Below are 115,343 nucleotides of genomic sequence, written 5' to 3'. Positions count from 1 at the left end.
GCGATAAAAAAGGAATTATTGTGGTAGTTATTAAAAATCCAGAAGCAACCAACCACCAATCTGGTCCGGAATTATATCCTAGGAGCGGAGGTAGAATTAAATTACCAGCTCCAAAAAAACCTGCGAATAGCGCAAAACCGAAAAGAAAAACTCGTTTTGTATTGTTCATTAATCTGTTTTTACGAGTTCTAAATCATGAAAATCGAAACTAAAATCAGTTATTGGCGCAATGTATTTCATGGATGCCGAAACTGCCTTGCCGTTTTCGTTAAAAGCGAACTGAACAAAAACATCTGCATCATAACTTCTATCGTTCCATTTTGCAATAAAGGTGGTTGCATTATATGGTAATAGTTCACCGAATAATCTTGGTGATCGTATACATTTTATTTCATAACCTTGTCCGTCATGACTAATTACAATATCACCAAACCAATCATCTGTATAAGTCCCAACTATTTGATCTGGTTTTGGAAGAATAGGACTCGCTTTAATTTTATCAACTTTTAAATACACCTCAGCTTTAATACTATCATTGTATTTTAAATATTTTGCATTTCGCTCTCCGTACATCTTTAACCAGTTTCTATCTTCATATCCTAAATATGAATCTTTAATTGTATTGGTAATAGTATTGAAAGCTGATCCATTCATTTGGTTAGTAAGTACTACAATTGCCAAATCTAAGTCTGGTATCATAGTAAACTGAGTTACTGTACCTATTAGACCACCAGTATGATAGACTTGTTTAAAACCACCTTTTACATCTGTAACAAACCAACCCAATCCATAGCCTCTAAAATTAGAATTATACCAATCTCCTGGTCTTACTTTGAGCGGCGTTTGTAATTGCCACAATTCATGAAATTGTTCTTTGCTTAACAAGCGCTCACCTTCTTCTGTTACAGCATCATTCATTAAGAACTTTGCCCAAGTAAGCATATCATCTACATTACTAACAATACCACCTGCAGCATTTGCGGTTTCGCTCCAATCATGCGGAATCTGAATCACTTTGCCATCAGCTCTAGTATGCGCATCAATAATATTTGATCTATCCGAAACTCGATTATAAGAGGCTTTACTATTGGTCATGCCAACAGGTCTCATGATTTTTTGTTCAATAAATTCTTCCCAGGTGAGGCCACTGATACGTTTTAATACTTCTCCTGCTATAATGAACATATTGTTGTTATAGGCAAGCTTGCTTCTAAAAGAACTTTCGGGCTCTAGATATCTTACATTGTTTATAATATCATTAACCGTGAAATCATTCCCTTCTGGAAAAAACATTAAATCTCCAGCTCCCAGTCCCATACCACTTCTATGCGTTACCAAATCCCTAACAGTAAAATTTTCAGTCACCCACGAATCGTGTAACTGAAACTCTGGAATATGTTTTCTAACAGGATCTTCCCAATTCAATTTTCCCTCATCAATCATCATCGCCAATGCAAAACATGTAAATCCTTTACTGTTGGAAGCAACACCTGCTAAAGTGTTATCATTCATATTTCCATTCTTAGTCAAGGATCTTACACCACGACCTCTTGCATAGACAACTTCACCATCTTTTAATATCCCTACTGAAATCCCAGGAACTTCAAAAGTTTTAAGTGTTTCATCAATTAATTGATCCAATTGAGCTTCTTGTAGCTGGGCATTTAAAGAAAAGCTAATAGGGATAACTAATAGCAGTAATGAGAGTTTTAAAAATTTCATTGAAGATTGATTTGGTTTGAAATCTCTCAAATATAACAAAATTGTATAGGATTGGTAATATATAAATTGATAGCAAAATCTATCTTTGCCTTAATGATTTTACATTATAAAAATAGCGAGATACATTTTAATGTTAAAGGTGAGGGTAAACCTTTGTTACTACTGCATGGTTTTCTTGAAAGTAAAGAAATGTGGGAGAAATTGATGCCTCTATTTTCTGCAAAGAGTAAAGTAATTTCTATTGATTTATTGGGTCATGGAAAAACAGACTCAATAGGTTACATACACACAATGGAAGATATGGCCAGATGCGTTTTTGCTGTTTTAAAACATTTAAAAGTTAAAAGTGTAAAAGTTATTGGTCACTCCATGGGTGGTTATGTGGCACTTGCGTTGGCAGATCTTTACCCCAATCTTGTTTCAGATTTATGTTTGATGAATTCCACCTTTGAAGATGATTCTGAAGAGAGAAAAAAACTAAGGCTTCGAGCAGTAGAAATGGCACGCACAAATTATGAACGATTAGTAAGAACTTCATTCACTAGTCTTTTTGCACCTGAGAGCAAAGAGAGATTCAAGTCTAAATATAATGATGCTCTAAAAGTAGCTCTAAAAACTCCTGTTCAAGGATATATTGCTGCTCAACGAGGTATGGCTCAGCGCAATCGCAGATTAACTGTTTTTAAAGATATACAGGGTAAAAAGGAAATACTAATTGGTAAAAAAGACAATCTTGTTAATTCTGAAGCTTTATCTAAATTAATCAAAAACACACCTATTGAATTGGTTGAATTATCTGAAGGACATATGAGCCATATTGAAAATAAATCAGATTTATCTTACTTTTTATTACGTTTTATCGAAAAATAACACGTTTTAGCGTTTTTATGTTGTTTTTTTATCTAAGTTTATTGTCCCAAATCAAATAATGAAATATAAAACAAATCTACCATGACGCCTACCAAACTTTATTGTGATTTTTTTGGTCATAATTACCAACTATCTAAAAAGGTTACAAACCACGTAAAAGAGTATACATGTAAATGTTGTAAAAAACAATTGACAACGGATAGTAACGGCAAATTAATTGAACTTACTCCAAAATATCAAGATATAAATTCTGAGTTAGAGCGGATCTATTCGAGCAGATTAATGCGTTTAAAGCAAAAAACACTCAGTTCATCGATTTATTAATTGTTAATAACCTGTGAATAACTAGTTTTTATATATTTAGGTCTCCCTAATAAACCTTAATCCTCTAAAAGACTACTAGTTAAATGAAAAACGTTTACTGCTCATTATTTGGCCATGATTACGAAGTGTCAAAAAACGTGACTTACCACGTCAAAGAATATAAGTGTAAGCACTGTAAATCTGAAATGACAATTGATGGTAACGGAAAGTTTATTCCATTAACTCCTAAATTCAAAGAAATCAATTCTGTTTTAAATCGTATTCATACGAAGCGATTAGAACGAAGTCAAAAAATATTTATGGTTAGCTCGTAAGGGCATTCCATCCTTTTGCAATAATTGGAATTTTTTGTTCAGCTCTCGTAACCAAATGCATTCCATTACTTTCATCTGTGATATATCCAATCACTGTTAAATTTGGGTTTCCTTTTATTTTGGGATAGTCTTCTTGAGAAATTGTCATAAGCAATTCATAATCCTCTCCTCCATTTAAAGCAATAGTAGTACTATCAATATCAAACTCCTCACAAGTTGAAATAACCTGTGGGTCTAATGGGATCTTATTTTCATAAAGATCAACACCAACTTTACTTTGTTTACACAGGTGAATTATTTCAGACGAAAGACCATCGCTTATATCAATCATACTAGTTGGTTTTACCTCAAGCTTGTTTAATAATTCTACGATGTCTTTTCTTGCTTCTGGTTTTAATTGGCGCTCAACAATATAAGTATACATGGATAAGTCTGGTTGATTATTTGGATTAACCTTAAAAACCTCTTTCTCACGTTCCAATACCTGAAGTCCCATATAGGCACCTCCAATATCTCCAGTAACTACCAAAAGGTCATTTGGTTTAGCACCAGACCTCAATACTTCATTACCTTTTTCTACTTCTCCTATTGCAGTCACAGATATAATTAATCCAGATGTTGATGTGGTTGTATCACCACCAACTACATCAATGTTATAGATTTTTGCTGCAGTTTCAATCCCAGCATACAACTCTTCTAAAGCTTCAACAGGGAATCTGTTGGAAACGGCAATAGATACTGTTATTTGTTTGGCAATTGCATTCATTGCATATACATCCGAAAGATTTACAATCACTGCCTTATATCCTAGATGCTTCAATGGCACATAGCTCAAATCAAAATGAACACCCTCAACCAACAAATCAGTTGTAACAACAATCTGTTTATTCTTAAAACTTAAAACAGCAGCATCATCTCCAATTCCTTTTATTGTAGATTTTTGAGTTATACTAAAGTTTTGAGTAAGGTGTTCAATTAATTTAAATTCTCCTAATTCACTTAATTGCGTACGCTGTGGATTCTTATCTTCTAACATATTGCAAAAATATTATGTTTTTTAAATACGTTAGGTATTTATGTCAATAATTAAGATGTTATTTCAAACAAATGTAAAATTTACTGTAAATTGCTAAAAAAAGATTATGAAACGCTCCATAAAAATCACGACTAGCATGCTAGTTGTTTTAACCTTAACATTTAATTTATTTAGTTGTTCAGATGATGACACATCTTCTGATAATCCAATAAATTTTACTCCTCAATTCCCTTGTGAAAATGGTTTTGCAAATGGGCATCCATGCAATGGGATTGATTTAATGAGTCAAATTCCTGTTGAAGAACTCGGTGGCGATGGTGCAGAAGGAAATGATTCTTGGGGTTGGACAGACCCTGAGACTGGAAAAGAATATGCTTTAGTTGGGACAACTACAAGTGCTGCCTTTGTAGATATTTCAGACCCGACCCAACCTATATATTTAGGCAGAATTCCTACAGAAACCGTAAACAGTATTTGGCGCGATATAAAAGTTTATAATAATTATGCATTCATTGTAGCTGATTTTACTTCTAGTGTTCCTTTAGCAGACAGGCAACATGGCATGCAGGTATTTGACCTAACGAGACTGCGAAATGTTACTAACCCACCTGAAATCTTTTCTCCAGATGTTATATATAACGGCTTTGGTAAAGCCCATAATATTGTAATCAATGAAGAAACTGGCTTTGCATATGCTGTAGGTACTGAGACATTTTCTGGTGGTCCACATTTTGTGAACATTCAAAACCCATTAAATCCTGTTTCAGCTGGTGGCTATGCAGATGATGCTTATTCTCATGATGCTCAAGTAGTAACATACAATGGGCCAGATGGCGACTATACTGGAAGGGAAATATTAATTGGCAGTAACGTTAATGAAGTAGTTCTAGTAGATGTAACTGACAAGAATGCACCTAACCAAATTTCAACGATTAATTATAGTAACATTGGTTATACGCATCAAGGTTGGTTTACTGAAGACATGACTTACTTCTTGTTAGGTGACGAAGTGGATGAAATTAATTTTGGTGTAAATACCAGAACAGTAGTTTTTGATTTTACTGATTTAGACAATCCTACATTTCATATGGACTATTTTGGTCCAACAGGAGCAATTGACCACAATGGTTATGTGGTAGGTGACAATTTCTACATTGCAAATTACTCGGCTGGCTTAAGAATAGTTGATATTTCTAATATTGCATCAGGTGTAATGACAGAATCTGCTTTTTTTGACACCTTCATCCCTAATGATAATACAGCTTTTAATGGCGCTTGGAATATCTATCCATACTTTGAAAGTGGCAATATCATAATAAGTGATATTGAAGGCGGACTATTTGTGGTAAAACCAGATTAAAATTATGAAATTGGGTAAGCTAAAATACTTGCTTGGTTTTTGCCTTCTCTTTAATTGTTCTGACGACGGTCCATCTTCATTTCCGAATAATTTTGAAGTTGTGGTTGAAACTTTAGGCGGCTCTAATAACGATAGTGCTCAGTCAGTAACAGCTACAGTTGATGGAGGGTATATCATTTTGGGATACACACAAAGTAATGATGGTGACATAACCGATAAACAAGATACTAGTTTTGATTTCTGGGTGATTAAATATAGCTCGCAAAACACTGTTGAATGGCAAAAAACTTATGGCGGTTCTGGTGACGATAGAGGCAATAGTATTGTTCAAACCCAAGATGGAGGGTATGCGATTTTAGGATTCAGTTTTAGTGAAGATGGTGACGTTACCAATAATGAAGGGCTTCAAGATTTCTGGTTACTCCGTTTAGATGCTTCTGGCAACCTAATTTGGCAAAATTCATTTGGTTTTGAAGGTTCAGATTCCGGCATTTCTTTAATTGAAACAAGCGATCTAGGATTTTTACTCTCTGGTATTATAGATATCTCTGCATCTGGAGGCCAAGGTGCAACCAACCGCAACGATAATAGACATGCAGGCGGAGATTATTGGTTGATTAAGGTTAATCAATTAGGAGAAATTGAATGGAGCAATTTCTATGGTGGAAATTTTACCGATACACCTTTCGGAATTATACAAAAAGATAATAATGGCTTTTTGGTTGTTGGAAGTTCCGATAGTAGCGATACTGATATTTCTAATAATAAAGGCACTTACGATTTTTGGGTATTAGACATCTCACCTGAAGGTGCGCTTCTTAATGAAAAATCCCTAGGTGGAACACAAATAGATGAAGGTAGATCAATCATTGCTTCAGGAGATGGCAATTTTTTAATTACTGGTGATACCAGAAGTGATGATGTTGACGTTTCAAACAATAAAGGTGGCGCAGATTTATGGTTGGTAAAGATTACTCCTCAAGGCGAACTGATATGGGAAAAGTCTATTGGAGGTTCAAATTTTGATGTCGCCAGATCAATTAAATCTTCTCAAGATGGTAATTTTATTCTGTCTGGAAGTTCTCGTAGTGATGATTTTGATGTTAACAACAATAAAGGTCAAAATGATGCTTGGGTTTTAAAAATTAATGCAAATGGCGAAGTTCTCTGGGAAACAACCATTGGTGGTTCAAATATTGATTTTACATATGATATTGCAGAATTAAATAACGGTTCAATAATAGCGGTTGGTGATACCTCTAGCATTGATGGAGACATAATTGTTAATAAAGGATTTTCTGATTTGCTTTTAATAAAAATAGAGGATTAATGAAAAAAAAATTGGCTTTACTTGGTCTTGTAGTACTGGTATTGTATTCCTGTGGAGAGGACAATGATGATAACCAGGAACCTCAAGTCTTTACTACTTTTGAGTTTACCCATAATTGGGATGGTGCCCTAATTACCAGCATTAATTTCAATGCAATTCAATATACTAATGAAAATGGTGATTTATTAAGCATCGAACGATTAAGGTATGTTGTGTCAGATATTATTTTTTCAAATGAAGAAAGAACTTTTGAATTAGACATTTACAATCTAATTGATGTTACAAATAATGATATGAGTTTTACACCTCAAGAGTCTATTCCAACTGGCACATATAATGTGTCATTTACTTTTGGATTGGATAATGAAGATAACTCTGAAAATTTGATTGACCTAAATTCTGAATCTTTCAATGTTCCTGATAATTTAGGTGGAGGTTACCACTACATGCAATTAGATGGAAAGTTTATAAACTCCAGTATGGAAGAACAAGGATACAACTACCATGCTATAAGAGCAGTGGAGAATCCAGGTCCAAATCCAACGTTTCCTCAAGATACGTTTTTTAATGTTGATTTAGGGAATATTGTTATAAACGACAACGTTGAGGTTGAGGTAGAAATGAATATTGCAGAATGGTTTAAGACCCCTAATCTTTGGGATTTAAATGAATTGAATCAAATGCTTATGCCAAATGCTTCCGCACAGATTCTTATGTATCAAAATGGTCAAAATGTATTTAGATTAGGTGATGTTAACTAATAAAGGAACGCGACATATCATTTTCTTTTTCGGGCTCTTAATTCTAAATTATAATTGTTCGAGCGATGATAGTACTCATGTACCAAAATTGCAACCATTAGTAATTCCTGAAATATTTTCAGATAATATTATTGATCCAATAATCCCATCTGATAACCCTCAGACCACAGAAGGAATTGCCTTGGGTAAAAGATTATTCTTTGACAATATTCTGTCGGCCAATGGAACAAAATCTTGTGCATCTTGTCATTCTCCTCAAAGTGCATTTACGGATAATGCACCAACAAGTGTAGGCATTGACGGAATTGCCGGAACACGTAATTCTATGCCTCTTTTTAATATGGCTTGGAACTATAATGAACGGTTTAATTGGGATGGCAAGGCGTTAAGTCTAGAGTCACAAGCAATCGAACCAGTTGAAAATCCAATTGAACTTCATAGTGATTGGGACAATGTTGTGGCAAGATTACAAGCTCATCCAGATTACCCTGAGTTATTTGATCTAGCGTTTAATACTTCTACAATAACAAAAGAGCTTACGACCAAGGCCATTGCACAATTTGAAAGAACATTGATTTCTGCCAATTCAAAATTTGATAACTACTTGCGAGATCAAGCAGTTTTATCACCACAAGAAATCAATGGATTAGACATTTTTCTGCGTGAAGATAAGGGTGATTGCTTTCATTGTCATGGAAACCCTAATAATCCTTTGTGGACCGATAATGATTTTCACAACAATGGTTTAGATAGTCAATTTACTGATTTAGGACTTGGCGCAGTTACTGGTGACCCTTCAGACAATGGTAAATTTAGATCGCCTTCACTTCGTAATTTAGCCTATTCTGCCCCATATATGCATGACGGCAGATTTTCAACATTAGAGGAAGTTATTAATCATTACAGTGAAGGACTTCAGAACTCTCCAACAATTGATCCATTAATGAAAAAAGTTGATGAAGGTGGTGTACAATTAACAGACCAAGAAAAAGCAGATTTGAAGGCGTTTTTACTCACATTAACCGACCCTTCTTTTATTGCCAATCCGGATTTTCAGAATTAATTTTTAAGGGTTTTTCTAAATATTTAGTGTATTTCATCGAAAAATTAGGTATTTCAACTGTTCTAAAGTCAGTTTTTCACTAAATTGTCTGTCCCCAAAGAAACTAACATTATGAAAACCTACCCTAATTCAGCGCTACCATGCGCAGTTTTTGGTCATAATTACATTAAAACTAAAAGTAATAATGACCAAACCTCCGAACTAACTTGTAACCACTGCGGAATAGTAGTAAATACAGACACCAAAGGAAATTTTGAACACATTAGTAGTCCCAACACTCACATTAAAACGGTATTAAGAAAATTGTATCATTTAAGACTACAATCCGTTAAGGCAAAATTATCCGCATAGCTCATAGTCAAATCCTATGAAATCATATGCTAATATAATGTTAGCAGTTATGGTTTAAGCCTTGTTATATCGTATATTTGCATTCAATTTAGAACGAATCTAGTTAAACGATATGATTAAAGTTTCTGAACAAGCGAAGAAAAAAGTCATGGAACTTATGACTGATGACGGCTATAACCCAGATACTGATTTCATCAGAGTTGGTGTTAAAAGTGGTGGATGCTCTGGGCTTTCTTATGATCTTAAATTTGATAAAGAACATGCCCAAGACGATAAGATTTTTGAAGACAATGGTATCAAAATCATAGTTGACAAGAAGAGCTTTCTTTACTTAATTGGAACCACCCTAGAATATTCTGGAGGACTTAACGGAACTGGCTTTGTTTTTAATAATCCTAATGCCAACCGCACATGTGGATGTGGAGAATCATTTTCACTTTAAAAAATACTAATGAGTAAATATACTGAAGACGATTTAAGAGAGGAATTAAAAACCAAAGAGTATGAATATGGTTTTTACACAGATATTGAATCTGAAACATTCCCGAAAGGTTTAAATGAAGATATTGTAAAAGCAATATCCAAGAAAAAGGAAGAGCCAGAGTGGATGACAGAGTGGAGACTTGAAGCTTTTAAAGTATGGAAAGAAATGACTGAGCCAGACTGGGCAAATGTTCATTACGAAAAACCAGATTTTCAAGCCATCTCATATTATTCTGCTCCAAACAGCAAACCTAAGTATGATAGCCTAGATGAAGTAGACCCTGAACTTTTAGCAACTTTTGAGAAATTAGGAATTTCCCTAGATGAGCAAAAGAAATTAGCTGGTGTTGCAATGGATGTTGTAGTAGATTCTGTGTCTGTAGCCACAACATTTAAAAAGACATTGGCAGAAAAGGGTATCATATTCATGAGTATTTCTGAAGCCATTCAGGAGCATCCGGAATTGGTGAGAAAATATATAGGTACAGTTGTACCTAAAAAAGATAATTTCTATGCTGCATTAAACAGTGCTGTTTTTAGTGATGGTTCATTTTGCTATATTCCGAAAGGTGTTAAATGCCCAATGGAATTGTCTACTTATTTTAGAATAAATCAGGCTGGGACTGGTCAATTTGAAAGAACTTTGGTGATTGCAGATGAAGGTAGCTATGTAAGTTATTTAGAAGGTTGTACGGCTCCAAGTAGAGACGAAAACCAACTTCATGCAGCCGTTGTGGAATTGATTGCACTTGATGACGCGGAGATAAAATACTCAACTGTTCAAAACTGGTTCCCTGGAAATGCTGAAGGTAAAGGTGGTGTGTACAATTTTGTTACAAAACGTGGATTGTGCGAAAAGAATGCTAAAATTTCTTGGACCCAAGTTGAGACAGGAAGTGCCGTAACTTGGAAATATCCTTCTTGTATATTAAAAGGAGACAACTCAGTAGGTGAATTTTATTCAATTGCCGTAACAAACAATTATCAACAAGCAGATACTGGAACAAAAATGATTCACCTTGGTGATAATACAAAATCAACCATTATTTCTAAGGGTATTTCTGCAGGTAAGTCACAAAATTCGTATCGTGGATTAGTTCAAATAAGCCCTAGAGCAAATAATGCTCGTAATTTCTCACAATGTGATAGTTTACTAATGGGTAATGAGTGTGGTGCACATACCTTCCCGTATATCGAAGCAAAAAACAAATCGGCACAAATAGAACACGAAGCTACTACAAGTAAAATTGGTGAAGATCAGATTTTCTATTGTAACCAAAGAGGAATTGATACAGAAAAGGCAATAGCTCTTATTGTCAATGGTTTTAGTAAAGAAGTTCTGAACAAACTGCCTATGGAATTTGCTGTAGAGGCTCAGAAATTATTAGAAATTAGTTTAGAAGGATCAGTAGGTTAATACATTATAATGATGAAAAAAATTGTATGCATTCTAATTGCGATAATCAGTTTTTCAAGTTGTAAAAACGATGCTAAGCAAAATGTAAATCTTGAGGAAAATAGAGCAAAATCATACGATGCAAATGATGGTTTTATTACAATGAAAGGTGATTTTGTGTACGATGCAAATAAAAATGCAGCGGTATTTCAATCCGGAAATGACATTTATGGCGTAATCGTAGACGATAATATGAAGGCCTTAAATGAAAAGGTAAAACCATTTAAAGAAGATGAATATACCTCTGTGCCAGTTACGGTAAGAGTTAAAAGAATTGAAAATTCAAATGAGGCCAGCCTCTGGAAATATAATCTTGAAATAAAAGAAATTTTAAAGGTGGAAACACCTGACCCAAATAAAGACGACGTTATAAAACTAGCAAATTAAAGACAATGTTAAAAATAAAGAATTTACATGCGAGTGTAGAAGATAAGGCAATCTTAAAAGGTATAGATCTACATGTAAGACCAGGTGAAGTACATGCTATTATGGGGCCAAATGGTTCAGGAAAAAGTACTTTGGCATCAGTAATAGCTGGTAAAGAAGAATATGAAGTAGATGAGGGTGAAATCATTTTAGATGGAGAAAATATTGACGAACTTGGACCTGAAGAGCGTGCTCATAAAGGAGTGTTTATGTCGTTTCAATATCCTGTTGAAATTCCCGGAGTTAGTGTTACGAACTTTATTAAAACAGCGATTAACGAGACACGTAAGGCGCAAGGTTTAGAGGATATGCCAGCAAATGAAATGCTAAAGCTTATAAGAGAAAAATCTGAGCTTTTAGACATTGATCGTAAGTTCTTATCGCGCTCGCTAAACGAAGGTTTTTCTGGTGGTGAGAAAAAGCGTAATGAAATTTTTCAAATGGCAATGCTAGAGCCAAAATTGGCCATTTTAGATGAAACTGATTCTGGTTTAGATATTGATGCGCTAAGAATTGTAGCTAATGGTGTAAATAAGCTTAAGTCTGAGGACAATGCTGTTATTGTTATAACACATTACCAAAGATTGTTAGACTATATAGTACCGGATTTTGTACATGTTTTGCATAACGGTAGAATTGTGAAAACAGGAACAAAAGATTTAGCTCACGAATTAGAAGCTAAAGGTTATGACTGGGTTAAGGAAGAAGTAAACGCTTAATATTAAGCAAATGGAATTAAAAGAAAAATTAGTATCCTCATTCATGGCATTTGAAAATATGGTAGACATAGATTCACCAGTACATGATATTAGGACTGAAGCTATAAAGACTTTCGAAGTTGAAGGTTTCCCAACGAAGCGACAAGAAGCTTGGAAATACACCTCATTAAATTCGGTTTTAAAGCACGATTATAGTGTTTTCCCAAAGCATGAAAAAGCTCTTGAATTCAAGGATGTAAAGAAGTATTTTCTTCATGAAATTGATTCTTATAAAATCATCTTTATTGATGGAAAATACTCATCACACTTGTCTCAAACGACACATGATGGAATTGATGTTTGTTTAATGTCTTCTGCACTTACAAAGCCAAAGTATCGTTTAATCATTGAGAATTATTTCAATAAAATAGCATCTAAAGATGGTTTATCTTCTTTAAATACGGCGTTTTCGGCAGAAGGAGCTTACATCCATATTCCAAAAAACAAGTTGGTAGAAAAACCTATTCAAATATTACATTTTTCTACTGGTAATGAATCTGCTTTAATGCTTCAACCGCGTAATTTAGTTGTGGTAGATGAGAATTCTCATGTTCAAATTATTGAGCGTCATCAAAGCTTAACAGATAATCCAATTTTAACAAATAGTGTAACTGAGATTTTTGCCAATAAAAGAGCAATTGTAGATTACTACAAGATTCAAAATGATAGATCTACAGCATCATTGATTGATAATACGTTTATAAATCAAAAGCAAGAAAGTATTGCTAAAGTTCATACGTTTTCATTTGGTGGTAAACTAACACGAAATAATTTAAACTATTATCAAAACGGTGAGCGTATTGACTCTACCATGAAGGGAATAACCATTATTGGAGATAAACAACATGTAGATCATAATACACTTGTTCACCATATTGAACCAAACTGTGAGAGTCATCAAGACTATAAGGGTATTTTTGATGATAGCGCTACTGGTGTTTTTAATGGTAAGGTTGTAGTGGAGAAAGAAGCGCAAAAAACTAATGCATTTCAAGCTAACAACAATGTTTTAATTAGCGATAAAGCCAGTATTAACACAAAACCTCAACTAGAAATTTTTGCTGATGATGTAAAATGTTCGCATGGTTGTACCATTGGTCAATTAGATGAAAGCGCAATGTTTTATCTTAGATCTAGAGGTATTCCTGAAAAGGAAGCCAAAGCATTATTGATGTTTGCTTTTAGTAATAATGTACTTGACTCAGTAAAAATTCCTGTACTTAAAAATCGCATAACTAGAATTATAGCCAACAAACTGGGTGTTGACATCGGTTTTGACCTTTAAATAAAGTTGTTAGGAGAAGAAATGGTATTTGATGTTGAGAGCATAAGAAAAGATTTCCCAATTCTTAATAGAAAGGTTAACGGCAAACCATTAGTTTATTTAGATAATGCAGCGACCTCTCAAACACCTCAGCAGGTGATTGACGTTATTGTAGATTACTATTCTAACTACAACGCAAATATTCATCGAGGTGTACATGCCTTAAGTCAAGAAGCGACTGACGCCTATGAGAATGCACGTAGGACAATTCAATCGCATTTCAATGCTAAACATCCTCATGAGATAATTTTCACTTCGGGCACAACCCACAGTATCAATATGGTCGCAAATGGGTTTGCTTCACTATTAAAAAAAGGAGATGAAATTATCGTTTCTGCCTTAGAACATCATAGTAACATCGTACCATGGCAAATGCTCTGTGAAAAAACAGGGGCTACGCTAAAGGTAATTCCTATGAGTTCAGAGGGGGAGCTAATAATTTCAGAATATGATAAGCTTCTTAATGAAAACACAAAGTTGGTCTTTGTGAATCATATTTCTAATGCATTAGGCACAATTAACCCAATAGAAAACATTATTGATAAAGCACATAATGTTGGAGCGGCCGTTTTAATTGATGGTGCGCAAGCATGTCCACATTTAAAGCCAGATGTTCAGAAATTAAATGTAGATTTTTATGTGTGTTCTGCTCACAAAATTTGTGGACCTACTGGAATTGGTATGTTATATGGAAAAGAAGAATGGCTTCAAAAATTACCGCCTTATCAAGGTGGTGGCGAAATGATAGCTGAAGTCTCCTTTGACAAAACCACCTATGCAGATTTACCTCATAAATTTGAGGCTGGTACGCCAAACGTATGTGGCGGAATTGCTTTTGGTGCAGCCATAGATTATATGAATACTATTGGATTCGGAACCATAGCACAATATGAGGATGAACTTTTAGAATATGCTACCAATGAATTGCTTCAAATTCAAGAGTTAAAAATTTATGGCACTTCAGCTAATAAAACTTCTGTAATTTCATTTAATGTAGGTAACATTCACCCATATGATTTAGGCACTCTACTTGACAAAATGGGTATTGCTGTCCGCACTGGGCATCATTGTGCACAACCAATTATGGACTTTTATAAAATTCCAGGTACTGTCCGTGCATCATTTATGTTCTACAATACAAAAGAAGAAATTGACTTATTTATTTCTGCACTTAAAAAGTCAATTATGATGCTATCATAACTATTTAATTTTTAGATTATTATCCCATAAAACCATATACTCGGTAACATTCTGATATTTTGCAGTTTATCGATTATTCATATTAATTCCTTAAATATTTGTTAAGTTTTTAAATTATTATCATATATTCGGCTAATAAATTTAAAAACTCTCAATATTTATGAAAAAATCATTATTAGGATTAGCCCTAGTTGGAGCCTTTTTTATTGGATGTTCTGATGACTCTAACGGAACCCAAGAACAAGAAACTACTGTGGACATGTCAGACTTTTATTTGTATACAGATCCTGTTGAAGCAGGTACGGCAGATAAGAGTTCGGATGGTAAAAACTGCACATCAATGACTGTTTTAAATAGACAGTTAAATGAAAACCCAGGTTTATACCAGGCCATGTACAACATTGAAGAAAGATCAAGAAGATTCGCCAACAATTTACGCCCTGGAAACGGAAATGGAAACGGAAATGGTGGTGGTAACAATGGTGGTGGAGATGATGGTGGTGGAGATCCACCAACTGATGATGGCCTTGGATCAATTAATATCCCAGTATATGTTTATGTTGTTTATGCAAACAGTGCTCAAAATATAAGTGATTCTCAGATTAATTCTCAAATATCTGTTCTTAATGCAGATTTTAACGATACAAATTTCAGTGATGTAAATACGTATCCTGAAAGAGGTGCTGATGTAGATATCACATTTACTTTAGCAAACGTTGATAGAAGAGCAAATTCTACATCTCAATGGGGAACAAATGATGCTGTTAAATCTGTTTACCCAGCACTACCTGGCCATTTGACAATTTGGGTAGCTAACATTGGAGGTGGAATATTAGGATATGCACAATTCCCTGGAGGTAATGCTTCAACAGATGGTGTTGTTGTTTCTCCACAATACTTTGGAACTACTGGCACTGCCACTGCTCCTTTTGATGGAGGCAGAACTACTACACATGAAGTTGGACACTGGTTAAACCTAAGACATATTTGGGGAGATGGCAGATGTAATAGAGACGATTTCGTGTCAGATACACCAAAATCAGACCGTCCTAACTATGGATGTCCTGGTCAAGTTAGTCACTGTAGATCTATTGACATGACTGAAAACTATATGGACTATACTGATGACGACTGTATGGGCTTATTTACTCAAGGACAAAAAGAAAGAATGAGATCTGTACTTGCTCCTGGAGGACCAAGAGATGAGTTTACAGGTAACTAAGACTGTTTAGATATAGTAAAAAGGCACCTTTTTAAGGTGCCTTTTTTTATGGCATAGATTTCGATGATAAAAAAACGATATCTTTAACTTTTAATCTATAGGCGATGAAATTTTTATTTTCTTTTTTAAGTATTTTACTTTTTTCCAACTCTTGCAATTCTAATAAAAATTCAATGGATGCTAAAAGTTTAGATCAAGAATCACTAGCAGGCAGCTATATAATTAAAGAAATGGGTGATGAAATGATCAAAGGTCAAACATTAAAAATCACCTTTGAATCTAATTCTGATAGAGTGACTGGATTTGGTGGTTGTAATAGTTTTTTCGGTACTTATACCCTTAAAGACAATAAAATTAGTTTTAGTGATATTGCGTCTTCCAAAAAGTTCTGTGGTAAAGCTATTGGTGATTTAGAACGCAATTTCTTTTCAACATTGAAGAGCTCAACTAAAATAGAATTGGATGAAAACCATCTCTTGTTTCATGCGGATGACAGCATTGTTTTAAAAGCGGAAAAGGCCGTTGTTGAAAAAAACATGAAAAAAGCAATTCCAAACGCTAGTTCGGTTGTAATTTATAAAGCTATATCTAGAGGGTCCTTTGATTATATAAAAATCTCAGATTCAAAAATCAGTGTTTCTCAAGATAGAAATTTAAAAGTATTTAGTGACTATAATTGTACGGAGGAGGATAAAAATGAGCTAATATCAATATTAGATCAATTAAATCTTGCTGAATTAGAAAACCTGAAGGCTCCTACTGACAAACGCCTTTTTGATGGAGCACCAATTGCAACATTAACAATTATTAAAAATGGTATTGAAAAAACTACTCCAAGTTTTGATCATGGCCATCCGCCAAAAGAAATAGAAACATTAGTTAATAAAGTGTTATCGATAAAAGAAAATGTAACTAAACAGTAGGGTTTTTGTAATTTTGCGACAAAACAATTGATGATGACTATTGCAGAAGTACAAAACGAAATTATTGATGAATTCTCAATGTTTGAGGACTGGGAAGAAAGATATCAATACATGATAGACTTGGGTAAGACATTACCTCTTATTGAAGAAAAATATAAAACTGACGACCATATAATAAAAGGCTGCCAAAGTAAAGTTTGGGTACATGCGGAAATGGAAAATGACAAAGTCAATTTTACAGCCGATAGTGATGCTATTATTACTAAGGGAATAATAGCCATTTTAATTCGAGTTTTTTCCGGTCAACATCCAAAAGATATCATTGATGCTGATACTGAATTTATAGATAAAATAGGTTTAAAAGAGCATTTATCACCAACTAGAGCAAACGGTTTGGTTAGTATGATAAAACAACTTAAAATGTATGCTATTGCATACCAAACACAATTAAATTAAAATGAGCGAGACAACTATAGATACAAATGTGCTTGGAGATAAGATTGTTAGAGTTTTAAAGACAATATACGATCCTGAAATCCCTGTAGATATATATGAACTAGGGTTAATTTATGATGTTTTTGTTAATGAGGATTACGATGTAAAAATCCTAATGACATTAACCACACCTAATTGTCCTGTAGCAGAAACACTTCCGTTAGAGGTTGAAGAAAAAGTTAAATCAATTAACGAGGTAAAAGACGCAGTGGTTGAAATAACTTTTGATCCTCCTTGGTCACAAGATTTAATGAGTGAGGAAGCAAAATTAGAACTAGGCATGCTTTAAATGGCAGAAGAAATTATAAATAGAGTTGCAAATAGTAAACTCAAGGTGATTGACTTAGAGGATTATTATCCGGACGGAAAACGAATCTTATTTGATATAAAAGATTGGCTGCTCGAAGGTCTTGTATTAAGAGAAAAAGAATTTAGAGCTTATGTTTCGGAGCATGATTGGTCTCAATATAAGGATTGCTACGTTGCACTACATTGCTCCACAGATGCAATTGTACCGGATTGGGCATATATGTTAATTACAATTCAATTAAATAATTTCGCCAAAAAAGTTGTTATTGGTAATCTAAATCATTTAGAGTCTATTCTCTTTGCCTCTATAATTTCAAACCTAGATATTTCGTTATTTCAAGATATGCCAGTAATAATTAAAGGGTGTTCTCATAAACCCGTTCCTTCAAATGCATTGGTAATGCTTACGGAAAGACTGCAACCCGTTGCTAACTCTATAATGTTTGGCGAGGCTTGTTCGTCTGTACCTCTTTATAAAAGAAAATAGTCAAAATATGTGACTTCTTACATTTTTTTAGGTCTAACCCACATGACCATGATATGACAAATGTCATTCGAAAAAGTCAATAATCATTTATATTTGTACAATTAAACAACTATAATTTACTTAACACTTATTAATTATGAACAAAAAATTAATCTTTTCGGCAGTATTAATGCTAGCCATTTCTTTTGGTTTTTCACAAACCAAGGAAGAATTAGAAGCTCAAAAAGCTGAGAAACAAGCTGAAGCTGACAAGTTTCAGGGAGAAGTAAATGCCCTACAGGCACAAATAGATGCGTTGCCAGGTTGGCGTACAGGTGTATTTGGCACTATAGGTGGAAGTTTATCTAACTTCAACAACTGGTATGGACAGGGAATACCAAATAATAATTCTGGAAATATTGGAATTACTGTAAATGCTTTTGCAAACAAAATTGAAGACAAGTATTTCTGGAGAAATGCTCTTACAACAAATTTAAACTGGGTTAAATTTGACGATAAAGATGATGATACTGATGATGATAGTTTTAGAACTGGATCAGACGTATTTAATTTATCTTCTTTATACGGTAGAAGGCTAAGTGAAAAATGGGCTATTTCTGGTTTAATGGAGTATAGAACTACACTATTAGACAACTTCAATGACCCTGGATATTTAGATCTTGGTGTAGGTGCAACATGGACACCAATTGAAAATATGGTTGTTGTAATTCACCCATTAAACTACAACTTTGTATTTGCTGATAATGATAGTGTATTTGAGTCTTCAGCTGGTGCAAAAATAGTAGCAGATTATACAAGATCTATAGGAGCTGTTAATTTCAAGACCAATTTCTCAACATTCCAAAGTTATAAGTCTGGAGATTTATCAAACTGGACATGGACTAACTCTTTTAGCTATACATTATGGAAAATGATTGGTGTTGGTTTTGACTTTGGTTTAAGAAGCAATAAACAAGAAGCGGCAAATTTCCAAGGAGTTGATTTAGAAGATGCAGACAATGAACTGCAATCCTATTACACTCTTGGTTTAAGTTATAAATTCTAATAAGAATTCACATTTATAAAAAAGAGAGCCGATATGGCTCTCTTTTTTATGATATATCTTCAACATCCGGATAAAGAAAATGATTATACGGAAATCTTGTTATGTGTATTTCCCTTACTTCTTTATAAACACGTTTTCTAAATTCTTCTAAGTTTTCCTTATTGAGAGCAGATATAAATAAAGCATTATCGCCTAGTTTCGCCATCCATGTATTTTTCCAATCTTCAATTGTGTGATTGGCTTTTGTCCGTTCTAGTTCACTTTCATCCTCATCAAACGGTTCAGGTTTATAGGCATCTATTTTATTAAATACCATAATAGTTGGCTTGTCCTTACTCTGAATTTCATCCAATATTTGATTTACAGATTCTATATGCTCTTCAAAATTAGAATGCGAAATATCCACAACATGTAATAACAAATCAGCTTCTCTCACCTCATCTAAAGTGGATTTAAAGGACTCTACTAATTGTGTAGGCAGTTTTCTTATAAAACCAACTGTATCACTTACTAAAAATGGCAAGTTTCCTATTACAACCTTCCTAACTGTGGTGTCTAGGGTAGCAAATAATTTATTCTCGGCAAAAACCTCACTCTTGCTAATTACATTCATAAGAGTAGATTTACCAACATTAGTATATCCAACTAAAGCAACTCGTACCATTTTACCTCGGTTGCCTCTCTGTACTGCCATTTGCTTATCAATGGTCTTAATCTTAGCCTTTAACAGTGCAATCTTATCGCGAACAATTCGTCTATCTGTCTCAATTTCTGTTTCACCAGGGCCACGCATACCAATACCACCTTTTTGTCTTTCTAAGTGTGTCCACATTCCTTTTAATCGAGGAAGCAAATATTCACATTGAGCCAGCTCTACCTGTGTCCTAGCATAACTCGTTTGGGCACGCTGGGCAAAAATATCCAATATAAGATTTGTTCTGTCTAATATTTTACAATTAAGAATCTTACTGATATTGCGTTCTTGTGCAGGTGATAATTCGTCATCAAAGATAACTGTGCCGACCTCATTTTCTTTTACAAAGCGCATAACCTCTTCCATTTTACCAGAACCGATAAATGTTTTTGGATTTGGCATGTTCATTTTTTGCGTATAACGCTTTACAACTTCACCACCTGCGGTAAAGGTTAAGAACTCTAGTTCGTCTAAATACTCTTTAGATTTTTCTTGATCTTGATCTTGGGTAATAATACCTACAAGCACAACTTTTTCTAGAGCTATATCTTTTTTTTCAATCATATATTAAATAAAGTACAAAGTTAAGCAAATGCTATATTCCAAATAATCTTTTAAAGTCATATATTTATTGCCATGACTAATAAGCAAAAGCAGTATACCATAGCCTTTTATAATATCGAAAACTTATTTGATACTGTAAATGATCCTATGAGTGATGACGATGATTTTTTACCAACTTCCAGAAAACGTTGGACTAAAAAACGCTATTACAATAAACTGCGGAAAATTGGGTCGGTAATTTCAAAAATTGGAAATGATGATTCTGACCAAGCTCCAGTTATCGTAGGACTAGCAGAAGTTGAAAATAAAATGGTGCTTTCTGATTTAATAAACAGTGAAAATCTAAGAGACGAAGACTACAGTTATGTTCACTATAATTCTTCTGACGAGCGCGGTATTGATGTAGCTCTTTTATATAAGGACGGCATATTTGAAGTAGAACATTCTGATACTTTTTCAGTCTACCTAGAAAACGAAGAGGGTTTAAGAGATTATACTAGAGATATCTTATTAGTTCAAGGGAAATTAAATGGTGAAACCATATCAATTATTGTAAATCATTGGTCCTCTAGAAGAGAGGGTGAAAAAGAAACTGAACACAAACGTATTGCCGCTGCAAAAAAGGTTAATTCAATAATTAACACTATTAAAGAAGACCATCCAAGTATGAAAATAATTGTTATGGGTGACTTTAATGACAACCCAAATAATGACAGTATAGAACTCATAGAAAATGAAAGTAGTCTTTTTAATCCATTTAAAACGGTTTGGTCTAGAGATGTTGGAAGTCTAAACCATAATTTTCAGTGGAATCTATTTGATCAAATTTTATTCTCTACTAATTTTTTTGATAACAATAATTCTTCCCTGTCTTTTGATGAAGCGGATGTGTTTGATGTTAAGTCTTTAACACAATACCATGGAAAGTATAAAGGCCAGCCATTTAGAACTTATGTAGGTAAAAAATATAAGGGTGGATATAGTGATCATTTTCCTGTTTATATCAGCCTAAAATCTTCTTAATATAGCATCTCCCTTTTATCGATTATAACTGTACTTAATCTATTATAACACTGTTAACATAGTGTTAATAACCAATTTTTATATATTCGGGTGAATATCAAAATTTCGGCTATAAACCGAAATTTTTGTTCCCTATAGCCCCTTCATTTTTTAAAATAAATCAACTCCTTTGTAATCAGTGTTTTACAAAGGGTTAAATAATTTCTAACAAACCAATTAATAATGAAAAAAAGTACTTTACTACTATTTTCACTTTTTTTAATTTTATTCCAAATCAACGCCCAAGTGGCCATTGGTTCTGGGAATTTACAAGGTGAAAATGCGCCTTTTGAAGCTTATTATGGATACTCGTATGCTCAAACGGTATACTTAGCTTCAGAAATCAATGCTTCTGGTGACATTACTGATATACAGTGGTATTACAGTGGCACATCTGACTTAGCAAACAGTCAAGATTTAATCATTTACATGGCAGAATCTACGCGTACTGAATTTGCAAATACTGATGACTGGGAACCATTAACCTCTCTAACTCAAGTTTATGCTGGTGGAATAACTGTCACTCCGGGTGTTGAAGGATGGGTGACACTAACCTTAGATACACCTTTTACATATTCTGGAACAGACAATTTGATTATTGCTGTAGAAGAAAATAGTGCAGGGTATGATTCCTTTGGTGATGATTTTTATAATTCTCAAGTAAGTACTAATCGAACTATTTCTTATTTCAGTGATTTTACAAACCCTGATCCTGTTGCTCCTCCAACTGCGAGTAACATTGACGATACCATTCCTAATGTTATAATAGGTGGTATTACTCAAGCCTGTGCTACACCAAGTGACTTAGCCGCTTCTGGCATTACCTCAAGTGAGGCTCAAATTTCATGGACTGAAAATGGCGCGGCAACACTTTGGAATGTAGAAATTGTAATGTCTGGAGATGCTCCTACAGGTACGCCAACAGCAACCGGAGTTTCAAATCCATATACAGCTATGGGACTATCTGCAGTTACAACCTATGATGTTTACGTTCAGGCAGATTGTGGTACCGAACAAAGTGCTTTCGCAGGTCCTTTAACGTTTGAAACATTATGTGATGTATTTGTACCTGACTACTTAGAAGACTTTACAACGATAATACCAGACTGTTGGGATGAAGCTGATAGTGGTGACCCTGCAACTGGGCCATCAGACTTAGGTGCAGGTTCTTGGACAGCTGATGAATTTTTAAATATTGGAACTGGTGATGGTGCTTATAAAATCAATTTATTTACAACTGGTAAGAGTGATTGGGTTATTTCTCCTCAGTTTGATTTAACAGGAGGGCCTTTCCAAGTTGAGTTTGATTTTGCTATTACAAACTGGAATAGTAGTACTGTGGCAGGAACATTAGGTTCTGATGATGTTGTACAATTATTAATGACAACAGATAATGGTGCAACTTGGACCACGTTATTAACATACGACAGTACGTCTGTTGTACCAATTCCAGGAATACACCCGGTAGTAGACTTAACAGCTAATAGTGGTCAAACAGTTCAATTTGCAATTTACGCAACAGAAGGAACAACAGATGACCCTCAAGATGTTGATGTATTTGTAGATAATTTTCAAGTAAGAAATATTCCTTCATGTCCAGAACCAACTGATTTAGCGGTATCTAACCCAACACCAGATGGTGCTGAAATTACATGGATAGAACCAGGAACTTCTACTGTTTGGAATATTGAAATTGTTCCAGCCGGAGATACTCCAACAGGAACTCCTACGGCTACAAATGTTACTAACCCATATTTCGCAACAGGTCTTAATGCTATCACAGCTTATGACATATATGTACAATCTGATTGTGGTGGTGACTTAAGTTCGTGGACTGGCCCAGCCACATTCACAACATTGTGTGATATTTTTGTGCCAGATTATATAGAAAACTTTACAACTATAATTCCTGATTGTTGGGACGAGGCAAGTAATGGCGATGCTATAACTGGCCCGACTGATTTAGGTGCAGGTTCTTGGGTTGCAGATGAGTTTTTAAATATAGGAACTGATGATGGCGCTTATAAAATTAATTTATTTGCTGCAGGTAAAAGTGATTGGATTATTTCTCCACAGTTTGATTTAACCGGTGGACCTTTCCAAGTAGAATTTGATTTTGCTATAACTAACTGGAATAGTAGTACAGTTGCCGGCACTTTAGGTTCTGATGATACTGTTCAACTATTAATGACAAATGATGGTGGTGCGACCTGGATTGAATTATTATTATATGATAACAGTTCTGTGGTGCCTATCCCAGGTATTCACCCAGTAGTAGATCTGACTGCTTATAGTGGACAAATTGTTCAATTTGGTATTCTTGGTTCTGAAGGTACAGTTAATGACCCTGAAGATATTGATGTGTTCGTTGATAATTTCCAAGTAAGGAATATTCCAACATGTCCAGAACCAACTGACTTAACATCAACTAATCTCACACTAACGTCTACTGAAATAGCTTGGACTGAAGCTGGGACTTCAACTGTATGGAATATAGAGTATGGGCCTGCTGGTTTCGCTCAAGGTACTGGTACGATAGTTAACGGTGTTACAAACCCATTTATACTTACTGGATTACTTTCTGATACATTATATGATTGGTATGTGCAAGCAGAATGTGACCCATCAAATTTAAGTTCTTGGTCAGGCCCAAGTCAATTTTTCACTGGTTACTGTGAATCGGTACCAACGAGTAATGATGGGCAAGGTGTAACTAATGTTACTATAGGTATTGTTGACTTCCCAAGTTTAGGAGATGTTACTTATGAAAATCAAACCTCACCGGTGGTTAATGTATTCCAAGGTGTAGATACTACAGTAGAAATAACTTTCGCTACAGGATTTACATATGATACCAATATCTGGATTGATTTTAATGATGATTTAGTATTTGATGCATCAGAATTAGTATTCCAAGGAGAATCTACAAATGCTAACCCAACAATATTAGATGCTTCTTTTGTTATGCCAGCTACTGCTCCCTTAGGTCAACATAGAATGCGTATTGGTACTGCAGATTCTGGACAAGCAACACCAAATCCATGTTATAATGGTTCTTGGGGTGTTACCTTAGATTTCACAGTTAATGTTATTGAATTGACATGTACATTGCCAGAAGCTAGTTATACGACAGTACCAGATTGTGACAACGACCAATTCTTTATTGATGTTGATGTTACAAGTTTAGGTGATGCAACTTCTTTAGAGATTTCTAATAACTTAGATGCAACAACTGTACAGGCAACTGCTATCGGTGTTTATCAAGCTGGTCCATTCCCTTTTGGTAGCACGGTAAAAGTGTTTGTTATGAACGAACAAGACAATAACTGTATTATCAGTAGCGATAATTTTACTGTTTTGGCGTGTCCACCTGATAATGACGAATGTGATATGGCAACTATTGCGGTTGTTAACGATATTGATCTATGTGAGCAAGTAACACCTGGAACAATCCTGGCTGCTACACCTTCAGGCTTAGATTCTGGAACTTGTACAGGAGATCCTAATGATGATGTTTGGTTTGAGTTTACAGCACTCGATGAAGTAGAATTCATTTCTTTAAACAATATTCAAGGAGGTACAACTAATTTAGATCATGCCGTTTATGAAGGAACGTGTGGTAGTTTAACTGAACTTTATTGTTCAGATCAAACATCCAGTATTACACCATCTTTAGTTGTTGGAAATACATACTATATAAGAGTATTTAGTGCAGGTAGTGTATTAGAGACATCCACATTCGATTTATGTATTAGAGAAGCACCAACAAATGTTATTTGTGAAAATGCAGAAAATTTCTGTTCTGTTGGTGGCGCACTTGTAGGTTCAAACATTGTAGGACTTCCAGATCCAACAGACGTAGCGTGTTTAGGTTCTGTACCTAACCCTTCATGGAATATTATTCAAATTGGAGAATCTGGACTAATAGAAATCGAAATTGTTCAATGGCAGGATAATAATAACAATGGTGTTCAAGATGGTGGTGAACCAGGATTGGATGTTGACTTTGCTATTTGGGGCCCATTTAATACACTTGAAGAAGGGTGTATGGATATAGAACTTGTAGATTGTCCTACTTGTCCATTCTCAAATAACCCAGATACTGGATTCTATCCTTTCGGAAATATTATTGATTGTAGTTACTCACCGGCACCAATAGAAAACTTGACTATTGATAATGCTGTAGAAGGTGAAATATATGTGCTATTGGTAACAAACTTCTCTAATGGAGCAGGAGTAATTTCAATTGAACAAACTAATGTTGGAAATACAGGAGACGGAACAATAGATGCAGAAATATCTGCTGAGATTACAAGTAATGAAGTTGTTTTTGTAGATACCGATTCTGATCCTAGTACTCCTGTTGAAGCTTCAGTTTGTGGTTTTGACACAGTAACAATTATAGCAGATTCACCATTTGCCGATAGCTATGTTTGGTACAAAAATGGTTTCGTAGTGCCAGGTGAAACAACAGACACGTTGGTAGTTACAGAATCTGATCTTTACCAAGTACAAGCATTTGACGAACAATGTGGTGCAGATGCATTTTCACCATTTGTGGTCATAAATATGTATAATGATCCTGGTTCATTAGACCCACAGGTTATAGAAGTTTGTGACGGACCTGAAAGTGATGGAAGTGAGTCATTTGATCTTGATGCATTAACTACATCTCTAGGTTATGGACCAGATTTCACAGTTACCTATTATACTAATACAGCTGATGCTAACCAAGCAATGAATGCAGTAAGTTCTCCTTACGATTCATCTGGTGAAACACTGGTTATAAGAGTTGAGGATACTGATGCATTCAATAACGGTTTCTTAGGCTGTAGACAACTTTCAGAAGTAGAGTTGGTAGTTCTGGCAATACCTGTAATTAATCAACCAGCCGACTTTGTTGTCTGTGATGATATAGATGGAACAGTTGACGGAATTACAGACTTTGATTTAACTTCTATTGATGGTGAAATCACAACTGATACAGATGTAGCAATTACTTATCATACGTCTCAGGCTGATGCTGATACTGGAGCTGTAGCTATTGCTAGTCCATATTCAAGTGGTGATGCTACCGTATACGTACGAGCTGAAAATACTCTAACAGGATGTTTTGTTACTACATCATTCAATTTAGTTGTGAATGTAGTGCCATTAGGCTCTATTGATACGAATCTATTTTATTATGATACAGATACCAATGAGTTTTTACTGTGTCCTGCTGCAGAATCTGGAGTAGTCCTTACAATAATTCCTCAAGGATTTAATACCTCTGATGTTACAGTTCAATGGGTATTAGATGGAAACGATATTTCTGGTGCTAACGGTATTTCATACGAAGCTTTTGAAGGAGGCGATTATTCGGCTATAATTACCTTTAATGCTACAGGATGTTCAAATACAATTTCAAACATTACTGTTACTGAAATTGAAAACTGTGCGATTCCACAAGGGATTTCACCAGGAGTTTCAGCCGGATTTAATGATACTCTCGACTTAAGGTATTTTAATGTTACAAAACTTGAAATATTCAACAGAAATGGAACTTTAGTTTATTCAAAGAATAATTATTCTAATGAATGGGCAGGGCAAACTGATGATGGTGAAGAGCTTCCAGTAGGAACATATTTCTACACCATGGTATATGAGGGAGGAACAAAGTCTAAATCTGGATGGATTTATATTAATAGATAATCAACTAACTGAATCAACTTATTATAATGAAAAAACTCACTATTATAGCGGTTTTGCTCTTAGCACTACAGTCCTATGGGCAACAAGACCCTCAGTACACTCAGTACATGTATAATATGAATATTATTAACCCTGCTTATGCAGGTTCTAGAGAGAACTTGTCATTTGGGTTATTATATAGAAATCAATGGACGGCAATAGATGGAGGCCCTGAGACGGGTACTTTCTTTGGCCACTCACCAATCGGAAACAACCTAGGGTTAGGATTATCTGTAATTGCAGATCAAATTGGACCGGTAAAAGAAACTAATACCTATGTAGATGTTTCTTATACGCTTAAATTAGGAGGTGCACATAGACTAGCTTTCGGAGTTAAAGCAGGTGCCACTTTCCACGATATTAATTTAACGAGTTCAAATGTCTCTGTAATAGATCAAAATGACCCATTCTTTGGAATTGGTATAAATGAGACAACACCTAATTTTGGTGCTGGTTTCTTCTATTATACTGATAATTATTACTTATCGTTATCTGTACCTAATTTCTTGTCATCGGTTCATTTAGATGCTAATGGAAATAAAATAGGTTCAGAAACACAGCACTACTTTTTAACTGGTGGATATGTGTTTAATTTATCGCCTAACACGGAATTGAAACCTTCTTTTATGCTTAAGTCGGCATTTGATGCACCATCATCATTTGATATTAATTTAAATGCCAGGTTTTTTAAGAAGTTTGAAATTGGAGCTTCGTACCGTTTAGACGATTCCTTCTCTGGTTTAGTAAACTTTGCGGTTACACCATCAATTAGATTGGGGTATGCTTACGATGCTATTTCGTCAGAAATTAAGGCTTATGCTCCAGCATCTCATGAAGTAATGCTGTTATTCGATCTTAATTTCCCTAAGAAAGTTTCACGTTCACCAAGATATTTCTAATCAGTTAAGCTAAACAAAAATGAAAAACTTAAAAACACTATTATTTATTACGTTGATGAGTAGTTTATGCTTAACTGCTCAAAACAGCGACACAAAAAAAGCAGATAAACAATTTGCTAGGTATGAATTTGTAAAGGCTGCTGACAGCTATAACAAACTTATAGAAAAAGGTAAAGGTGATGCTTATGTATACGGTCAGCTAGCCGAATGTTATTACAACGTTTTTAATACCGTAGATGCAGAAAAATGGTATGCCAAGGCCTTAGAGTCTTCTAGTGATCCAGAAATGATTTACAAGTATTCCGAAATGCTGAAAGCTAATGGTAAATACGACGAGTCTAATACACAAATGGAAAAATTTGCTTCCATGCGTCCTTCTGATGATAGAGCTACTGCATTTAGAAAAAATCCAAACTATTTGCCTAAAATATTAGAACAGGGTAAAAAGTTTAATGTTCAAAATGCAGATTTCAATTCTGAGCAATCAGATTTTGGAGGCACTATGAACAATGGAAAATTGTATATAGCTTCAAGTAGAAATGATAACCGTAAAACTTATGGTTGGAATCAAGAACCATTTCTAGACATCTATTCTTTATCGAAAAATTCAGATGGTTCATACCAAGGGGCGACACTAATGAACGATAAGATTAATACTAGATATCATGAAGGTCTAGTGTCTTTTTCACCAGATGGAGAAACAATGTACTTTTCGAGAGAGAGCTATTTTGAAAAAGATTTTGAAAAGGACTCCATTTCAAAAGTGAGATATAGTCAATTATATTTATTTAAGGCAACAAAACTTGGTTCTGATTGGGACATGGTTGAAAGTTTGTCAGTGAATAGCAAAAATTACTCTGTAAAGAACCCATCAGTTAGTTCAGATGGTAAGACTATATATTTTGCATCAAACATGCCAGGTGGTTATGGTAACTTTGATATTTACAAGGCATCTATTAATGATGATGGTTCACTCGGTGAACCTCAAAATCTCGGGCAAAAAGTAAATACGGAAGGCCAAGAAATGTTCCCGTATATAAGTAGCAATGGTACACTTTACTTTTCATCTAATGGTCATTTAGGCCTTGGTGGAATGGATGTTTTCTTTACTAAAGAAATTGACGGTAAAGTAGCGCCTATTAGAAATGTTGGTATCCCTATAAATAGTAATGGAGATGATTTTGCATTTACTATTGATGAAGAAGCAGAAGAGGGATTTGTTTCATCTAACAGAGACGGAGGAAAAGGAAGCGATGATGTTTATGCCTTCAAAAAATTACAGCCATTATGTGATGTGCTTGTATTAGCCACAGTCTTAGATGATAAGACACGTGAGCCTGTTAATGGTGCAAATGTGACATTGTTAGATTCTGAAGGGAATGTAGTTGTATCAAAAAGTTCGAATTCAGATGGATTAGCAGAATTCATAGTAGAATGCGAGCAAGATTTTGAATTGGAGGTAACTATGGAAGATTACGACAGTAAAAAGGTGTCTGTTAGTGGCACGAACGAGGAAGAGTTAGCTGTTCAAATCTCACTTGATCCAATTGAAAAATTAATTGTTGAAGATAAAATTGAACTACAACCAATTTATTTTGATTTTGACAAGTCTAATATTACAGCACAAGCTGCTTTTGAATTAGACAAACTGGTTCAAATAATGACTAAATATCCTGAGTTAGTTATAAAAGCAACTTCCCATACAGATACTCGTGGGCCTGCATCATATAATAACAGATTGTCAGAACGTAGAGCAAAATCAACTGTACAATATGTTATTTCAAAAGGTATTGACGAAGCAAGGATTTCTGCTGAAGGTAAAGGTGAATCTGAACTTAAAGTAGAATGCGGTGGAAGATGTACGGAAGAACAACATCAAGAAAATAGAAGATCAGAGTTTATTATTGTTAGTGGAGGACCACAAGGATAATAACTCATAAATAAATGTGCTAATGAAGAAAGCTCTGAATAAATTTCAGAGCTTTTTTTTATCTTAACGGGAAACCTTTGGCTGCCCACCATGGATGTATTTCAATTACTAATCTTCCTGCTTTTACCATTGGGTCTGCATTGGCAAGGCTATCTGCCATTTGCATATTTGGCACATTATATATTGTAATTCCTCTAATTTCACCATCGTCACCAAAAGGACCAGATATATCAGCAAAACCCATTTCATACATTTTTCCTAAATGCTCAAGGTGAAGCGCTTGTAGTTCATTGGCCTCATCTTCATTCTGGTTTCTATTTGGCCCACTTTTTAAAAACGCCATGAAATATTGTTGCATTATTACAGTATCCTTGGTTTTTTCGTCTACATAATCAAATATTTGATATCCCTTTTCTTTTAGGTCTTTAATTTGAGTTTGAACTGATTTAAGTTTATCATTAAGCTTAGAATTCTCCGTGTTCAAGAAATTGTCATTTTCTTCATTTCCTGTAGAATTATTTTTGCATGCCATCACGGTACAAATAATGGCAATGAACAAAAGTCTTATTTTCATAATTTCCATTCTTTATATGGTTGTTTACTTAACTGAGAGTTGTAGTATTTTATATCACCTGTTACTTCTTTGCCTAACCACAATGGTTTCTCAAACTTTTCATCGATAGAATTTAATTCTATCTCAGCAATTGTTAGCCCGTCATTTTCACCAAAGAATTCATCTACTTCAATAATATGTTCTCCTGCCTTAATCTCATATCTTATTTTGTCAATGATCCCCTTTTCGCACAATCCTAAAAGAGACATAGCCTCTTCCTTTTTAATTTCTTTTTCCCATTCATAACGTGTTAAACCATCATCAGAAGATAACCCCTTAACAGTCAAAATCCCTTTATTGTCAACTAATCTTACCCTAACTGTCCTTTCTGGGTCAGAATTCAAAAACCCTTGTTTAATGCTGTAGTTATTATAGGCTTCCTCTTTATAATTAGAGGATTTCACTAAATATTTTCGTTCAATTTCTATCATGGTATTGCGTAAATTTACAGTATGCATAATGATTTACCAATAAGAAAAATAATTCATGTTGATATGGATGCCTTTTATGCATCTGTTGAACAACTCGACTATCCGGATCTTAAAGGTAAACCAATTGCAGTTGGTGGTAGTGGTGCAAGAGGCGTAATAAGTGCGGCAAGTTACGAAGCTCGCAAATTTGGGGTCAAGAGCGCCATGTCTGGTAGGTTGGCAGAAAAATTATGCCCTAATTTAATTTTTGTAAAACACCGATTTGAGAGATATAAAGAAATCTCAAACAAAATCAGAAAAATATTTTTGGATTACACCGATTTAGTTGAACCATTATCACTAGATGAGGCATATTTGGATGTAACCAAAAATAAAATAGGGCTCCCTAGCGCAACATTAATAGCGCAGAAAATAAGAGATCGAATATTTAGTGAAGTTGGTTTAACAGCCTCTGCAGGTATCTCAATAAATAAATTTGTAGCGAAGATAGCTAGCGATTATAACAAACCTAATGGCCAAAAAACGGTTAATCCAGAAGATGTACTTCAATTTCTTGAAGAATTGGATATCCGGAAATTCTATGGTGTTGGCAAAGTAACTGCAGAGAAAATGTACCAGAAAGGCATTTTTTCAGGTAAAGATTTAAAATCAAAGAGTATTGAATATCTAGAAGACAATTTTGGTAAATCGGGTAAGCAGTATTACTACATAGTAAGAGGTATTCATAATAGTGAAGTTAGGCCAAACAGGATAAGAAAATCATTAGCCGCAGAACGAACATTCAGTGAGAACCTGTCATCAGAAATCTTTATGCTTGATAAATTAAATCAGATCGCAGAAGAGGTTTCTAACCGCCTAAATAAAAGTAAGGTATCGGGTAAAACAATCACTTTAAAAATTAAGTATAGTGATTTTACGCTTCAAACTCGTAGTAAAACTTTACCATTTTTCATTAACGACAAATCAATTATTCTGGAGAATGCAAAAGAGTTACTATATCAAGATAGTTTAAAAAACTCTGTAAGGTTACTTGGAATTTCCTTATCAAATTTAAATACAGACAAAAAATTATCTGAAGAGCCTATAGACAAGGAGAAGAAATCCGTTAGTGTTCAGTTAAAATTTGAATTTTAGACTAAAAGCTACAGCTTTCAATTTCAGTTACCCGTAATGTATTTACCATACCTTTGTCTTGAATTGGCATTGCTGCTAAACTAATAAGCATATCACCAACTTCTAGGTAACCTTTTTTACAAGCAATTGCATTTACATCTTCAATGGTTTCATCTGTACTTACAAATCTATCATAGTAGAATGCTTTTACACCCCAAAGCAAATTCAATTGCGTTAAAATTCGCTTATTTGAAGTAAATACCAATATGTGTGCGTCTGGTCGCCAAGCAGATATTTGAAATGCAGTATAGCCACTATTTGTCAATGTAGAAATAGCTTTTGCATTTATCTCATTTGCCATATTTGCAGCATGGTAGCAAATAGCTTTTGTAATATATCTTTTAGTTCTAATATGTGGTGGTGATTGTGGTACCTCAATTAAATGAGAATCTTCTACGCTTCTAATTATGTTGGCCATTTGCCGTATTACCTGCACAGGATATTGCCCAACTGAAGTCTCACCTGAGAGCATCACAGCATCCGCACCATCCATCACAGAGTTAGCAACATCATTTACCTCAGCTCTAGTCGGTGTTAAACTTGTAATCATTGTTTCCATCATTTGAGTTGCAATAATTACAGGGATTCTGGCACGTTTAGCACGTAACACTAATTTCTTCTGAATTAGAGGAACCTCTTCTGCAGGTATTTCTACACCTAGATCACCACGAGCTACCATTAAGCCATCACAATAGGCAACAATCTTGTCTATGTTTTCAACCGCTTCAGGCTTTTCAATTTTCGCAATAATTGGAATTTTATAATCACTATGTTCCTTAATCAACTCCTCCAACTGCATTAAATCTTCAGCATGTCTTACAAATGAAAGTGCAATCCAATCTACCTTTTGGCTTATAGCAAAAAGTGCATCTTCAATATCCTTTTCAGTTAATGCTGGTTGCGAAATATTGGTATTGGGTAGATTTACTCCTTTTTTTGATTTTAAAGGACCTCCTTGTATAACCTTTGCTTTAACCTCACTCTTTTTATCGGTAGAAACAACCTCAAAAATTAACTTACCATCATCTAATAATATTCTTTCGCCTGGTTTTGCATCTTGAGGAAAGTTATCATAGGTCATATATACCCTTTCCTTGGTTCCTTCAAAACGTTCTCCTGTGGCAAAAATTATTTCATCTCCTTCATTTACAATCACCTCACCTTTCATTACTCCAACTCTCAACTTTGGCCCTTGCAGGTCTCCTAAAATCGCTGCGTTGTACCCGAATTCATCATTGAGTTCTCTAATAATGTTTATGCGTTCCTTCACTGCATCGTAATCTGCGTGAGAAAAGTTAATTCTAAATACATTTGCACCTTCATCAAGCATCTGTTTCAATATTTCTTTTGTGCTTGTTGCTGGTCCAAGAGTAGCTACTATTTTTGTTTTTTTATTTGGCATCAATTCAAAAAATTAAATGGTTTTTAGATCTCAGTTTCATTGGGTCTACAATGTAACTTGTAATTATCTGGGGCACATTTTGCAATTTGCTTAAAATGACCCTTTCATTAATATTCTGCATTTCCTCTGAAATCTTAATAAAATAATCAACTGTTTTATATTCAGATATTAAGTGAAATGTTTTTAAAACCTTGTTGGTATCTTCAAATAATGTTCCTGAACTATATAAACTTGTTTCTTCCTTTTTACATACATTAGAAATTAAATTCCAAGTAACGTATTCTGTTTCATTCTTCCACTCAAATAGACTATAAGAAGATTCCAAATATTTAAGATCTATATCCTCTTCTTTACGCTTTAATTTTAAATCTAAATTTTTATTGAGTATATATGCTAGTCGATAATCTTCAATACTACAATGAATAGCAATTAGCTTGTAGGAGTCATCATAGAAATCATCAACTAGTAGTTTGTGCAAAGCCATAAAATTATAACTTTTAAGTGTAAATATAGGACAATAATAGATTACATAGATTAACTTTTGATTAATCTTAACCCTTAAAAATTACGAAAACGTTGTAGTGCAAGTTAAATTTGGGATGCCTTAATTACGGCTTTAGATCAACTTTGTCATTTGCTTTTGAAAGGCAAAAAATGCACGCTTTGATGCCTTTTCTTCAGCCTTTTTCTTTGAAGTTGCGCGTGCCTTTGAAACTACTTTATTATTAATACTTAATTTAACAGAAAAATGCTTTAGTTCATCTTTTCCTGTGTCTTCATAAACCTCGTAATCAAAGGTGTTTTTTTCCTTTTGGCACCACTCTATTAGTAAGCTTTTATAACTTATTACCTTGCCTTCTAAAGTTTCAATATCTACGTACGGATAAATAACTCTTTTATATATAAATCGTTCACAAACCTTGTACCCCTTATCCAAATAAATAGCACCAACGAGGGCTTCAAAAAGATTACCATGAATGTTATTCCCAAAGTTTGATTTGGGTATTCGACTTTGAACCAAATCAATTAGATCAAGGTCTTTGCCAAGCTCATTTAAGTGCTCTCTACTCACCACCTTTGAGCGCATTTTTGTGAGATATCCTTCATCGCCATGTGGTACCTGTTCGTACAAGTATGACGCAATTACGGAGCTTAACATTGCATCGCCAACAAATTCTAGGCGCTCATAATTTATGGCATTACCCTTCTTGTCCTTAATATTCATTGAACGATGTGTAAAAGCTTTGATGTAAAGTGATTTAGATTTTGGCTTAAAGCCCAAAATACTTTTAAGTTTCAAAAAAAAATTCCCGTCTCCAGGAGAACGGGAATTTAGTATGTTACGAATGAAACCCATTCGGGATTTAATCTAATTTTTTAAATAATACACAAGCGTTGTGTCCGCCAAATCCAAATGTATTACTCATTGCGACTTTAATATCTCGTTTCTGAGCTTTATTCAACGTTAAATTTAATTCTGGATCTATATTTTCATCAACAGTCTCGTGATTAATTGTGGGCGGTATAATACCATTTTCTAAAGCTAAAATTGAAGCAATAGCCTCAATAGCTCCGGCAGCACCCAACAAATGACCTGTCATTGATTTAGTAGAATTAATATTTATGTTCTTAGCATGGTTGCCAAATACTTCAGATATAGCTTTAAGTTCAGCAACATCTCCTAATGGTGTCGATGTGCCGTGTGTATTAATATGATCTACATCTTCTGGATTTAAACCGGCATTCTCTAAACAATTTTTCATTACCGCAACAACACCAATACCATCTGGATGAGGTGCTGTCATATGATAAGCATCAGAAGATAATCCTCCTCCAACTACTTCAGCATAAATTTTAGCTCCTCTTGCCATAGCATGCTCGTATTCTTCTAAAATGATTGATCCTGCTCCTTCACCCAATACAAAACCGTCTCGGTTTGCATCGAAAGGTCTTGAAGCCGTTTCTGGATTGTCATTTCTTGTACTCATGGCGTGCATAGCATTAAAACCACCCATACCAGCTATTGTAACAGCAGCTTCACTACCACCAGTAATTACAACATCACAATGTCCTAATCTAATAGTGTTTAGAGCATCGATCATTGAATTTGCTGAAGACGCACATGCGGATACTGTAGTATAGTTTGGGCCCATAAAACCATATTTAATGGATATGTTTCCAGGTGCTATATCAGCTATCATTTTTGGAATGAAGAAAGGATTAAAACGTGGGCTTCCGTCTCCTGCGGCAAAATTTAACACCTCATCTTGAAATGTTTTTAAACCGCCTATTCCGGCTCCCCAAATTACTCCTACTCTATATTTATTTAGTGAATCTAGATCAAGTTTTGAGTCTGCAATAGCTTCATCTGAAGCAACCATGGCATACTGCGAAAACTTATCCATTTTCCTTGCTAACTTCCTGTCAATAAAGTCAGTAACTTCAAAGTTTTTTACTTCACAAGCGAACTGTGTTTTAAATTTTTCCGCATCAAAATGCGTAACTGGCGCAGCACCACTTTTACCACTAATTAGTGCATCCCAATATTCATCTTTGGTATTGCCTATTGGTGTAAGTGCTCCTAAACCAGTAACTACAACTCGCTTCAGTTCCATAAAAACGTTATTATTTTGCTTCTTCTATATAAGAAATAGCTTGACCAACTGTTGCAATATTTTCAGCTTGATCATCTGGTATTTGAATATCAAATTCCTTTTCAAATTCCATTATTAATTCAACAGTGTCTAACGAATCAGCTCCTAAATCATTAGTGAAGCTTGCCTCTGTTACAACCTCGTTTTCATCAACACCTAATTTGTCTACGATAATCGCTTTTACTCTTGATGCAATGTCTGACATAATCTTTTAATTTTAAGTTTTAATTAGACCGCAAAAATAAAAAACTTTATTTTAAAAAACATCTTTACCGATAAAATGTGCTCATAGATGGCAAAATTCGATATATCTGTTAATGAATTGCGTCTAATTGTTAATTATTATTCTTTTTTTTGTCTCGAATAATAGTACATTGAATAGTAGTATATGAAACGTGTAGTAATTTTTGCGTCCGGTAGCGGATCTAATGCTGAAAATTTAATTAAGTTTTTTCACAACATTGATAATGTGTCTGTTATTCAGGTATTGACTAACAATCCTCATGCCAAAGTTTTAGATAGGTGTAAAAGACTAAATATTAGTGCTTTATCATTCAATAGAGTCGCTTTTTCTAAGTCCGAAGATGTATTAAATATTTTAAAAATACAGAACCCAGATCTTATTATACTCGCTGGTTTTCTATGGAAATTTCCTGAATTTATTCTTAACAACTATGAAAATAAGGTGATAAACATTCATCCTGCGCTACTTCCTAAATATGGAGGAAAAGGTATGTATGGTATGCACGTCCACAATGCTATTGTGGCTAATAATGAAAAAGAATCAGGCATAACAATTCATTATGTGAATGAGAACTATGATGAAGGCGCAATAATTTTTCAAGCAAAATGCGACGTCTTGCCAACAGACACGCCTGAGGATGTAGCTTCTAAAATCCATCTTTTAGAAATGGAACATTTTCCTAAGGTTGTTAATGATTTGCTTAATGAGTAAGAAGAAAAAGAAATACTATACGGTTTGGAAAGGTCATAATACAGGAGTATTTGAGACTTGGGAAGATTGTAAAGCTCAGATAAAAAACTTTAAAGGTGCTCAATACAAATCTTTTACATCTTTTGAGACCGCCAAAAAAGCATACAAGGAAGGCTCTAAGGAGTATATTGGCAAATCTAAAACCTTTAAAAGTGAACTCTCAGTAGAACAGTTGAAAAAAATTGGTGAACCTAATCTAAATTCGATATGTGTTGATGCTGCTGTTAGCGGAAATCCTGGTAAAATGGAATATCGTGGTGTAGTGACAAAAACAAAAAAGCAATTATTTATTCAAGGGCCATTTGAAGAGGGTACTAATAATATTGGTGAATTTTTAGCTATTGTTCATGGATTAGCATTTTTAAAACAGAAGAAAAGTAACCGCATAATCTATACAGACTCTAGAACAGCCATGAGCTGGGTCAAAAAGAAAAAATGCAACACAAAACTCAATCGGAGCGATAAGAACAAACCCCTTTTTGAATTGGTGGACAGGGCAATAAAGTGGTTGAATGAAAATAAATATTCAACTACCGTTGTAAAATGGGAAACCAAGGCTTGGGGAGAAATTCCAGCTGATTTTGGAAGGAAATAAAATCTAATGGATTCTAATTATTACGATATTATTATAATTGGTGCTGGTCTGTCTGGTATCGGTGCAGCATGTCACTTAACAAGGAAAAATCAAGAAAAGTCTTATTTAATATTAGAATCACGAGAAACTCTTGGTGGTACTTGGGACTTATTTAAATATCCTGGTGTAAGATCTGATTCTGACATGTATACTTTTGGGTATTCTTTTAAAACTTGGGATGATGCAAGGTCCTTTGCAGATGCACCATCCATATTAAAATATCTCAACGAAGCATCAAGAGAATATAATGTTATTGACAATATTGCTTTTAACCAGCGTGCAATTTCTTATAACTATAGCTCTAAAGATAAACTTTGGCGTATAACATCGGTTGACACCAAAACTGAAGCTAAAATTACCTATTCAACTAGATTTATTTTTAATTGTAGCGGCTACTATAATTATGATAAAGGCTACACACCTGAATATGAAGGTTTGGAAAATTATAAAGGAGATTTTGTTCATCCCCAAAAATGGCCAAAAAACCTAAAGTTGGATAATAAAAAGGTGATCGTTATTGGTAGTGGAGCAACCGCAGTTACAATTGTTCCTAAAATTGCAGAAACTGTCAGTCATGTAACAATGCTACAGAGGTCGCCAACTTATGTCGGTGCACTACCGAATAAGGATGTAATAGCTAAATTCTTAAAGTTTATTTTGCCTAAAAAAATAGCGCATAAGACCATTAGAATAAAAAATGTGCTTTTAGACATGGCTTTTTTTAATGCTTGTAGGAAATGGCCAAATACCATGAAAAAGTATATTGTTAAAAAGGCGCAAAAAGAATTAGGAGATGTCCCTGTATACCCACATTTTACACCAAATTACAACCCATGGGAACAACGCTTTTGTTTGGCTCCAGATGGCGATTTATTTAAATCTATTAGAGAAGGTAGTGCTTCCGTTGAGACGGCTAAAATAAATCACTTTAATCAAACTGGTATTGTATTAGATTCTGGCAAAGAACTTACGGCAGATATAATTGTAAGTGCCACAGGTTTAAGAATATTACCTTTAGGTGGAGTTTCAATTTCTGTTGACCAACAACCTATTGATATCTCTAAACTTTATGTATACAAAGGTTGTATGCTAAGTGACCTTCCTAATTTATTCCTCTTTGTAGGATATACAAATGCATCTTGGACTTTAAAAAGTGATTTAACAAGTGAATACATTACACGGGTTTTTAGGTATTTGAATAAACATAATTTTCACTCTATTTGCCCAAAAACTAAAGATGCCAGTCTTAAATCAACACCATTACTTAATTTAAATTCAGGCTATATTCATCGAGCGAAAAATATTCTACCTAATCAGGGAGATAAAGCACCATGGAGGGTTTATCAGAATTATGTACTTGACTATAAAATGTTAAGAATTGATAAAATAAATGACTCATTTGCATCATTCAATTAATGAAGCGAGTAATAATTTTTAAAGGAATATATTTTACTTAAATTTGCAACTTAATCAAACTTACTTTAATGGGTAAATTAGTGATTGTCGGTACTGTAGCGTTTGATGCTATAGAAACTCCATTTGGTAAAACCGATAAAATCCTTGGAGGCGCAGGAACATTTATTGGACTTGCCGCTTCAAAATTCAATATAAATTCTGCTGTAGTTTCTGTTGTAGGTGGTGATTTTCCACAGAAATATTTAGACTATATGTCTGAGCAAAACATTGATGTTTCCGGAATAGAAATAATAGAAGAGGGTAAAACCTTTTTCTGGAGTGGGAAATATCACAACGATATGAATTCTAGAGATACTTTGGTAACAGAACTTAATGTGCTTGCGGATTTTGAACCAAAAGTTCCTGAAGATTTTAAAGATGCAGATGTTGTAATGCTCGGAAATCTTCACCCATTAACTCAAATGAGTGTATTAAATCAAATGACTAGAAAACCAAAACTAGTGGTGCTTGACACTATGAATTTTTGGATGGACTGTGCGTTAGAAGATTTACATAACACAATTAAACATGTTGATGTTATCACAATAAATGATGAAGAGGCACGGCAACTAACGGGTGAATATTCATTAGTTGTAGCTGCAAGAAAGATCCATGATATGGGTCCAAAATTTGTAGTTATTAAAAAAGGTGAGCATGGAGCCCTTTTGTTTCATCAAGAAAGTGTTTTTTATGCACCTGCCCTTCCACTAGAAGAGGTTTTTGATCCAACAGGTGCAGGTGATACATTTGCAGGAGGCTTTACCGGTTATCTTGCAAAAACAGAGGACTATTCATTTGAAAATATGAAAAACGCTGTTATTTATGGATCTACTTTGGCTTCTTTTTGTGTTGAAAAATTTGGTACAGAGCGAATGCAGAATTTAGAAGATAACGAAATTTATAAACGTTTAGACCAATTTAAAAGTCTAACACAATTTGATATAGAATTAACGTAACTTGACGCGCTCGAAATTGAGCGCGTTTTTTATTACATAAAATGAGTGATGCAATAAAACATGAGTGCGGTATAGCACTTATAAGGCTTTTAAAACCATTAGAATACTATAAAGAAAAATATGGTAGTGCATTTTATGGTGTGAATAAAATGTATTTAATGATGGAGAAACAGCACAATAGAGGTCAAGATGGTGCTGGTTTTGCAAGTATTAAATTAGATACTAATCCTGGCGAACGTTATATCAGTCGTGTTCGGTCTATTGCTCAACAGCCTATTCAGGATATTTTCTCCCAAATTAATGATCGCATCAATTCTGAGATTGCTCAAAATCCAGAGTATCAGAATGACGTAGAACTTCAAAAGAAGCATATTCCATATATAGGAGAATTGCTTTTGGGCCATGTACGCTATGGTACGTTTGGCAAAAACAGTGTGGAAAGCGTACATCCATTTTTAAGGCAAAACAATTGGATGCATCGAAACCTTATCGTAGCTGGAAATTTTAATATGACCAATGTTAATGAGCTGTTTGATAATTTAGTTGAGATAGGTCAGCATCCTAAGGAAAAGGCAGACACTATTACCGTAATGGAAAAAATAGGCCATTTTTTGGATGATGCAGTATCAAAAATCTATAGAGACCTAAAAAAAGAAGGTTATTCAAAAATTGAGTGTTCTCCTTTAATTGCTGAGCGTTTAAAAGTTGGAAAAATTTTAAAACGTGCTGCAAAAAATTGGGATGGCGGTTATGCAATGGCAGGTTTATTAGGCCATGGCGATTCATTTGTTTTAAGAGATCCTGCAGGAATTCGACCAGCATATTATTATAAAGACGATGAGGTAGTTGTTGTGGCGTCAGAAAGACCTGTAATTCAGACTGTATTCAATGTGCCCTTTGAAGAGGTTATTGAATTAGATCCTGGGCATGCAATAATTACAAAAAAATCTGGTCACATTCAGATTAAAAAAATTCTAGAACCATTAGAACGCAAAGCATGTTCTTTTGAACGTATTTATTTTTCTAGAGGAAGTGATGCAGAAATATATCAGGAAAGGAAAGAATTGGGAAGGCTACTTATGCCAAAGGTTCTTGAGGCAATTGAGAATGATACAAGAAATACCGTTTTCTCATATATACCAAATACCGCAGAAACCTCTTTCTACGGAATGATTGACACAGTAGAAGAACACCTAAATCATAAAAAAACTCAAGTAATCCTAACCGGTAAAAGAAGTCTTTCGGCTGATAAGGTTGAAGAAATTCTATCTGAAAGACCACGTATTGAAAAGATTGCGATAAAAGATGTAAAACTCAGAACCTTTATTACTGAAGATAGTAGTAGAGATGATTTGGTAGCCCATGTTTATGATGTAACGTATGGTGTTATTAAACCAACTGACAACCTTGTAATAATTGACGATAGTATTGTTCGTGGTACTACCTTAAAAAAAAGTATTATTAAAATGATGGATCGCCTAGGTCCAAAAAAGATAATCGTAGTTTCATCAGCGCCTCAAATAAGATATCCTGATTGTTATGGAATTGATATGGCAAACTTAGAAAGTTTAGTAGCCTTTAGAGCGGCACTTGAATTGTTAAAAGAAAACAACCAGTATAATATTGTTGATGAAGTTTACAACAAATGTATTAACCAAGTAGGTATCAATGACAACAACGTTAAAAACTATGTCAAAGAAATCTACAACAATTTCACAGACGAACAGATTTCTGATAAAATCTCAGAGTTATTAAGTGAGGATAGTGTGAAAGCTGAGGTTAAAATAATATTTCAACCTGTAGCGAACCTTCACAAAGCATGTCCTAAAAATTTAGGAGATTGGTACTTTACAGGAGATTACCCAACCCCTGGAGGAAACAGAGTTGTAAACAAAGCCTTTATTAACTTTTATGAAGGTAACAAGGAACGTGCGTATTAATTTCGATAAAATGGTAATTTTATCCGATAAAATTAGTATTTCATCTATGATTTATGCCGTTTATCCAATATTTGTTTCGTTTCAACAAATAAAATATACATTGGTGTCACCATAACATAAGTAGGTTAAGTTCATGGTAGATTTGGGGCAAAAAAAGGTGAACAATGTTCACCTTTTTTTATGGACCTAATTAAAGTTTTACTTTAAGTTATGTCCGTAATTAAATGAAAAATATGATTAACATATGTAAATATTGTTAGCGCTTTCCACTCTTAGACTAATATATAGGTCGTTTATCCAAAAAATTCATTTGTTAAATTATAGTCCACTTATATTTGAGTCACCATAACATAAGTAGGTTAAGTTTATGGTAGATTTGGGGCAAAAAAGGTGAACTCTCTGTTCACCTTTTTTCATTTTGCACATCTTCAAAAATATCCTAGTCCCAAACAAAAAAACCCAAGCCTTAAAAGACTTGGGCAAATTGAAAAAGAATATTCTATTTATTTCGCTTCTGCGTATCTTCTTTCTATTTCGTTCCAGTTAATTACTTTAAAAAATGCCGCAATATAATCTGGTCTTCTATTTTGGTAATTTAAATAGTAAGCGTGTTCCCATACATCCAATCCTAATATTGGTGTTCCTCCACAACTAACTCCAGGCATTAATGGGTTGTCTTGGTTAGGTGTAGAACAAACCTCTACCTTACCTCCTTTATGAACGCACAACCATGCCCAACCAGAACCAAATTGAGTTGCAGCCGCCTTACTAAATGCCTCAATAAAGGCATCTTTAGATCCAAACTCTGCTTCAATAGCATCTTTTAGTTCTCCAGATAAATAGCCTCTATCTTCTGGATTCATTACTTCCCAAAACAAACTATGATTGTAAAATCCGCCTCCGTTATTTCTAACCGCAGAATTAGACATATCCAAGTTTGTTAATATATCTTCAATAGACTTTCCGTCTAAATCAGTTCCATCTATTGCTGCATTTAACTTTGTTGTGTATCCGTTGTGGTGCTTTGAGTGGTGAATCTCCATTGTACGCGCATCAATGTGCGGTTCTAAAGCATCATAAGCATATTTTAATTTCGGTAATTCAAAAGCCATAATTATTGATTTTAGATTAATAATTCATTATTAACAAAATTACGATAATGAGAATAAGAAAATCTAAATTAATTATTAAGATTCCCTATTTTGGTATAAAATTAATCTTTTGCAATATTCTACCTTTAAAATATATAATGCTTCGGCTGGAAGTGGCAAAACATTTACTCTCACTAAATCTTACTTAAAAATATTAATTGCCTCCGAGGATCCTGAATATTTCAAACACTTATTAGCCATTACCTTTACCAATAAGGCTGTTGCAGAAATGAAAGAGCGTATAATAAATATGCTTAAGATTTTTTCATCACAAGATCCATCGGCAAAATCACACGAAATGTTTACTGCTATCTGTGATGAATTAAAAATTACTCCAATTGATTTAGAGGTTAAGGCCCAACAAATATTAAAACGAATCATCCATAACTATGGCGCATTTGATATTTCAACAATAGATGGTTTTACACATCGTGTTATAAGAACATTTGCGAGAGATCTAAAGTTGCCTGTAAATTTCGAAGTTGAATTAGATCAAGAGAGACTATTAGCTGAGGCTGTTGATAGTTTAATAAGCAAGGCAGGAACCGATAAGGGCTTGACAAAAATTTTAGTTGACTTCGCTATTGAAAAGGCAGACGACGACAAAAGTTGGGATGTAAGCTATGATTTTAATAATATTTCCAAATTACTTGTAAACGAGAATGATTTACAAGCAATTAAAGGTCTGAAAAATAAAACACTAGACGATTTCAAAAGGTTAAAGGGTTGCATTTACAACGACAAACAAAGTTTAGAAAATGACATTAAAAAGATTGCAAATAAAACCCTAACCTTAATTGAAGAGTCTGGTTTAAGTTTTGAAGATTTTACCAGAAAAACTCTGCCAAATCATTTTTTGAAAGCGTCTAAATTAAATCTCAAGGATTTATACAAAAATAAACTTGAAGAAAATATTGAAAATGGCACTGGTCTATATTCTAGCAAATTAGAAAATCATATTGCTGAAACTATTCAAGCAATTCTTCCAGAAATAGAGCATAATTACAAAAAGCAAAAAAAATTAATTTATAATCTTAAGCTACTAAACGAAATACTTCGGAATATAACACCCTTATCTGTTTTAAACGCAATTAAATATGAACTTAAAACGATTCAAGAGGAAAAAAATATATTGCTGATTTCAGAATTTAATACCCTAATTAGCAATGAAGTTAAAGACCAACCTACTCCATTTATTTATGAGCGCCTAGGTGAAAAATTTAGACATCATTTCATCGATGAATTCCAAGACACATCTGTGATGCAGTGGAACAATTTAATTCCGTTAGTTGATAATGCTCTTTCGACAAATAATGGATCTTTAATGCTGGTAGGAGACGCCAAACAGGCAATATATAGATGGCGAGGCGGAAAAGTAGAGCAATTCATAGACCTTTACAACAAAAAGGAGAACCCGTTTCACGTTGATGCCAGAGTAGAGTCATTGGACACGAACTATCGAAGTTGTATTGAAATTGTAAAATTTAACAACGGATTGTTCAATTATTTAAGTCATTCTTATTTAGCCAGTGAGACTTATTCTGAACTATATCAAAATTCAAAACAGAATATAGCGATTAATAAATCTGGTTATGTTAATCTCAGTTTTATAGATGATTCTGAAAATGAAGAGGATAAGTCAATAATATACTCTCAGAAAGTCCTAGAAAAGATTCAAACTTGTCTTAAAAATGGATATGAATTGAGAGACATCTGTGTATTGGTTAGAAAACATAAAGAGGGTGTAGCCGTTTCAGATTATTTGACAAATAATTCTATTGAAATTACATCATCTGAAACCCTGCTAATTAAAAATTCTAAAAAAGTTGTATTTATTAATAATCTCATCAAGTTGTTAATACAACCTGAGAATACCACTGCCAAAATTGAATTCCTAACATTTATTTCTGAATTAAAAAACCTCTCTGACAAGCATTCATTTTACCTAACACACAATAAATCCAATTTAAAAGATAGTCTCAACAGTCTAATATCAATTGGCTATGTTGTTAATCTTAAGGAATTATTACAGTTGCCTCTTTATGAATTAATTGAAGAAATAATAAGAACTTTTGAACTTAACAATGAACCTGATGCATTTTTGCAATACTACCTCGATTTTGTATTAGAATTTACTCAAAAGCGAAACTCTGGTCTAGACCAATTTCTAGATTATTTTGAGCATAAAAAAGATAAGTTAAGCATATCTTCTCCAGCTAATTTAAATGCGGTGAGAATTATGACAATTCACAAGTCTAAAGGCCTTGAGTTTCCTATAGTTATTTTCCCATTTGCAGAGTTAAATGTATATAAGGAACTCAATCCAAAAGTTTGGTTTCCTCTAGACAGAAATGAATCCGAAGGTTTTGATTCTCTATTAATCAATTATAACAATGATATTGAACAATTTGGAGAAACAGGTAAATCCATTTATGATACTCACCAGCATCAATTAGAGTTGGACAATATTAACCTACTCTATGTTGCTCTTACCAGACCAATTGAACAATTATATATAATCTCTAAAAAAGACTTCAGCTCTAAGGGAGAGTTAAATACTAAGACATATGCAGGTATGCTTATATCTTATCTTCAATCCATTGGACAATGGGCCGACAACAAGACTGAATATAACTTTGGGGTAAACGAACAAAAAGATCATTCAACGCAAATTGAGTCTTCAGATAAATCTATTTCATTAAACTTAATCTCCTCCAAAAAAGAGGACCATAATCTGCAAATTATTACTAAATCCGGGCTGCTTTGGGACACAAAGCAACAAAAGGCTATGGAGAGAGGAAATTTAATTCATGAGTTGCTTTCTAAAATCAAAACACCTAACGACATTTCCTTCGCATTAGAAGATATGGTGCTATCAGGCAATTTAGCAAAAGAAGAGTTAAAATCGCTCACATTAATTATTGATGAAGTCATTAATCATGAGGCATTGAAGCATTATTTCTCTAATGAATATAATATCTTCAATGAAGTAGATATCATTACTAAGACAGGCCGACAAATAAGGCCAGACCGATTAAATATCAATACAAAAAATGAGGTTATAATTATTGACTATAAAACAGGTGAACATAAGTCATCTTACTCAAATCAATTACTTGATTATGAGTCTGTTTTAAATGAAATGAACTATAAGGTAATTAATAAAATTCTGGTTTACATAAATGAAGAGGTGGATGTTATTGAAGTCTAGTCTATTGCTTGTATCTTTGCCTTATAAAAGATTAAAAATATGTACGGTTCTATAAAACACTATTTACAAAAAGAAATTGAATCAATTAAAGAGGCTGGCTTATTCAAAGAAGAAAGAATTATAACGTCTCCTCAGGGTGCAGAAATTACATTGAATACAGGAGAAAAAGTTTTAAACTTTTGCGCAAATAATTATTTGGGTTTATCCTCACACCCAGAAGTAATTGAAGCAGCCAAAGAAACATTAGACTCACATGGTTTTGGTATGTCTTCTGTTAGATTTATATGTGGTACTCAAGACATCCACAAAGAACTTGAGCAGAAAATTGCAGATTTTTACGGGACAGAAGATACTATTTTATATGCTGCCGCTTTTGATGCTAATGGTGGAGTTTTTGAGCCACTTTTAGGAAAGGAAGATGCCATTATCTCAGATTCTCTGAATCATGCATCTATTATTGATGGCGTTAGGTTGTGTAAAGCAGCCAGATATCGTTACCAGAATAATGATATGGAGGATTTAGAAAAACAACTTGTTGCTGCAAATGAAAATGGGGCAAGGCATAAAATTATTGTTACAGATGGTGTTTTTTCAATGGATGGTTTAGTTGCTCCATTAGATAATATTTGTGATTTGGCTGAAAAGTATGATGCTATGGTTATGATAGACGAATGCCATGCTACTGGATTTATTGGCGAAACCGGAATTGGCACACTTGAAGAAAAGGGTGTTTTAGGAAGAATTGACATAATTACAGGTACACTTGGCAAAGCAATGGGAGGAGCAATGGGAGGCTATACCACAGCAAAAAAGGAAATCATAGAGATTTTAAGACAGCGTTCAAGACCTTATTTATTTTCTAATTCACTTGCACCAGCAATTGTAGGTGCCTCAATAAAGGTTTTTGACATGTTAAAAAATGACACATCCCTAAGAGACAAGCTAGATTGGAACACCAAATACTTCAAGAAAAACATGAAAGAAGCTGGCTTTGATATAATAGATGGTGATTCGGCTATTGTTCCTGTTATGTTATATGATGCCAAATTAGCTCAAAAAATGGCAAAAATGCTACTTGAAGAAGGCATTTATGTAATCGGATTTTTCTATCCCGTTGTACCAAAAGGAAAAGCTAGAATAAGAGTACAATTATCAGCAGCGCACGAGGTAAATCAACTAGATAAAGCCATAGCCGCTTTTGTTAAAGTTGGGAAAGCTCTAAATATTATTTAAAATGGTTAGAAACTCACTATTTTAGGGCGTTTTTACAATATTTTTATATATTTGTCTTTGTTAATAAAATTTAACAACTTACTTTTGCCAACAATTAACACTTAAAATTAAATTAATTAGAATATGAAAAATCTTAGCAGATTATTATTTGTTACAGTGCTTTTAGTATGTTTCAGCACATCAAATGCGCAAGATAAAAACAATCCATGGGCTATAAGCTTAGGGACAAATGCAGTAGATGCATATCCTGTAGGTGAGGATTTACCTCAAGGGCCTTATTTCGATGAGTTTTTTAACGTTTCAGATCACTGGAATATTTTCCCGACTATTTCTAGAGTTGCAGTTTCTAGATATTTAAGCGATGGGTTTACTTTTACTGCAGGTGGTACGCTTAATAGCATCGATAAATTTGGTACCAAAATTGTTGATGCAAGTACTGGAGAAGAAAGAACTAATTCTGTTAATGATTTATCATATTACAGCTTAGATGGTTCGGTTTCTTATAGCTTCCAAGAAGTTTTAAACTCTAAAAAATTCGAGCCTTACCTAGGTGTAGGTGGTGGTTACACTTGGTTAGACAATGTAGGTGCTGGTACACTTAACGGAAATTTAGGTTTGAGATTTTGGTTTAACGAGAAGTTAGGTGTAGAAGCTCAAACTATGTATAAGCATGCTTTTGAAGATTACTTACCTAAGCATTTCCAACATTCAGTTGGGTTAGTATTCAAGTTTGGTGGTACTGATACTGATAACGACGGTATTTACGATCAAGATGATGCTTGTCCAGAAGAAGCTGGTTTAGAAATGTTCAACGGATGTCCTGATTCTGATAATGACGGAATTCAAGATTCTAAAGACGATTGTCCTAACACTCCAGGTTTAGCCGAATTTAACGGTTGTCCTGATAGTGATGGAGATGGTGTTGTTGATAAAGATGATAAGTGTCCTAGTGTAGCTGGTCTTAAAGCATTAATGGGTTGTCCAGATGCTGATGGAGATGGCGTTGCAGATGGAGATGATAACTGTCCTAATGAAGCGGGTCCTGCTGCTAACAACGGATGTCCATGGCCAGATACTGATGGTGACGGTGTTTTAGATAAAGATGATAAATGTCCTAATGAAGCTGGTGAAGTTGCAAATGATGGATGTCCTGTAATAGAGCCAACTGAGGAGGTTGTAAAATCATTAAATACGTATGCTAGAGATATTTTATTCGATACTGGCAAAGCATCATTTAGAGCAGATACAGATGAAGTATTACAAGCAATGGTTGTAATCTTTAAAGAGTATCCAAGGGCCAATTTTGCAATTGGTGGTCATACTGATAGTGTAGGTTCTAAATCAAGTAACCAAGCTTTATCTGAAAGAAGAGCAAATGCAGTTAGAGATTATTTAATCGCGAATGGAATCAATGCGGACAGATTAACTGCTGCAGGATATGGAGAAGATAAGCCAATTGCCAATAACAAAACTAGAGCTGGTAGAAAAGAGAACAGACGTGTTGAAGTTAATTTGGTAAAAAATTAATTAGATACTTCTAAATAATATTTAAAAAACGCTCCGTTAAACGGGGCGTTTTTTATTTTTAATACATGGTAAGTTTCATTAAGTCCGTACTGTTAGATCTAAAGCATAAAAAATTAAATTTTGAAGATCTTCAATTTATCCTACCAAGTAAACGTGCAGGTGTGTTTTTAAAGCATCAATTAGCCGGATTAATTGACAAACCTATTTTCTCGCCAGAAATAAAAAGTATTGAGGAGTTTGTTGAGGAGTTGTCTGGATTAAAAGTGTTATCTAACATCGATTTACTGTTTAGTCTATATGGCACTTATAAAAGCATAACACCAGATGATGAAGTTGAACCTTTCGAATCGTTTTCAAAATGGGCCCAAATCCTACTACAAGATTTTAACGAAATTGACAGGCATCTTGTAGAACAAAATCAAATTTTTGATTATTTAACTGCGATTGTTGAGCTTAACCATTGGTCTAAGGAAGAAAACCAAACAGACCTTATAAAAAACCACCTTAAATTTTGGTATAAACTCAAGGAATATTACTCTAAGTTTACCGAAAACCTTCTGAATTCTAAATTTGGATACCAGGGATTGATATATAGGGAAGCATGTGATAATCTAGAAGTATATATTGAAAACAAGCCTTCTAAAACACATGTTTTTCTTGGTTTTAATGCTTTAAACAGAGCAGAATCAATAATTATCCAAGGTCTTCTTCAAAACGATCTAGCCCATATTTATTGGGACGTAGACGAGACCTTCATTAAGGATCCAATTCATGATGCTGGATTATTTTTTAGACATCACAAAAACTCATGGAATTATTTTAAAAAAGCCCCTTTCAATTGGTTGCACAACAACTATAAAGAAAGTAAAAACATCAAAGTAATTGGTATTCCAAAACTAATAGGACAAGCAAAATATATAGGTCAGGTATTAGAAGGCTTACAAAGAAAGAATAAGACATTGTCTGATATTGCGGTTGTTTTAGGTGAAGAAAACCTATTAATACCTGTTTTAAATTCACTGCCAAAATCCATTGAAACACTAAATGTTACAATGGGACTTGCATTAAAATATGTGCCATTAGCATCTGCATTTGATGCATTATTTACAATTCATAAAAAAGAAGCTAGCTCCTATTATCATAAAGATGTGACCCGCATACTATCACATCCTTCCTTTTACCAATTATTTGAAACCGCCTCTGGCAACACGGCAAATGATATTTTAAATCATATACAAACTTATAACCTTACTTATTTGTCTGCCTCAAAGCTTAAGGAAATTTCAAAAGGAAACATAGAATTAATTAGCTTATTTTTTGATAGTTGGGAAGATAACCCAACAAACGCATTGAATAAATGCTCTAAAATTATTTTTGAAATTAAAAGTGTAATCGACAAAGAGAAAAAAAGAAATGGCCTAGAATTAGAATATCTATATAAATTCAATACACTTTTCAATCAATTAAAAGCCTTAAATAGTAGCCATAAACATCTCATCTCGGTTGTGGCTCTTAATTCTATTTATAGCGAATTATTAAATTCAGAAAGTCTTGATTTTAGGGGCGAACCTTTAGAAGGTTTACAAATAATGGGTATGTTAGAGTCTAGAGTGTTAGATTTTGAAACTGTTATTATAAGCTCTGTTAATGAAGGTATTTTACCGGCTGGTAAAAGCAATAATTCATTTATCCCATTTGATGTTAAAATCGAAAACGGTTTACCAACTTTTAAAGAAAAGGATGCTGTTTATACTTACCATTTTTATCATTTATTACAACGCGCAAAAAATGTTTATATACTTTATAACACGGAGAGTGATGCATTAAATGGTGGTGAGAAAAGTAGATTTATCACCCAGTTGGAAATTGAAGGTATTCATAATATAGAACATTTTATTGCTTCTCCACATGTCCCGAAAATCGAAAATAAATTACTGGAGGTTCCAAAGACCAATATGGTTATGCGGGAGGTCCATGAATTTGCGTCAAAAGGATTTTCTCCATCGTCTTTAAGCAACTACATTAGAAATCCGATAGATTTTTATTATCAAAAAATTCTTGGAATTAAGGAATTCGAAGATGTTGAAGAAAATATAGCATTCAATACCTTGGGATCTGTAATTCATGAGACCTTAAAAGATTTTTATGACCCAATAATTGATCAATACTTAACCCTCGATTATTTAGATTCATTATTTGCTTTAATTGAAGCTACCGTTACAAAACATTTTAAATTATTATATAAAGAAGGTGATTTTACGAAAGGTAAGAATCTTATCATATTCAATATTGCACAACACTATATCAAATCATTTATTGAAGATGAAAAAGAAAGTCTAAAGACGGGAAACAAAATAAAAATAAAAGCAATTGAAATAGAATCATCTATTGATATACGGGTAGATGGGTTTAACTTTCCTTTTAAATTGAAAGGAACTGTTGATAGAGTAGACGAATTTAATGGTGTTACGAGAATAATAGATTATAAAACCGGAAAGGTTGATCAAGGAAAGGTTGAAATAGTTGAGTGGCCCGACATAACATCAGACTATGATAAATACAGCAAATCCTTCCAGATTTTGTGTTATGCCTATATGTTGCACAAACAAAACGCAATTCAACTTCCAGTAGAAGCTGGCATAATATCATTTAAAAATCTTAAAAAAGGGTTTTTAAAATTTGGCACCAAGTCATCTGCTAAGTCCAGAACAAAAAACCAAGAAATAACCTTAGATACTCTATCTAATTTCGAAGTTGAATTAAAGAAGTTGATATCTGAAATTTGTAATCCAAAATTAAATTTTGTTGAAAAAGAACTAAATCAATGACGATTTTAAAAAATATAGTATTAGAGAGAAATGGCAAAAAGCCAATTTTATTAGATGTATTTAATTCAACCACTGAAAAGGAGTGTCCAATAGTTGTTTTTTGTCATGGATATAAGGGTTTTAAAGATTGGGGCGCATGGAACTTAATGGCAAAACATTTTGCGAACGCTGGTTACTGTTTCATTAAATTCAATTTTTCTCATAACGGTGGCACGATTAAAAATCCTATAGACTTTCCAGATCTTGAAGCTTTTGGCAACAACAATTACACAAAGGAACTAGACGATTTAAATGATGTATTAAATTGGATTGAACATAATTTTCAAGATAATTCCAAAGTCAATAAAAATGAAATCACCCTCATTGGACATAGCCGAGGAGGTGGAATTGCCATAATAAAAGCTTCTGAAGACTCCAGAGTCAAAAAATTAATTACTCTAGCAAGTGTCTGTGATTTTAGTAAACGAACTGCTACAATAGGAAATTTAGAGGAATGGAAGAAATCTGGTGTTAAATACGTTATGAACGGAAGAACAAAACAGCAAATGCCACATTACTATCAGTTTTACGAAGATTTCAAAGTAAACGAGGAAAGACTCAATATCAAATCAGCCATAAAAAAACTGACAATCCCTCACTTAATAATTCATGGTGACAACGATACCTCAGTAAGTATAAAAGAAGGAGAAAATCTACACAAATGGAACCCGAATTGTGAATTAACTATTATTGATGGTGCGGATCACGTCTTCAACACAAAACATCCTTGGGAAAAGGAAGTTTTATCTGCCCAATTAAAAGATGTAGCAGAATTAATTCAAGAATTCATAAATAAAAAAGCGTAATTAAAATTACGCTTTTGTGGAGAAGAGCGGACTCGAACCGCCGACCTCTTGACTGCCAGTCAAGCGCTCTAGCCAGCTGAGCTACATCCCCAAATATTATTTCATACCACTTAAAACTAGGACAGGGATTTTTGAGCTGTGAAAGTCTTTTTTAAAAATAGTATTGTTTTCCCAAAGCTTGGAGAAAAAACCACGTTTTCGTCTTACCACACACAATAGATCAGGGCTATGATTTTTATAGTGTTCTAAAACCGCTTGAAATGTTGTTGGGCTTTCAGCATAAGTAATGTTTGTGAGCATACCCTTTAATTCATCCTCTAATATAAAATCATCCTCTTTATGATACGGTGTTTTAACCAATAGCGCATTAGCAACCGCCTTAAATTGATTTTTAATAGATTTTACAGGATTTAAAACACCCTCCTTTTTTATAATAGCAGACTTCATTGCTATTAATATTTTAACGATAGGTTTATACACATAGTTTTCTGGTACGATCAAAATCGGTATTTGGGTTCGTTTTACTATTCTACCAGAGGTTTTTCCTAAATAAACTTCATCCTTAATTGAATTTGTCCTTGGTTCTATAAGCATCAGATCTACATCTAAGGCGTTACAAACTTTTTCTAATGTATCAATTAATTTGCCTTTAAATGTTCTCGTGCTTAAGTCTACGCCTTTAGTGTCAATAGAAGATACAAGGTCATCTAAAAAGGCTTTAGATTCTCTTTCAAGAATATGATCAATTTTTATCATGGTTCCTGCTTTGGTATAAACATTATATATTTGAACAACATATAATTTAGCGCCAAATGCTTTTGCAAAATCTACGGCATATTGCAAATGTGATTTTGCGTTTTTTGAAGACCCTACAGGAACAAGTATCGTTTTCATTGAATATGGAATTTAGGCAAAAGTACAATTTATTAATGATTCGAAAGGCTACACTAGAAGACATATCAACTATAATGCTAATGACTAAGGCATGTGCTAAATCAATGATAGAAAAGGGGATTTATCAGTGGAATGAACACTACCCGAATAAAAATGCCTTCATAAATGATATTGCGCGTAATGAATTGTATGTGCTAGAGGTTAATGAAAAAATTATAGGCTCTATTGTAATCTCGAATCTAATGGATGATGAATATGTACCAATAAAATGGTTAACAAAAAATGAGAACAATATTTATATTCATAGATTGGCAATTCATCCAGATAATCAGGGGAAGGGCTTTGCACGAGTTCTCATGGATTTTGCGGAAAAATTTGCCATAGAAAACAGCTATAGCTCTATTAGATTAGATACCTTTTCACAGAACAAGAGAAACCAAAAGTTTTACGAACTTCGTGGCTATAAAAGATTAGGTGATATTTTCTTTCCAAAACAAAGCAAATACCCTTTTCATTGTTATGAATTAGTACTTTGAGCACCAAAATTACACTAAAGCAAATCAACAAATTGGCAATACCAGCTCTAATTTCTGGTATTTCAGAACCCATATTGTCCTTAACAGACGCTGCCATTATTGGTAATATGGATTTAAATGCCACTGAGTCATTGGCTGCGGTTGGTATAGTTACAACCTTTTTATCAATGCTTATTTGGGTTTTAGGGCAAACGCGTAGCGCTATTTCATCAATTGTGTCCCAATATTTAGGAGCAGACAAATTAGGTGAAGTAAAAAATTTGCCAGCACAGGCTATTTTTTTAATAACATCATTAAGTATCCTTATTATTTTAGCTACTTATCCTTTTGCCTCTCAAATTTTCAAGCTTTATAATGCATCAGATCTTATTTTAAATTATAGTATTGAGTACTACCAAATTAGAGTTTTTGGCTTTCCATTTACCCTATTTACGATTGCTGTTTTTGGTACATTTAGAGGATTACAAAACACTTTTCATCCAATGATAATAGCAATTGCAGGCTCTGTAGCGAATATCATATTGGACATTGTCCTAGTTTATGGTATTGAAGGCATAATACCCGCACTACATATTCAAGGTGCTGCATATGCAAGTGTTATAGCACAAATCATTATGGCAGGTCTATCTGTTTATTACTTATTAATCAAAACCGATATTCCTTTATTGGTAAGGTTCCCGTTCAACCCAGAGATTAAACGTTTTGCTTTAATGATTGTTAATCTGTTTATACGAACCATTGCATTAAACGTAGCACTATATTTTGGAACTAGCTTCGCTACTAAATATGGACCAACCTATATTGCTGCATATACAATCGCAATTAATCTTTGGTTTTTAGGTGCATTTTTAATTGATGGTTATGCTAGTGCGGGAAATATATTATCCGGTAAACTGTATGGTGCAAAAGAATATAAAAGCTTAATAGATTTGAGCAATAAGCTGATTAAATATGGAATATTAATAGGCTTAACGATTGCTATTATTGGAGGGTTGCTATACTTCCCAATAGGAAGTATTTTTACGGATGATCAAAACGTTCTGAGTGAGTTCTATAACATATTTTGGATTGTACTTGCAATGCAACCACTTTGTGCCCTAGCTTTTATATTTGATGGTGTTTTTAAAGGGCTTGGTAAAATGCAATATTTAAGAAATGTTCTGTTATTTTCAACTCTTCTAGTATTTATACCTGTGATTATTGCTACTGATAATTTAGGCTATAAACTATATGGTATTTTCACGGCTTTTACATTGTGGATTATTGCAAGGGGATTGCCATTAATTATTAAATTCAGAAAAACATTCAGAACACTAGCCGAAAACACTTAAATTTGAACCAATCATTTTTGGGTTAATTGAATAGGCTACTATATATGTTACAACAAGTCGATATTGAACAAAAAATCAAGGAAGCACCAGACGATAGTTACAGTATTGGTGTTTTCATTGGAAGCATGTTACCTTTTGTAATACTTGTGATAATTGCCTATTTAATTTACCGATATAACAAAAACAGAATAAAGGAAGAATAGATGGGGAATTATCTTTTTTTAATACTAGCAATTGCATTAATTGTTATTTATTTTGTCAATAGAAATAGAAGGCGCTAATGACTAATATTAGAATTACAAAACAGTTTTCTTTTGAAACTGGTCACGCACTTTACGGCTATGATGGTAAATGCAAAAATGTACATGGCCACAGTTACAGGTTAGATGTTACTGTTATTGGAATTCCTATTTCAGATAATACCAATGTAAAATTTGGTATGGTGATTGACTTTGGTGATTTAAAGAAAATAGTCAAAGAAGAAATTGTAAATGTTTTTGACCACGCTACGGTTTTCAATAAAAACACACCACATATTGAACTGGCAAAAGAATTAGAAGATCGAGGACATAATGTTTTGTTAGTGGATTATCAACCTACCAGCGAAATGATGGTTATTGATTTTGCAGACAAGATTAAAAAGCGACTTCCAGAAAATATAAAATTACATTCTTTAAAACTACAAGAAACTGCAACTAGCTTTGCTGAGTGGTTTGCTTCAGACAATGAGTAATCCAATTCACATAGAAGTTCCTTCTGGAAAGAAGGTTTATTTTGCTTCAGACAATCATTTAGGTGCACCTACAAAAGAAGAATCACTCCCAAGAGAAAAAAAATTTGTGTCTTGGCTAAATGATGTGAAAAAAGATGCGGCGGCCATTTTTTTAATTGGTGATTTATTTGATTTTTGGTTTGAATATAAAACAGTTGTCCCAAAAGGTTTTACTAGAACTCTAGGTAAATTAGCTGAGATAAGTGATTCTGGCATTCCTGTTTATTTTTTTGTTGGTAACCACGATTTATGGATGAACAGCTATTTTGAAGAAGAACTTGGTATTCCGGTCTATCATAAACCTGAAGAATTTATAATAAAAAATTCAAGGTTTTTTATAGGGCATGGTGATGGTCTTGGGCCAGGCGATAAAGGTTATAAACGAATGAAAAAGGTTTTTACAAATCCTTTTTTTAAATGGCTTTTTAAATGGCTCCATCCTGATATAGGTGTTAAAATAGCACAATACTTATCGGTAAAAAATAAATTGATTTCAGGAGACGAAGATGCTAAGTTTTTGGGAGAGGAAAATGAATGGCTTGTAAAATATAGTAAACGAAAATTAGAAGACAAACACCGTGATTTTTTCGTGTTTGGTCACAGACACTTACCGCTTGAAATTGAATTAACAGACAACTCTAAATATGTGAATTTAGGTGATTGGATTCAGTATTACACCTATGGTGAGTTTGATGGTAAAGAATTAACACTAAAGACTTATGACGATTTAACATCTTCATAATGCTCCTCAACATCCTTTCTTAAATCTAATTCTCTCAACGGTTTATTCTTTAAGCCTATAGCCGTAACGGTTATTAGGGTAACTATTCCTCCTAATACTACAGCTAAAGGCGCACCAAATATCCTAGCAGCAACTCCACTCTCCAAAGCTCCCAATTCATTTGATGACCCAACAAACATTGAATTAACTGCACCAACTCTACCTCGCATTTCATCAGGTGTTTTAATTTGTAAAATAGTTTGTCTTACCACCATAGAAATTCCATCAAAAACACCAGAGAAAAACAGTGCTAAAACACTCAACCACAATAGTTTTGAAGCGCCAAAAATTATCATGAATATACCAAATCCAAATACAGAGACAAGTAACTTCTTGCCTGTACTTTTTGTAATAGGAATATAGGTTGTTGCTAGCATAGTAATAATGCTTCCTGAAGATAACGCGGCATTTAATAATCCAAATCCTTCTGGTCCTGCTTCTAAAATGTCTTTTGCAAATACCGCGAATATTGCAACGGCACCTCCAAAAAGTACCGCAATCATATCTAGTGTTAAAGCACCTAAAATAACCTTGTCATTAAACACAAACCTTAAACCTACCTTTAAGCTTTCCTTTACTGACTCATTGGTCTTTTTGTTCATGATTGGTTTTTTGTCAATTTGCATAACAAGCAACAACGCAAATAGTACCAGTAAAAATATTATACCTAATGTTGTATTAATTCCTATCCAAGCAATAAAAAACCCGCCAAAAAGAGCTCCAAATACGGCTGCACCTTTCCATGTACTGCTACTCCATGTTGCTGCATTTGGATATGCCTTTTTAGGAACTAACAGAGCGATAAGTGAAAAAATTGTAGGACCAAAAAAAGCTCTCAACACACCTCCAAAAAATACTAGACTGTAAATCCCAATAAGGATATAATTTGTACTCCATATGTCAGAAATATATTCTGATGACAACCAAAACAGACCAAAACTAATTAATGAAAATAAGGTTATGCATAGCGCAAAGAGGTTCCGTTTTTCTTTTCTATCCACAATATGTCCAGCAAATGGTGCCAAGAAAAAAGCGGGCAAAAACTCACACAAGCCAATTATTCCTAAACTCAACTCATCATTAGTCAACGAATACACCTGCCACTCTATAACTACAAACTGCATAGACCAACCAAACACAAGGGCAAAGCGTGCTAAAAGAAATACTTTGAACTCTTTAAATCTTAATGCTTCATACGGATCATTCTTTCCCAAAATCTACTCTTTTAAATCTTTTAGTTTTAATTGAATACTAATTCTACCATTCCAATGGTTTTCATCAATTGTATAGGCCACATTAAATAATTTGTTATTCTTAATGACATCTAACTTGTCACCAAGACCAAAACCAATACAAACAATGTTTTCAGAACCATTTTGGGTTGCCGTAAGTCGCAGATGTTTATTGTCTTCGCCTACACATTTTCCCCAACCTGTATCCTTAATGTTTTGTGTCATAAAAACAGGCGTCATATTTCCAGGGCCAAATGGTGCAAATTGTTTTAAAATTCGCATTAATCTATTGTCTACCTGATGTAAATCGATCTCTAAATCAACTTTAAGTTCTGGTGTCAGTAATTTTGGATCTATAGATTCCTTGACAACACTTTCAAATTTAGTTTTAAAAGCCTCATAATTTTCAGGCAACAACGTTAAACCCGCAGCATACTTATGTCCGCCAAACTGTTCTATATATTCTGAGCAGGCTTCTAATGCATTATAGACGTCAAAGCCTTTAACCGATCTAGCAGATGCAGCAAGTTTGTCTCCGCTTTTAGTAAAAACCAGAGTAGGTCTGTAATATGTTTCTGTTAATCTTGATGCAACAATACCAATAACTCCTTTATGCCAGTTTTCATCATAAACAACCGTGGTGAACTTTTCTTGTTCGTTATTGCTCTCAATTTGAAGCAGGGCTTCTTCGGTTATTCTCTTGTCTGTTTCTTTTCTATCTGTATTAAATTGATCGATATCTACAGCATAGGCTGCGGCTAAATTAAAATCTGTCTCCGTTAGCAATGTAACTGCATGATTTCCATGCTTCATTCTACCAGCTGCATTTATTCGAGGTGCAATAATAAAAACAACATCTGTAATTGTGAGTTCTTCTTTTTTTACCTCAGCTATTATGGCCTTCATTCCGGGTCGTGGATTAGAATTAATAACCTGCAACCCCAAATAAGCCAAAGCCCTATTCTCTCCAATTATAGGCACAATGTCTGCTCCAATAGCAGTTGCTACTAAATCCAAATATTCAATTAATTCTTCAACAGATTGTCCCTGATTGGCAGCTAAGGCAGAAATCAACTTAAATCCCACACCACAGCCACATAATTCCTTGAAAGGATAATGACAATCCTCTCGTTTTGGGTCTAACACCGCAACGGCATCAGGAATTTGTTCTCCTGGTCTATGGTGATCACATATAATAAAATCAATACCCTTTCCTTTGGCGTAATTAATCTTATCATTAGCTTTTATTCCACAATCTAAGGCTATAATTAAACTGAAATCATTGTCATCAGCAAAGTCAATTCCTTTAAAAGAAATACCATATCCTTCTTCATATCTATCAGGTATATAAGTGGCTACAGAATCTGTTCTTGTCTTAAGATAAGAAGACATTAAAGCCACGGCCGTTGTACCATCTACATCATAATCACCGTAGACCAAAATATTTTCACTATTTGCTATGGCTTCTTCAATTCTAGAAACTGCACATGCCATATCCATCATTAAATAAGGATCGTGTAAATCATCAAAGCTTGGCCTAAAAAATGTTTTAGCATCGTCAAAAGTCTCAATACCTCGCTGCAACAATAGTGTGGCAACAATATCATCAACATTTAAGGCTTCTTTCAATAAATTGATTTTTGAAGCTTCAGGTTTTGGTTTTAAAGTCCAGCGCATAAAAAAGTATAGGTATGGCTAATATTTTAGGTGTTACGTATGGTGGCTATATGATAAATTACCTTAGTTTTAATTTTTGCAAATTGTCTAAACATTTCCATTACACCGCAATACTTTTCCACTGATAAATCAACTGCACGCTGACATTTTTTCTTGTTTAAATGAGCGCCATAGAAATGGTATTCTAACTCAACTGAATGGTAATACTTAGGATGCTCATCCGTTAATTCTCCAGATACTTCAATTTTAAAATCGTCTATTTCTTCATTCATTTTATTTAGAATTGATATAACATCTAAAGCTGAACAACCTGCTAATGAAGACAACATCATTGCTTTTGGTGATAACCCAAATCGTTCTGATTGGCCCTCAATATTAGTGTCCATTATTACAGATTTACCACTTGGATTATCTGATTCAAATGTTAAATCACCTTGCCAGTGAGTTGTGATTTTATCAACCATATTTTTTAGATTAAATATTAGAACTCTTATCTTGTACATTCAAAAATACCACTAAAAAAACACATATGGCATTAGTAACTCCGTTATCTCCAGAACACGATTTAGAAACCAAAAAACTTGCTGAATTCTTTAATGAAACGCTTGGATTTTGTCCTAATTCTGTATTAACAATGCAGAGAAGACCTGCAATTAGCAAGGCATTTATAAATTTGAATAAAGCAGTGATGGCAAATGAGGGTAGAGTTACCTCTGCATTAAAAAGAATGATTGCTTGGGTTAGTAGTAACTCAACTGGTTGTCGCTATTGCCAAGCCCATGCCATAAGAGCGGCTGAACGTTATGGTGCTGAACAGGAGCAATTGGACAATATTTGGGAATACAGAACACATCCCGCTTTTTCTGAGGCAGAGCGCGCTGCTTTAGATTTCAGCCTTGCCGCAAGCCAAGTTCCTAATGCAGTCAATGCCGAAATTAAAGAACGCTTATACAAACATTGGGATGAAGGTGAAATTGTTGAAATGTTAGGTGTAATATCTTTATTTGGATACCTAAATCGTTGGAATGATTCTATGGGAACAACAATGGAAGAAGGAGCCATAGAAAGTGGTAATCAGTTTCTTGGAAAACACAGTTTTGAAGTTGGCAAGCACGATGGGTCTCAATATTAGGTGTTCTTTATTCTAAGATTCGCCTTATTATCAATTTAATTTCAGGCACAATAGATTCCTCAAACCACGGGTTTTTTGCACGCCAAAACCTATTTGTTGGTGAAGGATGTGGTATTGGAAAATATTTTGGCAAATAGCTTTGATAATCACCCACTCGCTGTGTTAAGGTCTTTTTGTCTTTTAAATAATATTGCTGAGCATATGCACCAACTAAAATTATCAATTCAATATGCGGCATTTTTTCTAAAAGCTTTTCATGCCACTGTGGCGCACACTCAGGTCTTGGTGGTAAATCGCCTGTTTTTCCTTTTCCTGGATAACAAAAACCCATTGGTACAATAGCAAAGTTTTGGGTGTTGTAAAACTGCTCATCGGTAACATTCAACCATTGTCTTAACTTTTTACCACTTTGATCATCCCAGGGAATTCCAGACTCATGAACCTTCGTTCCAGGAGCTTGACCTATAATTACAATTTTTGAATTAGTATGTCCGGTAACAACTGGTCTAGGACCAAGCGGAAGATGTTGTTTGCAAATTGTGCACTGTTCGATGTCTTGAAGTAAACCTTTCACTACTTCTTGCCTTCAACAATAACAACAATTTCACCCTTAGGTGGCTTGTTAGTGTAATGATCTAAAACTTCTTTTGCTGTACCCCTAACAGTTTCTTCATATAGCTTGGTAAGTTCACGAGAAACTGAAACTAAACGCTGCTCTCCAAAGTATTCACAGAAATGGCCTAGTGTTTTAACCAATTTATGTGGACTCTCATAAAAGACCATTGTCCTAGATTCTTCAGCTAAAAGCTTAAGCCTAGTTTGGCGTCCTTTCTTAACAGGAAGAAAACCCTCAAACACAAATTTATCATTTGGAAGTCCACTATTGACCAAAGCCGGAACAAAAGCAGTTGCACCAGGTAGGCATTCTACTTTGATTTTTTCTACAATGCAAGCCCTAACCAATAAAAACCCGGGATCTGATATCGCAGGTGTACCAGCATCACTAATTAAAGCTATAGTCATACCAGATTTTAATTTTTCAATTACATTGCCTACAGTTTTATGCTCATTGTGCATATGGTGGCTTTGCATTGGAGTATTGATTTCAAAGTGCTTTAAAAGTTTGCCAGATGTTCTTGTATCTTCCGCTAAAATTAAATCAGCCTCCTTCAAAACCTCAATAGCTCTTAATGTAATATCTTTAAGGTTACCGATTGGTGTTGGCACTATGAATAATTTTCCCATTCGATTTTAATTTAAAAATGGAAAATCCAAAACTAAAACGAATACAACGATTGAGAAGAATAGAGTGTTTGTCATTTGAAAAGAAATAACCAATGTGTTGAGCCTCAAAATTAATTGAACTTTCCTTCTACAAGTTCCATAAATCGCTCTTCATACTCTTCTTTGCCAAGCCAATCATTATAATCTGGCTTAATGAAATTCCCAATTAACTTTTGGGCTTCTTTTAGTGACTTAGTTGTGTTTAATTGAGATATTACACGATCATAATCTTCATTACTACCTTCAAACAAGTGCTTTATAAAGGCTAGCTTATCGTTTAATCCTATTTGAAGATTCTTACCCTTTAGTTTATCGTTTAGAGATTTGCGTTTCTGAGCTTCTTCAATGGGTTCAAATTCTGGTATTTCTGCAAAATCCGCAGATATGGTTTCAAATTCAATAGTTTTAGGTGTTTCTGGGGATATAGAATTCCCCAACAGCGCATCCATATCATTTGAATCGTCAGCTGGCATGTGAGCAACCATGTCTTTAATTTTATTCATTACAGGTTCCATAATACCATCGTCCTCTACCTCATCTAAATTGATATATGTCTTGTTTTCAATTTCAATATTATCACTCACTTTATTATTAAAAGCTGTGTCTAACATATCAAAAAAAGAAGAGTCATTACCTATAGTTGGCATTTTGTCCTCGAAATTTTCTTGAGCAAACTTCAGTACGGTTAACTTTTCATAAAGTTTAGATACTTCGTCGTGCATTCTGTCTACATCTTCTCTTCCTTTAAGCTTCAGAATTCGATGTGCGATACTTATTAATTCTGATTCTAATTTCTTTTTCATGACTTACTAATTGTGCGTTTTTTAAAGCCATCTGAACCATCTTCATCTTGCTCCAATAAATAATTAGAATTAAATGATAGATGTTTCATTTTTACTTTTGATTTTTAATATTTTTGATTGACCTTTATACAAACGAATTATTACTACGTTTAGTGCTAAAATTACGAAATGTTTCTTGAAAAAACAGTAAATCATAAAGAACAATTTGGGTGGATTGAAGTGATTTGTGGATCGATGTTCTCTGGTAAGACTGAAGAATTAATTCGAAGATTAAAACGTGCCAAATTTGCCAGACAAAAAGTTGAAATTTTTAAGCCAGCAGTGGATGTTCGCTACGATGACGATTTGGTGGTTTCTCACGATGCTAATGAAATTCGTTCTACTCCTGTGCCTGCAGCAGCCAATATTCCAATATTAGCAGACGGATGCGATGTTGTTGGTATTGACGAGGCTCAGTTTTTTGACGATGAAATTGTACGTGTTTGCAACGATTTGGCAAATAGTGGAATACGAGTTATTGTTGCTGGTTTAGATATGGATTTTAAAGGCAACCCGTTTGGGCCTATGCCATATTTAATGGCTACTGCAGAATATGTCACAAAAGTACATGCTATATGCACTAAAACTGGTAATCTGGCACAATACAGCTACAGAAAGGCAAAAAGTGACGACCTTGTACTGCTTGGTGAGGTAGACGAATATGAACCATTAAGCAGAGCCGCATATTATAAAAGTATGTTGCGAGACAAGGTAAGGCAAATGAATGTTAATGATGCCCAAGAAATTAATTCTAAACAACAAAAACCTGATGTCTAAAGCTCAAGAAACTGTTTTAGAAATTAATTTAGGTGCGCTTAGTCATAACTTCAATTATCTCAAATCTAAATTAAATCCAAATACTAAATTTTTAGCTGTTGTTAAAGCTTTCGCCTATGGTAGTGATGCCATAAGAATAGCTGAACATTTAGAAGAATTGGGTGTAGATTATTTTGCCGTTGCCTATGTAAAGGAAGGGGTCTTACTTAGAGAAAATGGGATTAAAACCCCAATCTTAGTATTGCATCCCCAACCGGTAAATTTTAAATCTCTTATTGATCATTGCCTAGAACCTAGTTTATACAATGCCAAAGTCCTAAAAGAATTTATAGATGTTGCTGAGAAACAAAATCAAAAGAACTATCCGGTTCATATTAAATTTAATACTGGGTTAAACAGATTGGGGTTTTGGGAGAGCGATGTAGATTATATCTCGTCTCAATTAAACGCTACAAATAGTGTTAAAGTAAAATCCGTTTTCTCTCATTTAGCAGCAAGTGAGGATATAAATGAAAAATCATTTACTGAAAATCAAATTAATACGTTTCAATCAATTTCTAAGCATATTGAGAAGAGCCTTGGGTTTAAACCGTGGTTACATATTTGTAACACATCAGGTGTTTTAAATTATCCTGAAGCTCATTTTGATATGGTTAGGTGTGGTATTGGCCTTTATGGCTTTGGTAACTCTGGTGAAGAAGACAAAAAGCTAAAACCAATTTCAAGTTTAAAATCCATTATTTCACAAATTCATAAAATTGAAAAAGACGAAACGGTAGGCTATAATCGTGGTTATAAAGCTTCAGGATTTGAAAAAACAGCCACCATACCTATTGGACATGCAGATGGGATTAGTAGAATTTATGGGAATGGAAATGGGTTTGTAATAATTAATAATCAAAAAGCTCCTATTGTGGGCAATGTTTGTATGGATATGTTAATGGTCAATGTTACTAATATAGAATGTAAAGAAGGTGATGAAGTTATAGTTTTTGATTCCAACAATAAAGCTTCTGATTTGGCCGAATCTGCTCACACAATTTCTTATGAAATTTTAACTGCAATATCCAATCGTGTGAAGCGATTATATATTAAATAGTGGGGAAATGTTAAAATTTGTGACTTTTTAACTAAATTAGTGTCCAACTAACATATTTAACTAACTATTAATACACTACTATTATGTTAAAAGAATTCAAGGATTTTATTATGACTGGCAATGTGATTGATTTCGCAGTTGCAGTAATCATGGCTGGTGCTTTAGGCGCAGTTATTAACGGATTTGTTTCAAACATCGCAATGCCATTTATTGGTTATTTTGCTGGCGGAATGAATTTTGAAGACCTTCATTATGCGATGGACGGTAAAGAATACGCATCTTTAGCTGCCGCAAAAGAAGCAGGAGCTGCCGTAATTGCTTACGGTGCGTGGATTAACACTATCATTAACTTATTAATCGTTGGATTAGTAATGTTTATGATTGTTAAGGCTTATAACAAAACTAAGAAACCAGCTGAAGAAGCGGCTCCAGCAGGACCATCTGAAGTTGATTTATTAACTGAGATTAGAGATGCTTTAAAAAAGTAATTTAGGTTTAGCGACACCGCTACACTATAATTCACAATCAAACCCAGGCTAAATAGTCTGGGTTCTTTTTTTAAATAAAGTTAATTAATTAACATCTCGTTTTTTTTTGTTAAAAGCCTTGATATTATTTAAAAGAAGGAAGTGTTTTTGTTTAATTTTGCTGGATAATTATTAATTGTAAAAAATGAAAGTAGCTGTTGTTGGTGCAACCGGATTAGTAGGTAATGTAATGCTAAAAGTGTTAGAAGAGCGTAATTTCCCAGTAGATGAATTATTGCTGGTGGCTTCTGAGCGTTCTGTTGGTAAGAAAATTGACTTTAAAGGAAATCCTATTGAGGTTATTAGCATTCCAACAGCAATTGAAGAAAAACCTGATATTGCATTGTTTTCTGCTGGAGGTGGTACGTCATTAGAATGGGCTCCAAAATTTGCAGAAGTTGGAACAACAGTAATAGACAATTCTTCCGCATGGCGAATGGACCAAACTAAAAAATTAGTAGTTCCAGAAATTAATGCAACTGAATTAGGTAAAGAAGATAAAATAATTGCAAATCCTAATTGCTCCACCATACAAATGGTTATGGCGTTAGCGCCACTTCATAAAAAATACAAGATTAAGCGTATAGTTGTTTCAACCTATCAATCCGTTTCAGGAACAGGTGTAAAAGCTGTGGAACAACTAGAAAATGAAATTGCCGGTAGAAAAGGAGATATGGCCTATCATTATCCTATACATAAAAACGCTATTCCTCATTGTGATGTCTTTGAAGATAATGGTTATACCAAAGAAGAAATGAAATTGGTAAGAGAGACTCAAAAAATCTTAGACGATAGAACAATTGCCGTAACCGCTACAGCAGTAAGGATACCAACTGCGGGCGGACACAGTGAAGCTGTCAATGTAGAATTTGAAAACGACTTTAATCTAGGTGAGGTAAGAACTTTATTAAATAATACAGAGGGTGTAACCATACAAGATAATCTTGATGTTAATGTCTATCCAATGCCAATGTTCGCAAATGGTAAAGATGATGTATTCGTAGGCAGAATAAGAAGAGACACCTCTCAGCCAAACAGCTTAAATCTTTGGGTGGTGAGCGACAATCTTAGAAAAGGCGCTGCAACCAATACGGTGCAAATTGCAGAATATCTTGTTAATAATGGTCTGGTGTAACTAAATCCCTTAAACCCTTGGTGTTCTTTTATAAAGAGCCCAAAAGATGAGTTGTTTTTCTCATTCAGCATTCATGATTTTTGCTATTGATTAAAAGTTAGTAAATGGTTATATTGTCCGTTAGCATTTTTAATCAATTGAAATTCTGAAGTATGAAAAAAATACTCTTTTTCTTTGCCCTAGTATTTATTTTTGTATCATGCAAAAACGAATCTAAATCTTTGAAAACCGTAAGTGTAAATTATCCTGAAACCAAAAAAGTCGATACCATTGACACTTATTTCGGCGAGCAAGTTGCCGATCCTTATCGTTGGTTAGAAGACGACAGAAGTGAAGAAACTGAAAAATGGGTTAGCCAACAAAACGAAGCAACCTTTGGGTTTTTAGATAACATTCCTTATCGCGAAGAATTAAAGGAACGTTTGACGAAATTATGGAACTATGAAAAAATTGGTGCTCCATACACAGAAGGAGATTACACCTATTTTTCAAAAAACGATGGTCTTCAAAATCAATCAGTAATTTATAGATATAAAAAAGGAGCTAATCCTGAAACTGCAGAAATTTTCATTGATCCTAATAAGTTTAAGGGTGATGGCACTATTTCACTTGGAGGCTTAAGTTTTTCTAAAAACGGTCAAATACTTGCTTATTCAATTTCCGAGGGCGGAAGTGATTGGAGAAAAATTTTGGTGATGGACGTTGAATCTAAACAGATTATGGAGGATACCTTGGTTGACATTAAATTTAGCGGTATGTCTTGGTATAAGGATGAGGGGTTCTATTATTCTAGCTATGACAAACCAAAGGGCAGTGAGCTCTCCGCAAAAACAGATCAGCATAAAGTATATTATCATAAGTTAGGAACAAAACAGTCTGAAGATCAATTAATTTATGGTGGTACACCTGAAGAAAAACACCGTTATATCTATGCTGGTGTAACTGAAGATGATAGATATTTAGTGATTACACCTAGAGTTTCTACTTCTGGTAATAAGCTTTATATAAAAGACCTTTCAAAAGCAAATGCACCTTTAGTTGAAATATTGGGGCATACTGATTCAGATTCTAATATTATTGAAAACGAGGGCTCTAAGTTATTTATAATGACAAACCTTAACGCACCTAATCAAAGGGTGGTTACTGTTGACGCTTCAAATCCTTCACCTGAAAACTGGATAGATTTTATTCCAGAAACAGAAAATGTGTTAAGACCTTCAACTGCTGGCGGATATTTCTTTGCCGTATATATGATAGATGCGGTTTCAAAGGTTTTTCAATATGACTATAAGGGTAGTTTGGTGAGAGAGGTTGAATTACCTGGTGTGGGTTCGGCAGGAGGTTTTGGTGCAAAAAGAAAAGAAAAAGAACTTTACTTTTCCTTTACAAATTATACCACGCCTGGAAGCATTTATAAATACAATATTGAAAATGGTGCTTCAGAATTATTTAGAAAACCAAGTATAGATTTTGATTCTGAAAATTATGAAAGTAAGCAAGTATTTTATTCGTCCAAAGACGGAACAAAGGTGCCAATGATAATTACTCATAAAAAAGGGTTGGAATTAAATGGCAAAAACCCAACCATACTATATGGTTACGGAGGTTTTAATATTTCCCTAACTCCTAGTTTCAGAATTACTAATGCGGTTTGGATGGAGCAAGGTGGCATTTATGCGGTACCTAATTTGCGTGGTGGTGGTGAATACGGAAAAGCGTGGCACGATGCAGGAACCCAAATGAAAAAACAAAACGTATTTGATGATTTTATAGCCGCTGCAGAATATCTTATTGATAACAATTACACATCTTCAGAATATTTAGCAATAAGAGGTGGTTCTAACGGTGGTTTGCTAGTTGGCGCTACGATGACCCAAAGACCAGATTTAATGAAAGTAGCTTTACCTGCGGTTGGCGTTTTAGACATGTTGCGTTATCATACATTTACTGCGGGTGCTGGTTGGGCCTATGATTATGGTACAGCCCAAGACAGTAAGGAAATGTTTAATTATTTAAAAGGGTATTCTCCGGTACATAATGTAAAGAAGGGTGTTGAATATCCAGCTACATTGGTAACAACTGGTGATCATGACGATAGAGTTGTGCCAGCACATAGTTTTAAGTTCGTTGCAGAATTACAAAGCAAGCAAGCAGGGAAATCACCAACACTTATTAGAATTGAAACTGATGCTGGCCATGGAGCCGGAACACCTGTCTCAAAACAAATTGAGCAAGCCGTTGATATTTTTGGTTTCACGTTATATAATATGGGCTTTGATGTACTACCAAGCAAATTAAACAAGAAGATTAAAGGGTAAGCTTTCATTGGCTTCAAGCACTTAAGTTATTATTGGTTTAACAAAAAAAGATTAGCTTTATGGGCTTGTTTTTTGACAACAAATAGGGAATTTATGTTTATTCCTGTTTAATTATTGTGCTATTGTCTGTCTTTATATGAAAAATAAATACGGTATATTTTTATTTTCGATCCTATCCCTTTTACTGCTTACATGTGGTACAGATGATGGTAATGCCGTATTAGAGATAGAGACAAATTCAGACGCTGTAGTAATTGATCAAAATTCACAGATTGAAATATTTATTTTTCAAAATGATAGTAATATTCCTAATTCAGGACAATTAACTATTACAAACCCAAGCAAGGGAAATGCACAAATTAATAATAATGGTACTCCTAGTGACTTAAGTGATGATAGCATAATTTTTAGTGCAATTGCAAATTTGGTAGGTGAAGATAGTTTTCAATACACTATATGTGATGAATCTGGCAATTGTCAGACAGAGAATGTTTCCGTTACAATTACATCTTTATCTGTCGTTAATGTTTTTGAAGATACACCTCACCAAACATTATCTGAATATAACTTTTTTGAAGGCAATTTACGTGAGCTGAACCCATCATTTGGCGTTATCCCTTATGATTTAATATCTCCTTTATTTTCAGACTACGCTAAGAAAAAACGGTTTATATGGATGCCTAACGGAGTAATCGCCAATTATATTGAAGATATTTCACCTATTCGGTTTCCAGAGGGAACATTCTTAATTAAAAACTTTTACTACAATTCAATTCAACCAAATAATACAACTCGAATTCTAGAAACGAGAATAATGTTTAAAACAAGCGATGGTTGGGATTTCGCTAATTACTTGTGGAACGACGATCAATCCGAAGCTTTTTTCAGTAACGAAGGTGATTTGGTGGATTTAACATGGCTACAAGGTGAAATAATAAAAAGCACAACTTATAGAATACCATCTAGAGCCGAGTGTTTTACATGTCACAATCAAACTGATAGTCCAACACCGATTGGATTAAAGCCCCAGAATATTAATAAAAATTACGATTATTCAACAGGAATAGAAAACCAGATTAGAAAATTAATTGATGTTGGGTATTTAAATTCTGATATTCCAGGCAATATTAATTCCACAGTTGGATGGGATGATGACTCACAGCCATTGGAGCTAAGAGTAAGATCTTATTTAGATATTAATTGTGCACATTGTCACTCTGACAATGGTTATTGTAATTACAGACCAATGCGTTTTGCTTATGATTTAACCGATAATCGTGAAAATATTGGTGTTTGTGTAGAACCTGAGACTCAATTCATTCCAAATTCTGATATTGTAAAACCTAACGATACTGATCTTTCAATTTTATATTTTAGATTAAGTACAACTGATGAATCTTTTAGAATGCCTTTATTGGGCAGAACAATAAACCATGACGAAGGTGTAGAGCTTATTGAAGAGTGGATAAACTCACTGACGGATTGTGAATAACTAATATAACTATGAAAAAAATTACTTTAATAATTGTTGTATTCACGACATTATTCTCTGTAAACGCGCAAGTTTTAAATGAGTCTGCAAATTGGCCAAATTCTAATTGGTCAATCACAGGAACGTATGATGCAACTTATCTTTACGAAGACCCTACAACAACTTCGTCTAATTTCTCCTTTGACGATGATGACGCCAATAGTGGATCAAATAATGACTTGGCTGCTGAATCACCTGTTATTGATTTAACCAATGCTTTTAATGCTGGGGAAATATGGATATCAATGGAAACAGATTATGTGTTTAATATATTTCAAACAGAAACGCTTACAATTCAATATTGGGATGCTGACGCCTCACAGTGGGCAAATTGGAGTAATGTCTATGACACAAGTACTGCTGGAGCGCCAAATCAAAACTTCTGTTCTGGACCATTTGTTTCATTAAATCACCCAATCTTAAATATTGCAGCATTTAGTACCAACCAATTAACTAACTTTAGGTATAGGATCTATTATCAAGATAATACGTCTTGGGGATGGGGATTCTGTTTTTCTTCTCCTGTTTTATCCTCAATGGCTCCACCCTCTTGTCCAGAACCTATTAATCTTAATGCTTTAAATATTACGGAAACTTCCGCTGATTTACAATGGACAGAAAATGGCACAGCAAGCTTATGGAATCTAGAATGGGGGCCTGCGGGCTTTACTCCTGGCACTGGAACCATGGTTAATGGTTTAACAAGTACAATTTATAATTTAACCGGGTTATCTCAAGGTGTTTCATACGATTTTTATGTGCAAGCTGATTGTGGTGGAGGTGACACTTCTTCTCTCGTTGGACCATTTAATTTTATCACTAGTGCACCAGGTGCTACCTGTAGTTCCGCACTTAGTTTACCCGTTAATGTAGATTGCAACAGTGCTACACCAGCTTCATTTGATTTTAGTATTGCAACTGATATTGATGCAAACAACGAAAACCCAACCTGTGACGGGTCAGGGAATTATGGTTACTTTATCAGTTTTCAGGCTCCTGCAATTGGATCAGTTGTTGTTAGATTTAGTGGTGGTGCTAATAGTATAGGGTTAGAGGTTTATGACTCTTGTGGCGGTAATTCAGTATCTACCTGTACCAACAATGGTTTTAACTCAGGTGACAGTTCAGGAGAAATAACAGGATTAACGCCTGGCAATACTTATTATGCTGTAATATGGAGAGATCAACAAAACGGCACGGCAGATATCTGCATAGAACAAGGATCTACTTGTCCTTCACCAAGTAATCTCGGTACCGCAAGTGTTGGAATTGACTCAGCAACTTTAAACTGGATTGAAAACGGTTCAGCTTCAGCGTGGAATCTCGAATGGGGAACTTCTGGCTTTACACTTGGAACAGGAACCGCGATCAATGATTTAAGTGCCACAAGTTATGCCCTTTCAGGATTAAGTTCAGGTACGGCCTACGATTTTTATGTTCAGGCTAACTGTGGTAGTGAAACTTCAAATTTCACTGGTCCATTTACATTTACAACCCAATCTCCTTCGAGAATTAATTTTGACCCACAACCTATAACGGTAAGTGGCACATATGACATGGCTATTGTTGATATGGACGGCGACTTTTTAGACGACATTGTAACTGTTTCTTTAAGCAATATTAATATTCAAAAACAAAATAATGATGGTTCGTTCACAAACATAAATATCAGTACACCAAACGCAGATTTTTTACCAAGTTGGAGTATGGCCGCGGCAGATTTTGATGCTAATGGGAAAACAGATCTACTTTATGGCGCTGGAAGTGGTGTCTCTTTTATGCAGGCAAGTAATGATGGCATGAGTTTTACGCAACAATCTACAACACAATACACGTTTTCGCAGAGATCAAACTTTGTTGATATTAACAACGATGGTAATTTAGATGCCTTTGTTTGTCACGATGTTGAGCCAAATGTCTACTTCATTAATGATGGTTCAGGCAATTTAACTTTCTATCAATCAGATGTTACTCCAGGTGCGCCATATTCTTTAGGTAACTTCCCTTCAGGAGGAGATTATGGTTCAATCTGGATAGACTACAACAACGACCGAAATATAGATTTATTTATAGCAAAATGTGGTGGGTCTGAAGAAAGACGCACAAATATGATGCTTATTAATAACGGTGATGACACATATAGTGAAAATGCCGCGTCAATTGGTTTGGCAGACCCAATGCAGACTTGGTCCTCGGCATGGGGTGATTTTGATAATGATGGTGACATGGATGTCTTTGTCGGCGCAAGTTCTGGTGACCATAAACTTATGAGAAACAACGGTTTCACAGATGATGGAAATCCAAATAATGATTTTACATTCACAGATGTTACCATAGGTGCTGGTGTTTCTGGAGCACCAACAGGCTGGGAAAGTTCTGCATTTGATATTGACAATGACGGATACTTGGATATTATTGCAAATGGTACAATACTTTATGGGAAAGGCGATTTAACTTTTGAAGATGCCGACCCAAATCAAATAAATTATAAAAATGGTGCCTTTGGTGATCTTAATAATGATGGCTTTATTGACACCTTTTATAATGGAATTAGATATTATAATTTAGGTAACTCAAATAATTGGGTTAAGATAAACACTGTTGGTACCGTTAGTAATATTAACGGTATTGGTGCACGAGTTGAGGTACATACTCCTAATGGTGTACAGATAAGAGATGTGCGCAGTGGTGAAGGGTTTGAGTTTATGAGTAGTTTAAATACACATTTTGGACTGGGCTCCGAAACACAGATTGATAATATCATTATTTATTGGCCTTCAGGTATTATTGATAATATACCTAACCCAACTAGTAATACAACACATAACATTGTTGAGGGCGCTTTCTTAAGTGTGGAAGACGAAACAATTGCTGCTTTCACAGTTTATCCAAATCCAGTTGATGATATTTTGAATATTAATTCTACCAATGATCTTTCTGATGGTGTGGTTACAATATTTGATATTCAAGGCAAGGTTGTTTTGAACCAGAAACATGATATAGACAAATTGGATGTGTCAAAGCTTGAAGGAGGTATTTATGTCCTTAGACTAGAAAGCCAAGGAAAATTGAGCATTCAGAAGTTTGTGAAAAAATAATATTTATACACTTATTCTTAAAACCGTTTGAGAAATCAAGCGGTTTTTTTGTGGTATTTTTGCAATATGCTTCAAGTTAAAAATGTCTCTTTCGCTTATACCAAAAGTAAGGTTTTAAATAATATAAGCTTTGATCTTGCTAAGGGTAAAACTTTAGCTATTATCGGTGAAAGTGGTTCTGGGAAAAGTACCTTATTAAAGCTAATTTATGGTGAATTTGATTTAAAAGAAGGTGAAGTGTGGTGGGATAATAAACAGGTCTTAGGCCCAGCATTCAATCTTATTGTAGGTTATGATTTTATGAAATATGTTGCCCAGGAATTCGACTTGATGCCTTACACCACAGTTGAAGAAAATGTTGGGAAGCACCTTTCGCGCTTTTATCCAGAACAAAAAGAAAAACGAACTAAAGAATTACTCAGAGTTGTAGAACTTGAAGCTTTTGCCGATACCAAAGTAAAAATTCTTAGTGGTGGACAAAAACAGCGTGTGGCATTAGCTAGGGCTTTAGCAAAAGAACCCGAAATATTGTTATTAGATGAACCCTTCAGCCATATAGACAATTTTAAAAAACAATCTTTACGAAGAAGTATTTTCAGTTACTTAAGAAAAAACAGAATCAGCTGTCTAGTTGCTACCCACGATAAAAATGATGTTTTAGGGTTCGCTGATGACATGATTGTTCTAGATGAGAAAAAAATTGTTATAAAAGACACACCACAGAACATATACTGTAATCCAAAACTGCCACTGGTGGCTTCGTTTTTTGAGGAATTTTCAATCATTGACGGAGCAATATATTATGCTCATCAACTACAAATTGTAGAAAATTCTAAACATAAAGCTGTGGTTAAAAGATCCTATTTTAATGGGAAGAATTGGTTGATTGAGGCTACATACCAATCCAATTCTATCTTTATTGAACACCATTGTAATTTAAAACCGAATAGCTCCTTGTTTTTTAAATTATTCCAGTAGGTCATTTATCCAACTTCTTTAATAGAGCAGGCAAATAAAAGATGTCTGTAATTAAGGCCATGGTAACTGTTACGGCACAAAGTAAGCCAAAATCCTGAACGGAAGGTGTGGCGCTAGAAGCTATAATTAAAAAGCCTCCAACCAAAGCAATCGTTGTTGATATTAAGGCACTACCTGTATAGCGCATAGCATTGTCCATGCGTTCTTTTGGCGAGCCAGTTATATATTTACTTCGCCTGTATTTATGTACTAAGTGAATAGTGTCATCCATAGCAATTCCCAACATAATAGGTGTTATCATTGCTGTTGTAACATCTAAGGGAATGTCTAGCAAACTCATAAATATTGCAAGTATCGCTAACGGTAAAATATTTGGTATGAGTACTAATATGGTGGTTCTCAGATTCTTTATAAACACCCAAAGACATAGAAATGCCACAAAAAATGCCGCAAAGAAGGACTTAAACTGAGTCTCTAAAATAAAGTTATTCAATTGCGCAAAGACAACAGCAAAACCGTTTATTTTCAAATCATAATTATCAGTATTAAATGACGATTTAAAGGCTTGTTTAATATCATCAAGCACTTGTTCTAATTCTGATGTTCGCATTTCCATAAGGGTTAGCGTAAAACCTGCTGTTGATAGGTCTTCTGAGAATAATTTAAAAAAGCTGTTTTCCGTAGCATCAACATCTTTAAGTGTATTCTTTAGTTTCGCCTCTGATATATTAGATTGAAATAAAACAGGTGTGCGTTGTTCTAGGAAGGACTTTATAGTAACCACCGAAACAGGGTTTGATATTAATGGGTTTGCTTCAAGTTTATTCTGAAAATCCTCTAATCTTTTAATAGCATCTTTTTTCAATATTACATCACCATTCTTTGTCGCAATATTGAGCTGTAACCTATTGCTTCCTCCTAATTCAACCTCAACAGTTCTTAAGTCTGTTTTTGCTTTGCCTTCTGCCAATAAATCACGAGAATTGGTGTCAATCTTAACCTGAAAAATAGAATAGATTCCAAATAAAAGCACCGCTGTAAAACCTACAATCAGTGAATTTTTATATTGACTTGTAAAACCATTGAGCCATTCAATAAAGCGCGATTGAGAATAGCTTTTAAAGCTTAATATAGGTTTAGCTTTTTCAAAATTTAAATTCATAAAACTAAAGCCGATAATGGTAATTACATAGACCAATAAAAAACTTAGAATTAATCCAATACATGTAAAAACACCCATGTTTTTAAATGCAGGTAAAGGCGATAAATAAAGTGCAAAATAGCCAACAAGGGTTGTTAGCGTAGTATAGAAACAAGGTGTTAAACTCTTTCGTATGGAAATTGCTAACAAATCAACCTTCGAAAAATTGGTGTTAGCAAGTCCTTCTTTGTGGTAAATGTTTATAATATGAACCGCATCACTAACGCTATATACCATTAGAATCGTTGGGATAAGCATGGAAATCATATTTAATGCAAACCCAAGAGAAGTAATTAATCCAAAAAGTAAACTAACCGGAATCGCAACTGACAGTAGTGCAATAAGTAGATAGCGTTTACTTGGTAGCAGAAATAAAAGCAATACCGTTATGACCAAAACGGTCAGGATACCAAATATTAGACTTTCTTTATAAATGCCTTTGCTATAAGCCTCATTTAATACAGGTGGTCCTGTTAGATAATAATCTGAATATGTCTGTCCTACTATACTTTCAATTTCAACAGCTATTTCTTGTCGGTCTTCCTCAATGGTGGGTGTAGGTTTCATTTGGATATAAAACAGCTGGTTTTTATAATCCTTAGTGACCAATTGTGAAGTAATGTTGGATAGTTTAGAAAACAGGTTTTTCAATCCTTTTTCACTTCGTCTTGAGTTATATAAATCGTCAAATCTGATGTTGTTATTTGCATAGATTGGGTATTTAGCCTTGGCCAAGCTAAAGGTTGTTTTTACGTAAGGCAATGCTTCAATAGATTGGTGTAATTCCCTTAACTTGTTTACTTCTGATTCACCAATTGCATTTTCAACTGGTAGCATGATAATAAATATCTCATCTGATCCAAAATTCTCCTGGAAATCTATGTATGCCTTGTAACTCGGATCGTCCTCTAAAAACCATATAGAAAGTGAATTATCTACACTTAGCTTATTAAGTGTTTGATAACCAGACAATACCATTAGTATCGCCAAAATTGCGATAATAGATATTCTGAATTTAATAATAATAGGTATAATGCGCTTCAATCGTTCCATAACTATGCTCTTACATAAGAACCATATCGCCCATGATGGGATAAGCTAACGTGAAAAAGTTCTTTTCCATTACTTAATATAGGTACATCAAACACATTCTTTTCTAGGCGAAACTTTGAGCCCAATGAATCTATAAGTTTAGCTTTTAATTCATCGCTCTGCCTGGAGTAACCCAATGAAACAAATTCAATAATTTCAGAATTGAGCTTTTGTTTCTTTAACCTCGCTTCTGAAATAATATAATTCGAGGTAATCTTTGATTGAACAAAACAGTAGAAATTTTTATATTTCACTGTACCTAAATCTTTATTAATCGTACACTGAAATGCTTTAGGGTTATAAAAACGAATAGGTGCAATTTGTGTGTATAATTTATAAGAAGCCTCTTTCATACTCCACAACCGCCAAACCATTTTAAAAGCGTTTTCAGCGCTATTTATATAGGCTTGCTCCTGTTCAGAAAAAAGTTTATCCAAAAACCTTGGGCGTTGCCAATTTGAGGCACGACTTGCTTCATTTAAATCAATAATATCATTACCAACCATTAATCTGCAAGTTTTGAAGTAACAATGCTCATAGCAGACTTTACATCTAGCATTTTTTCCATATCCTCATTTTCTAAACGAATATTAAATTCATCCTCAATATCTAAAATGATATCCACTAGATTAGCTGAGTTTATCTTTAGGTCCTTTACAAAATCTGTGTCTTCTGACAGGTTTTTAAATGCCTTTTCATCTTGAATATAAGGTGCTATAATAGTCTTTAATTTGGCAATTAATTCTTCTTTGTTCATAACATAACTTTGATTTGTAAAGTTACGCTATAAATCGTTTAAATAAAACACAGGCATTAACATCACCAAAACCAAAACTTGCTTTGGCAATGGTATCAAATTCCAGATCAATTTTTTTGTGTGGTATTTTTTCGGGTGATACTAATTCTTCAATACCAGAATGTAGATCTTCACAATTGACATTGGGCGCTATAAATTGTTCCTTAAGCTGAATGATACTAGCCACACACTCTATTGCACCAGCCGCTGCCAAACAATGGCCAACTAATGATTTGGTTGAATTAATAAAGGGGAAATTCTTGCCTTGCCTTTGTAAGGCTTTTGTCCAATTTTCAATTTCTAGAGTATCTTTAGAAGTGGCGGTAAGATGCCCATTAATGACCTCTATTTCACTAGAATCTATTCCAGAATTGTGTAACGCGTTTTTAATACAGCGTTGAACTGCTTCTGGGTTGGGTGCTGTTAATGTACCTCCTTGGCGTTGACCACCAGAGTTAATCTCACCACCCAAAACCTCAGCATAAATAGTTGCACCGCGCTCCAATGCGCTTTCTAACGATTCTAAAACTAAAGCACCTGCGCCACTTCCTGGTACAAAACCAGAAGCTGACGCGCTCATAGGCTGTGATCCTTCTGTTGGGCTGTCATTGTGTTTGTATGTCATAACTCGCATGGCATCAAACCCTCCCCAAATATATGGTCCATGGTCACTACAACTACCAACCAGCATGCGTTTAGCTTTTCCGTATTTAATCCTCTCGTAACCCATTAAAAGAGCTTCGGTACCCGTTGTACATGCTGAAGAATTAGTAGTGACCTGATTGCCAAAACCAAGCATACCGCCTAAATAAGCGCTTATACCACTTGCCATGGTTTGTAAAACAACTGTACTTCCTAAGCGCCTAACATTGCCTTCGTCGAGCTTGTGGATGGCTTCCCTAAATTTTTCTACACCAGAAGTTCCTGTGCCAAAAATGAGCCCAGTATCATAATCTAACTCGCTATTAGGGTTTAAATCGAATCCTGCGTCTTTCCATGCATCCATACCCGCGATACAACCATATAAAATACCAGAACTGTTAAATCCACGCAACTGTAGGTCCGTAAAATATTTGGATTTTAAATCATCCGTAATTTGAGGTATGCCTCCTATTTGACAAGAAAACTTAAGGTCCTTTAAGTCTTGGTGAAATCTGATGCCAGATGTTCCGTTTTTTAATGCTTTGGTAAAATCCGTTAAACCTACGCCATTTGGTGCGACAACACCTAATCCTGTTATGACTACACGTTGCTTCATGCTTTCAACATTCCTGATATTACACCTCTTGCCACCAATTCCCCATTTTTATTTAACATTTTAACCTTACACTTTAATTTATTGAAACGGAATACTTCTTTTTCTGAATGAACAATAACCTTTTCTCCCGGTAAAACCGGTAAATAAAAATCCATTTGATTAGAGGTCAATGCTACCTGAGGTTTCTTGGTGGTCTGTAATTCATCTTTCAATAAGAAAATACCAAAACAAACCAATCCAATTTGTGCCATACATTCCGTTAATATCACTCCTGGTGTTATTGGGTTATCTTTAAAATGTCCTTGGTAGAAATATTCGTCTTTTCTAAATGTATAATATCCACATATTTCATTTTCAGAAATTGAATTGACACCATCTACAAATAAAAACGGTTTTGAGTATGGTAAAAGTGCTATGATTTCTGATGGTTTCATATTAACTCAAATGTTCTCCGCCATCTACAGGAATAATTGTACCCGTTATCCAAGAGGCTTCATCTTTATTTAGTAAATAAACAGCATTTGCCACATCTTCAGGTATAGTTAAGCGCTTATTTGGATTTCGTTTTAAGGTATATTTAATAATTTGTTCGTGACCAGGAATCATTCTTAAAGATTCTGTGTCCGTAACACCCGCTTGTATGCAATTGGCCTTTATACCAAAAGGCGCAAACTCTAATGCTATGTTTCTAGTTATCGCTTCTAAAGTTACTTTTGCTGCTGATACAGCTGCATAATTTTTCCATGCTTTTGAATTACCCTCACTTGTAAAACTAATTATACGTGAATCTTCAGCAAATAAATTTGCTTCAAAAACCACTTTAACCCAATCATACAAACTTATTCCCATGGCTTGAATGGTAAGAGCAAAATCATCATGTTTTAATTCATTATTATCATCTGATACCATGGGCTTCAAATTTCCTTTTGCTACACTATGAACCATGGTTTTTATTTTTTGATTATCACCAAATAAAGACTTCAATTCTTGAATAATCATGTTGCGTTTGTCTGTATTAAAGGCATCGCTATTAAATGACTTAAATTGAACGCCTTCTTGCTTTATGGTTTCAAACTCTTTTAAAATAATATCTTCTTGCATTCTTGGATTGCGATGTACAATACAAATATTCATGCCGTGTCTGGCGAGTTTCTTTGCAGAAGCCAATCCAAGGCCACTGCTACCACCAAGTATTAAAGCCCAATAGTTTTTATCTTTAAATTCTTTCATATCACCATTCTAATAAAATCCTCTGAGCGGAAAAACCAGGTCCAAAACTCAGCATAATACCTTTATCCCCTTTAGGCAAATTTCTGTCCATAAATCGCTCTAATACATATAGTACAGTAGCGCTGCTCATATTACCGTATAGTCTTAGAACCTCTTTTGTATCGTTTATATTTTTGCCTAAATCACCAAATAATTCCTCAACGGTTTGTACAATTTTCTTTCCTCCTGGATGAAAAACCAAATGATCAATATCCTCAATTGTTAGGTTATTACGTTCTAAAAATGGATGAATAATTTCTGGGAAGTGATCTGCGATTGTCTGTGGCACGGATTGGTCTAAAACCATTTGTAAACCCGTATTTCTTAATTTAAAACCCATCATATGCTCTGCATCAAAGAAATGATACATAGCCTCATCCTTGATTTCAGGTCCTTTTTCATCTTCATAAGAAGACAGAATAACACTTGCGCAACCATCCCCAAAAATTGCGGCACTTACAATGTTAACCATCGAATAATCATCTAATTGAAATGTCGCTGTTGGCGACTCTACCGCAATAACAACTGCACGTTTATTAGGGTTTGCTTTTAAAAAGTTCTTGGCGTATAAAATACCCGAAACTCCTGCCGCACATCCCATTTCTGTCACGGGTAAACGCACAATATCTTGTTTTAACTTTAAACTATTAATAAGATATGCGTCTAAAGACGGAATCATTATTCCAGTGCAGCTCACTGTAATGATGTAATCTAGATCAGTTGGCTGTAATTTGGCTTTATCTAAAGCTTTTACCAAACTTTTTTCTGCCAGTTTTATGGATTCTCGCGTGTATATGTCGTTTTTTTCTTCGAAAGATGTTTTTAAAAATACCTCTTCAGCATCCATTATTGAGTACCGCTTGTCAACAGCTGCATTTTCAAAAATCTTAAGGACTTTTCGTTTAAAGCGTTCTTCTTGACCCTCAAGCCAAAGTTCTACATAAGGCAGAATATCTTTGGTTTCTCTAGTATGTTTTGGTAGTTGCTTTGCAACTGATGTAATTCTTACTGCCATTTAGGTTTTAATTAGCCATTGGTAGCGGAATGCCCATTTCCAACAAATTTGTGATTTAAGGTTCAATTGTTTAGAGATGCTTTCTAACTCATCACGTTTAAATGCTCTTAATATAGATGTTAATCCGTCTTGCACAATCATATGGTTCGAAATCACCAAACCTAATAATTTAAATAAACCATAAGCGACTTTATTGCGGTGCAAATCATTTACGACAATACCTAATTTTGCCCTTGATGTAATTATTTTTAGAAGGTTGTGAATTTCATCCTGATTAAAATGATGTAAAAACAAAGTTGAAAGCACAACATCATAATCTAAGTCATGGAATTCTTCTGAGAAAATATCGATATTTTCAAAGGTTAGTTCTTCATAATCATGAGATAATTCAGTTGCGTAATCAATAGCATCCTGATTAGCATCAATTCCGATTAATTTGAACTTATAGCCTTCTTGTCTTCCATAATTTCCTATTAGCCTTAAGATTTCTCCATGACCACAACCCAAATCTATAATGGTAATCAATTTGTTTTTTGGTTGATCAATGAGCAATTTTTTAAGGCCGTTTAACGTGACGTGGTTTCCCCCTAGCCATTTGTTTATCTTACCGAGTTTATCCAATGTATCACGGAGCAACTCGCCCTTCATGGAAAAATCATCCATAAGTTCAGGCTCATTACTTCTATATGTTGTATCAACAAATAAACTCATTAAATTTTCATGGGTTTTCCGTGAGTCATTTTAATTATTAATGGTACCAAAAAAGGCAATCGTCTTAAAACAAATAGTAATTTTGGCGCCAACCATTCTTGTCTAAATAAATAAGCAATACTGTGACCAGCTTTTAATCTCAAGCCAAAAGTTCTATTCCAGTTTCTTGAATACTTCCGCTCTAATTCAACTCTGCTTTTTATTTTATTTTGAAGATAGTCAATAATAAGCTCAGATGCTAATTGTGCGCTTCTAATGGCCATACCCATACCGTTTCCACATAGTGGATGAATCATTCCTGCGGAATCACCACACATTAACATGTGGTTCTCAATAGGGTTTTTAGTTTCAAAAGAAATCTGACTGATTGTTAAGGGCTTTTCAAATTGAGGTTTAGAACCTTCAAACACGTTTTTTAAAGCCTTATTCTTATATACAACTTGCTCTTGAAACGTTTCTATATCCTTAAATGCTTTGAAAGTTTGATAGTTAGTGATATAGCACAGATTAATATGGTCATTTTCAACTTTTGAAACACCGCAATACCCTCCTTTGAAATTATGAAGCGCGACTGTATCTTCTGGAAAATGACCAGTGACATGAATTTTCACACCCAAATAAGGTGACTTTTTTTTAATAAAATCACGATTAAATTTTACATCTAAATTTGATCGCTTACCATAGGCTCCTATAGCAATTTTTGAAGTAAAGATGTGATTTGATTTTGTTTGAATATGAAATTGATCGTCGTCAAAAACAACATCAACAACAGTATCTTTAATGACTGAAATACCATGATTCAAAGCTATTTGAAAGAGTTGAAAATCCATTTCATATCGACTCATGCCGAATCCACCTAAAGGCAAATTGGCTTCAATGTTTTTATTATTATGTGTTGTTAATTGGAATTTTGAAATGGTCTTGGCACCAAATTCAAATGGGTTAAATCCTAAATAATTTAAATAGGGTAAGACTTCATTAGATACGTATTCTCCGCATACCTTATGTTTTGGATAACTGTTTTTCTCAATAAGCAAAACACCTATGCTACGTTTTGATAAGTGGATCGCGCTACATAGTCCAGCCAAACCGCCACCAATAATTATAACATCGAAATTTTGTTTATGCATTAGTAATCTTGATAATGCTTCACATTAATTTTTACTGTTTTACCTAATATAAAACCACCTCCTCCTACATCAAAATCTTTGCGATTAATTTCAAAATATGAAGTGATTACATATGTATTCTCTTCCTGTTTAATAGTGACAGGAATCTTAATTGTTTTTGTTTTTCCCTTTATGCTTAGGCTTGCGGTAACTTCATAATTATTTGATTTAAGTACCTTTATTTTTGTGCTTTTCATTACTATACTTGAATGATTTTTAGCATCAAAATAATCTTCCTCTAGAATATGCTCATCTCTGCTATCAATACCTGTTTCAATTGAAGAGACCGTAATAGAACTTGTAATGCTTTTTAGCTGTCCTTCATTGCTAATCTCCGCAACAATATTAAAGGTGTTGAAGTGACCATCTACATTAACTCCAAGGTTTTTAATTACAAAATCAATACTTGATTCTTGTGTGTTTGCAAAGCCAAAACTGAATAAGCACAAAAAAAGAAGTAATAAACGTGGCATTTTTTATTTTTCAAGTTAATACACAAGCAGAAGAGTGTAAAGTGATTTAACGTTTTTCTATAGTACTTTTAAAATCTGAAATTTTCGACTATTGAATTGAATAGTATCGCCTTTCGTCTTAGATAGCAATAATCTACCTATTGGTGTGGCTGGTGAAATCGCAAAAAATGACTGACCATCCACTTCAATTTCTCCAGTACTTATTGCTAAGAAATAATTTGCTTGAGTAGTAAAGACTACCGAACCCAATGCTATTTGCTTCTGCCTAGAATCTGTATTTATTTTGTTGAGTAGCTCAAACTGTTTTTGAATTTCAGCCAGCTGTTGACCAGCTTTTTCTCGCTCTAACTGAAGCATAGCACGTCCAGTTTCATGCTTATCTCCAGCAGAACTTTTAGTTTCTGATTGAAGATTAGTTTCAATATCCGAAATGGTTTGTTGTAAAACCTTTAATCGAAGGTTTAAGGCGTTCTTACATTCATTATACAGACTCTCCTTAATACTAATCATACTAGATCTGCCAATTCCTTACCCACTAAACTTCCAATGGCGACACCCATACCACCAAGTCTTACACCACAAAATGCGTTATTACTGATTTGTTTTACAATTGACTTTTTCTGATTACCTACTCCCATAATGCCAGACCAACGATGGTCTATTTCAAAATCTGTGTCTGGAATTATAATAGTTTTTAGAAGATCTTCAAGCTTATTTTGTATTAATTCGGTTTGCTTAAATTCAGTGGTTTCTTCACCTTTAAAATCTAAATTTCTTCCACCGCCAAATAGAATTCTATCGTCTATATTCCTAAAATAATAATAGCCTTTATCTAAATGAAATGTTCCCTTAATATGAAGGTTTTTAATAGGTTTTGTAATTAAAACCTGAGCTCTAGCTGGTATCACGTTTTGATTAATGAGTTGAGAAGCAAAACCATTAGTTGCTATTAATACTTTATTCGATTTAATTTCAAAATTATTGGTTTTTATAACCACTGAAGCATTGTTCTCACTAATTTCATTTACCAAACAGTTATTTAGAATTTTAATACCTGATTCCTGCGCTTTTTTAAGAAGTACATCCATCATTTTGCCAGTATCTATTTGACCTTCAAATTGATTGAAACTTAATTGTTCGACTATATTGTTAAAGCCAAATTCATTAGGCTTAAATGAAAAGACATCCTCATTAAATAAAGGTCTCAAAAGGTTATTTATGTTATCCTTTTGCGCTTTACATTTTAAAAAGAGGGATTCATCATTTTTTAAAAACAACTCATAACCACCAAATGGCTTATAGTCTAATTGTCTATCACCAATGGTTTTTCGAAGTAATTGCAATCCATTTACGCGCTTTGTGACAAGATCAATAACCTCTTCTTCTGAGTGGTTTTGTAAATCGTCAATGATTTCGCTAAGACTGCCAAAACAAGCAAAACCTGCGTTTTTAGTGCTTGCACCTTGTGGTAATATGCCTTTTTCTAAAACAATAATCTTAGCTTGAGAATATTTGCGTCTTAGCTCCAAAGCACAACTTAAGCCCACAATACCACTTCCAACAACAGTAAAGTCTACATTAGTAAGCCAAGTCTTTATTTCCCAGTATGATAAATTCATTGTATAAAAAAAGCTCCTAAAGTTAGGAGCTTTTTATTTAATCTTCTATTTCTTCTTCCATTTCAAAATCTTCCATAAATTTAGTGGTATAGTTACCAGCTAAATAATCTGGGTGATCCATCAATTGTCTGTGAAATGGAATTGTTGTTTTTATTCCTTCGATAACAAATTCATCTAAAGCACGCTTCATTTTGTTTATAGCTTCTTCTCTAGTCTGTGCTGTTGTGATCAATTTAGCGATCATAGAATCGTAATTAGGTGGAATGCTATAACCAGCGTATACGTGTGTATCTAATCTAACACCGTGTCCACCAGGTGCATGAAGAGTAGTTATTTTACCTGGAGATGGTCTAAAATCATTATAAGGGTCTTCGGCATTAATTCTACATTCAATAGAATGTAAATTCGGCGTATAATTCTTTCCTGAAATAGGAACACCTGCGGCAACTAAAATCTGTTCTCTAATTAAATCAAAATCTATAACCTGCTCTGTTATTGGGTGTTCCACTTGGATACGCGTATTCATTTCCATGAAGTAGAAGTTTCTATGTTTGTCTACCAAAAACTCAACCGTTCCTGCGCCTTCATATTTAATATACTCAGCAGCCTTAACAGCAGCCTTACCCATTTTATCCCTTAGTTCATCTGTCATGAATGGAGAGGGTACTTCCTCAGTTAACTTTTGGTGGCGTCTCTGAACAGAACAATCTCTTTCAGACAAATGACATGCTTTTCCCCTCGAGTCTCCAACAATCTGAATTTCTATATGTCGAGGTTCTTCAATGAGTTTTTCCATGTACATATCATCATTCCCAAATGCTGCTTTCGATTCTGTACGAGCAGATTCCCAAGCGCCTTCAAGGTCTTCTGGTTTCCATACCGCTCGCATTCCCTTTCCACCACCACCAGCAGATGCCTTAAGCATAACAGGGTAACCTGTTTCTTTTGCTAGTTTTTTACATTGCTCAAATGACTCTATAACTCCATCACTACCGGGAACACAAGGTACTCCGGCAGCCTTCATGGTTGCTTTAGCATTTGCTTTGTCTCCCATTCTGGATATCATCTCCTCAGAGGCTCCAATAAATTTTATTCCATGTTCTTCACAGATTTTAGAGAACTTGGCGTTTTCAGATAAAAATCCATAACCTGGGTGAATTGCATCAGCATTTGTTATCTCAGCCGCCGCAATTACATTTGACATTTTTAGATATGACTCACTACTTGGAGCTGGACCGATACAAACCGCCTCGTCCGCAAACTTAACATGCAAACTATCTGCGTCTACTGTTGAATAGACAGCTACGGTTTTAATACCCATTTCTTTACAGGTTCTAATAACGCGTAGCGCTATTTCTCCTCTATTGGCAATTAATATTTTTTTAAACATAACTTTTGTTTTAAAAATTCTATTTCCAAACACCAAATTCCAATAAACTGGTCTTGGATTTGTGAATTGGAATTTTCAATTGTTATGATGGGTCAACCAAGAATAACGGTTGATCAAATTCTACTGGAGAAGCATCATCTACTAATACTTTAACGATTTTACCAGTAACCTCTGATTCAATTTCGTTAAACAATTTCATTGCCTCAATAACACATAGGACATCACCTTCTTTTATGTCCGTCCCAACCTCAACAAATACTGGTTTGTCCGGAGAAGGCTTTCTATAAAATGTTCCAATTATTGGAGACTTGATTGTAATATATTTTGAATCATCAGATGATGCCGCTGGTGCAGCAGGAGCTTCAGGAGCCGCTACAGGTACTGGTGCAGGTACTTGTTGCTGAACAACTGGTGCAGATGCTTGAACTGGAACTTGTTGAACAATTGTAGTTTCGCTATCAGAACCGGTTCTAATTGTAATTTTAACATCATCCATTTCTAGCTTAACCTCGCTCGCGCCAGACTTGGCAACAAATTTAATTAAGTTTTGAATTTCTTTTAAATCCATAGTATTTAGACATTTTAGTTAGTTAGTTGATTTTTTAGGAGTTATAGGCCCACTTAAAATAAATTGAGCCCCAAGTAAATCCGCCACCAAAAGCAGCAAATATTATATTATCCCCTTTTTTAAGTTGAGATTCATAGTCATATAAAAGAAGTGGCAAGGTCGCAGATGTTGTGTTTCCATACTTTTGGATATTCATCATGACTTTGTCCTCTTCAAGATTTATTCTATTTGCAGTAGCGTCAATTATTCTTTTATTTGCTTGGTGCGCTACTAGCCAAGCGATGTCTTCGTTTGTTAGATTATTTCTCTTAAGGATTTTCTCTGCAACATCTGCCATGTTAAAAACGGCATTCTTAAAAACTGTTTTCCCATCTTGAAAAACATAGTGCTTGCCTTCTTTGAACGTATTTTCATTGATTGGGTAAGATGATCCTCCATACGGAGCTTGTAAAAATTCTCGTCCTTCACCGTTACTTCTCAATAACTCATCTTGCAGGCCCAGACCTTCTTCATTTGGTTCAAACAAAACTGCGCCAGCCCCATCTCCAAAAATGATGCACGTCGCCCTATCTTTATAATTAATGAATGAAGAGTTTTTGTCTGCTCCTATTAGAAGAATTTTTTTGTATCGGCCAGATTCAATGTAGGCTGCTGCTGTAGACATTCCGAAAAGAAAGCTCGAGCATGCCGCTTCTAAATCGTATGAAAATGCATTAACTGCACCTATTTCAGTTGCGGTAAAAGCAGCTGTTGATGCAGCCTTCATATCTGGTGTTGCCGTACTGACAATTACCAGTTCAATTTCCTTAGGATCTAAGTTTGTTTTTTGAATTAAATCTTGAGCCGCTTTTATCGCTAAAAAGGAGGTCCCCTTGCCCTCTTCTTTGAGAATTCTTCTTTCTTTTATCCCAGTTCGAGTAGTAATCCACTCATCATTAGTGTCTACCATTGTTTCAAGAACTTCATTAGACAAAACAAAGTCTGGAACATAGCCTCCTACAGCTGTAATTGCCGCCGTGATTTTACTCATTATTAGCTTTTAGATTAATTAAAAGTATTGAAAAATGGCAAAAACCAAGCGATTTTGGCCTTTTTTCGGCATTTTTTGGCAAATAATTATGCAAATTAAGTGGTTTTTGCCCTATTCAGAAAATTTATATAAAAAAAACGCCCACAAGTGAGCGTTTTATTATATGCGTGCATAATACTTATGCTAAATTCTCTTCTTCTGAAGTGCTGTCTATTAACACTTGGCCCCTGTAATACAGTTTTCCTTCATGCCAATGTGCTCTGTGGTATAAGTGTGGCTCACCTGTTGTTGGGCAAGTTGCTATTTGAGGTACAGAAGCTTTGTAATGTGTTCTTCTTTTATCTCTTCTTGTTCTAGATATTTTACGTTTAGGATGTGCCATTTTAAATGTTATTTATCCGTTAATAGTTTTTTTAAATTATTCCAACGAGGATCAATATCCTCAGATGATTTTGTCTTTTCTCCCTTTTCAGGACTTAATTCTTCTAATTTTGAAAGTATATCAGACTTTAAGGTTCCATCCTCTATACCAGGATGTACCCGTTTTACTGGTACAGCTAAAATGATAAGTTCATATATGTACTGAGAAATATTTATCTCATACTCTCCATGAGGTACAATTAATATGTCTTCGTTATCATCATTATATGAGTCACCAAATTTAACTACCAATTTATATTCATCTGAAATTGGTTGGTTGTAAGGTTCGTTAGTTAGGTCACAATTGACATTTACTTCTCCTGAAGCTGTAAAATACAACTCTAAAAGTGTTGTCTTTTTTAAAAACTTAAGGTCAATTTTAACACTTACTTCATTGAACTCATTATATTCAAAATTATTAAAGAACGTATTATCTATATGATAATCAAAATGATGCTCTCCTATTTTTAGACCTATAAAAGGTATAATATAATCTTTCATTGCCTTCATTACCCACTCATTTTGAGCCTGCAAATATATAAATTTTACTTTACTTACTTATAGATATTAACAAAAAATGTTTATATCTATTTTTTGACCTTTTCTAAAGGATTCTTACTGTAGTGCTTGTGCTGTTTTCTATTTCGGAAAATCTGTATTGCTGTATTTATTGCTTGTTTAAAAGAACTTTCATCTGCAACACCTTTTCCGGCTATTTCATATGCTGTACCATGGTCTGGAGAAGTCCTCACCTTGTTTAATCCAGCGGTGTAATTAACGCCCTCACCGAAAGCAATGGTCTTAAATGGAATTAGGCCTTGATCATGGTAAGATGCAATGACCGCATCAAACGACTTGTACGTGTTTGATCCAAAAAAGCTATCTGCGGAATATGGCCCGAAAACCAAAGCGTTTTCGTTCCTGATTTTTTCTATTGCAGGTCTCAATACCTCATCATCTTCTTTACCAATAACTCCGTTGTCACCAGCATGTGGATTTATTGCTAATACCGCAATTCTTGGTTTTCTAATACCAAAATCTTGCTTTAATGAATATAAAACCGTTTTTAATTTTTCATTTATTAATTCTTCTGTTATATGTTCAGAAGCGTCTTTCAATGGGACATGGTCCGTTAACAGTCCAACTCTAAGATCATCAGAAACCATAAACATTAGGCTTTTTCCTTCGAGGGTTTTGGCAAGATAGTCTGTATGGCCAGGGAAATTAAATTCTTCCGATTGTATGTTGTGCTTATTAATAGGAGCGGTAACCAATACATCAATTTGGTTGTTTTTTAATGCATTTGTTGCGGCAGATAATGATTTAATTGCGTATTCACCTATTTTTTTATCAGGTTTACCAAATTCTACTTTTACTGGTTCCTTCCAAACATTGACAACATTTACCTTGCCATGAACTAGTTTGTCCGGAGAATCTATATTAAAAAAGTTAATTTTACTTTTAAAATGGTTCTTAAAGAACTGCATTGTTTTCCCAGAGGCAAAAATTACTGGTGTGTTTAACTCCAGTGTTCTTGGGTCTTCATAGGTTTTAATAATGATTTCTGGCCCAATGCCATTTAGGTCTCCAACTGATATTCCAACAATAATCTTTTCCTCCCTTTTCATGCCTACTGATTATGCTATTTTTTCCATAAAATTAATAGCGGATTTGTGCTTTGTCCTTAACTTTGCAAATACAAATTTAACTAAATAAAGTACAACGATGTTCACAGGAATAATTGAAGATTTAGGAACAATTGAAAAATTACAAAAAGAAGGAGGTAACCTAAACCTCACCATTAGTTCTTCGATAACCCCAGAGCTAAAAATTGATCAAAGCATAGCACATAATGGCGTGTGCTTAACCATTGTTGATATTGATAACAAAAAATATACCGTAACAGCAATACAGGAAACTCTGGATAAAACGAATTTAGGTATACTTGATAAGGGCGATAAGGTAAACCTAGAGAGGGCCATGAAGTTGGGTGATCGGTTAGATGGGCACATTGTGCAAGGTCACGTAGACCAAACCGGTACATGTATTTCCGTTACTGAAGAAAACGGTAGTTGGTTTTACACTTTTGAATACGGGTCTGAAAAAGACAATATAACTATAGAAAAGGGGTCTATCACTGTTAATGGTGTTAGCTTAACGGTGGTAAACTCAAAACTAAATGAATTTTCTGTTGCAATAATACCCTACACCTACGAACACACAACATTTCATTCCATTAAAGAAGGAGACAAAGTTAACTTAGAGTTTGATGTAATTGGAAAATATGTAAAGCGCTTAAACGAATTAAGAAATTAAGCTTCTTGCTTATTAATTTGCAGAATTTTAAATGCCCCAAAAATAATAGCAACAAGAAATAAAGCTACTACTCCACCATCGATAGGCAAACCTGGTGGAGGCGGTGGCATTGGAGGCGGTGGTGTCGCTCCCTGCGCCATAGACATAAAGCCTATGAGAAAAAATAAGATTGAGGCTAACATATTTTTATTCTCCATATTGATAATAACGGTGTAAAAGTAACAAAAAAACCGAGCTGACAAAACAATTAATACCAAAAAAACGTCTTTAAACGGCAAATATTATCGACGAAGTGCTAAAAAATTGCAGTTGTTAGGGAAGAATTGCCAATAATTAACCTAAGTGTTTAACCTTTAAATACCCAGTAAAAATAATCTATATAAACTAAAAAACCCTTCGGTTGAAGGGTTTTTTTGTGGTCCCACCTGGGCTCGAACCAGGGACTTTCTGATTATGAGTCAGATACTCTAACCAACTGAGTTATAGGACCTATTGGGTATACCAATATCTTTATTTCTAAAGAGTGTGCAATATTACTATATATTTTAATACCCTACAAGAAAAAAAATCCAATTTAATCTTCAATATCTTGGCATAATTCTATCAAAACACCATTGGTAGATTTAGGGTGTAAAAAAGCAATAATCTTATTGTCGGCACCTTTTTTAGGCTTTTCATGAATCATACGAAATCCACTAGATTTTAATCGTTCAATTTCCTGATATATGTCTTCTACTGCAAATGCAATATGATGAATGCCCTCACCTTTTTTCTCAATAAATTTTGCAATTGGGCTATTTTCATTTGTTGCCTGGAGCAATTCTATTTTGTTCGGCCCACATTTAAAAAACGAAGTTTTCACACCTTCGCTTTCTACCTCTTCAATCTTATAATGCGGTTTATCAAAAAGAAGTTCAAAAAGATTGTTTGAAGCTTCGATGTCCTTAACGGCAATACCTATGTGTTCAATTTTTTTCATTAAAACTTTATTTAGTCTCCGAAAGAACGGAAATCTGAAGGTTATAAAACATGATTTTTGTTATATAAAAATACTATTATCTTTAAATATCATCTACTTTTGCATTATGGAAAGTAATAGACAAAAAAAAATAGCGACAGTTATACAACAAGACTTAGTTGATGTTTTACAACGGGCCGCATCTAGTGGAGGATTAAAAGGTGTAATTATTTCAGTTAGTAAAGTCAATGTAACAGTAGATTTGTCTATGGCCAGGGTTTACTTGAGTATTTTTCCAAACAAGGAGGCAAAGTCTTTGCTAGAAGGCATAAGGTCTAACACACCTCTTATTAGACATGAACTTTCTCAACGCACAAGACATCAATTAAGACGCATGCCGCAATTGGAGTTTTTTATCGATGACTCATTAGAATATATTGATGGAATTGAGCGTTCTCTTAAAGGTGATGAAGACCCGATTAACAATCCGGATTTGTTAGGTAAGCGCAAAAAATCTTAAGTGAATTTCCCTTTATATATAGCGAAGCGATATCTTTTTTCAAAAAGCAGTAACAATGCTATTAATATTATGACTTTGATAGCATCTGGCGGTGTAATTATAGCTTCAGCATCGCTATTCATTGTATTGTCGGTGTTTACTGGTTTAAAAGATTTTAGTCTTCAGTTTTCTTCATTTGTCGACCCAGATATTAAGTTACTCTCCAGCAAAGGGAAATCGTTTTTGTTCACGGAAGCAGATATATCTGAACTTATAAAAATTGAAGGAATATATGATTACTCAATGGTTATTGAGGAACGTGTTATTATTAAGTCTGATAACAAAAACTTGCTAGCAACCCTAAAGGGAGTTGACGAGAATTATCTTAAAGTAACAAATGTAGATTCCATGATGGCTAGAGGAAACTGGATTAAATTCGGAAATAACGAAGTGGTATCTGGGTGGGGAATTTCTAACAACCTTTCTTTTGGAGTTTTTGATTTTTTAAAACCTTTGTCGTTATACGTTCCAAAACCGGGTAAGGGTCAATTCAGCTCATTAAAAGGCGCATACAATTCAGTCTATGTAAATAATGTTGGTCTCTTCGATATTAATGAAGAATTAAATAACGAGTACATTTACTCCGACATTTCTTTAGCAAGAACTCTATTGAACTATAACGATAATCAGTATGCGTCTATTGAGCTAAAACTAACCGACGGAGCAGATGAAACTATAGTTAGAGAAGAAATTGAAAATAAGTATGCAAACACCTTTGTAATTAAAAACAGGGAACAGCTCAATGATGCACTCTATAAAATGTTGAATACTGAGAATTTAGCAATCTATCTAATTTTTACCTTAGTAATCATTATTGCGCTATTTAATGTCATTGGTGCCATTATCATGATGATATTGGATAAGAAACGCTCTCTAAACACACTCTTTAATTTAGGTGCCGAGACCAAATCTATAAAATCTATTTTCTTTTTACAGGGAAGTTTAATGACAGTAATTAGCGGAATTATTGGTGTAATCTTGGGGCTAGTAGTAGTGTTTCTTCAACAAAATTTAGATCTAGTAATGTTAACGCCTGACCTACCTTATCCAGTAGGAATCAAATTCTTAAATGTTATCATTGTACTGGTTACAATTTTTGTTTTAGGAATTGTTGCATCCAGAATTGCTTCAGCACGTATAACCAAACAGCTAATTAAGACCTAACTAAACGAATTGATAATCTGAAAATTTTTCTAAAACTTCATCAAAGGCGGCGAATACATCTTCAGAATGGTCGCTTGTAACCATTTTCATTCGATATTCTTTAAAATTTGGAATTCCTTTAAAATAATTGGTGTAATGTCTTCTAGTTTCAAAAACGCCAAGTTTCTCACCTTTCCAATCTATGGACATTTGAAGATGTCGGCGTGCTGCTTCAACCCGTTCTTGCAAAGTTATTGGCTTTAAATGCTCTCCAGTATTAAAATAGTGTTTTACTTGCTTAAAAAACCAAGGGTTACCGATGGAAGCCCTACCGATCATAGCGCCATCCAATCCATATTCATCACGCATTTCTACAGCTTTTTCGGGGCAATTTACATCTCCATTGCCAAAAACTGGAATATGCATTCTAGGATTATTCTTTACGGCTGCTATTGGCTTCCAATCAGCATTTCCTTTATACATTTGGGCTCTAGTACGGCCATGAATTGCTATTGCCTTTATCCCAACATCTTGCAATCGTTCAGCAACCTCAACAATCTTAATAGAATCATGATCCCAGCCCAAGCGTGTTTTCACAGTAACTGGAAGGTTGGTGCGCTTAACCATTTCAGCCGTAAGCTTTTCCATTAAGCAGATATCCTTCAAAATTCCTGCTCCAGCCCCTTTGGAAACAACTTTTTTTACCGGACAACCAAAGTTTATATCAATTATATCTGGATTAGATTTCTCTACAATATCAATTGTCTGAAGCATGCTATCCATGTTTGCTCCAAAGATTTGGATACCTACAGGGCGTTCCTTTTCGTAAATATCGAGCTTCATCACGCTTTTGGCGGCATTGCGTATTAACCCTTCACTAGAAACAAACTCTGTGTAAACCACATCGGCACCTTGCTCTTTGCATAATGCCCTAAACGGTGGATCACTTACGTCCTCCATAGGCGCAAGGAGCAATGGAAAATCTCCCAATTCTATGTCACCAATTTTTACCAATGGTCAATTTTTTGATGCAAAACTAAGGCTTTTTAAAAAACTGACTAATAGTTAACATCTATTATACCCACTGACAGCGTGAGTTCTTCGCCCAGAGCATTGATAACAGTTCCTTCAAAAACAGCATTTAAAGAAAAGTTACTGCTTATTAGTGTGTTAAATCTAAAATTGTTTACTCCGGGATAATACGGGAAATAGTCAACGCCATCAACTTTTATTACAAAATTCAAAAAGGTATCGATTCCAGTTACATATTCTGGCACTTCAAAGGAGAGGTTGTGGTTGCCAAAAAGGGCAGATCCATAGACCGATATTACTTCATTAGAATAGGAAATTGTTTTGTTCGCAAAATCAATATTCTGCAAGCCTGCCGTAACCCTCAACACATCTGCAGATAACAGACCACAATTACCCAATTCTTCTATAGTGTCAGATATGCTTCCGTCAGGATCTCCACATTCTAAAATCTGATCCTCTAAGGCACGTCTATAATCAAGACATAATTGAATATCCTCATTGCTTTGGTTATAGGCTATTTCAGCTTGGCGCGTGGCATCCCTCAAGTCACAAGAAAATATAGTAAAATCTTTGGTCCAAATTGACGATGTTCTTTTTGTAATCGTTATTCCATCAGGAACAGGTGCGTTGGAATCTGTTAACGTTTCATCCTGAAAAAATATTAAAGTTTCTCCATTTTCTGAAACAACAAAACTATTTTTCTGTTCCCCTTGTAAATAAAACGTGTTTTCTTCCTGAGTGGTAATGTCAAAAGGGTATTCTTGAAAAATAACCTCATCATTGTCTACTGAATATCCATAAGTGTAATCAACGTCTTCATTGGTATAAAAATTACTAGTGTCTTCTATTCCGTTGATCTTTAATCTAGAGTTGTAGGTGTATTCTCCGGTTACTCTGAAACTGTTTTCGTCAAAAAATATTGAATAATCAGAGGAGGTACTAAATATTCTGGTTTCTGTCGTTGCGGATTGATTATCAGTGTTAGGTAATGAAGAAACTTCAGAGTCAAACTCTACGAGATACCACTGGCCAAGTAGTTTTGGGTTTACATCCAAAACACTAAAATCAAAATCTACGGGTTCATTATCGCAATTGAAGGCAGACAATAACACAAATAGACAGCACAATGAAACTATCTTTTTCATTTGAAGAAAAGCAATCTTTTTCTTCAAATTTAAATAAAAATAAATTATGTCTTTTTTGGGCTATTTTTTAGAACTTAACCTTTGTCTCTATCTTCTCCTCTCCTCGAATTAAGGTAATATCTGCTTCATCTCCTTTGTCAAAAACAGAAAGGGCTCTCATGTAGCTCATCATATCTGTCACAGTACTATCGCCAAGTTTTACAACAACATCTCCTTTTTGTATGCCAGCGTTGTGCGCTGGAGTATCCTCGCGTGTTCCATCAATGCGCATTCCCTTACCGTCATACAGATAATCTGGTACCACGCCTAAACCAACTTTAAATCTAGGTGTTTCTTCGCTTTCATTCTTTGTTTTTCTGAATGCGAGCTCTCCATTATCATCAAGATCGCTTATTATGTCAAAAATATAATCTGAAATAAGATTCATTCCCTCATAATTCAATTTGTCAAAGTCATCACTTGGCTTATGATAATCTTCATGTTGGCCCGTAAAAAAATGTAATACAGGTACATCAATTAAATAAAATGAGGTGTGGTCACTTGGCCCTACCCCACTTTCGTTTTCAATAAGTTTAAATTTTTCATTATTGGCCTTCAGTGTTTGCTTAAACATTGGAGAAGTGCCTACACCATATACGGCTAAAGTACTATCTCCTTTCATACGACCAACCATATCCATATTAATCATATAGTTTATAGATTGAGCATCTATAGTTGGATTTTTGGAGAAATAATTAGATCCTAATAAGCCCATTTCTTCTCCAGAAAATGCCATAAATAAATAGTTGTTACTGTCTTTAATTTCAGCCTTACTGTTTTTCACATTCAACCTATCTGCCAAATTTAATAAGACCGCTACACCACTGGCATTGTCATCAGCGCCATTGTGGATTGCCTTTTCTTTTTCTCTGTATAACGATCCCTCACCACCATATCCTAAGTGGTCGTAATGCGCACCAATTACAATTGTTGTCTCCGCATTATTATCTATGTAACCAATAACGTTGTTACCTGTTATTGTGCTGTCTGCGTTTTTTGTGAATTCAACCTCCTTGTGTGGGTCTGTTTTTGGTTTGAATGAAAAAGGCTGGAGAAAATCTTCGGTTCCTTTAGCCTGAAGGCCAATTTCTTTAAATCTCGAAATTAGATATTCAGAGGCTTTTGCTTCTCCTTGCGTACCTGTTTGTCGGCCCTCAAGCTTGTCATCTGCTAAAAACGCAACATCCTCTTCAATTTTGTTTTGAGCAACCTTAGGCTCATTCTTGCAGGTCCATAATCCTACTAAAACAAATAAAAACACTAATTTTTTCATATTGAAGTCTTATTTTTGCACAAAATTAGGCATTAAATGCCATTTATTATAATTGTTAGGCATGAATAGAATTGTTGTTTTGTTGTTGGTTTTGGTTTCTTTTTCGTCGTGTAAAAATGATGTCGAAAAATCATCAGAAAATATAATTGGTAAGGAGGTAGATGCGGTTGTCAAAAATCCATTAATCTATCCGGAAGAAACGCATTTTAAGTCTTTACATCAAGTCACATTTGGAGGCGATAATGCTGAAGCTTACTGGAGTTTTGATGACAAACAATTGGTGTTTCAATCAAATAATGCTAAATGGGGTGTTGGTTGTGATCAGATGTTTTTAATGGATGCTAATGAAACTTTTTCGGACAGCATTGCTCCTCCAATGATTAGTACCGGGAAAGGGCGTACGACATGTGCCTATTTCTTACCAGATAATAAGCACATAATTTATGCCTCTACACATTTGAAACAAGACGAATGTCCGGAAACACCTTTGCGAAAAAACGGAAAATATATATGGCCAATCTACGATAGTTACGACATCTTTATTGCGGATCTAGAAGGCAATATTATAAAGCAATTGACTAATGAAGTTGGTTATGACGCTGAACCAACAGTTTCTCCAAAAGGAGATAAAATTGTGTTTACCTCAACACGCAGTGGTGATCTTGAATTATACACTATGAATCTTGATGGGTCTGACGTTAAACAAATTACAAATGAGTTGGGCTATGATGGTGGCGCATTCTTTTCCCCAGATGGAACAAAATTGATATTTAGGTCCTCAAGGCCAAAAACAGAGCAAGAGATTAAAGAGTATAAAGAACTTCTTGCGGAAGGATTGGTTGAGCCAACAGAGATGGAGCTTTATATTTGTAATGCCGATGGTACCGATTTACGCCAACTCACCGATTTAGGCAATGCAAACTGGAGTCCGTTTTTTCATCCTTCAGGAGAAAAAATCTTGTTCTCTTCAAACTTTGAAGCAGAACGTGGATTTCCTTTTAATCTTTACATGATTGATATAGACGGAAAGAACTTAAAAAGAGTTACCCATGGCGAAACCTTTGATGCATTCCCTGTCTTTTCAAATGATGGTAAATATTTGGCTTTTTCCTCTAATAGAAATAACGGAGGAGGAAGAGATACCAATCTTTTTATAGCTGAGTGGCAAGATTAATTGAGGTCTTTTAATCTCTCGCGCTCTTCTGCATCAGTGGTACGCTCATTTGTAGATAATTTTGTGTTTCCAAATTTATAACGGAACCCTAAACGTACAAAACGATTGTCCAAATTTTGAAATCTTGAACTAGATTGATTTAAATAGGCTATTGAGGTTTCAAAATCTTGATAATTGAAAATATCCTCAACACCTAAGGAAATTACACCTTTATTTTTGAGTATAGCTTTTGAGATGTTAATGGAGGAGATAAGCCTATTCTCTACCGTTTGAAAATCCATTAGATTTTTATTTGACCATTCAAGATTTACATCAATATTTAAACTGTTGTCCTCTAAAAGTGTCAAATTGTTTTGTAGAATACTATAGTTAGACCATTGCACCTGCTTTACAAATCCTTCTCCAAAATCAGATTCCTCTGTCATTTTATAAAAAGAGGTGAGGGCATAAATGCTCCATCCGTTTGAGATACTATAATCAAAAACCAAGTCTAAGCCGTAGTCTACTTTTTTCTCTAGATTGGTTGGTGTATAGGCAACAATATTTGTATTGTTATTTTGTCTCGGAAGCTCAATAATATCACCATCATAGTTTATGTAATAGGCTTCTATTGTAAAATGATCCAAGAAATTTACCCCTAGTTTAAAACTATCAAAGTAAGCGGGCGATAAGTCGGGGTTTCCAACAACAACAGTATTTTCGTTTATAAAAAAAGTAAAGGGATTTAAGCTTCTAAAATCAGGGCGCCCGATACTTCGCTTATAGTTACTGTAAATTGAAAAATTATCAGAAACACTATGAGATAGGCTTGCATTAGGAAACCAATTAAAATAGTTTTGAGTATTCTTTTGAGCCAGGGATAATGATTCGCCATCAATATTTGATTGTTCTACCCTTAAGCCTAAATTTATGTCCCAGGCATCCCAAGACTTAGTATAGTTAACATATCCGGCAATAACTTTTTCATCGTATGTAAAAGCATCAGAGTTGTCAGAATTAACAACCTCCTGGTTATTAATTATATCAACCCTAGTAATGTCGCTGTCCGTTTTTACATTGGAGTATTTTAACCCAAGGTCTAAGCTTGAGCTTTCATCAGTTGTAAAATTAAAATCCATGCTTCCTGTAAGAATGTTTGTGTCTTGGTTAGCAAGCGTATTAAACTCCGAATCATTGATAAACGTGTTGTTGGCATCAAAAAAATTACTCAATACATTTTGGTCTCTTTCATAACTGTATGTTGTATAGTGACCATTTAGTACCATGCTTGCTTTATCACTAAACTGGTGACTAAATATTAAGTCTGTACCAATATTGAATTTGTCGTCTCTGGAGAGATTGTCGGCTGTAAAGCGAGAAAGGAAACTATCTCCACTATCAAAAATGTTTGTGCTATTTGCAATTTTATATTTAAAATATGGAGTGTAAAGTGCAGTACTAGTTAGGCTAATTGTACTGTTTTCGTTTATGAAAAAATCAAAGTTTAAATTGAGATTGTGGTTTTGAGACCAGGTATTTCGATTGACTTTAGATTTCCAAATTTCATCTATGTCATTGTTAGTGTCAAGGAAGTTCACTTTATCATCTTGGTCTCTGTTAATCTTATTCTGTGAATAACTATAATTAAGGTTGAAGTTAATTTTGTTATTCTTAAAATAATGGCTAGTTCCTGCATTATACCTTGGAAAAACACCTTGGGTATAATTAGTAAAAATTGAACCTCTATATCCGGTTACCAAATTCTTGCTCATTACAATATTTACAACCGACCCGCTGTCAGCTTCATAACTGGCAGGAGGATTTGTTATAACCTCAACAGATTTAATGCTGTTTGCTGGCGAGCTTTCTAAAAGTTGAATCAACTCATCGGGTGTTAATTGTACCCTTCGATTGTTTATGTATACGGTTGCGGGTGAGTTTTTTATGTTAATACCTCCTTCTGAAACAATAACTCCTGGCGTGCTTTTTAATACACTTAAGGTTGAGCCTTCAATCAAAGCTGTATTTTCAATATTAAAAATTAAACGATCAGGTTTCCGCATTACTGTCGGTTTTGTGGCAATGATATCAACCTGCTGTAATGTTTCTGACGACTCATTTAAAACGACTGTCTTTAGATTTAAATGGCCTGTTAGTATTATTCTTTGCCTGAATTCATTATATCCAATAAAAGAAATGACTAAATCATATGTGTTAAGAGGAAGGTTCCTGAGTTGAAATTTTCCCGAATTATCTGTTGAGGTTCCATTAACAATATTGCCATTAGAATCGTTTACTACAACATTGGCAAATTCTATAGGATTATTTTCAGAGTCAACTACAATTCCTGAAATAGAAAACTCTTGAGCTTTCACACTGTGAAAACACATCAAAAAGATAGTGAACAATAGAATTCTCTGGAGGGCTATCATTAGTTCGGTTTGAATCGCAATATAAAGATTGTTTTTTAGTTTTAATTACGGTTTTTACATAATTCAACATGGTTTAAATGTAGATTATAGTAGCGTTATGCATTATAAATGAATTATATTTGCATCCGATTATTCCTTTAGAGAACGATAAATGAAGAACATACGTAATTTTTGCATAATTGCACATATTGATCATGGTAAAAGTACACTTGCGGATAGGCTTTTGGATTTTACCGGTTCAGTTACGGATAGAGAGAAACAAGATCAGCTCCTTGATAATATGGACTTGGAACGTGAACGAGGAATAACTATAAAATCTCATGCTATCCAAATGGAGTATACGCACGAAGGTGAAGAGTACGTCTTTAATCTTATAGACACTCCAGGCCATGTTGATTTTTCTTATGAAGTTTCAAGGTCTATTGCCGCATGCGAAGGTGCGTTACTAATCGTTGATGCTGCTCAAAGTATACAAGCACAGACTATTTCTAATTTATACCTTGCACTAGAGAATGATTTGGAAATAATTCCGGTCCTTAACAAAATAGATCTTCCTAGTGCAAACCCAGAAGAGGTGACGGACGATATAGTCGATCTACTTGGTTGTGACCCCTCAGAGGTTATACCTGCTAGTGGTAAAACAGGTATGGGTGTTGAAAATATTTTAAAAGCAATTATTGACCGAATTCCTGCGCCTGAAGGAAATCTAAACGAACCATTACAAGCTCTAATTTTTGACTCGGTCTATAATCCATTTAGAGGCGTGGAAACTTACTTTAGGGTAATTAACGGATCAATTACAAAGGGTCAGCATATTAAGTTTATAAACACAGGTAAAACTTATTTTGCAGATGAGGTTGGGACATTAAAATTAAATCAAGTTCCCAAAAAAGAAATTAAGGCAGGTGACGTAGGCTATTTAATTACCGGAATTAAGGACGCTAGAGAGGTAAAGGTTGGAGATACCATAACAGATGCTAAAAACCCTACCACAAATGCTATTGAGGGTTTTGAAGATGTAAAACCAATGGTTTTTGCCGGAATTTATCCTGTGGACACAGAAGACTACGAAGAACTTCGTAATTCTATGGAGAAGCTCCAATTAAATGATGCGTCATTAGTATTTCAACCAGAAAGTTCTGCCGCATTAGGTTTTGGATTTAGATGTGGTTTCTTAGGTATGTTGCATCTTGAAATTATACAGGAGCGTCTTGAGCGTGAGTTCAACATGACTGTAATCACTACGGTTCCAAACGTAAGTTATTACGCATATACTAACAAAAACCCAGATGAGATTGTAATTGTAAACAACCCTTCGGATTTACCAGAACCATCGACCCTCAATCGTGTTGAGGAACCATATATTAAGGCTACAATAATTACAAAGTCGGATTTTGTTGGTCCCGTGATGAGTTTATGTATTGAAAAACGTGGTCAAATCACCAACCAAACCTATCTTACAATAGAACGTGTTGAGCTGAGTTTTGATATGCCTCTTGCCGAAATTGTTTTTGACTTTTACGACCGTTTAAAAACCGTTTCAAAAGGCTATGCTTCTTTCGATTATTCACCAATTGGTATGCGAGCCTCAAAACTGGTAAGGGTGGATATTCTACTAAACGCCCAAACGGTGGATGCGCTTTCTGCATTGGTACATGCCGACAATGCCTATACTATTGGGAAGAAAATGACGGAAAAACTGAAAGAGCTTATTCCGCGTCAGCAATTCGACATTCCAGTGCAGGCAGCAATTGGTGCAAAAATAATTGCTAGAGAAACCATTAAGGCGCTTCGTAAAGACGTTACAGCAAAGTGTTATGGTGGTGATATTTCACGTAAACGAAAACTGCTTGAGAAACAAAAGAAAGGTAAAAAGCGTATGCGCCAAGTTGGTAATGTAGAAATACCTCAACAGGCATTTATGGCGGTGCTGAAGCTAAATGACTAATTGACCTTACTTCCCAAATAAACAATTTTACTACTCGAATCTATTTCATCCTCTATTTGATCATCAATAGATGGAATAATGTGGATTTCACCCTTTCCGGTTTTAATAAATAATGGAATTTGAGATTTATTTGATTTAATATTCTCTAGAAGTTTATTATAATCCTCAACATCCTTAATCGCTACTTCATGGATTTCGGGGAATTCTTCAGTAACCTTCATTAAATTGTTGAAATCATCTGATAGTGTAAACAACCCATTTCCAGAAGTAATATTTCCGGCGTCGAGCTCCGTTTTTGAAGCCAGTCTAAACGAACCATTTTCACCAAATTGTTTCCCAAATTTCTCAACGGCATATCTGTTAATATCAGCATTACCTGTGAGGGCCAACAAATAACCGACATCATTAAGCTCAACGTTATCAGTTAAATTGTCAGAATAAATGTTCTCGGTATAGGCCTCGATTCCAAGGGATTCAGCCTTTTGAACATTGTTTTGATTACTATCTACCAGTACAACATGTCTTCCGTTATCAGATAAATATTGCGCTATTAATCGAGAAACCTTTGAAGCGCCAACAATTAATATGCCTTCTGATTTAGTTAAAAACACACCTGATATCCGTGCAAATAATCTTGCGGTTGTAGCATTTAACAATACGGTTCCCAGTACAATCATAAATACCAAAGGAGTAATATATTCCGCACCAACAACATGTTCTGCGCTCAACTTACTGCCAAAAAGAGAGGCTATACCCGCAGCAACAATACCTCTTGGCCCAACCCAACTAATGAATAGTTTTTCGTTTAACTTTAACATAGAACCTGATGAGCTCAAAAACACCGCTATTGGGCGAATTATAAAAACTACAGCTAAAAATAGTGCTGCGGTCTCCCAGCGATACAACAGCAACAGGTCTTCATAGTTGATATTTGCCGCCAACAGAATGAATAATATTGAAATCAGCAAAACGCTTAAAGATTCTTTAAAATATAGTAATTCTTTTATGTTGTCCAGCTTGCTGTTTCCAACCACCATACCCATCACTACCACAGCTAAAAGGCCAGACTCATGCGCAAAAATTTCTGATTCAACAAATACCAACAAAACAACTGAAAGGGAGACTACATTTAATAAATAATGAGGAATAAATTTTCTGTTTATTGCAAAAACAAGAGCATGGGCAAATGTAAAACCAAAGGTGGTTCCAAATAAAACTATCTTCCCAAATTCTACAAGTGCGGTTTTGGTAAAGCCCACTTCCCCACCCACAAAAATAAACTCAAACACCAATACGGCTACCAAAGCGCCAATTGGGTCTATAAGGATTCCCTCCCATTTAAGGACTGTAGAGACGTCCCTTTTTAAGGGTATATTTCTCAAAATTGGAGTTATGACGGTTGGTCCAGTGACAATTATTAGTCCAGAAAACAAAAAACATAAATCCCAGGTAAGCCCAAACAAATAATGTGCTAATACAGCCCCTCCAAAAAAAGTAACGCCAGCTCCTAGAGTAATTAACTTTGTGATAACAGGTCCAACGTTTCGTATCTCGCTTCGTTTTAAGGTAAGCCCTCCTTCAAATAAAATTATACTAATTGCTAGCGAAACAAAATAAAATAACCCTTCTCCAGGGAATAAGCCCTTCTTGCCATTCCATATGGGTTCAATCCACTTTGCACCATCCTCACTTAAAAATTCTGCAGCTATTGGGCCAACCAATAGTCCTATTAAAATAAGGGGTAATATGGCTGGAATCTTAAACTTCCAAGCTACCCATTGTGCTAAAATCCCCAATATAATAATGCCCGCTAATTCAACCATTTATTGTAGTTTTTGATGTACCCGAAAATAGAATTTTTTTTCTCAACTCTAAAAATCCTAATAAAACCTAAAGATTAAAGGTGATTAAATACTATTTTGGTAAATTGCGCAATTATGAAATTATACCCCATAAATGCCGGTAACTTCAAGCTTGATGGTGGCGCTATGTTTGGCGTTGTGCCAAAGTCTTTATGGCAACGTACAAATCCTGCCGATAGCAATAATATGATTGATATTGCGGCACGTTGTTTGTTAATTGAAGATGGAGATCGATTAGTTTTAATTGACACAGGGATGGGAGACAAGCAAAGTGATAAATTTTATAGCTACTATTATCTTTGGGGAGATGACACTTTAGATAAATCATTATCTCAATACGGATTTAATAGAGAAGATGTCACAGATGTTTTTATGACACATCTACATTTTGATCATTGTGGAGGTAGCATACAGTGGAATAAGGAAAGAACGTTTTTGGAACCCGCTTTTAAAAATGCCTTTTTCTGGAGCAACGCAGACCATTGGAAATGGGCTACACAACCAAATAGACGTGAAAAAGCGTCATTTTTAAAAGAAAACATTCTACCGATGGAAGAATGTGGGCAACTAAAGTTTGTTGACCTTCCCGAACATGATATTTTAAAAGATTCGTCTCTGGGTTTTGATATTTTTTACGCAGACGGCCATACAGATAAACAAATGATTCCAATGATAAATTATAAGGGAAAAACCATTTGTTTTATGGCTGATTTATTACCCACAGCTGGTCATTTACCAATTCCATTTGTAATGGGATATGATACGCGTCCCCTTATAACGCTTGATGAAAAAGAGAAATTTCTCAATTTAGCTGCAGATAATAATTTCTATCTTTTTTTAGAGCACGACGCACACAACGAAATTATTACAGTACAACATACCGAGAAAGGAGTTCGTTTAAAAGAAACCCTTTCTTGTAATGATATATTTAACTAAAAACAATGTTTATGAATTTAAGTAAGAAACTTATTGGATCCTTAATGTTAATGGCGACGATAGTATTGGGTTGTGGCAGCACAGCAGATATTTTGTCTACACCTATTGAAAATATCGATACTTCTCCATTAAAAGTTACTGAATTAACAGAGTCAGAAAAGAAAAATTGGGGTCACCTAGATTTGGAAAGAGACACTATTCCTGGTATGGCGGTTGATAGGGCATATGCTGAAATTATTAAAAACAAAAAGGGGCAAAAGGTTATTGTTGCGGTAATAGATTCTGGTATTGATATTGACCATGAGGATTTAGATGGTGTAATATGGACAAACAAGGACGAAGTCCCTAACAATGGAAAAGATGATGACAAAAACGGATATATCGACGATATACATGGGTGGAATTTTTTAGGCGACACCTACAATGAACAATTAGAATTTGTACGATTAATCGTTTCTGGTGACACATCAAACCCAAGATTTGAAGAAGCCAAAAAACAGTACGAAGAAGATTATCAGCTCTGGACGAATAGAAAAATGCAATATGATCAAATTGCTCAAGCGGTTAAAAATGCTGATGAAGCACTGGTAAAAGTTCTTGGTAAGAAGGATTACACTATTGAGGAGGTAAATGCAATAAAGTCTGAAGACCAAAATGTTATGCAGGCTGTTCAAATAGCAAACAATATTAATGCAAACGGGTTAACAATGCAGGATGCAAAAAAAGAAATTGATGGGGCCCTTGTTAGTATTAATGAGCGTCTTAATTATAACCTAAATAAAGACTTCAAAGGAAGAAAGCTTAATGATAATATAAATGATTTGTCAGATACTGGTTACGGCAATGGTAATGTAAAACCAATGGTGAAGGACGAATCACACGGCACTCATGTTGCGGGTATTATTGCTGCCGAAAGAAACAATGGTCTTGGCGCAAATGGTGTTGCTAACAATGTTGAAATAATGGCCCTTAGAGTTGTGCCTAACGGTGATGAATATGATAAAGATGTTGCGCTTGCAATACGTTATGCTGTAGATAATGGTGCAAAAGTCATTAATGGGAGTTTTGGTAAATCATTTTCGCCACATAGTGACTGGGTAAGAGACGCCATTAAATATGCTGGTGACAATGATGTGGTTTTTGTGCATGCGGCAGGGAATGACAGCAATAACGTTGATGTAGAACCAAATTTTCCTGATGATAATGTAAACTTTGTTGAGGTCTCGGATAATTACATTAGAGTGGGTTCATTAACTCAAAATTATGGCTCAAAAATGGTGTCTGGTTTTTCAAACTACGGAAAGAAAAACGTAGATGTTTTTGCGCCAGGTTCTTCCGTATACTCAACAACGCCAGAAAATGAATATGATTTTAAAGGCGGTACTTCCATGGCTGCTCCAGGTGTTGCTGGGATAGCTGCCCTAGTTAGGTCACAATACCCTAATTTATCGGCATCACAAGTTAAACAAGTAATACTAGATTCTGGCCTGCCTTTAACGACTAAAGTGGTTGTGGGTGGAGACGCGTCTAATGTAAAGGCGTTTTCAGAATTATCAAAGTCAGGCAAAATTGCCAACGCGTACAATGCGTTAATAATGGCCTCAAAACTAAAATAAGACCATGAAGAAATTTTTTGTAAGTCTTTTTTGCGCCACAATAGTTTTTGTTTGTGGCGCAGATGTATCCAGTTTAAATAGGGTTGACCAAATACAACCGTCCAATCCAGGATATTGGCAACAGCACGTAGACTATTCTATGGAAATTGATATGGATGTTAATTCTTATCAGTATATGGGTAAACAAACTCTAGTATATACTAATAATTCTCCAGATGTACTAAACAGGGTTTACTATCACTTATATTTTAACGCCTTTCAACCAGGAAGTGAAATGGACGTGCGCTCCAGAACTATTGCGGACCCAAGTGCTAAGATCGGTGATAGAATCAGTAAACTAAAACCTAATGAAATTGGATATATAAAGGTAAACTCACTACAGCAAAATGGAAATTCTGTTCAATTTGAAACTGTGGGTACCGTGTTAGAGGTAGATTTAAATCAGGCTATTCAACCAGGTGAAAAAGTTACGTTCTATATGGAATTTAATGCTCAGGTTCCTGTTCAAATACGTCGTTCTGGAAGAAACAACAAAGAAGGCGTGGCCCTTTCTATGGCGCAATGGTATCCAAAAATAGCTGAATATGATGATGAAGGTTGGCATGCGGACCCATATATAGCAAGAGAGTTTCATGGTGTTTGGGGAGATTTTGATATAAAATTGGCAATTGACGCCAACTACGTTGTTGGCGGAACTGGTTATTTACAAGGTGCGCCAAAAAGTAAGGGCGATAAAAAAGAATATCATTTCAAAGCGCCTCGAGTTCATGATTTTACTTGGGCCGCAGATCCAGATTTTAAGCACGATACATTAGAAATGCCAAATGGTCCAACGCTTCATTTTTACTACAAAAAAACAATGAATAAAAAGTATCTGGACAACTGGAAGAAACTTCAGTCGGATACTGCAAAGCTAATGGGGTTCTTTAGTGAAAACGTCGGCAAGTATCCTTACGATCAATATTCTGTTATACAGGGAGGTGATGGTGGTATGGAATACGCCATGTGTACTTTAATAACTGGTGAACGAAATTATGGCAGTTTACTTAGTGTTACATCACATGAAATGGCGCACACATGGTTTCAATTTTTATTGGCCAGTAACGAAGCAAAGCACGAGTGGATGGACGAAGGGTTTACAAGCTATATTTCAACATTGGCCACAAATTCATTAAAAGGCAACACTGGAGAAAATCCGTTTAAAAACTCTTATAGGCGATATATATCTTTAGCTAATTCAGGCTACGAACAGCCTTTGACTACTCATGCAGACAGGTATGCTTATAATCAGGTTTACGGAACCGCAGCATATAGTAAAGGCTCTGTGTTTTTGTCTCAACTTGGATATGTGATTGGAGAAGAAAATCTTAAAAAAACGATTAAAAAGTATTTTAATGATTTTTCATTTAAACACCCCAAACCTATGGATATTGTGCGAACAGCAGAGCGTGTTTCAGGTTTAGAGCTTGATTGGTATCTAATTGATTTTGGGCAGACCACAAACACAATTGATTATGGTATAAAGTCCGTTTACGGTAATGTAATCGTTTTGGAGCGTATTGGGTTAATGCCTATGCCTATTGATTTAACGGTTACCTATGATGATGGTTCGCAAGAAGCGTTTTATATACCACTTCAGATGATGAGGGGTGAAAAACCGACTGACGCTACAATTGCTTCTGATTGGGCCTGGGCCATGCCAACCTATAGGCTTAAAACAAATAAAAATGTAAAAGTTGTTGAAATTGACAGCTCTGAATTTATGGCTGACGTAAAAAGAGAAAACAACACGTACAGCTTAGAAAAGTAATACTTAAAAATATAAAACCGTATTTCGGTTGAATGCGGTTTTATTTAATACCACTTTTCGTTTTTATACATTTCTTTTTTGGAAACACGTTCTCGGTTGTATAATAGTGAATGTGTCTCATCAATTTGCTTGTTTCTGTAGCCAAACAAATGGAATATTGACTTGGCCATGAATCGAGTAACTGAGAGGTTTGCTTTTAATGCGCCTTGTTGTTTATTGTGCCAGGTAATTCCGGGTAGGGCAGTTAACAAACTATCTGCTTTAATATGTCTCATAAACGCAGAAAGCTTTAAGAATATTCTTGGTATTTGTCTGATTATAAAGAATCCATCATTGCCGGAATTTTGATATAATGGCATAAACAATTTAGCATTATACTCAGAGTAAATTTTTTCGCCGTTGGATGTGGCTAAAAAAGTTCCCTTTTTAATATTTTGAAAACTTTCAAATCCTTTCTCCATTACAAACAACTCTTTAGGTTGTATGTGGTGTTTATATATTACCTCGTAAATTGACGATATGTTGTGTGACGCGTCTTTTAAAATTTTCTCAAATTGGTCAATAGTGCCTAATTTATCACTTCTAATATGCCCAGTGTGTCTAAGTGTTAAATGTATAAATGCCTCGCAACTTTTTATTGCTTGAGGGTCAACGTGCTGTCCGCCTTCAAAACCTAATGAAACATAGCCCAATTTGTTTAAGTAACTTAAAAGTGGCCCTTCTAGATATTCTTCAATACCAAGTACAATGGGAACAGGAAAACACTGTGAAAACTTCCTGTTTATCATAGCGTCATTTATGGTTATAAACGGTAGGCTTTTGCTTGAGGTGGTATGCAAGTCTATAAAATACTTTGGAGCCGAAGTAGTTTCGAAAATTTGTTTAAGAATTTTAAATAATTCTATCTGCTCCATTTCTTCAACCTCATAATCTGTTTTCGATTCAAGAGCACTCAATTTGTCTGTCGTCCAAATTCGATTTAAATCAAATTTTAAAAACCGCTTGTTCTTTTTCAGCGCTTTTATATTTCCATAAATGGCATATATTTCTCCATGCAATTCTTGGGTATCAACCTTGTTTAAAACTTTGTTTAAGGCATCTACACCAGCGTATTCATTTCCGTGAATTCCTCCAAAAAATACCGTTGTTCCTCCTGGGTATTTTCCTTTTAAATGATGAAAAACCCTTTTTGGTGTAGCTTGCTTTTCTTTATGGGACTTAATTGTTGTCTGCATTTTAAAAATCACTAGAAGTAAGTATGCCCAATAGCTCTTTATTTCTAACAACAGGCAGACAGTTAATATCGTGTACTTTCATTAAATTCTTTGCGTCCTCTAAACGGGCCTCTTGTGTAATAGTGATAAGGTTTTTGGTCATTACATCTTTGACTCGCAAATGTAAATCTTTATTGCCTAATTTAATTAAATCTGTCCAAGATAATAAACCGGCTAATTCTTTCTTTTTGTTTATCACAGGTAGGTGATGAATTTTTTTCCATCGCATTATGTTGCTAACCAACTCTAAACTATCGTTAACATCTACAAGCAACATCTTAGAATTCATATTGTGCTTTACGATTCTGCTTATATCAATTTTTAGGTTGTCGTCAGGATTAAAAACCTTCCACGTATCAACAGTACTACCGTCTAATTGATGTTTATGCATAAATGCAGTAATATTTTGTAGCGCTTCAAAATTTGTTTTTGTTTTTTGTAGCGACCTGTAATTATTCACAATCCATTCTGCGCCATTATTAGATTCAGCGCGTCTTTTAATAATTAAGAGGTATTTATCAATATCATTTTTGTCAATCTTCATTTGGTTTAAGCCCTCTCTAGAAATGGGCAATAGTTCCTCAAGAATTAAATCTTTAGCGGATATTAAATTATTATTCCACTTAAACTGCGTTTCCATTCCGTTTCTAGCGGCTTTAAAGAAATTGTTCTTAATATCCTTGAAATCCATCTTATCGTGAATGTTCTTATAACTTTCTGGCTGACCCTGCATCAGCCCTACCCAAAATACCATATTAGCTACTTCATCTGTAAGGGTAGGCCCTGATGGAATATATCTACATTCTATTCTTAAATGTGGTTTCCCGCCACCTACACCATAACATACTCTGTTCCATTTATAAACAGTGCCATTATGAAGTTGTAACGCTTTTAGTTTTGGGATTTTGCCTTTAACTAGAATGTCTAAGCTATTATCATGTTCGTTCGATGTTAATAGGCTTCTAAATCTTGAAATATGGTCTCTAAAAATGTCGGTAACACTTCCCCGTTCCCAATCTGCACCAAAGCTCACTCTTGATTCTTTTTCGTTGTGTATAAGAGAATTCGCTCTGGTATCAATACTTTGCGTAAACAAGGCTATTCTGGTCTCAGCCCACAACTCCCTTCCAAATAATAAAGGTGAATTTGCACAACTAGCCAAAACAGGTCCAGCAATTGCTTGCGCCCAATTGTACTTGTCTACAAATTCATTTGGATTTATCTGTAAGTGAGTTTGAAAGCTTGTATTGCAAGCCTCTAACATTACATTGTCGTGAATAAGATTTAGTTCGTCAACACCTTTTATGTGGATATTAAAATGCTCTCTCCTAGAATCCTTAAGCGCTTCATTAAGAATATGGTATCTAGGCATATCGGTCATGCAATCTTCGCTAATATGCTTAAGTCTTAAGGTTGGTAAAACGCCTGTTAAAATTATTTTTGAACTTTTCTTTTTGGCCTCTTTGTTAGCTTTTTGTAGTAAATCTTCAAACTGTTTTTGAAGCTTAGAAAAACAGTCGCCCTCAAGTTTTAAGGGGTCTGAATTAATCTCTAGATTGTATTTTCCTATTTCTGTAGTGAAATGATCGTCATTTATAGCCTCTAAAATTTCAATATTATTGTTCTTTGGAAAATAACGTTCAGATACAACACAGAATTCTTGTTCTGCACCAATTCTAATGGGCTCTTCTTCAATCAATCCTTTATTTAGCATAATATCTAAAGCTTCTAGATCTTTTACTAAATGGTGAATATATAATGCTTTATCTTTAGGGCTTTTAAGTTGTTTGACGTTTAAATGTCCCATTTTTAAGGCGAGCTATTGATTAACCTATGTAAGTTACTCTAATTAAAAGGCTTAAAACATGATTTTTATCATGGCTGTCCTACAGACTTATTTGATAAAACAAATTACAATTCTATTTTTACGACCAATAATTCCTTGTAATGTCCTTAAAATACGGTAAAAAAGACAAGCTGAAAAGTAAAAAAACCATAGAGCGCCTCTTTAATGAAGGAAGGTCGATTACGGTTTATCCTTTGCGCTTGGTATATTTAGAAACCGAATTCAACGATAATAGCATCCTTAAAACAGGGGTTTCTGTAAGTAAAAAACACCACAAAACAGCAGTTTCTAGAAATAGAATTAAAAGACTTTTAAGAGAGGCCTACAGGCTTAACAAGCTAAAATTCTTTAACAATAGTTCAACATCTTATGCGTTTATGATTTTGTACCTTAGTAAGGATGGAACAAATTTTGCAGATATTAATAGTACTATGAAAATGTTGTTTCAGAAATTTCTTGATAAAACCTCAAACCAATGAAAAAAATTCTACATAAAAGATTAATAATACCAGGCTTAGCATTGGTTTTGTTTGTGAGCACCACAGCATTTAAGAATGACTTCTTCGAAATTGCTAAACAAATTGAGATTTTTACTACTCTTTTTAAGGAACTTAACATGAACTATGTTGATGACACCAATCCCGGTGATCTTATGGATACGGCAATAAAAAGCATGTTAGATGATTTAGATCCCTATACACAATTCTACAATGAACAAGACGTTGAAGCTTCTAGAATAAATAATGCTGGAGACTATACCGGAATAGGCGCAAAGGTTTTAACACTTAAAGATAAACTAGTAATTGTAGAACCTTATAAAGGCTATGCAGCTGATAAATCCGGTCTCAAAGCTGGTGATGAAATTATTAAAGTAGATAATGTTATAGTTTCTGATTTTAAGGATGATGCAGCTAATTTGTTACAGGGTGCTGCTGGTACTGAGGTGATGATAACCTATAAGCGCCAAGGACAAACCAATGCTGTAAAAATTATACGTGAATCACTAGAAATTAAAGCGGTGCCACACTACTCTATGGTAGATGAAAAAACAGGTTACATCGTGTTGCGTAAGTTTAATGATAAAGCATCTTCTGAAACCATAAGTGCATTAAGAGCTCTAAAAAATCAAGGTGCTTCACAGTTAATTTTAGATTTACGAGGAAATCCGGGAGGGCTTTTAAACGAGGCGGTTAATGTCACAAACATATTTGTACCAAAAAACCAATTAGTGGTAACAACTAAATCTAAGGTGAAAAAGTATAACAAAACCTATTATACCAGACGAGATGCTGTTGATACAGAAATTCCATTAGTTGTGTTAATTGACGGTAGTAGTGCTTCCGCAAGTGAAATTGTGTCTGGCGCACTGCAAGATGTTGATCGCGCAGTTGTAGTTGGTACCAGAAGTTTTGGAAAGGGATTAGTTCAAAGACCAAAGGCACTTACCTATGGAACACAAATGAAAATAACCATTTCTAGATATTACACACCTTCTGGCCGTTGCATACAAGCTCTTGATTATTGGAATAGAGATGAAAGCGGTAACGCTACAAGGGTGAAAAAGGAAAACTACAATACCTTTAAAACACGTAATGGGAGAGAAGTCTTTGATGGTGGTGGTATTGAACCAGATATTGAAGTTGAATTTGCTAAACAGACACCAATAACAAAAGCAATATTAAGTGAAAACTTGATTTTTAATTTTGCTACGGATTATTATTATAACAATACATTAAATGACCTAAACACCTATAAGTTTCCCGAAACTGAATTTAATAAATTCAAAAACTATCTAAAAAGTTCAGGGTTTGATTTTGAAACCGAGACAGAAAAAGCTTTTAATAAAGCTATGATTGTGGCTGAAGGGGAAGAATTAGATGGCATTGTTGATTCCGAGTTTCACAATATCTCCGCTGCTATCCAAGCTTATAAGTCAAACGCCATTGATGCAAATAAAACACAATTAAAATCGCTTTTAACAGACGAAATTATTAAGCGATATTTCTACAGTGAAGGATTATATACATACTACAAGGCTAATAATCCTGAGATAAAAAAAGCATTAAGTATTCTCAATAATCCTACGCAATACGCCAGTATTTTGAGATAAAAGTTAAAATTATTTATATTTAACATTATAGAATTTCTAAATATTAAACAAAATCAAACGAAATGAAATATGTGCTCGTTTTAATGTGCCTTTGTTTCCAGCTCTCTTTTTCGCAAAAAGAGTTGAAGCATCAGGTATACTTTGAAACGGATAAATATGAGGTACCTGAAACAGAACACAGTAGATTGCTATTGTTCTTGTCTAATATTGAAAATCTAGATATTGAAAAGGTATCGATCTACGGATTTTGTGACGATAGAGGCAGTGATTCTTATAATCTTGTTCTTTCTCAGCAACGTGCAGACGCTATAAAAGAAATATTCTCTAACAATGAATTTGATGAGTCAAAAATTACAAATGTTGATGGTAAGGGCGAAATATTAGTAAACATAGTTCACGAGGAAAATTTAAGTAAAATACGCGGACTAAACCGTAAAGTAGAAATTATTGCGCAGCCATATGATCCTCCAAGACAAATTGTTTCTAAACCAGTCAAGAAAACAACTGAAGAAAAACTAAAGGGTGATTTAAAAGAAGGTGATAAAATCCTTTTGGAAAATATCTTATTTAAAACAGGTTACAGTTATTTAACAAAAGAGTCTAAAATCCGTTTGGATAGAATCGCTGATGTACTTGTAGAACGGAAAGATATATATTTCACCGTAGAGGGCCATGTGTGTTGTACTTATGGAACTCGTGATGCTATAGACAGAAAAACTAAAAAGCGAAATTTATCGGTCGCAAGAGC

At 34.6% G+C, this 115,343-nt stretch carries 104 protein-coding genes and 2 tRNA genes (2 of these 106 cut by a window edge); 58 read left to right on the top strand and 48 right to left on the bottom strand.

The features are described from left to right. Both brnQ and LBV24_RS04770 read right to left on the bottom strand, forming a co-directional pair. A protein-coding gene (gene brnQ, locus LBV24_RS04775; RefSeq protein ID WP_224477447.1) for a branched-chain amino acid transport system II carrier protein crosses the window boundary here: on the bottom strand, window positions 1-169 show its 5' portion. 1,115 nt of this gene lie to the left of the window's left edge; only the first 169 of its 1,284 coding nucleotides appear in the window; its start codon is at window positions 167-169; its stop codon lies off the left edge, out of view. Further along, the gene (locus LBV24_RS04770) at window positions 169-1,722 is read right to left on the bottom strand and encodes a serine hydrolase (RefSeq protein ID WP_224477446.1); all 1,554 of its coding nucleotides are present in this window, start codon (window positions 1,720-1,722) and stop codon (window positions 169-171) included. Before LBV24_RS04770 ends, brnQ begins: the two co-directional genes overlap by 1 nt. Window positions 1,723-1,815: 93 nt before the next feature. Here LBV24_RS04770 and LBV24_RS04765 point away from each other — a divergent pair, with 93 nt between their 5' ends. Together LBV24_RS04765 and LBV24_RS04755 are read left to right on the top strand one after the other, a co-directional pair. Next, the gene (locus LBV24_RS04765) at window positions 1,816-2,592 is read left to right on the top strand and encodes an alpha/beta fold hydrolase (protein WP_224477445.1); all 777 of its coding nucleotides are present in this window, start codon (window positions 1,816-1,818) and stop codon (window positions 2,590-2,592) included. Window positions 2,593-2,999: 407 nt separating this feature from the next. Continuing rightward, entirely contained in the window at window positions 3,000-3,230 is a 231-nt protein-coding gene (locus LBV24_RS04755; RefSeq protein ID WP_224477443.1) for a hypothetical protein, read from the top strand. Here LBV24_RS04755 and thiL read toward each other — a convergent pair. After that, window positions 3,220-4,266, bottom strand: coding sequence for a thiamine-phosphate kinase (thiL, locus tag LBV24_RS04750; RefSeq protein ID WP_224477442.1), 1,047 nt, complete (start codon window positions 4,264-4,266; stop codon window positions 3,220-3,222). The two genes, LBV24_RS04755 and thiL, sit on opposite strands and share 11 nt — an antisense overlap. Window positions 4,267-4,372: 106 nt before the next feature. Here thiL and LBV24_RS04745 point away from each other — a divergent pair, with 106 nt between their 5' ends. The 16 genes from LBV24_RS04745 to LBV24_RS04670 all read left to right on the top strand — a co-directional run bounded on the left by LBV24_RS04745 (window position 4,373) and on the right by LBV24_RS04670 (window position 19,259). Continuing rightward, window positions 4,373-5,626, top strand: a complete 1,254-nt coding sequence (locus LBV24_RS04745; RefSeq protein WP_317196173.1) for a choice-of-anchor B family protein — start codon at window positions 4,373-4,375, stop codon at window positions 5,624-5,626. A 10-nt stretch (window positions 5,627-5,636) separates the two neighbouring features. Next, window positions 5,637-6,956 carry a hypothetical protein gene (locus tag LBV24_RS04740; protein ID WP_224477441.1) on the top strand — a complete coding sequence of 440 codons (1,320 nt, stop codon included), beginning with the start codon at window positions 5,637-5,639 and terminating at the stop codon, window positions 6,954-6,956. After that, on the top strand, window positions 6,956-7,717 hold the full coding sequence (locus tag LBV24_RS04735; RefSeq protein ID WP_224477440.1) for an MbnP family protein: 762 nt from the start codon (window positions 6,956-6,958) through the stop codon (window positions 7,715-7,717). Before LBV24_RS04740 ends, LBV24_RS04735 begins: the two co-directional genes overlap by 1 nt. Next, window positions 7,707-8,780: a cytochrome-c peroxidase gene (locus LBV24_RS04730; protein WP_224477439.1), complete on the top strand. Its 1,074-nt coding sequence runs from the start codon at window positions 7,707-7,709 to the stop codon at window positions 8,778-8,780. Before LBV24_RS04735 ends, LBV24_RS04730 begins: the two co-directional genes overlap by 11 nt. A 463-nt stretch (window positions 8,781-9,243) precedes the next feature. Beyond that, window positions 9,244-9,573: a HesB/IscA family protein gene (locus LBV24_RS04725; protein WP_224477438.1), complete on the top strand. Its 330-nt coding sequence runs from the start codon at window positions 9,244-9,246 to the stop codon at window positions 9,571-9,573. Window positions 9,574-9,582: 9 nt separating this feature from the next. Continuing rightward, the gene (gene sufB, locus LBV24_RS04720; protein WP_224477437.1) at window positions 9,583-11,031 is read left to right on the top strand and encodes a Fe-S cluster assembly protein SufB; all 1,449 of its coding nucleotides are present in this window, start codon (window positions 9,583-9,585) and stop codon (window positions 11,029-11,031) included. A 12-nt stretch (window positions 11,032-11,043) separates the two neighbouring features. Next, window positions 11,044-11,457, top strand: a complete 414-nt coding sequence (locus tag LBV24_RS04715; protein WP_224477436.1) for a hypothetical protein — start codon at window positions 11,044-11,046, stop codon at window positions 11,455-11,457. 5 nt (window positions 11,458-11,462) lie between these two features. After that, window positions 11,463-12,215: a Fe-S cluster assembly ATPase SufC gene (gene sufC, locus LBV24_RS04710; protein ID WP_224477435.1), complete on the top strand. Its 753-nt coding sequence runs from the start codon at window positions 11,463-11,465 to the stop codon at window positions 12,213-12,215. A 10-nt stretch (window positions 12,216-12,225) separates the two neighbouring features. Continuing rightward, on the top strand, window positions 12,226-13,539 hold the full coding sequence (sufD, locus tag LBV24_RS04705) for a Fe-S cluster assembly protein SufD (protein WP_224477434.1): 1,314 nt from the start codon (window positions 12,226-12,228) through the stop codon (window positions 13,537-13,539). Between the two features lie 21 nt (window positions 13,540-13,560). After that, complete coding sequence (locus tag LBV24_RS04700) at window positions 13,561-14,778, top strand: aminotransferase class V-fold PLP-dependent enzyme (protein ID WP_224477656.1); 1,218 nt, start codon at window positions 13,561-13,563, stop codon at window positions 14,776-14,778. Between the two features lie 160 nt (window positions 14,779-14,938). Beyond that, the gene (locus tag LBV24_RS04695; RefSeq protein WP_224477433.1) at window positions 14,939-16,000 is read left to right on the top strand and encodes a zinc metalloprotease; all 1,062 of its coding nucleotides are present in this window, start codon (window positions 14,939-14,941) and stop codon (window positions 15,998-16,000) included. Between the two features lie 173 nt (window positions 16,001-16,173). Then, window positions 16,174-16,923: an META domain-containing protein gene (locus LBV24_RS04690; RefSeq protein ID WP_224477432.1), complete on the top strand. Its 750-nt coding sequence runs from the start codon at window positions 16,174-16,176 to the stop codon at window positions 16,921-16,923. Between the two features lie 33 nt (window positions 16,924-16,956). Next, window positions 16,957-17,379, top strand: a complete 423-nt coding sequence (locus LBV24_RS04685; protein WP_224477431.1) for a SufE family protein — start codon at window positions 16,957-16,959, stop codon at window positions 17,377-17,379. 1 nt (window position 17,380) lies between these two features. Further along, window positions 17,381-17,707 (top strand): DUF59 domain-containing protein, encoded by a 327-nt coding sequence (locus tag LBV24_RS04680; RefSeq protein WP_224477430.1) that lies wholly within the window; start codon window positions 17,381-17,383, stop codon window positions 17,705-17,707. Beyond that, complete coding sequence (locus LBV24_RS04675) at window positions 17,708-18,214, top strand: DUF2480 family protein (RefSeq protein WP_224477429.1); 507 nt, start codon at window positions 17,708-17,710, stop codon at window positions 18,212-18,214. Between the two features lie 136 nt (window positions 18,215-18,350). Further along, on the top strand, window positions 18,351-19,259 hold the full coding sequence (locus LBV24_RS04670) for a DUF3078 domain-containing protein (RefSeq protein WP_224477428.1): 909 nt from the start codon (window positions 18,351-18,353) through the stop codon (window positions 19,257-19,259). Between the two features lie 46 nt (window positions 19,260-19,305). Here the strand turns inward: LBV24_RS04670 and hflX are convergent, their stop codons facing one another. Next, on the bottom strand, window positions 19,306-20,517 hold the full coding sequence (gene hflX, locus LBV24_RS04665; protein ID WP_224477427.1) for a GTPase HflX: 1,212 nt from the start codon (window positions 20,515-20,517) through the stop codon (window positions 19,306-19,308). 72 nt (window positions 20,518-20,589) lie between these two features. On the opposite strand from hflX, the gene LBV24_RS04660 reads away from it, so the two are divergent. The 4 genes from LBV24_RS04660 to LBV24_RS15265 all read left to right on the top strand — a co-directional run bounded on the left by LBV24_RS04660 (window position 20,590) and on the right by LBV24_RS15265 (window position 30,141). Next, window positions 20,590-21,540 carry an endonuclease/exonuclease/phosphatase family protein gene (locus tag LBV24_RS04660; protein ID WP_224477426.1) on the top strand — a complete coding sequence of 317 codons (951 nt, stop codon included), beginning with the start codon at window positions 20,590-20,592 and terminating at the stop codon, window positions 21,538-21,540. Between the two features lie 222 nt (window positions 21,541-21,762). After that, the gene (locus LBV24_RS04655) at window positions 21,763-27,273 is read left to right on the top strand and encodes a T9SS type B sorting domain-containing protein (RefSeq protein ID WP_224477425.1); all 5,511 of its coding nucleotides are present in this window, start codon (window positions 21,763-21,765) and stop codon (window positions 27,271-27,273) included. 26 nt (window positions 27,274-27,299) lie between these two features. Further along, the gene (locus LBV24_RS04650; protein WP_224477424.1) at window positions 27,300-28,211 is read left to right on the top strand and encodes a PorP/SprF family type IX secretion system membrane protein; all 912 of its coding nucleotides are present in this window, start codon (window positions 27,300-27,302) and stop codon (window positions 28,209-28,211) included. 19 nt (window positions 28,212-28,230) lie between these two features. Next, complete coding sequence (locus LBV24_RS15265; protein ID WP_224477423.1) at window positions 28,231-30,141, top strand: OmpA family protein; 1,911 nt, start codon at window positions 28,231-28,233, stop codon at window positions 30,139-30,141. 58 nt (window positions 30,142-30,199) lie between these two features. Here the strand turns inward: LBV24_RS15265 and LBV24_RS04640 are convergent, their stop codons facing one another. Continuing rightward, window positions 30,200-30,715, bottom strand: coding sequence for a YciI family protein (locus LBV24_RS04640; RefSeq protein ID WP_224477422.1), 516 nt, complete (start codon window positions 30,713-30,715; stop codon window positions 30,200-30,202). Further along, on the bottom strand, window positions 30,712-31,185 hold the full coding sequence (locus LBV24_RS04635; RefSeq protein WP_224477655.1) for a CYTH domain-containing protein: 474 nt from the start codon (window positions 31,183-31,185) through the stop codon (window positions 30,712-30,714). Before LBV24_RS04635 ends, LBV24_RS04640 begins: the two co-directional genes overlap by 4 nt. 21 nt (window positions 31,186-31,206) lie before the next feature. Here LBV24_RS04635 and dinB point away from each other — a divergent pair, with 21 nt between their 5' ends. Further along, on the top strand, window positions 31,207-32,319 hold the full coding sequence (dinB, locus tag LBV24_RS04630; protein ID WP_224477421.1) for a DNA polymerase IV: 1,113 nt from the start codon (window positions 31,207-31,209) through the stop codon (window positions 32,317-32,319). A gap of 1 nt (window position 32,320) precedes the next feature. Here the strand turns inward: dinB and pyk are convergent, their stop codons facing one another. The 5 genes from pyk to LBV24_RS04605 all read right to left on the bottom strand — a co-directional run bounded on the left by pyk (window position 32,321) and on the right by LBV24_RS04605 (window position 36,619). Further along, window positions 32,321-33,760, bottom strand: coding sequence for a pyruvate kinase (pyk, locus tag LBV24_RS04625; protein ID WP_224477420.1), 1,440 nt, complete (start codon window positions 33,758-33,760; stop codon window positions 32,321-32,323). Between the two features lie 4 nt (window positions 33,761-33,764). After that, window positions 33,765-34,244 (bottom strand): IPExxxVDY family protein, encoded by a 480-nt coding sequence (locus LBV24_RS04620; RefSeq protein WP_224477419.1) that lies wholly within the window; start codon window positions 34,242-34,244, stop codon window positions 33,765-33,767. A gap of 132 nt (window positions 34,245-34,376) precedes the next feature. Then, window positions 34,377-35,117 carry a ribonuclease III gene (rnc, locus tag LBV24_RS04615; protein ID WP_224477418.1) on the bottom strand — a complete coding sequence of 247 codons (741 nt, stop codon included), beginning with the start codon at window positions 35,115-35,117 and terminating at the stop codon, window positions 34,377-34,379. Window positions 35,118-35,124: 7 nt separating this feature from the next. After that, entirely contained in the window at window positions 35,125-36,375 is a 1,251-nt protein-coding gene (gene fabF / locus LBV24_RS04610) for a beta-ketoacyl-ACP synthase II (RefSeq protein WP_224477417.1), read from the bottom strand. A 10-nt stretch (window positions 36,376-36,385) separates the two neighbouring features. Beyond that, entirely contained in the window at window positions 36,386-36,619 is a 234-nt protein-coding gene (locus LBV24_RS04605) for an acyl carrier protein (protein WP_008269813.1), read from the bottom strand. Window positions 36,620-36,802: 183 nt separating this feature from the next. Between LBV24_RS04605 and purN the strand changes: the two genes are divergently transcribed. The 5 genes from purN (at window position 36,803) to LBV24_RS04580 (ending at window position 42,393) form a co-directional block, all read left to right on the top strand. Further along, on the top strand, window positions 36,803-37,369 hold the full coding sequence (gene purN, locus LBV24_RS04600) for a phosphoribosylglycinamide formyltransferase (protein WP_224477416.1): 567 nt from the start codon (window positions 36,803-36,805) through the stop codon (window positions 37,367-37,369). Then, complete coding sequence (locus LBV24_RS04595) at window positions 37,362-38,003, top strand: ribonuclease H1 domain-containing protein (RefSeq protein ID WP_224477415.1); 642 nt, start codon at window positions 37,362-37,364, stop codon at window positions 38,001-38,003. Before purN ends, LBV24_RS04595 begins: the two co-directional genes overlap by 8 nt. 6 nt (window positions 38,004-38,009) lie before the next feature. Beyond that, a complete protein-coding gene (locus LBV24_RS04590) occupies window positions 38,010-39,458 on the top strand; it encodes a flavin-containing monooxygenase (protein WP_224477414.1) in 1,449 nt (482 codons plus the stop codon). A gap of 68 nt (window positions 39,459-39,526) precedes the next feature. Continuing rightward, the gene (locus tag LBV24_RS04585; RefSeq protein ID WP_224477413.1) at window positions 39,527-40,453 is read left to right on the top strand and encodes a PfkB family carbohydrate kinase; all 927 of its coding nucleotides are present in this window, start codon (window positions 39,527-39,529) and stop codon (window positions 40,451-40,453) included. Between the two features lie 41 nt (window positions 40,454-40,494). Continuing rightward, complete coding sequence (locus tag LBV24_RS04580) at window positions 40,495-42,393, top strand: amidophosphoribosyltransferase (RefSeq protein ID WP_224477412.1); 1,899 nt, start codon at window positions 40,495-40,497, stop codon at window positions 42,391-42,393. A 503-nt stretch (window positions 42,394-42,896) separates the two neighbouring features. On the opposite strand, the gene LBV24_RS04575 is transcribed toward LBV24_RS04580, so the two are convergent. Then, window positions 42,897-43,505 (bottom strand): superoxide dismutase, encoded by a 609-nt coding sequence (locus tag LBV24_RS04575; protein ID WP_224477411.1) that lies wholly within the window; start codon window positions 43,503-43,505, stop codon window positions 42,897-42,899. A gap of 109 nt (window positions 43,506-43,614) precedes the next feature. Between LBV24_RS04575 and LBV24_RS04570 the strand changes: the two genes are divergently transcribed. From LBV24_RS04570 to LBV24_RS04550, 5 genes are all read left to right on the top strand, one after another. Further along, window positions 43,615-46,755, top strand: a complete 3,141-nt coding sequence (locus LBV24_RS04570; RefSeq protein WP_224477410.1) for a UvrD-helicase domain-containing protein — start codon at window positions 43,615-43,617, stop codon at window positions 46,753-46,755. Window positions 46,756-46,794: 39 nt separating this feature from the next. Then, complete coding sequence (gene kbl / locus LBV24_RS04565; protein WP_224477409.1) at window positions 46,795-47,988, top strand: glycine C-acetyltransferase; 1,194 nt, start codon at window positions 46,795-46,797, stop codon at window positions 47,986-47,988. Between the two features lie 123 nt (window positions 47,989-48,111). Continuing rightward, window positions 48,112-49,515 carry an OmpA family protein gene (locus LBV24_RS04560; RefSeq protein WP_224477408.1) on the top strand — a complete coding sequence of 468 codons (1,404 nt, stop codon included), beginning with the start codon at window positions 48,112-48,114 and terminating at the stop codon, window positions 49,513-49,515. A gap of 65 nt (window positions 49,516-49,580) precedes the next feature. After that, window positions 49,581-52,343: a PD-(D/E)XK nuclease family protein gene (locus tag LBV24_RS04555; RefSeq protein WP_224477407.1), complete on the top strand. Its 2,763-nt coding sequence runs from the start codon at window positions 49,581-49,583 to the stop codon at window positions 52,341-52,343. Further along, the gene (locus LBV24_RS04550; protein ID WP_224477406.1) at window positions 52,340-53,188 is read left to right on the top strand and encodes an alpha/beta hydrolase family protein; all 849 of its coding nucleotides are present in this window, start codon (window positions 52,340-52,342) and stop codon (window positions 53,186-53,188) included. Before LBV24_RS04555 ends, LBV24_RS04550 begins: the two co-directional genes overlap by 4 nt. Window positions 53,189-53,205: 17 nt before the next feature. On the opposite strand, the gene LBV24_RS04545 is transcribed toward LBV24_RS04550, so the two are convergent. Together LBV24_RS04545 and LBV24_RS04540 are read right to left on the bottom strand one after the other, a co-directional pair. Then, window positions 53,206-53,279, bottom strand: a tRNA-Ala gene (locus LBV24_RS04545). Between the two features lie 5 nt (window positions 53,280-53,284). After that, window positions 53,285-54,082, bottom strand: a complete 798-nt coding sequence (locus LBV24_RS04540) for a universal stress protein (protein ID WP_224477405.1) — start codon at window positions 54,080-54,082, stop codon at window positions 53,285-53,287. Between the two features lie 35 nt (window positions 54,083-54,117). Between LBV24_RS04540 and LBV24_RS04535 the strand changes: the two genes are divergently transcribed. The 5 genes from LBV24_RS04535 (at window position 54,118) to LBV24_RS04515 (ending at window position 57,463) form a co-directional block, all read left to right on the top strand. Further along, window positions 54,118-54,618, top strand: a complete 501-nt coding sequence (locus LBV24_RS04535; protein ID WP_224477654.1) for a GNAT family N-acetyltransferase — start codon at window positions 54,118-54,120, stop codon at window positions 54,616-54,618. Further along, complete coding sequence (locus tag LBV24_RS04530) at window positions 54,615-55,949, top strand: MATE family efflux transporter (RefSeq protein WP_224477404.1); 1,335 nt, start codon at window positions 54,615-54,617, stop codon at window positions 55,947-55,949. Before LBV24_RS04535 ends, LBV24_RS04530 begins: the two co-directional genes overlap by 4 nt. 44 nt (window positions 55,950-55,993) lie before the next feature. Then, complete coding sequence (locus tag LBV24_RS04525; RefSeq protein WP_224477403.1) at window positions 55,994-56,152, top strand: hypothetical protein; 159 nt, start codon at window positions 55,994-55,996, stop codon at window positions 56,150-56,152. 77 nt (window positions 56,153-56,229) lie between these two features. Then, window positions 56,230-56,682 (top strand): 6-pyruvoyl trahydropterin synthase family protein, encoded by a 453-nt coding sequence (locus LBV24_RS04520; protein WP_224477402.1) that lies wholly within the window; start codon window positions 56,230-56,232, stop codon window positions 56,680-56,682. A 10-nt stretch (window positions 56,683-56,692) separates the two neighbouring features. Then, window positions 56,693-57,463, top strand: a complete 771-nt coding sequence (locus LBV24_RS04515; RefSeq protein WP_224477653.1) for a UDP-2,3-diacylglucosamine diphosphatase — start codon at window positions 56,693-56,695, stop codon at window positions 57,461-57,463. Here the strand turns inward: LBV24_RS04515 and LBV24_RS04510 are convergent. From LBV24_RS04510 to LBV24_RS04500, 3 genes are read right to left on the bottom strand one after another with little or no spacing between them, the layout of a single operon-like run. Further along, window positions 57,439-58,716, bottom strand: coding sequence for an MFS transporter (locus tag LBV24_RS04510; RefSeq protein ID WP_224477401.1), 1,278 nt, complete (start codon window positions 58,714-58,716; stop codon window positions 57,439-57,441). The genes LBV24_RS04515 and LBV24_RS04510 overlap by 25 nt on opposite strands. Before the next feature lie 3 nt (window positions 58,717-58,719). Next, on the bottom strand, window positions 58,720-60,411 hold the full coding sequence (gene recJ, locus LBV24_RS04505) for a single-stranded-DNA-specific exonuclease RecJ (RefSeq protein ID WP_224477400.1): 1,692 nt from the start codon (window positions 60,409-60,411) through the stop codon (window positions 58,720-58,722). Window positions 60,412-60,437: 26 nt separating this feature from the next. Beyond that, window positions 60,438-60,875: an OsmC family protein gene (locus tag LBV24_RS04500; protein ID WP_224477399.1), complete on the bottom strand. Its 438-nt coding sequence runs from the start codon at window positions 60,873-60,875 to the stop codon at window positions 60,438-60,440. A 65-nt stretch (window positions 60,876-60,940) separates the two neighbouring features. On the opposite strand from LBV24_RS04500, the gene LBV24_RS04495 reads away from it, so the two are divergent. After that, a complete protein-coding gene (locus tag LBV24_RS04495) occupies window positions 60,941-61,543 on the top strand; it encodes a carboxymuconolactone decarboxylase family protein (RefSeq protein WP_224477398.1) in 603 nt (200 codons plus the stop codon). Between the two features lie 7 nt (window positions 61,544-61,550). Here the strand turns inward: LBV24_RS04495 and LBV24_RS04490 are convergent, their stop codons facing one another. From LBV24_RS04490 to LBV24_RS04480, 3 genes are all read right to left on the bottom strand, one after another. Beyond that, a complete protein-coding gene (locus tag LBV24_RS04490; protein ID WP_224477397.1) occupies window positions 61,551-62,117 on the bottom strand; it encodes a uracil-DNA glycosylase family protein in 567 nt (188 codons plus the stop codon). Then, window positions 62,117-62,788: a 16S rRNA (cytidine(1402)-2'-O)-methyltransferase gene (rsmI, locus tag LBV24_RS04485; RefSeq protein ID WP_224477396.1), complete on the bottom strand. Its 672-nt coding sequence runs from the start codon at window positions 62,786-62,788 to the stop codon at window positions 62,117-62,119. The genes LBV24_RS04490 and rsmI overlap by 1 nt, the downstream gene beginning before the upstream one ends. 110 nt (window positions 62,789-62,898) lie before the next feature. Continuing rightward, window positions 62,899-63,630 carry a hypothetical protein gene (locus LBV24_RS04480; protein WP_224477395.1) on the bottom strand — a complete coding sequence of 244 codons (732 nt, stop codon included), beginning with the start codon at window positions 63,628-63,630 and terminating at the stop codon, window positions 62,899-62,901. Window positions 63,631-63,798: 168 nt separating this feature from the next. Between LBV24_RS04480 and LBV24_RS04475 the strand changes: the two genes are divergently transcribed. From LBV24_RS04475 to LBV24_RS04440, 8 genes are all read left to right on the top strand, one after another. Continuing rightward, window positions 63,799-64,446, top strand: coding sequence for a thymidine kinase (locus LBV24_RS04475; protein WP_224477394.1), 648 nt, complete (start codon window positions 63,799-63,801; stop codon window positions 64,444-64,446). Next, the gene (gene alr / locus LBV24_RS04470; RefSeq protein ID WP_224477393.1) at window positions 64,439-65,545 is read left to right on the top strand and encodes an alanine racemase; all 1,107 of its coding nucleotides are present in this window, start codon (window positions 64,439-64,441) and stop codon (window positions 65,543-65,545) included. Before LBV24_RS04475 ends, alr begins: the two co-directional genes overlap by 8 nt. A gap of 83 nt (window positions 65,546-65,628) precedes the next feature. Next, window positions 65,629-66,033 carry a large conductance mechanosensitive channel protein MscL gene (gene mscL / locus LBV24_RS04465; RefSeq protein ID WP_224477392.1) on the top strand — a complete coding sequence of 135 codons (405 nt, stop codon included), beginning with the start codon at window positions 65,629-65,631 and terminating at the stop codon, window positions 66,031-66,033. 184 nt (window positions 66,034-66,217) lie between these two features. After that, complete coding sequence (locus LBV24_RS04460) at window positions 66,218-67,207, top strand: aspartate-semialdehyde dehydrogenase (RefSeq protein ID WP_224477391.1); 990 nt, start codon at window positions 66,218-66,220, stop codon at window positions 67,205-67,207. A 152-nt stretch (window positions 67,208-67,359) separates the two neighbouring features. After that, entirely contained in the window at window positions 67,360-69,525 is a 2,166-nt protein-coding gene (locus LBV24_RS04455; protein ID WP_224477390.1) for a prolyl oligopeptidase family serine peptidase, read from the top strand. A gap of 136 nt (window positions 69,526-69,661) precedes the next feature. Next, window positions 69,662-71,017, top strand: coding sequence for an Ig-like domain-containing protein (locus tag LBV24_RS04450; protein WP_224477389.1), 1,356 nt, complete (start codon window positions 69,662-69,664; stop codon window positions 71,015-71,017). Window positions 71,018-71,028: 11 nt separating this feature from the next. Continuing rightward, on the top strand, window positions 71,029-74,154 hold the full coding sequence (locus LBV24_RS04445; protein ID WP_224477388.1) for an FG-GAP-like repeat-containing protein: 3,126 nt from the start codon (window positions 71,029-71,031) through the stop codon (window positions 74,152-74,154). Between the two features lie 66 nt (window positions 74,155-74,220). Next, window positions 74,221-75,132: an ABC transporter ATP-binding protein gene (locus LBV24_RS04440; protein ID WP_224477387.1), complete on the top strand. Its 912-nt coding sequence runs from the start codon at window positions 74,221-74,223 to the stop codon at window positions 75,130-75,132. 1 nt (window position 75,133) lies between these two features. On the opposite strand, the gene LBV24_RS04435 is transcribed toward LBV24_RS04440, so the two are convergent. The 18 genes from LBV24_RS04435 to pdxA all read right to left on the bottom strand — a co-directional run bounded on the left by LBV24_RS04435 (window position 75,134) and on the right by pdxA (window position 90,771). Further along, on the bottom strand, window positions 75,134-77,386 hold the full coding sequence (locus tag LBV24_RS04435) for an efflux RND transporter permease subunit (RefSeq protein ID WP_224477386.1): 2,253 nt from the start codon (window positions 77,384-77,386) through the stop codon (window positions 75,134-75,136). A 2-nt stretch (window positions 77,387-77,388) separates the two neighbouring features. Beyond that, window positions 77,389-77,931 (bottom strand): 4'-phosphopantetheinyl transferase family protein, encoded by a 543-nt coding sequence (locus tag LBV24_RS04430; protein ID WP_224477385.1) that lies wholly within the window; start codon window positions 77,929-77,931, stop codon window positions 77,389-77,391. Then, on the bottom strand, window positions 77,931-78,182 hold the full coding sequence (locus LBV24_RS04425; protein WP_224477384.1) for an acyl carrier protein: 252 nt from the start codon (window positions 78,180-78,182) through the stop codon (window positions 77,931-77,933). Before LBV24_RS04425 ends, LBV24_RS04430 begins: the two co-directional genes overlap by 1 nt. Window positions 78,183-78,204: 22 nt before the next feature. Continuing rightward, complete coding sequence (locus tag LBV24_RS04420) at window positions 78,205-79,479, bottom strand: beta-ketoacyl-[acyl-carrier-protein] synthase family protein (RefSeq protein WP_224477383.1); 1,275 nt, start codon at window positions 79,477-79,479, stop codon at window positions 78,205-78,207. Further along, window positions 79,476-79,913 (bottom strand): 3-hydroxyacyl-ACP dehydratase FabZ family protein, encoded by a 438-nt coding sequence (locus LBV24_RS04415; protein WP_224477382.1) that lies wholly within the window; start codon window positions 79,911-79,913, stop codon window positions 79,476-79,478. Before LBV24_RS04415 ends, LBV24_RS04420 begins: the two co-directional genes overlap by 4 nt. Before the next feature lies 1 nt (window position 79,914). Then, on the bottom strand, window positions 79,915-80,709 hold the full coding sequence (locus LBV24_RS04410) for an SDR family oxidoreductase (protein WP_224477381.1): 795 nt from the start codon (window positions 80,707-80,709) through the stop codon (window positions 79,915-79,917). A gap of 1 nt (window position 80,710) precedes the next feature. Next, window positions 80,711-81,763 (bottom strand): type III polyketide synthase, encoded by a 1,053-nt coding sequence (locus LBV24_RS04405; RefSeq protein WP_224477380.1) that lies wholly within the window; start codon window positions 81,761-81,763, stop codon window positions 80,711-80,713. Then, entirely contained in the window at window positions 81,764-82,474 is a 711-nt protein-coding gene (locus LBV24_RS04400; RefSeq protein ID WP_224477379.1) for a methyltransferase domain-containing protein, read from the bottom strand. Further along, window positions 82,474-83,604, bottom strand: coding sequence for an NAD(P)/FAD-dependent oxidoreductase (locus LBV24_RS04395; RefSeq protein ID WP_224477378.1), 1,131 nt, complete (start codon window positions 83,602-83,604; stop codon window positions 82,474-82,476). The genes LBV24_RS04400 and LBV24_RS04395 overlap by 1 nt, the downstream gene beginning before the upstream one ends. Continuing rightward, window positions 83,604-84,116 (bottom strand): YceI family protein, encoded by a 513-nt coding sequence (locus tag LBV24_RS04390; protein WP_224477377.1) that lies wholly within the window; start codon window positions 84,114-84,116, stop codon window positions 83,604-83,606. The genes LBV24_RS04395 and LBV24_RS04390 overlap by 1 nt, the downstream gene beginning before the upstream one ends. Window positions 84,117-84,173: 57 nt before the next feature. Further along, on the bottom strand, window positions 84,174-84,626 hold the full coding sequence (locus tag LBV24_RS04385) for a GreA/GreB family elongation factor (RefSeq protein WP_262901993.1): 453 nt from the start codon (window positions 84,624-84,626) through the stop codon (window positions 84,174-84,176). Further along, window positions 84,623-85,735 carry an NAD(P)/FAD-dependent oxidoreductase gene (locus LBV24_RS04380; protein WP_224477376.1) on the bottom strand — a complete coding sequence of 371 codons (1,113 nt, stop codon included), beginning with the start codon at window positions 85,733-85,735 and terminating at the stop codon, window positions 84,623-84,625. Before LBV24_RS04380 ends, LBV24_RS04385 begins: the two co-directional genes overlap by 4 nt. A gap of 37 nt (window positions 85,736-85,772) precedes the next feature. Then, window positions 85,773-87,125 (bottom strand): acetyl-CoA carboxylase biotin carboxylase subunit, encoded by a 1,353-nt coding sequence (gene accC / locus LBV24_RS04375; RefSeq protein ID WP_224477375.1) that lies wholly within the window; start codon window positions 87,123-87,125, stop codon window positions 85,773-85,775. An 82-nt stretch (window positions 87,126-87,207) separates the two neighbouring features. Continuing rightward, the gene (gene accB / locus LBV24_RS04370) at window positions 87,208-87,693 is read right to left on the bottom strand and encodes an acetyl-CoA carboxylase biotin carboxyl carrier protein (protein WP_224477374.1); all 486 of its coding nucleotides are present in this window, start codon (window positions 87,691-87,693) and stop codon (window positions 87,208-87,210) included. Between the two features lie 34 nt (window positions 87,694-87,727). Further along, on the bottom strand, window positions 87,728-88,723 hold the full coding sequence (locus LBV24_RS04365; RefSeq protein WP_224477373.1) for a beta-ketoacyl-ACP synthase III: 996 nt from the start codon (window positions 88,721-88,723) through the stop codon (window positions 87,728-87,730). Between the two features lie 178 nt (window positions 88,724-88,901). Continuing rightward, window positions 88,902-89,105: a 50S ribosomal protein L32 gene (rpmF, locus tag LBV24_RS04360; protein ID WP_224477372.1), complete on the bottom strand. Its 204-nt coding sequence runs from the start codon at window positions 89,103-89,105 to the stop codon at window positions 88,902-88,904. 8 nt (window positions 89,106-89,113) lie between these two features. Then, the gene (locus LBV24_RS04355; protein ID WP_224477371.1) at window positions 89,114-89,653 is read right to left on the bottom strand and encodes a YceD family protein; all 540 of its coding nucleotides are present in this window, start codon (window positions 89,651-89,653) and stop codon (window positions 89,114-89,116) included. 77 nt (window positions 89,654-89,730) lie between these two features. After that, window positions 89,731-90,771 (bottom strand): 4-hydroxythreonine-4-phosphate dehydrogenase PdxA, encoded by a 1,041-nt coding sequence (gene pdxA, locus LBV24_RS04350; RefSeq protein ID WP_224477370.1) that lies wholly within the window; start codon window positions 90,769-90,771, stop codon window positions 89,731-89,733. A 97-nt stretch (window positions 90,772-90,868) separates the two neighbouring features. Between pdxA and LBV24_RS04345 the strand changes: the two genes are divergently transcribed. Continuing rightward, a complete protein-coding gene (locus LBV24_RS04345) occupies window positions 90,869-91,459 on the top strand; it encodes a riboflavin synthase (RefSeq protein WP_224477369.1) in 591 nt (196 codons plus the stop codon). On the opposite strand, the gene LBV24_RS04340 is transcribed toward LBV24_RS04345, so the two are convergent. The 3 genes from LBV24_RS04340 to mce all read right to left on the bottom strand — a co-directional run bounded on the left by LBV24_RS04340 (window position 91,456) and on the right by mce (window position 92,438). Then, window positions 91,456-91,599 carry a hypothetical protein gene (locus LBV24_RS04340; protein ID WP_224477368.1) on the bottom strand — a complete coding sequence of 48 codons (144 nt, stop codon included), beginning with the start codon at window positions 91,597-91,599 and terminating at the stop codon, window positions 91,456-91,458. The two genes, LBV24_RS04345 and LBV24_RS04340, sit on opposite strands and share 4 nt — an antisense overlap. A gap of 276 nt (window positions 91,600-91,875) precedes the next feature. Further along, window positions 91,876-91,949, bottom strand: a tRNA-Ile gene (locus LBV24_RS04335). Window positions 91,950-92,033: 84 nt separating this feature from the next. Continuing rightward, on the bottom strand, window positions 92,034-92,438 hold the full coding sequence (gene mce / locus LBV24_RS04330) for a methylmalonyl-CoA epimerase (RefSeq protein ID WP_224477367.1): 405 nt from the start codon (window positions 92,436-92,438) through the stop codon (window positions 92,034-92,036). Window positions 92,439-92,544: 106 nt separating this feature from the next. Between mce and rbfA the strand changes: the two genes are divergently transcribed. Beyond that, window positions 92,545-92,937, top strand: coding sequence for a 30S ribosome-binding factor RbfA (gene rbfA / locus LBV24_RS04325; protein WP_224477366.1), 393 nt, complete (start codon window positions 92,545-92,547; stop codon window positions 92,935-92,937). A gap of 69 nt (window positions 92,938-93,006) precedes the next feature. Continuing rightward, entirely contained in the window at window positions 93,007-94,140 is a 1,134-nt protein-coding gene (locus LBV24_RS04320; RefSeq protein WP_224477365.1) for an ABC transporter permease, read from the top strand. On the opposite strand, the gene dusB is transcribed toward LBV24_RS04320, so the two are convergent. The 3 genes from dusB to LBV24_RS04305 all read right to left on the bottom strand — a co-directional run bounded on the left by dusB (window position 94,141) and on the right by LBV24_RS04305 (window position 97,608). After that, a complete protein-coding gene (gene dusB / locus LBV24_RS04315; RefSeq protein WP_224477364.1) occupies window positions 94,141-95,133 on the bottom strand; it encodes a tRNA dihydrouridine synthase DusB in 993 nt (330 codons plus the stop codon). 44 nt (window positions 95,134-95,177) lie between these two features. Further along, window positions 95,178-96,296, bottom strand: a complete 1,119-nt coding sequence (locus tag LBV24_RS04310) for a hypothetical protein (RefSeq protein ID WP_224477363.1) — start codon at window positions 96,294-96,296, stop codon at window positions 95,178-95,180. Window positions 96,297-96,363: 67 nt separating this feature from the next. Continuing rightward, entirely contained in the window at window positions 96,364-97,608 is a 1,245-nt protein-coding gene (locus LBV24_RS04305; protein WP_224477362.1) for a M28 family peptidase, read from the bottom strand. A 61-nt stretch (window positions 97,609-97,669) separates the two neighbouring features. On the opposite strand from LBV24_RS04305, the gene LBV24_RS04300 reads away from it, so the two are divergent. Continuing rightward, window positions 97,670-98,782 carry a TolB family protein gene (locus LBV24_RS04300; RefSeq protein ID WP_224477361.1) on the top strand — a complete coding sequence of 371 codons (1,113 nt, stop codon included), beginning with the start codon at window positions 97,670-97,672 and terminating at the stop codon, window positions 98,780-98,782. On the opposite strand, the gene LBV24_RS04295 is transcribed toward LBV24_RS04300, so the two are convergent. Next, window positions 98,779-101,193, bottom strand: coding sequence for a TonB-dependent receptor domain-containing protein (locus LBV24_RS04295; protein WP_224477360.1), 2,415 nt, complete (start codon window positions 101,191-101,193; stop codon window positions 98,779-98,781). The genes LBV24_RS04300 and LBV24_RS04295 overlap by 4 nt on opposite strands. A 151-nt stretch (window positions 101,194-101,344) precedes the next feature. Between LBV24_RS04295 and lepA the strand changes: the two genes are divergently transcribed. Then, window positions 101,345-103,141, top strand: coding sequence for a translation elongation factor 4 (gene lepA / locus LBV24_RS04290; protein ID WP_224477359.1), 1,797 nt, complete (start codon window positions 101,345-101,347; stop codon window positions 103,139-103,141). Here the strand turns inward: lepA and LBV24_RS04285 are convergent. Beyond that, window positions 103,138-104,964: a cation:proton antiporter gene (locus tag LBV24_RS04285; protein WP_224477358.1), complete on the bottom strand. Its 1,827-nt coding sequence runs from the start codon at window positions 104,962-104,964 to the stop codon at window positions 103,138-103,140. The genes lepA and LBV24_RS04285 overlap by 4 nt on opposite strands. Before the next feature lie 114 nt (window positions 104,965-105,078). On the opposite strand from LBV24_RS04285, the gene LBV24_RS04280 reads away from it, so the two are divergent. From LBV24_RS04280 to LBV24_RS04270, 3 genes are read left to right on the top strand one after another with little or no spacing between them, the layout of a single operon-like run. Then, entirely contained in the window at window positions 105,079-105,939 is an 861-nt protein-coding gene (locus LBV24_RS04280; RefSeq protein ID WP_224477357.1) for an MBL fold metallo-hydrolase, read from the top strand. 11 nt (window positions 105,940-105,950) lie between these two features. After that, complete coding sequence (locus LBV24_RS04275) at window positions 105,951-107,555, top strand: S8 family peptidase (RefSeq protein ID WP_224477356.1); 1,605 nt, start codon at window positions 105,951-105,953, stop codon at window positions 107,553-107,555. A gap of 4 nt (window positions 107,556-107,559) precedes the next feature. After that, window positions 107,560-109,365, top strand: coding sequence for a M1 family metallopeptidase (locus LBV24_RS04270; protein WP_224477355.1), 1,806 nt, complete (start codon window positions 107,560-107,562; stop codon window positions 109,363-109,365). Between the two features lie 44 nt (window positions 109,366-109,409). Here LBV24_RS04270 and LBV24_RS04265 read toward each other — a convergent pair whose 3' ends face one another. Together LBV24_RS04265 and LBV24_RS04260 are read right to left on the bottom strand one after the other, a co-directional pair. Further along, window positions 109,410-110,600 (bottom strand): succinylglutamate desuccinylase/aspartoacylase family protein, encoded by a 1,191-nt coding sequence (locus LBV24_RS04265; protein ID WP_224477354.1) that lies wholly within the window; start codon window positions 110,598-110,600, stop codon window positions 109,410-109,412. A 1-nt stretch (window position 110,601) separates the two neighbouring features. Beyond that, the gene (locus tag LBV24_RS04260; RefSeq protein ID WP_224477353.1) at window positions 110,602-112,446 is read right to left on the bottom strand and encodes a CBS domain-containing protein; all 1,845 of its coding nucleotides are present in this window, start codon (window positions 112,444-112,446) and stop codon (window positions 110,602-110,604) included. A 140-nt stretch (window positions 112,447-112,586) separates the two neighbouring features. On the opposite strand from LBV24_RS04260, the gene rnpA reads away from it, so the two are divergent. The 3 genes from rnpA to LBV24_RS04245 form a co-directional block, all read left to right on the top strand. After that, window positions 112,587-112,964: a ribonuclease P protein component gene (gene rnpA / locus LBV24_RS04255; protein WP_224477352.1), complete on the top strand. Its 378-nt coding sequence runs from the start codon at window positions 112,587-112,589 to the stop codon at window positions 112,962-112,964. Beyond that, complete coding sequence (locus LBV24_RS04250) at window positions 112,961-114,595, top strand: S41 family peptidase (protein ID WP_224477351.1); 1,635 nt, start codon at window positions 112,961-112,963, stop codon at window positions 114,593-114,595. Before rnpA ends, LBV24_RS04250 begins: the two co-directional genes overlap by 4 nt. 62 nt (window positions 114,596-114,657) lie before the next feature. Further along, a protein-coding gene (locus LBV24_RS04245; protein WP_224477350.1) for an OmpA family protein crosses the window boundary here: on the top strand, window positions 114,658-115,343 show its 5' portion. The gene runs 154 nt beyond the window's last position; the window shows 686 of its 840 coding nt (coding positions 1-686); its start codon is at window positions 114,658-114,660; its stop codon lies beyond the right edge, outside the window.

It is taken from the genome of Winogradskyella vincentii, from assembly GCF_020166345.1.
GTDB classification, from domain to species: domain Bacteria; phylum Bacteroidota; class Bacteroidia; order Flavobacteriales; family Flavobacteriaceae; genus Winogradskyella; species Winogradskyella vincentii.
Note: the sequence above shows the minus strand (reverse complement) of the source record. Positions and strands in the feature narration are given on the sequence as shown.

Excerpts from the sequence above, each read along its gene's own strand:
- LBV24_RS04770 (WP_224477446.1), bottom strand. The coding sequence starts at position 1,722 with ATGAAATTTTTAAAACTCTCATTACTGCTATTAGTTATCCCTATTAGC.
- LBV24_RS04765 (WP_224477445.1), top strand. The coding sequence starts at position 1,816 with ATGATTTTACATTATAAAAATAGCGAGATACATTTTAATGTTAAAGGT.
- LBV24_RS04755 (WP_224477443.1), top strand. The coding sequence starts at position 3,000 with ATGAAAAACGTTTACTGCTCATTATTTGGCCATGATTACGAAGTGTCA.
- thiL (WP_224477442.1), bottom strand. The coding sequence starts at position 4,266 with ATGTTAGAAGATAAGAATCCACAGCGTACGCAATTAAGTGAATTAGGA.
- LBV24_RS04745 (WP_317196173.1), top strand. The coding sequence starts at position 4,373 with ATGAAACGCTCCATAAAAATCACGACTAGCATGCTAGTTGTTTTAACC.
- LBV24_RS04735 (WP_224477440.1), top strand. The coding sequence starts at position 6,956 with ATGAAAAAAAAATTGGCTTTACTTGGTCTTGTAGTACTGGTATTGTAT.
- LBV24_RS04730 (WP_224477439.1), top strand. The coding sequence starts at position 7,707 with ATGTTAACTAATAAAGGAACGCGACATATCATTTTCTTTTTCGGGCTC.
- LBV24_RS04725 (WP_224477438.1), top strand. The coding sequence starts at position 9,244 with ATGATTAAAGTTTCTGAACAAGCGAAGAAAAAAGTCATGGAACTTATG.
- sufB (WP_224477437.1), top strand. The coding sequence starts at position 9,583 with ATGAGTAAATATACTGAAGACGATTTAAGAGAGGAATTAAAAACCAAA.
- LBV24_RS04715 (WP_224477436.1), top strand. The coding sequence starts at position 11,044 with ATGAAAAAAATTGTATGCATTCTAATTGCGATAATCAGTTTTTCAAGT.
- sufC (WP_224477435.1), top strand. The coding sequence starts at position 11,463 with ATGTTAAAAATAAAGAATTTACATGCGAGTGTAGAAGATAAGGCAATC.
- sufD (WP_224477434.1), top strand. The coding sequence starts at position 12,226 with ATGGAATTAAAAGAAAAATTAGTATCCTCATTCATGGCATTTGAAAAT.
- LBV24_RS04700 (WP_224477656.1), top strand. The coding sequence starts at position 13,561 with ATGGTATTTGATGTTGAGAGCATAAGAAAAGATTTCCCAATTCTTAAT.
- LBV24_RS04695 (WP_224477433.1), top strand. The coding sequence starts at position 14,939 with ATGAAAAAATCATTATTAGGATTAGCCCTAGTTGGAGCCTTTTTTATT.
- LBV24_RS04690 (WP_224477432.1), top strand. The coding sequence starts at position 16,174 with ATGGATGCTAAAAGTTTAGATCAAGAATCACTAGCAGGCAGCTATATA.
- LBV24_RS04685 (WP_224477431.1), top strand. The coding sequence starts at position 16,957 with ATGACTATTGCAGAAGTACAAAACGAAATTATTGATGAATTCTCAATG.
- LBV24_RS04680 (WP_224477430.1), top strand. The coding sequence starts at position 17,381 with ATGAGCGAGACAACTATAGATACAAATGTGCTTGGAGATAAGATTGTT.
- LBV24_RS04675 (WP_224477429.1), top strand. The coding sequence starts at position 17,708 with ATGGCAGAAGAAATTATAAATAGAGTTGCAAATAGTAAACTCAAGGTG.
- LBV24_RS04670 (WP_224477428.1), top strand. The coding sequence starts at position 18,351 with ATGAACAAAAAATTAATCTTTTCGGCAGTATTAATGCTAGCCATTTCT.
- hflX (WP_224477427.1), bottom strand. The coding sequence starts at position 20,517 with ATGATTGAAAAAAAAGATATAGCTCTAGAAAAAGTTGTGCTTGTAGGT.
- LBV24_RS04660 (WP_224477426.1), top strand. The coding sequence starts at position 20,590 with ATGACTAATAAGCAAAAGCAGTATACCATAGCCTTTTATAATATCGAA.
- LBV24_RS04655 (WP_224477425.1), top strand. The coding sequence starts at position 21,763 with ATGAAAAAAAGTACTTTACTACTATTTTCACTTTTTTTAATTTTATTC.
- LBV24_RS04650 (WP_224477424.1), top strand. The coding sequence starts at position 27,300 with ATGAAAAAACTCACTATTATAGCGGTTTTGCTCTTAGCACTACAGTCC.
- LBV24_RS15265 (WP_224477423.1), top strand. The coding sequence starts at position 28,231 with ATGAAAAACTTAAAAACACTATTATTTATTACGTTGATGAGTAGTTTA.
- LBV24_RS04640 (WP_224477422.1), bottom strand. The coding sequence starts at position 30,715 with ATGAAAATAAGACTTTTGTTCATTGCCATTATTTGTACCGTGATGGCA.
- LBV24_RS04635 (WP_224477655.1), bottom strand. The coding sequence starts at position 31,185 with ATGATAGAAATTGAACGAAAATATTTAGTGAAATCCTCTAATTATAAA.
- dinB (WP_224477421.1), top strand. The coding sequence starts at position 31,207 with ATGCATAATGATTTACCAATAAGAAAAATAATTCATGTTGATATGGAT.
- pyk (WP_224477420.1), bottom strand. The coding sequence starts at position 33,760 with ATGCCAAATAAAAAAACAAAAATAGTAGCTACTCTTGGACCAGCAACA.
- LBV24_RS04620 (WP_224477419.1), bottom strand. The coding sequence starts at position 34,244 with ATGGCTTTGCACAAACTACTAGTTGATGATTTCTATGATGACTCCTAC.
- rnc (WP_224477418.1), bottom strand. The coding sequence starts at position 35,117 with ATGGGTTTCATTCGTAACATACTAAATTCCCGTTCTCCTGGAGACGGG.
- fabF (WP_224477417.1), bottom strand. The coding sequence starts at position 36,375 with ATGGAACTGAAGCGAGTTGTAGTTACTGGTTTAGGAGCACTTACACCA.
- LBV24_RS04605 (WP_008269813.1), bottom strand. The coding sequence starts at position 36,619 with ATGTCAGACATTGCATCAAGAGTAAAAGCGATTATCGTAGACAAATTA.
- purN (WP_224477416.1), top strand. The coding sequence starts at position 36,803 with ATGAAACGTGTAGTAATTTTTGCGTCCGGTAGCGGATCTAATGCTGAA.
- LBV24_RS04595 (WP_224477415.1), top strand. The coding sequence starts at position 37,362 with ATGAGTAAGAAGAAAAAGAAATACTATACGGTTTGGAAAGGTCATAAT.
- LBV24_RS04590 (WP_224477414.1), top strand. The coding sequence starts at position 38,010 with ATGGATTCTAATTATTACGATATTATTATAATTGGTGCTGGTCTGTCT.
- LBV24_RS04585 (WP_224477413.1), top strand. The coding sequence starts at position 39,527 with ATGGGTAAATTAGTGATTGTCGGTACTGTAGCGTTTGATGCTATAGAA.
- LBV24_RS04580 (WP_224477412.1), top strand. The coding sequence starts at position 40,495 with ATGAGTGATGCAATAAAACATGAGTGCGGTATAGCACTTATAAGGCTT.
- LBV24_RS04575 (WP_224477411.1), bottom strand. The coding sequence starts at position 43,505 with ATGGCTTTTGAATTACCGAAATTAAAATATGCTTATGATGCTTTAGAA.
- kbl (WP_224477409.1), top strand. The coding sequence starts at position 46,795 with ATGTACGGTTCTATAAAACACTATTTACAAAAAGAAATTGAATCAATT.
- LBV24_RS04560 (WP_224477408.1), top strand. The coding sequence starts at position 48,112 with ATGAAAAATCTTAGCAGATTATTATTTGTTACAGTGCTTTTAGTATGT.
- LBV24_RS04555 (WP_224477407.1), top strand. The coding sequence starts at position 49,581 with ATGGTAAGTTTCATTAAGTCCGTACTGTTAGATCTAAAGCATAAAAAA.
- LBV24_RS04550 (WP_224477406.1), top strand. The coding sequence starts at position 52,340 with ATGACGATTTTAAAAAATATAGTATTAGAGAGAAATGGCAAAAAGCCA.
- LBV24_RS04540 (WP_224477405.1), bottom strand. The coding sequence starts at position 54,082 with ATGAAAACGATACTTGTTCCTGTAGGGTCTTCAAAAAACGCAAAATCA.
- LBV24_RS04535 (WP_224477654.1), top strand. The coding sequence starts at position 54,118 with ATGATTCGAAAGGCTACACTAGAAGACATATCAACTATAATGCTAATG.
- LBV24_RS04525 (WP_224477403.1), top strand. The coding sequence starts at position 55,994 with ATGTTACAACAAGTCGATATTGAACAAAAAATCAAGGAAGCACCAGAC.
- LBV24_RS04520 (WP_224477402.1), top strand. The coding sequence starts at position 56,230 with ATGACTAATATTAGAATTACAAAACAGTTTTCTTTTGAAACTGGTCAC.
- recJ (WP_224477400.1), bottom strand. The coding sequence starts at position 60,411 with ATGCGCTGGACTTTAAAACCAAAACCTGAAGCTTCAAAAATCAATTTA.
- LBV24_RS04500 (WP_224477399.1), bottom strand. The coding sequence starts at position 60,875 with ATGGTTGATAAAATCACAACTCACTGGCAAGGTGATTTAACATTTGAA.
- LBV24_RS04495 (WP_224477398.1), top strand. The coding sequence starts at position 60,941 with ATGGCATTAGTAACTCCGTTATCTCCAGAACACGATTTAGAAACCAAA.
- rsmI (WP_224477396.1), bottom strand. The coding sequence starts at position 62,788 with ATGGGAAAATTATTCATAGTGCCAACACCAATCGGTAACCTTAAAGAT.
- LBV24_RS04480 (WP_224477395.1), bottom strand. The coding sequence starts at position 63,630 with ATGAAAAAGAAATTAGAATCAGAATTAATAAGTATCGCACATCGAATT.
- LBV24_RS04475 (WP_224477394.1), top strand. The coding sequence starts at position 63,799 with ATGTTTCTTGAAAAAACAGTAAATCATAAAGAACAATTTGGGTGGATT.
- alr (WP_224477393.1), top strand. The coding sequence starts at position 64,439 with ATGTCTAAAGCTCAAGAAACTGTTTTAGAAATTAATTTAGGTGCGCTT.
- mscL (WP_224477392.1), top strand. The coding sequence starts at position 65,629 with ATGTTAAAAGAATTCAAGGATTTTATTATGACTGGCAATGTGATTGAT.
- LBV24_RS04460 (WP_224477391.1), top strand. The coding sequence starts at position 66,218 with ATGAAAGTAGCTGTTGTTGGTGCAACCGGATTAGTAGGTAATGTAATG.
- LBV24_RS04455 (WP_224477390.1), top strand. The coding sequence starts at position 67,360 with ATGAAAAAAATACTCTTTTTCTTTGCCCTAGTATTTATTTTTGTATCA.
- LBV24_RS04450 (WP_224477389.1), top strand. The coding sequence starts at position 69,662 with ATGAAAAATAAATACGGTATATTTTTATTTTCGATCCTATCCCTTTTA.
- LBV24_RS04445 (WP_224477388.1), top strand. The coding sequence starts at position 71,029 with ATGAAAAAAATTACTTTAATAATTGTTGTATTCACGACATTATTCTCT.
- LBV24_RS04440 (WP_224477387.1), top strand. The coding sequence starts at position 74,221 with ATGCTTCAAGTTAAAAATGTCTCTTTCGCTTATACCAAAAGTAAGGTT.
- LBV24_RS04435 (WP_224477386.1), bottom strand. The coding sequence starts at position 77,386 with ATGGAACGATTGAAGCGCATTATACCTATTATTATTAAATTCAGAATA.
- LBV24_RS04430 (WP_224477385.1), bottom strand. The coding sequence starts at position 77,931 with ATGGTTGGTAATGATATTATTGATTTAAATGAAGCAAGTCGTGCCTCA.
- LBV24_RS04425 (WP_224477384.1), bottom strand. The coding sequence starts at position 78,182 with ATGAACAAAGAAGAATTAATTGCCAAATTAAAGACTATTATAGCACCT.
- LBV24_RS04420 (WP_224477383.1), bottom strand. The coding sequence starts at position 79,479 with ATGAAGCAACGTGTAGTCATAACAGGATTAGGTGTTGTCGCACCAAAT.
- LBV24_RS04415 (WP_224477382.1), bottom strand. The coding sequence starts at position 79,913 with ATGAAACCATCAGAAATCATAGCACTTTTACCATACTCAAAACCGTTT.
- LBV24_RS04410 (WP_224477381.1), bottom strand. The coding sequence starts at position 80,709 with ATGAAAGAATTTAAAGATAAAAACTATTGGGCTTTAATACTTGGTGGT.
- LBV24_RS04405 (WP_224477380.1), bottom strand. The coding sequence starts at position 81,763 with ATGGCAGTAAGAATTACATCAGTTGCAAAGCAACTACCAAAACATACT.
- LBV24_RS04400 (WP_224477379.1), bottom strand. The coding sequence starts at position 82,474 with ATGAGTTTATTTGTTGATACAACATATAGAAGTAATGAGCCTGAACTT.
- LBV24_RS04395 (WP_224477378.1), bottom strand. The coding sequence starts at position 83,604 with ATGCATAAACAAAATTTCGATGTTATAATTATTGGTGGCGGTTTGGCT.
- LBV24_RS04390 (WP_224477377.1), bottom strand. The coding sequence starts at position 84,116 with ATGCCACGTTTATTACTTCTTTTTTTGTGCTTATTCAGTTTTGGCTTT.
- LBV24_RS04385 (WP_262901993.1), bottom strand. The coding sequence starts at position 84,626 with ATGATTAGTATTAAGGAGAGTCTGTATAATGAATGTAAGAACGCCTTA.
- LBV24_RS04380 (WP_224477376.1), bottom strand. The coding sequence starts at position 85,735 with ATGAATTTATCATACTGGGAAATAAAGACTTGGCTTACTAATGTAGAC.
- accC (WP_224477375.1), bottom strand. The coding sequence starts at position 87,125 with ATGTTTAAAAAAATATTAATTGCCAATAGAGGAGAAATAGCGCTACGC.
- accB (WP_224477374.1), bottom strand. The coding sequence starts at position 87,693 with ATGGATTTAAAAGAAATTCAAAACTTAATTAAATTTGTTGCCAAGTCT.
- LBV24_RS04365 (WP_224477373.1), bottom strand. The coding sequence starts at position 88,723 with ATGAGTAAAATCACGGCGGCAATTACAGCTGTAGGAGGCTATGTTCCA.
- rpmF (WP_224477372.1), bottom strand. The coding sequence starts at position 89,105 with ATGGCACATCCTAAACGTAAAATATCTAGAACAAGAAGAGATAAAAGA.
- LBV24_RS04355 (WP_224477371.1), bottom strand. The coding sequence starts at position 89,653 with ATGAAGGCAATGAAAGATTATATTATACCTTTTATAGGTCTAAAAATA.
- pdxA (WP_224477370.1), bottom strand. The coding sequence starts at position 90,771 with ATGAAAAGGGAGGAAAAGATTATTGTTGGAATATCAGTTGGAGACCTA.
- LBV24_RS04345 (WP_224477369.1), top strand. The coding sequence starts at position 90,869 with ATGTTCACAGGAATAATTGAAGATTTAGGAACAATTGAAAAATTACAA.
- LBV24_RS04340 (WP_224477368.1), bottom strand. The coding sequence starts at position 91,599 with ATGGCGCAGGGAGCGACACCACCGCCTCCAATGCCACCGCCTCCACCA.
- mce (WP_224477367.1), bottom strand. The coding sequence starts at position 92,438 with ATGAAAAAAATTGAACACATAGGTATTGCCGTTAAGGACATCGAAGCT.
- rbfA (WP_224477366.1), top strand. The coding sequence starts at position 92,545 with ATGGAAAGTAATAGACAAAAAAAAATAGCGACAGTTATACAACAAGAC.
- LBV24_RS04320 (WP_224477365.1), top strand. The coding sequence starts at position 93,007 with ATGACTTTGATAGCATCTGGCGGTGTAATTATAGCTTCAGCATCGCTA.
- LBV24_RS04310 (WP_224477363.1), bottom strand. The coding sequence starts at position 96,296 with ATGAAAAAGATAGTTTCATTGTGCTGTCTATTTGTGTTATTGTCTGCC.
- LBV24_RS04305 (WP_224477362.1), bottom strand. The coding sequence starts at position 97,608 with ATGAAAAAATTAGTGTTTTTATTTGTTTTAGTAGGATTATGGACCTGC.
- LBV24_RS04300 (WP_224477361.1), top strand. The coding sequence starts at position 97,670 with ATGAATAGAATTGTTGTTTTGTTGTTGGTTTTGGTTTCTTTTTCGTCG.
- LBV24_RS04295 (WP_224477360.1), bottom strand. The coding sequence starts at position 101,193 with ATGATAGCCCTCCAGAGAATTCTATTGTTCACTATCTTTTTGATGTGT.
- lepA (WP_224477359.1), top strand. The coding sequence starts at position 101,345 with ATGAAGAACATACGTAATTTTTGCATAATTGCACATATTGATCATGGT.
- LBV24_RS04285 (WP_224477358.1), bottom strand. The coding sequence starts at position 104,964 with ATGGTTGAATTAGCGGGCATTATTATATTGGGGATTTTAGCACAATGG.
- LBV24_RS04280 (WP_224477357.1), top strand. The coding sequence starts at position 105,079 with ATGAAATTATACCCCATAAATGCCGGTAACTTCAAGCTTGATGGTGGC.
- LBV24_RS04275 (WP_224477356.1), top strand. The coding sequence starts at position 105,951 with ATGAATTTAAGTAAGAAACTTATTGGATCCTTAATGTTAATGGCGACG.
- LBV24_RS04270 (WP_224477355.1), top strand. The coding sequence starts at position 107,560 with ATGAAGAAATTTTTTGTAAGTCTTTTTTGCGCCACAATAGTTTTTGTT.
- LBV24_RS04265 (WP_224477354.1), bottom strand. The coding sequence starts at position 110,600 with ATGCAGACAACAATTAAGTCCCATAAAGAAAAGCAAGCTACACCAAAA.
- LBV24_RS04260 (WP_224477353.1), bottom strand. The coding sequence starts at position 112,446 with ATGGGACATTTAAACGTCAAACAACTTAAAAGCCCTAAAGATAAAGCA.
- rnpA (WP_224477352.1), top strand. The coding sequence starts at position 112,587 with ATGTCCTTAAAATACGGTAAAAAAGACAAGCTGAAAAGTAAAAAAACC.
- LBV24_RS04250 (WP_224477351.1), top strand. The coding sequence starts at position 112,961 with ATGAAAAAAATTCTACATAAAAGATTAATAATACCAGGCTTAGCATTG.